This window comes from Pseudomonas sp. S34 (genome assembly GCF_009866745.1).
Taxonomy (GTDB): domain Bacteria; phylum Pseudomonadota; class Gammaproteobacteria; order Pseudomonadales; family Pseudomonadaceae; genus Aquipseudomonas; species Aquipseudomonas jessenii.
The window spans coordinates 5,189,296-5,302,211 of sequence record NZ_CP019398.1 but is presented as its reverse complement, the minus strand read 5'-3'; the positions used below and the strand labels follow the sequence as shown (position 1 = coordinate 5,302,211).

The following is a 112,916-nucleotide window of genomic DNA, read 5'->3' as shown; positions in this document are numbered from 1 at the left end:
ACGTTCGCGCTGTTCGACAAGTTCGAAGAGGAGTGGCTGGGCTGGGCGCCGAAGATCTCCCTCGGTAAATAGTCGGAGGGTTATGTGGCGTCAGTGATGACGCCTTCGCGGGCAAGCCCGCTCCCACAGGGGACTGGGTTGTTCCTGAAGATATGCGATCAAATGTAGGAGCGGGCTTGCCCGTGAAGAGGCCCTGAAGTTCACTGCAAAGCTAAATCACACACCTATGAAAAAAGGCCGCGATCCATTGGACCGCGGCCTTTTTATTGCCTTCGATTCAAGCCTCAGACCGCATCCAGCTCCGGTTCATCCGCTTGTTCGTTGATCGTCGCCCTTACCTGATCGTGACGACGGATGTACTTCCAGTCCGCCTCATCGATGTAGATGCCAGCCGGACCGCTGCCACCTTCCAGGTCGATGGCGACACTGGCGCAGACCTGCGGCTTCACGCTCGCCAGGATCGGCACGAAGCCCAGTTGCAGGCTGGTTTCCAGCAATGCGGCCTGGTTCTTCTCATCGATGTCCGCCGCCTCGTCGAGGTAGTACGGCAGGCGTACGCGACCGGCCTGGTCACGGTCCATCAAGTGCAGCAACAAGTACATGTTGGTCAGTGCCTTGATGGTCATGGTGGTGCCGTTGGACGCCGCGCCGTCGATGTCGGTGTGGATCACCGGTTGGCCGTTGACCTTGGTGATCTCGAACGCCAGTTCGAACAAGTCCTTGAGGCCGAGCTGGTTGTGGTTGGCCGCCACCAGCCGCGCCAGGTATTCCTTGGCCTCTTCGTTCTTGTTGTCCTGCTCGGCACTTTGGCTCAGATCGAAGACCGACAGGGTTTCGCCTTCTTCGTACTGACCTGCGCTGTGAATGATCTGGTCGATGTGCTTGAGCGCTTCCTTGTTCGGTGCGAGCACGATGCGGAAGCTTTGCAGGTTGGAGACCTGGCGTTTGTTGATCTCGCGGTTGAACAGTGCCAGTTGGTGTTCGAGGCTGTCATAGTCGCTGCGGATGTTGCGCAGGGTCCGGGCAATGTCCGTCACGGCGGCACGGCGAGCCTTGCCCAGGGTCAGGGCTTCGTCGGTACGGTGCGCATAGGCGTTGATCAGCAGTTGCAGGCGCCGCTCCATATCGTCTTCGCTGTCGAACTTGGCCACGCCCTTGAGGCGTACCTGGGCGTACAGCGCTTCGATCTGGCCGTCGGCCCGCAGCAGGCCTTGCCAGCTGTCCTGATAGTCGTTGAGCAGTGGCAGCAGGTTGTCCATGGAATCGTCGATCGGGTCCATGAACGGTGTGCCGAACGGCAGGTCCGCGGGCAGCAACTGACGGCGGCGCAGGGCGTCGTCGAGGGTGCGTTGCTTGGCTTCCATGTCGCCGATCTGGCGGCCGACCAGTTGCAGCTTGGCCGACAGTTGCTGGACGCGCTCGGTAAAGGCATCGCTGGAACGCTTCAATTCGTCCTGTGCGGCTTCCATCTGTGCCATCTGTTCCAGCTTGTCGCCTTCCTCGGCGCTCAGGGTTTGCGCGCGACGGAAATCTTCCAGGGCTTTCTGCGCATCCAGCACTTGCTGGTACAGCACTTCGGTCTGGGTCTTGCTCGCGGCGCGGTCGGCCGCCACGGCCTGCTGGGTCTTCAGTTGCTTGAGTTCTTTGTCCAGGCGCTCCTTCTGGTCGCGCAGGGCTGCGCGGTCAGCCAAGGCCTGCAGCGCCGGTGGTTCGATGTGCGAGATGTCGATGGACAGGCCCGGCACTTCGAAGCGTTCGCCTTTGAAACCGTCGAGGATCAGCTCCACGGATTTGACCCACTCGCCGTCGTCGTCGAGGGTGATGCCGTGTTCACCCAGCGGCAGGCTGAACAGTGCGCTGTTGAACAGGCGCATCAGGCGTTCGACGTCTTGCTGCGAGAATTCTTCGCGCAGGCGGGCATAACTGTTGTTGTCGGCGTGATCGAGCTGCTGCTTGACCGACTTCAGGCGTTTTTCCAGGTCGCGCAGGCGCTCGTCCAGGTCTTCGGCGCTGAACTGGCGGGACTGTGCCAGCGCACCGGCCAGTTCATCGTGAGCGTCCTTGGCGGCCAGCAGCTGCTGCTCCAGCACCTTGACGTCATCGACCAGGGCAAAGCGATGCTTGAGCACCGACAATTCGCCGAGCCAGCGCTGGATGCCGGTGATTTCCCGTTCCAGACGCATCAGTTCCTGGGTGCCACCGCGCTGGTCGTTTTGCAGGGCATCCTGCTCGTTGCGGTAGTGCTCGGCCTGAATGGTCAGCTCTTCCTTGCGCGCACTGGCGTAGTCCGACCAGGTGCCGAGCAAGGAGTCGAGCAGCGGTGAGATCCGGTGCAGTTTGCCGCGCAGAATGTCGCGTTGCTTCACGCCGTTGGCCAGGGCTTCGACCAGCGGGCCGGCGGCGACCAGCGAGTTGTAGTCCTGCTCCATGCGTCGTACATCGCGGAACGCTTCTTCGCACGCGGCGATGTAGTCGACGCTGCCGGAGCGCAGGCTGTGCTCGAAGGCATCGAGGAACAGCTGCTTGAGCTTGGCCGCGGTGATTTCGCGCATGTGCAGCAGGTTGATGAACAGGGCGCGGAAGGTCTTCAGGCTCTGTTCGCTGGTGGAGCGTAGCGGGATCAGCGTCAGGTCCAGCGGGATCGAAGTGTGACCGCCAACCAACAGGCGGCGCAGTTCGTCCGGCTTGAGTTCGTAGGCTTTCAGGCCTTCACGCTCAAGGTTGGTGAACAGTTCTTTCTGGCGCAGGCAGGTGTCGTTTTTCTGGTAGTGGGCCAGGTCCAGTTTGCCGGCATAGGCAAAGAACTGGTGACCGAAGCCGCCGCCCGGGCCGCGGCCGACCACACCGATCACGTGGGGGCCGTGGGGCAGGTTCACCTCCACCAGGATGTAGCTGGTGTCCGAGGCGAAGTAGAAGCGCCGGGACTGCTCCAGGCTGTACTTGCCGAAGCTCATGTCCGACATGCGCGCCAGGATTGGGAACTGCAGGGCGTTGATCGAGGCGGATTTACCCAGGTTGTTGGCGCCGTATACCGATAGCGGCTCTTCCAGCGGGAACAGGCCGAGGCTGTAGCCGGCGGTGTTCAAAAGGGCAAAGCGGCGGATGCCGTAACGTTCCTTGCTCATGCGTCGAGCTCCTGTTCTTCGGCGATGGCGCGGGCCAGTGCGTCTTCTTCGCTTTCGTCTTCAAAACCCGCGAGGTCGAGCGGGTCATCGGTCTGCAACAGCTTTTCGTCGCTGTCTTCGTCGATCAGCACCGGCACCGGCAACGGCAGGACACTGTGCAGGCTGGCGGCCAGATCGCGGTCCTGTTGCACCGACAGGCACACATCGAGGAAGCGGTGCATCGGCGGCAGGAAACGGTAGACGCCGTTCTCTTCGCTGGCGAAACCGAGCTGAGTCATGCGGCGCATGATCTTTTCTTCGAGCTCGTCCTGGGTCTGCACTTCGGCCTGGATGAACAGGTCGCGGTACTTTTCCAGCAGCGACGGCAATTCATCGCGACCGAGGCTGCCGCCGTCGAGCACGGCGATCGGGTCGCGGCCCTGATCGGCCAGGTGCTCGACGAGGATAAAGGTGAACAGCGCCAGACGCTGGGCGGTCTTGTTCACCGCCGCCGCCGCGAGGTCCGGCACGAAGTAGTAGAAGCCACGGGTGTCGCAGACCAGTTCAAAGCCCAGGGCCTTGAACAGCGTGCGGTACTGGTCCTGGAAGTTCGACAACTGCGCGTACAGCTCCGGATCGCGGCGGCTGACGTGATAACCCTTGAACAGCTCGCGAAAGATCGGCGCCAGCTGGGGCAGTTCGGATAGATCAAGATGCATAGGGAGTGCTCGCAGAATCCTCGGCGGCGGTGTCGCTGACCGAGAGCAGGGCGAAGGAGCGCAGGCTGACCTGGTGCTCGTGAGTATGGTATTCGCGACGTTCCAGGCGCTCGCGCTTGAAGCGTTTTTCCCGCGACAGGCGCGAGAACCAGTACAGCAATTCGTCGGTGGCGCCGTCCGGTTCCTGCTCCAGCAGCCAGGTCATCAGGTCCGGCATCGGCAGGGCGTCTTCGCAGCGCTCGAGCATTTCCCGAACGGTGCGTGGCGCCCGTGGCGCTTCGCCTTTCTGGGTCTTGTGAGCCTTGGGGAAGCGCGCCGGTTTCGGTTCGAAGCGGGCCAGGGCATAAACGTAGGCTTCGACCTGGCTGGCACTGCCGAGGAAGGTGCTCTGTGGGCGAGTGAACATCGGCATCGCCGCTTGTGGCACGGCGTCGATGCCTTTGCGGCGGATCATCGACAGGGCCAATGCGGCGCCACGGGTCACGGCGTTGTGCCGGCGCGCTTCTTCGCGCAGCGGCAGCAGCAGCTCGCGGGCGTGACGCAGGGTCAGCTGGGCGCTGGTCTGCATTTCGAGGATGCGCGCGTGGGTGCGCAGCAACATGTCGTCGTCGACCAGATGGCCGAGGCGCTGCTGTTCGCTGAGCATCTTCAGCAGGACGGTTTCGACCTTGCGCACGCCTTGTTCGAAGGCGCCGTCGGCGTTCACCAGATCAATCATTGGCTCGACGTATTCGTCCCAGGTCGCCAGCACTTCAGCATAACGCTGGCGCAACGGAATCTGCCGGTCGCTGGTTTTCGCCCGTTCGGCGACGGCCACCAGTGCCTGTTCGTCGTTATCGAGTTTTTTCAGCACGTCACGCACGCGCATGTCGAGCAGGCGCAATTGGCGGGCGAGGTCGTTGCCGTCGCGGATATCGAATGCGTCCTGGATATAACCGGCCAGACGCTCGAGGTGGCGCAGGTAGGCTTCGATCTCCAGGCACAGGCCCAGACGGTGTTCACGGCGCAGATAGGCGAGGAAGTCGTGAATCTGCGCATTGAGCTCGAAACGGTTCGGGCTTTTGGCCACGGGAACCAGGATGTCGAGGCGAATCCACACATCCAGCAGGCTGGTGATGTCCTGCGGCGTACTGTCGAGTTGCTGGGCGGCCAGTTGCGTGCGCAGTTCGTTCAGGCTCAGTGTGCCTTGGTCGAAGTGCTCGCACAGTGGCTCCAGAAGTGCCCAGTGTTCAGCGAGGGCGCGCAAGACGCGCTTGGGTTCGATCATCGGAATGGCCGGCTGGTTGGCGATTAAAAGCCGCGATTGTACTGCATCGGGGGCAATGCGATTCACTCTCGGGACGGACTGTCGCCTTCTTTTCGGTAAGGTGCATCGATCAACTGCGGGCGATCTTCAGCGAACGGCGGTAGAATCAGCGCACTTTAGTTATCCACAAGTGGCCGACCTTTGCTTATCGAGTCCCGTCGTCGCGCTTATCTGGCCGCCATGCAGGTGGTCAACTGGCTGCCGCGCACCGAATTGCCCTTTGCCGCGCCGTCGCGGCCCGAGCTGCTGGAGATTCCCGAGCCGGTTGTGGTCGCGCCTGTCGTGCCCGCTGTTGTGGCCGATACGCCCGTGGCGCCTGTGGCCAAGCCGGCCGAGCGGGTGAAGATCGAGGTGCCACGGCCATCGCTGGCCAGCACCCGCACCGGCGCCAAACCGGCGGAAGAGGCCGAAGAGACGCCAGCCGTGGTCAAGGCACCCATCGTGCCGCCCCCGCGTTTTGCCCTGCAATTATTGCGGGCCGGGCGTTGCCTGCTGCTGGTGGAGTTACCCACAGGTGAATCCTTCCAGACTCGCGATCCTGCCTACCTGCTGCTCAAGGACATGCTGCGCGCCGCCGGTCTGCCGGACAGCCCGCAGATCGTCGGTGAGCCGGTGCGTTGGCCGTTGTTGGTGCGTGGCACGATGGATCAGGGCCCGGAAGCGGCCCGCGACTTCGTGCAAGGTTTTCTCTCGGTGCGCATGGAAGAAACGCCCTGCGCCTGCTTGTGGCTGATCGGCTTGCCTGCGGTGCGATTTGCCGGCGAAGCGGATGCCGAGGCGTTCAATCGCGAATTGCAGATCGAAGGCCTGGGCTCGGCCTGGGCGTTGCCGGGCCTGGAATTATTAATGGAAGAGCCACAGCGTAAGGCTGATGTCTGGCAAGCCATGCGTCGGCTGATGGCGCGCTGGAAAGAATCGAATGAGTGACGCTGTATCGTTTCGCCCGATGACCGAGGCGGACCTGGAAGCTGTACTGAAAATCGAATATGCGGCCTATAGCCATCCCTGGACCCGCGGGATTTTCCTCGATGGCCTGGGCAAGTATCAGATCTGGCTGATGTTCGAAGGTCAGCAACAGGTCGGCCACGGTGTGGTGCAGATCATCCTCGACGAGGCGCACCTGCTCAACATTACGGTCAAGCCGGAAAACCAGGGCCGGGGCCTGGGGCTGACCTTGCTTGAGCATTTGATGTCGATCGCCTACAAGGCAGACGCCCGGGAGTGTTTCCTGGAAGTGCGCGACAGCAATACCGCGGCGTTCAAGCTGTATGAACGCTATGGCTTCAACGAAATCGGCCGGCGTCGGGATTACTACCCGGCGGTGGGCGGGCGCGAAGATGCGGTGGTCATGGCCTGCACTTTGGTGGATTGAGCCTCAAAAGCTTCGCGAGCAAGCCCGCTCCCACATTTGGAATGCATTCCCCCTGTGGGAGCGGACTTGCTCGCGAAGGCGGCTGAACAGGCACTAAAAAATTATCGCTTGCCGTCCATCGGATCGCGCTGAGCCAGTTCAGCCTCATCCAGGCCATTGCCACCGCCGATATCGTCCTCATCGACGATGCTCAGGTCCCAATCCGCACGGCTATCATTGCCCGCCTCATGGGCATCCCGGGCGCCGTCCTCACGGATCAGGGTTTCCGGGCTCAGGTCGTCCTCGGTAGGTTGATGGTCACCGGTCGAGGCAGCAGCGGTCAGGCCCGCTTCACGTCCGCGCTGGCGCGACAGCAGTCGCTCGCGCTCCTTTTCCGGCAGTTCGTCACCGATTCTGGTGCTGGGTTCTTCAGCGTCGAAATCCAGCTCACGCACCGAGCCCATGCGGTCTTCGTTGTCATCGACGGGTTCCGGTTGCACCGCATCGTACGGACGTCGTGAATCATTCATGGCAATTCCTCATACTGTAGTCCCTACTACGGTTGACCCCCGTGGCTACCGAGAATTCCACCGGCATGGAGCCCCGTGTTCCGGATCAGGAGAGCATCTGCATTTTCGCGCGTGACCCCGACGGACGGTTGTCAGTCAAAGCTGCGCATCATTCTTGAGGCTTCAAAGCATGAACGAATTACAAGATCTGATTGATAACAACGAGCGTTGGGCCGCTGCGATCAAGGAGGAAGATCCTGACTTCTTCGCCAAGCTGGCTCGCCAACAGACCCCAGAGTTCCTGTGGATCGGTTGTTCCGACGCCCGGGTGCCGGCCAACGAGATCGTCGGCATGCTGCCGGGCGATCTGTTCGTACACCGTAATGTGGCCAACGTTGTGCTGCACACCGACCTCAACTGCCTGTCGGTGATTCAGTACGCGGTCGATGTGCTCAAGGTCAAACACATCCTTGTCACCGGCCATTATGGCTGCGGCGGTGTGCGCGCTTCGATGCAGGATCGCCAGTTCGGCCTGATCGACGGCTGGCTGCGTTCGATTCGCGATCTCTACTACGAGAAGCGCGAAGAGCTGGCCAAACTGGCCACCGAAGAGGAACAGGTCGACCGCCTCTGCGAACTCAACGTGATTCAGCAAGTGGCCAACGTCGCCCATACCAGCATTGTGCAAAATGCCTGGCATCGCGGGCAGAGCCTGTCGGTCCACGGTTGCATCTACGGCATCAAGGACGGTCGCTGGAAAAGCCTGAACACCACCATCAGCGGCTTCGAGCAACTGCCGCCGCAGTACCGCCTGCGTCCGGTCGACCCTCAGTAATACCCGTCAATAATGACGTTGCCGACGCCAGCGTTGCAGAAACGCCTGGCCGTCGGCGTTTGGCGACTCGTCGTAGCCGGTAATCCAGCCACGGCACTCGTATGAGCCGCACTGGCAGGCAAATTGGCGTTGCAGTTTGTCTTCGGTGGCGGCGAAGTCCATGGTCAGCCAGTCCCCCTTGCTGATGTCCTTTAGCGCCCATAACCACAACTCGCTCAAGTCCAGAAAGACATTGGGGTCGCAGGAGTGTCGCAACAGTCCGCAGAAGCGCGGGTCGTAGACGTGTATGCCCGGGGCGAGCTGGCGGGTATGCCGGCAGCGGTAGGGCAGCAAATGCCCCGACGCCCGGCAGATACGGGTGATTCGCGGGAATTCGCGCCGTGCGGCAATACCCGTGGCTTCGCCCTTGGCGTTTTCAATGATTTCGAAGTCGGCCAGGGAAGGAAATCCCAGGCGAACGGGCAGCTCCGAAAAGGGGTAAACACCTTGCGGCGGTTGTGGGCTTTTTCGTTGAGGGGCGTGAGCTTTCATAACAATCCCTGTCTGCTGGGTGCTGCGACTTCCTTGTACCGACGGTCCTGTCAGCACAGCAGCACATGGGTTCAGCCCAAGCCTCTCGCAGATACCATGGGCGGTCTACTGTCATAAGTGACAGATTTTTTCGCCGTTCATCGGGTTACAGCGGCGGAGCAGGTTTCGCCGTGGCGGGTGCCGGGGCCTTGAGCTGCTTGAGCTGGGACACGATCGAAGCTGTCGCGCATTTGCCCACAGCCTGTTGGGGCGACAGGTTGCGGATCGAGGTGTAGAACAGCTCGCAGGTTTTTTCTTTCTGGGCCACTTGCCAGGTTTGCCTGCAGGTATTGAGCTCAACGTCCGGATTGCTGTCCGGTTGGCGTCCCATGGCGGCCTGCCAGCACGCAGCACTCAAATCCTGACCCATGACTTTCAGGCCTGCCGCATCGGCCTTGGCCTGGGCGTCACTGCCGGTGTAGCTTGCCGGATCGGCGGCATACCAAATGTAGCTCGGATGGTTGGAGCCCAGCACGGGGACTTTCACGCCGTTGTCCGGGGTGATCTGGACCAGGCCCAACACGTTCACCGTCTGCCCGTATTGCTCTTTGATCCAGTTACGCACCGGTGCGCCGAAGGCGACCATCGGCAGGGCTGCACCGCTGGCGTTCAGGCTGACTTCCTTGACCATGGTGGTCTGGTAATCCTTGAAGTAGCCGTAGACGCCTTCGAGGTCTTTGCCCGCGTTGGACGGCGCGGCAATCGGGGCGATGTCGATGATTGTCTGGTAGCCCGGCGTCTGCCCGGCCGGGATGCCGTTGGCAGTCAGCAGCGTGGCCCAGCGATCCGTAGTGGCGGACCTCAGGTAATCCTGGGCCTGGGTCAGCGAATAGTCTGGCGGGAAGTGCAGCAGTTCGACGCTTTTGCGGTTTTCCAGGGCCATGCCCAACGGCAGGAACAGGTACCAGCTATACGCCCACTTGCCATCGGCATTCAGTTTGCTGGCGCCGTTGTAGGCCAGGTCACCGGCGTCGAGCAGCGCGGCCAGAGGCTTTTCATAGCCGTTGGGTACGCCGCTGATTTCGGCATAAAGCTGATTGTTATCGGTCTTGATCAGAACCTTCGCCCCGGTGTAGCCATCACGCTGCACGCTTTGGGTCAGGTAATGCTCGACGGTCTGTTCAAGTGTCCAGTTGCGAAAGCAGATCACGTTGCAGTTGTTGGGATAGGCGAAGAGACGGGTAACGCGTTCGGTACTGCCCAGTTTCAGGGCGACATCGGCGTGGGCAGCGGCGCTCAGGGTTAGGGCCGCGAGAGTCAGTCCTGCAAGTTTTAGCATGCTCAGATCCTTTTCAGCGTGGTTTCCCGTTGGCGTGGGTGCTACATACTGAAACCGCAGGCGGCGGTTGGTCTAGAGGGGGGAGGTAAAAAGCTGTCAGGCAACGTGCACTCTCAATGTGGGAGAAACCACAGTGGGAGCGGGTTTGCTCGCGATGGCGTCGGCACATTCAGTATCAATATGTCAGTGACATTGTCATCGCGAGCAAGCTCGCTCCCACAGGGTTCTATGTCATCACCACCATTTGGGTCACGGCATCACCGGCGGCGTATACGTCAGCGTCGTGCCCAGTGCCCACAGCAAAAACAGCACCAGTGGCGTGTGCACCAGCAACTGCACGAACGAGAAACCGATCAGGTCCCGCGCCTTCAACCCCAGTACGCCCAGCAACGGCAGCATGTAGAACGGATTGATCAGGTTCGGCAAGGCTTCGGCAGCGTTGTAGATCTGTACGGCCCAGCCCAGGTGATAGTTCAGGTCATTGGCCACCTGCATCACGTACGGCGCTTCGATGATCCACTTGCCGCCGCCGGACGGAATGAAGAAGCCGAGGATCGCCGAGTACACACCCATCAGCAGGGCATAGGTGTCGTGGGAGGCAATACTGACGAAAAAGGTCGAGATGTGGTGCGCCAGGGTCTGCGCATCGGCACCCTTGACCGTGGTCATCAGTGCGGCGATCGAGCCGTACAGCGGGAACTGGATCAACACACCGGTGGTGGTCGGTACCGCACGGGACACGGCATCCAGAAAGCTGCGCGGACGCCAGTGCAGCAGCGCACCCAGCATGATGAACAGGAAGTTGTAGGTGTTCAGCCCGGAAATCGCGCTGATGGCCGGTTTGGTCGAGAACTCATGGAACAGCCATCCGGCTGCCAGCAGCACCAGCAGAATCGTCAGCAGCGGGCTGTGTTCCAGCCATTCGCCGGGGCGGGTGCGTGGTTGCAGCGGTGGCAGGTTGAAGCTTGGGTCGATCCCGCAGGCGTTGGCGTCTCGCGCGGAGTTCGGGCCGGGGGCGGTGGCGTAGGCAACGATCAGTGAAACGATGATCAGAGCCAGCAACATCACACCGGACTGCCAAAGAAAGATCGTCTGGGTGAAAGGGATCACCCCGGTGATCGACAGGATCGACGGCGGCAGGCTGGCCGGGTTGGCCTGCAATTGCGCAGCGGACGATGACAGGCCCAGGGCCCAAACCGCGCCGAGGCCCAGGTAGACAGCGGCACCAGCGGCGCGGTAGTCCATCTTCAGATCGGTTCTGCGGGCCAGAGCGCGCACCAGCAAACCGCCGAACACCAGCGACAGACCCCAGTTCAGCAGCGACGCAACCATGGAAATCAGCGCCACCCAGGCCACGGCGGAACGGCCGTTTTTCGGGATTTTCGCCAGGCGGTCGATCAGCTTCACCGCTGGTGGCGAACTGGCGACCACGTAACCACCGATTACCACGAACGCCATCTGCATGGTGAACGGGATCAGGCTCCAGAAGCCGTCACCGAACGCCACCGCGGCATCGGTGGGCTTGGCACCCATCGCCATGGTGGCCAGGGCCACGATAATCACCGCCAGGGCAGCAAACACCCAGGAGTCGGGAAACCAGCGTTCGGCAAAACTTGAACAGCGCAGGGCAAAGCGGGCGGAGCGGCTATCTTCGATATCAGCGGCCACGGGGGGTACCTCGGATTTATTATGTTTGTAGTGGTCTTCGGGGCAGTAACCGCCCGTCTGGACAGGCGCCAACATTAATTCAAGCCGAGGACTTTTGTGGGGCTGTTTCGTGGCTATGGGACTTTGGTCTAACGGGTTGTCCGCCGGTGCATTTGCGTAGACCATGGGCGCCTTGGTTTTTGCCTGTGCCAGAGTTCTTTTCATGACTAACACCGATTCGCGCCCGACGCCGTTCAGCCGCTCGGACTACAAGACCCTGGGGCTCGCCGCTCTCGGCGGGGCGCTGGAAATCTACGACTTCATCATCTTCGTGTTTTTCGCCCTGACCCTCAGCCAGTTGTTCTTCCCGCCGGAAATGCCCGAGTGGCTTCGATTGCTGCAAAGCTTCGGGATCTTCGTCACCGGTTACCTGGCGCGACCGCTGGGGGGCATCCTGATGGCGCACTTCGCCGACCGTCTGGGGCGAAAGAAAGTCTTCAGCCTGAGCATCCTGATGATGGCGTTGCCCTGTCTGCTGATCGGGATCATGCCGACCTACGCGCAAATCGGCTATTTCGCACCCTTGCTGCTGTTGGCCCTGCGCATCCTCCAAGGCGCGGCGGTGGGCGGTGAGGTACCCAGTGCCTGGGTATTCGTCGCCGAGCACGCGCCCATCGCCCATCGCGGCTATGCCCTGGGTTTCCTGCAAGCGGGGCTGACCTTCGGTTACCTGATCGGTGCTTTGACCGCGACCTTCCTGGCGCAGGCGTTCACTGCGGCGGAAATCCTCGATTACGCCTGGCGTTATCCCTTCCTGTTGGGCGGCGTGTTTGGGGTGATTGGCGTGTGGCTGCGTCGCTGGCTCAGCGAAACCCCAGTGTTCACGACCATGCAGGCGCAGCGCGAGGCGGCCAGCGAACTGCCGCTGCGTACGGTCTTGCGCGAGCATCGCCTGGCCATTTTGCCGGCGATGATTCTCACTTGTGTGCTGACCTCGGCGGTGGTGGTGTTCGTGGTCATCACCCCGACCATGATGCAGAAAACCTTTGGCATGACCGCCAGCCATACCTTTGCCTTGAGCGCACTGGGCATCGTGTTCTTGAACATCGGCTGCGTGCTCGCCGGGCTGCTGGTCGATCGCATAGGCGCCTGGCGCACAGTAATGCTCTATAGCCTGCTGCTGCCGCTGGGCATCGGCGTGCTGTATGCCTGCCTGATCATGGGCGGCGACTGGATCGGCTTGGCCTACGCGGTGGCCGGGCTGTCCTGCGGGGTAGTTGGCGCGGTGCCATCGGTGATGGTTAGCCTGTTCCCGGCGCGGATTCGCGTTTCGGGGATCTCGTTCACCTACAACATTGCCTATGCCGCATGGGCGAGTGTCACACCGCTGTTGTTGATCGGTCTGATGCCATGGAGTCCATGGATCTGCGTGATGTTCAGTGCGGTAATGGGCGCGGTGGGCATGGGCAGTGCGGCGTACTTCGGTGCGCGGATGCCGAGAATCGCAGGCTGTCCTGCGGCTGGTGCGCATTGATCGGGCATGTCGTAACTATTTTTTGTAGGACAAGCCTGAAGCACGCTTAAGAAAATGTTTCCAAGGCCGATGGTTAGGCTGCATATCGCTTTCTACCCCTGTCCATCGGTGCTTTCCCATGTTCAATAAACGCTTGAAGCAGGAGCTGTCGGCTCTTCGTGAAGAACTCTCCAGCCTCCAGCAAGTGAAGGAAAGTCTGGAAAGCGAAATGCTGGTGCTGACCCTCGACAGCAACGGGCGGGTTCAGTCGGTCAACCAGAACTTCCTTGGCGAAATGCATTACAAGAGCGGCGACCTGATTGGCCGACACATCGACGATCTGGTCCCGGATCACGTGAAATCCGATGAATTCCAGCTGCGCTTCAAGAACGCGTTGACCCGTGGCGAGCACTTCGCCGGCGCAGTGCGTCTGTTGCGCGGTACCGGCCAGGAAGCGTGGTTGCGTTCGATCCTGCAACCGGTGCGCTCGGCGGACGGTCGGATCAGGTATTTTTCGATCTTCTCCAGCGACCTGACCCGCACCATCGAGGCCTCCCGCGAACACGAGAACCTGATCGGCGCGCTGGTGCGCTCCACGGCGGTGATCGAATTCGACCTCAACGGCAACGTGCTGACCGCCAACGACCGCTTCCTCAGCGGTATGGGTTACAGCCTGGCGCAGATCAAGGGCAAGCATCACCGCACCTTCTGCCTGCCGGAAGAATACAACAGTGACGCATACCATAACTTTTGGCGTCGCCTGAACGCGGGCGAGTACGTGGCCGACCGTTTCAAACGTGTCGACAGCCATGGTCGTACGGTCTGGCTTGAGGCGTCCTACAACCCGGTGGCCGATGCCAACAATAATCTCTACAAGGTGGTGAAGTTCGCCACGGTGATTACCGATCAGGTCAATCAGGAGCAAGCCGTCGCGGAGGCGGCCAACATCGCCTACAGCACCTCGCAGCAAACCGACCAAAGCGCCCAGCGCGGCAACGCCGTGGTGACCCAGGCCGTGGACGTGATGCGCGACCTGGCCAGGCATATGCAAACCGCCGGCGATGGCATCGAAGCGCTGAACGAGCAGTCGCTGGTGATCGGTACCATTGTCAAAACCATCAGCGGCATTGCCGAGCAGACCAACCTGCTGGCGCTCAACGCGGCCATCGAAGCGGCCCGTGCGGGCGAGCAGGGGCGGGGGTTCGCCGTGGTGGCTGATGAGGTCCGGCAACTGGCTTCGCGCACCAGCCAGGCCACCGACGAAATCGTCCTCGTGGTGCGGCAGAACCAGGACATGGCGCGCAACGCCGTAGCGCTGATGACCGACGGCAAGCTTCAGGCCGAGCAGGGCCTGGCACTGGCGGCGGAAGCGGGTACGGTGATTGTCGAGATCCAGGACGGCGCGCAGAAAGTGGTCAACGCGGTGGGGCAGTTTGCCAATCAACTCACCAACTGACCTGCGATCAGCTCTTGGTGGAAGCGGGCTTGCTCCGGCGGCGTTCCGACGAAAGCGGTGTGTCATTCAACCCAGCGGTGGCTGAATTGACGCCTTCGCGAGCAAGCCCGCTCCCACAGGGTTACGTGGGCGCTACAATCGGCTCTTTATCCAGGAGCAGACTTCCATGAGCGTTCCCCACCGCCGTTCGGTTCCCTTGTCCAAGGCCTATCGTCTGCTCAATCATGGCCCGACCGTGCTGGTCAGCGCAGCCCACGGTGGCCAACGCAATATCATGGCGGCAGCCTGGGCCATGCCGCTGGATTTCGAACCACCGAAAATTGCCGTGGTGCTGGACAAGTCCACATGGACTCGCCAGTTGCTGGAAGCCTCGGGCACGTTTGTGCTGAACGTTCCGTGCGCTGCACAGGCCGACATTGTGCAGACCGTCGGTTCGACCTCCGGCCTGGAGTTGACCCAGGGCCAGGGGCGCGACAAGTTTGAGACCTACGATTTACAGACGTTCACCGGTCAGTCGGTTGATGCGCCGATGCTCGAAGGCTGCGTGGCCTGGCTGGAATGTCGCCTGTTGCCGGAGCCGAACAACCATCAGCAGTACGATCTGTTCCTGGCTGAAGTGATTGCCGCCCAGGCTGACGAGCGCGTGTTCAGCGAAGGCCGCTGGCACTTCGAAGGGCAAGACGCCTTGCGCACCTTGCACCACGTGGCGGGCGGGCACTTCTTGACCATTGGTGACCCGGTGGACGGCAAGACCTTGCAGCCGTAAGGTTTCGACTATTCAAGTTGTAAGCACATTCACCAAGAGGCCAGGCGATGAGAAAACTGCGTGTAGGGATAGTCTTTGGCGGGCGCTCGGCAGAGCACGAAGTGTCGCTGCAGTCGGCGAAGAATATTGTCGACGCCCTCGATCGCTCTCGCTTCGAACCAGTGCTGATCGGCATCGACAAACAAGGTCACTGGCACCTCAACGACCCTTCCAACTTTTTGCTGAATCAGGAAAATCCGGCGCTGATCGCCCTCAACCAGTCCAACCGCGAACTGGCCGTGGTGCCGGGTAAGGCCAGTCAGCAACTGGTGGAAACTTCCAGCCAGGAAATGCTCGGCCACGTCGATGTGATCTTCCCGATTGTCCACGGCACCCTCGGTGAGGATGGTTGCCTGCAAGGCTTGCTGCGCATGGCCGATCTGCCGTTTGTCGGCTCCGATGTGCTGGGCTCGGCCGTGTGCATGGACAAGGACATCAGCAAGCGCCTGCTGCGCGATGCCGGCCTGGCCGTGACACCGTTCGTGACATTGACCCGCGCCACGGCGGCCCGCACCGGGTTTGCCGAAGTGCGGGGCAAGTTGGGTTTGCCGCTGTTCGTCAAACCGGCGAATCAGGGCTCTTCCGTGGGCGTGAGCAAGGTCACCGACGAGGCTGAGTACAGCGCAGCGGTGGAGCTGGCCTTGAGTTTCGATACCAAGGTGTTGATCGAATCTGCCGTAAACGGCCGCGAGATTGAATGCGCGGTGCTCGGCAATGAAGACGCCATCGCCAGTGGCTGCGGCGAGATCGTGGTGCGCAGCGGGTTCTATTCCTACGACAGCAAGTACATCGACGACACGGCTGCTGAAGTGGTGGTGCCGGCCAATATCAGCGTCGAGGCCAGCGAGCGCATTCGCGCCCTGGCCGTCGAAGCGTTCCAGATACTGGGCTGCTCCGGCCTGGCCCGCGTCGACGTGTTCCTGACTGACAGCGGCGAAGTGCTGATCAACGAAATCAACTCGCTGCCCGGCTTCACCCGCATCAGCATGTACCCGAAACTGTGGCAGGCCACCGGCATGACCTACAGCGAGCTGGTGACGCGACTGATCGAGCTGGCGCTGGAAAGGCACCAGGTTCGGCAGGGGTTGAAAATCAGTCGATAAGCGGAGTTCTGCATCGTCCGTATTATCGGTAGGTATGCTTGCAAGAGCCGACCCTGATCAAGCGTGTTTGACCGGTTTGATCAGGCTCTGGGCGGGTATCCCGAACAGCTCGTGCAGTTTCCAGATCATTGGAAGCGTCAACGCTCGCTTGCCATTGAGTACTTCATAAACACGATTTGTGCGGCCGATGGCGGGTGCAAGATCGGCGGCGGACAATCCGGACTGCTCCATTCTGAACTTGATCGCATCGATAGGATTGGGTAAGTCGACCGGGAAGTGCTTCGACTCATACGATTCGATCAGCGTAATCATGATGTCAAAGTAATCTCCCTCGGGAGTGCCAATCTCTGGTTCATTCTCAAACAGAGCCGACACGCTCTTGAGGGCGGCGCGGTAATCCTCTTCTGTGTGAATCGGGCGAATGTTCATGGGTTACTCCATTTCGACGTTATCAGCGTCGACCGTGTCGTACTGCTTGTGAGTGCCGACAAATTTTATGTACACGGCGCCAAAGCGATAAGCTACGGCGACTATCAGCCTGAAGTCGTTACCCTTGATGTTGAACACGACTCTGCGGCTTTTGAGAATACTGGCTGTAGCGAAGTGCAGTTTTATGTCGGCAGGCGTTTTCCAGGCTGCATTTCTTACCTCGTCAATCCAGGCCAACAAGGGTTGTTCTGCGCTCGGGTATCTCTCCCAAAATTGCTTCAGCTGATTGATGGCGATGATTCTCATGGCATGATCCTAGTCCCAACGTGGGACTGATGCAAGTCTGTGGAGGCGCAGAAACTCTAACCAGGACGCAATTGTTTGCGGGTAGGAAAAAGCAGCGGGAGAGAGGCGAGCTGGACTCTTTACCAATAAAAAGGGCCTACCCACCGGTAAGCCCTTTCTCATCCCCGCGTACGACTCAATCCCCCAGCGCTTGCCCTTCACGCCGCGGATCGGCTCCGCCTGTCAGCGACGCTTTGCCTTGGGCGTCCTTGACCCGAACAATCGCCTGGGTCCCGCTGGTCATGTCGATCTCGCTCACGCTGTGCCCTTTGTCTTTCAGCGCCTGAATCAGCGTCGGGCTGAACTGCCCCTGTTCCAGTTCGGTCGGGCCGTTGCGGCTGCCGAAGTTGGCCAGGTTGATGGCGGCTTGGGCATCGAGGTTCCAGTCGAGCAGGCCGATGGTGGATTTGGCCACGTATTCGATGATTTGCGAGCCGCCGGGGGAACCGACGGTGGCGAGGAATTCGCCGCTCTGGCGGTCGAAGATCAGGGTTGGGGCCATGGACGAACGCGGGCGTTTGCCGGGCTCGACGCGGTTGGCGACTTTTTGCCCGTTTTCCTCGGGGATGAACGAGAAGTCGGTCATCTCGTTGTTGAGCATGAAACCCTGAACCATGATGTGCGAGCCGAACGCTGACTCGATGGTGGTGGTCATCGATACGGCGCCGCCTGCGTCATCGACGGCCACCACTTGCGAGGTGGAAATCCGCAGCGGCGAACGGTCCGGCGCATAGGCCACGCGGATACCCGGCGGAGTGCCGTGTTTGGCCGTGCCCATGCTGCGTTCACCAATCAGGGCGGCGCGGCTGGCGAGGTAGGCCGGGTCGACCAGGCCCTTGGCCGGCACGGGGACGAAGTCTGTATCGGCTAAGTATTGAGCGCGGTCGGCGTAGGCCAGGCGTTCGGCCTCAGAGATCAGGTGCACGGCTTGCGGGTCGGGTTCGATGCCGGCCGGGGCCGTGGTCTTGACCGGTTGCAGCGGTGCCAGCGCCAGGCGTTTATCGCGGGTCTCCAGGGCTTGCAGCGTGCCGAGGATCTGCGCCACGGCGATCCCGCCCGACGACGGCGGCGGCATGCCGCAGACCTGCCAGCGCTTGTAGTCGGTGCACAGCGGTGCGCGCTCCTTGGCCTGGTAGTTGGCGAGATCGGTCAGGGACAGGCTGCCGGGGTTGGCGTGCCCCTGTACCTTGGCCGCGATTTCCTCGGCGACCGGGCCTTTGTACAGGGCATCCGGGCCTTCATGGGCGATGCGTTTGAACACGGCGGCCAGTGCCGGGTTCTTCAAGTTTGTGCCGACGGCTTTTGGGCTGCCATCGGCATTGCGAAAGTAAGCCATCATTTCCGGGGAGCGAGGCATGGACGAATCCGCGGCGATCAACCGGTGCAGGCGTGGCGAAATGGCGAAGCCTTGTTCGGCGAGCTGGATGGCCGGTTCAAACAGCTGCGCCCAGGGCAGGCGTCCGTGTTTTTGATGGGCCAGTTCCAGGGCGCGCAGCACGCCGGGTGTGCCCACCGAACGACCGCCAATCTGCGCCTGGGTGAACCCCATCGGTTGTCCGTTGGCTTGCAGGAAAAGCTTTTCGGTGGCGCCGGCCGGGGCGGTTTCACGTCCGTCGTAGGTGCGCACGGCCTTGCCATCCCAGAGGACGATCAATGCGCCGCCGCCGATGCCCGAAGACTGTGGCTCGACTAGCGTCAACACGGCTTGCATCGCAATCGCCGCGTCGATGGCCGAGCCGCCCCGGCGCAGCATCTCCCGCCCGGCTTCGGCCGCCAGCGGATTGGCCGCCGCTGCCATGTATTTGTCGGCATGTTGAGTTTTCAGGTCGGTGCGGAACCCGGAAGCGCTTTCCGGAGCGAGCGGCAGCGTCGGCACCGAAGCGTTGTGGCACGCGGCCAGGGTCAAGGCACTGGCGAGCAGAACCAGGGTTGGCAGGCGATAGCGGCGCAATGGAAAGGTTGAGAACACGTGGGGTACTCCGTCCGTTGGATCTACGATCAGTGGACTTTATCGACCGACCGGGAGGGACGCAAACCGGGTCCCATGGCGCTGAAGTTTTTATCCTTCATCAATAGCGGGATTTTCTGTAGGGTCGTTGCCAACAGGCAGGCCGGAAAATCAACAAGAGGCAGACATGCAAACCGAGTTCCCCACCCAGTCCAGCTATCGCACCCAGCGTGAACAGTTCCTGGCCGCCGCGACCACGGCAGGCGCAACGCTGACGGAGTATCCACACCCGCTCAAGGGGCCGTTTGGTGAGTCCCTTAGCACGGATGTGGCGGTATTGGGTGATCCGGGCGCCAAGCGCCTGTTGATCGCGCTGAGCGGCACCCACGGAGTCGAAGGCTTCTACGGCTCGGGCTGCCAGATCAAATGGCTGCAGGAGTTGGGCAAGCGCTCCCTGCCAGCGGATGTCGCCGTGGTCATGATCCATGCCATCAACCCTTGGGGCATGGCGTGGTTGCGCCGGGTCAACGAAGACAACATCGACCTGAACCGCAATCACCTGGATTTCCAGCGACCGCTGCCGGACAACCAGGCCTATGACGCGCTGCATGAAATCTATGCCTGCCCACAGTTGCAAGGTCCGGAGCGTGATCGTGCCGATGCCTTGCTCGACGAACAGATTCGCCTGCACGGCTGGCCGGCAGTCATGTCGATTGTCGAGGGCGGTCAGCATGCTCACCCCGACGGTCTGTTTTTCGGCGGGCTGGCGCCGAGCTGGTCGAACCGCACGTTGCACAAGATCGTGCAAATGCACGTAGCCCATGCCGAGGTCGCCATGTGTTTCGACTTGCACACGGGCGCTGGCGAATACGGTCATCCGATGTTGTTGACCATCACCGAGTCCGCCTATCCGGCGCTGGCGGATGCGCAGGCGATTTATGGCCCGTGGCTCTACAGCCTGCAAACCAGTGCCGATACCCTGAGCGAAACCGGCGTGGCGGCAACGGCCACCGGCTATACCTCGCAGGCATTGATCGATGCGCTGCCGCAGGTACGGCTGATGCCGTTTGTCATTGAGTGTGGGACTTACCCGGGGCCGGACGTTCACCGGCATCTGCGCGATGATCACTGGCTGCATTTGCATGGCAACCCGAGCGACGCAACGGGGCGCGGGATCAAGTTGAATCTGCTGGAGCAGTTCTATCCGGCGGATAGCGATTGGCAGGCGATGGTCTGGTTGCGCACTTGGCAGATCTGGGAGCGGGCGTTGTCGGCATTGCCGACCATTGGCGTCTGATCGATGCGCGCATGCGGTTGAGGATTTCCTGCAACCGCAGCGTATTTTTTCAAGGCATAAAAAAACGGCCTACCTTTCGGTAAGCCGTTTTTAGTACTTGGTGGCTACACAGGGACTTGAACCCCGGACCCCAGCATTATGAATGCTATGCTCTAACCAACTGAGCTATGTAGCCAAGTGGCGCGCATTATTCACCGGTAACGGGGATGCGTCAAGCATAAATCTAAAATATTTCTCTGCGCTTTCAACCGTTTATCAAAATCTATCCTCTGAGTAGCGGTGAAGGGCAGCGCTGGAACCAGTGGCTGGCCTGTTCGTAGGCGTGGGCCAGTTGCAGGACAGCGAAGTCGGCCTGGTGTCTGCCGATGATTTGCAGGCCCATGGGCAGGCCGCTGGCGTTGAAGCCGACCTGTACGTTGGCTACCGGGCAGCCGGACAAGGTGCCGGGAATCACCACCTCCATCCAGCGGTGATAGGTGTCCATGGTCACGCCTTCGATGGTGGTGGGCCACGGTTGGGTTTTATCGAAGGGGAACACCTGGGCGCTGGGCAGCAGCAGGTAGTCGTATTTTTCGAACAACCTGGAGATCGCCCGATACCAGTCGCTGCGCGTCACCGAGGCGGCAAACACGTCGGTGGCCGAGAGTTTCAGGCCGTTTTCCACTTCCCAGCAGGCTTCCGGTTTCAACAGCGCACGTTTTTGCGGGTCGGCATAGGTCGCGCCCAACGAGCCGGCGACCATCCAGTGGCGCAATGTCCGCCAACTGCTCCACAGTTTCTCTGGCGCGAATTCGCACTGAACGGGTTCGATGTGGCAACCCAGGCTTTCGAAATCGGCAAAGGCCTTTTCGCACAGCGAGAGGATGCCTTTTTCCATCGGCAGGTAGCCGTTGAAGTCGCCGAGCCAGCCCAGACGCGTGCCTTTGAAGTCCCGATCCAGCGGTGCCGCAAAGGCGCGGCCAGACTCGGCAATCGACAGCGGCGCCCGCGCATCGGCCCCGGCCTGTACCGATAGCAGCAACGCCGCATCGCGCACGCTGCGAGCCATGGGGCCTTCGTAGCCGAGTTGGTCGATAAACAGATCGGCACTGTCATCGAAGGGCACGCGGCCCTGGGACGGACGGAACCCGAAGATATTGTTGAAGGCGGCCGGGTTGCGCAGCGAGCCCATCATGTCGCTGCCGTCGGCCACCGGCACCAGGTGCATCGCCAGCGCCGCCGCCGCACCGCCGCTGCTGCCGCCAGCGGTCTTGCTCGGGTCGTAGGCGCAACCGGTCGCGCCGAACAGCGGGTTATAGCTTTGCGAACCGAGGCCGAATTCCGGGGTGTTGCTCTTGCCGATGATGATCGCGCCCGCCGCTTTGATTCGCTCGACCATGATGCCGTCGCGCTCGGGGATGAAGTCCTTGTACAGCGGCGAACCCAGCGTGGTGCGGATGCCTTGGGTCAGGGACAAGTCCTTGATGGCGTGGGGCAGGCCGTGCATCCAGCCGCGGTATTGGCCTTTCGCCAGTTCGGCGTCGCGGATATCGGCCTGGGCCAGCAGGTCTTGCGGCGCTTGCAGGCTCACCAGTGCATTGACCTTCGGATTGAAGCGTTCGATATGGGCAAGATAAGTCTGCATCACTTCCCGGCAGGAAACCTGGCGCAGGCGGATGCGTTCGGCGAGCTCGTGGGCCTGCAACAGGACCAGTTCGCTGATGTTATTAGAGTTCATTGCAAGCGGCCTTTCAGACGGCTGGAAAAACGCCCCGTCATCGCGTCGGGGCGGTAGAGATCAACGCATCAGGTTGGTCCAGAGACGGTCGGCCAGGCGGATCGCGCCTTCGCCGCAGGTCTTGCTGAACACCACCTGGGTGCCTTCGGGAATGTGCAGTTCCGGGGCGTCTTTGAGGCCCGCGTCGAGGAACGGCTCCACACCCTTGATCGGGCTCTGGTGCTTGAGGAAGTTCTGGGTCATCGCCGCGTTTTCAGGCTGGCTGAGGAACGCGATGAAGGCTTTGGCGTTTGCCGGGTTCTTGCTGCCGGTCGGGATGACCATGTTGTCGACCCAGGCCAGCACACCTTCTTTCGGGTACAGGTATTTCAGGCTCGGTTTCATCTCCCGGGCGCGCATCGACGAGCCGCCCCAGAAGGTCGACATGTCGATTTCACCGGAGGCGAGGTTTTCGCGGATCGAACCGGCCTTGGAACTGTAGGTTTTGACGAAGGGTTTCTGCGCCTTGAGCAGGGTCAGAATCTGCTGCATCTGCTTCGGGTCTTCGCTGCACAGTGGAATGTTCAGATACAGGCTGGCCATGTCCACCACGTCGCTGACCGAGTCGAACATGTTGATTCGTCCTTGCAGCTCGGCCGGTGGCTCGTAAAGCACCTTGAGGCTGTCGGTGGGGCCCTTGTAGCGCTCGGTGTTGAGCACCACGCTGGTGGTGCCCCAGATGAATGGCACGGAATAGGCACCTTCCGGGTCCCAGGTGGGTTTTTTCAGGTTGTCGACGACGCTGGCGTAGTAGGGCTGGTTGACCGGGTCGAAGCGCTCCAGCAGTTTTTCCTTGATCAGGATCGGCACGAACTGGTGCGAGGGGATCGCCACGTCATAACCGGCACCGCCCTGTTTCAATTTGGCCAGCAGGGTTTCGTTGGAATCGTAGGAGTCGACTGTGACTTCGATGCCGGTCTGCTTCTGGAACTTGGCGAGAATCTCCGGCGAAAAGTAGCCGCTCCAGCTCACCACGTTGAGTTTTTCCGCGGCCTGAACGCTGCCGACCATGGTCAGCGGTAAAGTCAGGAACAACGAAGTGCCGATGCTTTTAATCCACTTGCTCATGCTATTTCCCCACAGTGCGTAGAAGGTTCAGGTTTTCTTTTTGCCCAGCAGATAAGAGAGCGTGACGAACAGTACCGAGACACCCAGGATCAGGGTCGAGACAGCGTTGACGTCCGGTGTCACACCCATGCGCAACAGGCCGAAGATGAAGATCGGCAAGGTGGTGGTGCCGGCCTGGGAGACCATCATCGAGATCACGAAGTTATCCAGCGACACGATGAAGGCCAGCATCAACCCGGAGAAAATCCCCGGCATCAGCAGCGGCAACGTGACCTTGCGAAAGGTCCGCCACGGGCCGGCATAGAGGTCGGCCGAGGCTTGTTCCAGGGACAGGTCCATGTCGTTCAGGCGTGCCCGTATCGGCAGAAAGGCGAACGGGATACAGAACACCGTGTGCGCGATGATTAGGTTGCCGTAGCCCAGGGACAGACCGATGGTGGAGAACAGCGCGAGGGTGGCGACGCCGACCACGATTTCCGGCAGCACCAGGGGCAACATGATCGCGCCCATGGACAATTGCAGGCCTTTGAACTTCGCACCCCGTGAAGTGCCGAGAGCGGCGAGGGTGGCGATGGCCGTGGCGACCATGCTGGCGCAGACCGCGATCAACAGGCTGTTGCCGGCCGCCTGGCGCAGGGCCTGGTTGGCGAAGGCCGCGCGATACCAGTCGAAGCTGAAACCGGTCCACACCGTGGCCGACTGGTTGGCGTTGAACGAAAACACTACCAGCACCACGATCGGCGCGTAGAGGTACAGGTAGAACAGGAAACTGAATCCGCCGAAGCCGGGGAAGTCCTGCACCCCCAGCGTGTTGCGTTTGAACAGGCCAATCATCACGCACCTCCTTTGGCGATGCGCTGGCGTTCGGCACGCAAGGCATAAACCGTCAGTACCAACATCACCGCCGCCATCAGCACCAGCGACAGGGCCGCACCGAAAGGCCAGTTACGCGCATCGCTGAACTGGCGGAAGATCAGGTTGCCGAGCATCATTCGTGTGCCGCCACCGAGCAGTTCCGGAGCGATCATCGCGCCCAGGCAAGGCACGAAAGTGAGGATGGCGCCGGCGAGAATTCCCGGTTTGGCAATCGGCAACACCACCTTGCGCAAGGTTCGAACGCGTCCGGCGTAGAGGTCTTGAGCGGCTTCGAGCAGGCGGATGTCCATTTTTTCCAGGGTGGCGTAGATCGGCAGCACGACGAAGGGCGCATAGGTATAAACCAGCCCCAGCAGCACCGCGCCGTCGGTGTAGAGCAGTTGCAGCGGCTGGTCGATGACCCCGAGGCCCATCAGGCTGTTGTTGATCACCCCGGTGTTGCGCAGCAGCAGAATCCAGGCGTAGGTGCGGATCAACAGGTTGGCCCAGAACGGTACGGTGATCAGGAAGATCAGCAAGCCACGGCGATGGGCCGGCTGCATGGCCAGCCATACCGCCACCGGAAAACCGATCAACAGGGTGATGAGCGTGGTCAGCCCGGCGATGCCGATGGAACGCAGGGCAATGATCAGGTAGGAGTCGGCGAAGGCCAGGCTGTCGTCCAGTTGCCGCTCGAACAGCAGCGAGGTGTAGGCGTCACTGCTGAATACTTTGTTCACCCCGCCATAGGGGTTGGCCTCCATCAGCGAGTAACCGATGACGATCAGGATCGGCACGATCAGAAACAGGCCGATGGCGATCAGCGCGGGGCTGACACCGAGAAAGCTCTGGAAGGCCCGCCGACGTTCCAGTGTGTTGGCAATCGGTAAAGCGTGCATGGCAATTCCTCGTGCTCAATCGTGCAGGACGCTGGCGCTGCCTTGGTCGAACAACAGACCGGCCTGACTGCCGACGGCGAAGCGTTTGCTCTGGTCGACGCAGTTGGGGGTGCGCACGGTGAGGCGTGAACCGTCGCTCAGGCTGACCTGGTATTGCAGGTCGGTGCCGAGGTAGATCTGCGCTTCGATCCGGCACGGCAGAGCGTTCTCAGTGGTGGCTGGCACCAGATGCAAACGCTCGGGGCGCACGGACAATGTGACGTTGGCACCGACTCGCACATCGCTGCATGGCTGTGCAGGCAGTGGATGACCGGCCGGACCGGCGAACCAGGCGAGGCCGTCTGCAACGCGGGTGACCGTGCCTTCGATGAAGTTGGTTTCACCGATGAAGTCCGCCACGAATCGATTGCGCGGGCGTTCGTAGATGTCTTCCGGACGACCGACCTGCTGCACCTCGCCTTCGGACAACACGGCGATGCGGTCGGACATGGTCAGGGCTTCTTCCTGGTCGTGGGTGACGAAGATGAAGGTGATGCCGGTGCGCGCCTGAATGGTTTTCAGCTCTTCGCGCATGGCCTGGCGCAGCTTGAGGTCCAGCGCCGAGAGCGGTTCGTCGAGCAGCAAGACCTTGGGATGCGGCGCCAATGCACGAGCGAGGGCGACACGCTGTTGCTGACCGCCAGACAGTTGCGCCGGCTTGCGGTTGGCAAAGCGCTCCATCTGCACCAGGGCGAGCATCTCGCGCACCCGTTCGGCCATTTGCGTTTTGTTCAGGACTTTGCCCATCGGGTGGGACTCAAGGCCGAAGGCCAGGTTCTCGGCGATGGTCATGTGCGGGAACAGTGCGTAATGCTGGAACACCGTGTTGACCGGGCGCTGGAAGGGCGGGCGGTCGGCGATGTTTTCGCCGTAGAGCAGAATTTCGCCTTCGGTAGGGAATTCGAACCCGGCGATCATCCGCAGGAGCGTGGTTTTGCCGCAGCCCGAAGGGCCGAGAAGGGTGAAGAACTCGTTGTCGCGAATGTCCAGGTCGATGCTTTTGAGCGCCACCGGGCCAGTCTTTGGATCACCGTAGACTTTGCGCACTGAGCGGATGGACACCGCCAGCGTTTGCAGCGAATGCAGGGCATTCATGCGTTACCTCCGATTCCCCCATCGCCTGCGCACGTGCTGAAAACAGCTGTGTCGTCGGGCCATGGATATTATTTTTCTGGGCAGGATCGAGATTGCGTTCGGGTGTTGTAACCAGCTGTTTTGTTGTTCTGCTGTGGATCGATTATCAGCGAGGGGTTGCGGGGGCGAAACTTCAATTTTAACATAGGGGCTGTTAAAAAATTTAACAGCAGAAGGCGCCCGGAAACCATGCCTGACCACCGTTTGCCGCCGCTCAACGCGGTGCGTGCCTTTGATGCCGCGGCCCGGTTGGGCAGCTATGTCGAAGCCTCCAAGGCCCTGCACGTGACCCAGCCGGCCATCGGCCGCCATGTGAAGTTGCTGGAAGACTGGCTGGGCATCCAACTGTTCGAGCGCACCTCACGCGGGGTCAACCTGACGACGGCGGGGGAGAAGTACCACCGCAAGATCACCGCCGCCTTGCAGCTGATCATCGAAGCGGGAAAAGAGGCGCAGCCAAAACACGCCGAACGCTGGCTGCGCATCATGGTGGTGCCGGGGTTTGCCAAGCGCTGGCTGATGCCGCGCATCGAGGCCATGCGTCATCTGCGTCCGGGCTTGAAGTTCGCCATCGAACCCAACTCCACCTTCACCGAAGTGGATGGCAAAAGCGCTGACCTGGGCATTGTCTACGGGTTGGACGGCCAATATGCGCACTCGCGCACCAGCCTGATTTGTCCTCGGGTGTTTCCGATCTGTTCCCCCGACTATCTGGCCAGCGTCGAGCCCATCGACAGCCCCGCGGACCTGGTGAAACACAACCTGATCCATGTGGATGACGGCGAGTGGTGGAACCTGTGGTTCGCCGCCAACGACCTCGACATGCACCTCAATTCGGACATGCTCTACGTCAACAATGACCACGCATTGTCGGTGGCCGAGAGCGGGCAGGGTATTGCGCTGGCCAACGAAGTGCTGGTGCGCGACGAACTCCATAGCGGCAAGCTGGTGCGGGTGGTGGATGCGCAAGTGAAGCTGGAAAGCTATCGGGTGCTGACGCCGTCCGCCGAGCTCTCGGCGGACGCGGCGTGGTTTATCGACTGGCTCAAGAGCGAACTGGAGCAGGACTTCCCGGAGGCGGTGATCCGCGCCTGAGAAGTCCTGGCCGATTCAACTCAAGCGGAAGCGCCCAGTGTTGTCGCTTAAGGCTTTGCTGCCGTGGCTCAGGGTGTCCGCGGCCTGGTTCACCGCGCGGGCCCCTTCGAGCAAGCGCACCGCCGCTTGATCGACCTGCTGGATATTGCCGCTGACCTCGTCGGCGGTACTGGCCTGTTCCTCCACCGCCGTGGCGATTTGCGCCAGGGTATCGGTGACGCTCTGCACCGCACTGGCGATTTCCCCGAGCCGTTCACCGAGGCCGGTGACCGCTTGCGCATCGCTCTCTGCCTGACTGCACGCGGCTTGCATCAGGCTGACGGCCTCATTCACGGTGTTGCGCAGGCTGTCGACCGTACCGGCGATCTGTGCGGTCGACGACTGGGTGCGTTGCGACAGGCTGCGCACTTCATCGGCCACCACCGCGAAGCCACGCCCTTGCTCGCCCGCCCGAGCCGCCTCGATGGCGGCGTTGAGTGCCAGCAGGTTGGTCTGCTCGGCGACGCCGCGAATAGTGTCGACCACCAGTTGAATCTGCTGTCCTTGTTCACTGACCCGGCCCAGCGCCGCAGCGGTCTCGTTCAGACGTTGATTGAGCTGCTGGATACTCGCGGTGGTGCGCTGGCTGTCACGGCTGCTGTCGGCGGCGATGCGCCGGGTGTGCTGGGCGCTGCCGGACGCCTGTTCGCAACTGTGGGCCACCCCTTGTGAGGTGGCGGCCAGTTGCGTCGCCGCAGCGGCAATCTGGCTGATCTGCAACTGCTGGGCTTCGACTTCGCCCAGGGCGTCGCTGGAATGATGGTTTAGGGTTTGCACCGCGTTGCTCAGTTGCAGGGTTTCGTGATCCACCCCTTGCAGGCTGGTGCGCAGTTGCACCACGGCGACGTTCAGCGCGGTGCTGATGACCGCCAGTTCGTCCCGACCTTGAACCGGCACTTGCAGGCTCAGATTGCCATCGCGCAGGGCCTCGGCCAGTACCGTGATGCCGCTGGCGCTGCGGCGGATCGAGGCCTGCAAACAGATGAACAGATACAGCGCGGCCAACAGCAGGCAGCCCAACACGGCGGCCACAACAACGAACTGGCGGATCGCCGAGTCGTGGTAGTAATCCAGTCGTTGATCCAGCGACACCAGCGACTGCTGACGCAACGAGGCGAGGTCGGCGAGCAGGGCGTCGAGACTGCGTTCGAAGTCCTCCGGCTTGAGGTTGATGCTGCCGCCGAACACGCCGTCATCCAGCACCTTCAGGCCCGCATCCAGGCGCTTGAGGCTGTCGTGGTATTGCCCGGCCCAGGTTTGCAGGGCGTTGGGCAAGCGTGCTTCGAGCAGGCCTGCGGTTTTCACCAGCTGCTCTCGCGCATCGCCGATGCGGCTGCGCAGGTCGCGCAGTTGCAGGCGGCTTTGCAGGGTGAACTGTCCGGACACCACCGAGGCCTGGCCCACAGCAGCCAGACGACCGACCCGTTCGATCAGGTCCGGCGCATGCTGGGTGGAGATCTGCGTCAGCAAATAAGTCTCCAGCCACGGTGCCAGCGTCAGGCGATTGTCCATGGCGATCTGCTCGCGCAAGGCTTGCAGGGCGCTCAAGGCGTTGGTAAAGCGATCGTAGCCATCGGGCCACCAGCCGACATTGCTCAGGCTTTTTGAGTCGAGGCCATCGAGGGCGGTTTGCAGGGCCTGATAACGCGACAGGGTTTCGCCCTCGGCGCTTTCTTTTTGCAGGGCATTGCCCAATTCGGTAGTGGCCTGGCTGACGGCGGGCTGAACCCCATCGAAGGCGGCCATCGCGGCGAGGGTGGCCGGCGTTGGCTGGCGATTGGTTTCCGTGGCGCGCCACCTGGCGGCGCGATCACGCTGGGCGGCGAGCAGGTCATCCAGCGCATCGAGGGCAAGCAGTTGCCGCACCCCGGCGCGTTCGCCGGAGATCAGGCTGAGTTTGTCGCGATAGTCCTGGCCGATCATCCACAGGCTGCCGGCCAGCGGCAGGATAAACAGCAGAAACAACAGCTGGAATTTACGTGCGAAGCCAAAACGCCCCAGCAGCCCGATCCCCGGTGATAAAAAAGCCTGCATGCCCCATGACTCCTCTGGACACCACGCACTATTGGCGTGCGACGGAGGTTGTCGCGCCCCCGACTCGTGCCCTCTAAAAAGGCCTCGAAAGTTCACCCTTGTCCGCTCTGTAGGCCGACTCTGTAGCGAAACTTCCCATTGTCGGTCTCCTTTGTAAGGAGGCCGCGTTCAAGCAGACAAGGAAGGCAAGATTCAGACCATGGCTTTGCGCCATCAAGGATGTGGTGATGAAAAACGAGGTCGTTAGCAGGCTAAGGGGATGGCGTTGCCGCACCGAAAAATGGCACATTGGCGCACCTGCACGTATGTACCTCCTGTTGTCTGGAAATTCCCATGGCTATCAGCAACGCCCAGACCGGCTCAGTGCCGGCGTCCGCTACGCCCCAAAGCAGTCCCCTGGTGATGCGCATCATTGGCGCGGTAGCGCTGGCGCATTTGATCAACGACCTGATCCAGTCGGTGCTGCCGTCGATCTATCCGATGCTCAAGGCCAACTATGGGCTGACCTTCACCCAGGTCGGCCTGATCACCCTGACGTTTCAGCTGACGGCCTCGTTGCTGCAGCCGTGGGTCGGCTACTACACCGATCGCCATCCCAAACCGTGGTTGTTGCCGGCGGGTACGGTCTGCACCTTGATCGGGATTCTGATGATGTCGGTTGTCGGCAGCTTCCCGCTAATCCTGTTGGCGGCGGGGCTGATCGGCATCGGTTCATCGACCTTCCACCCGGAAGCGTCCCGCGTGGCGCGCCTGGCTTCGGGCGGACGCTTCGGGCTGGCGCAATCGACCTTCCAGGTCGGCGGTAACGCAGGCTCGGCGTTCGGCCCGTTGCTGGCGGCGGCGATCATCATTCCCTACGGTCAAGGGCAGGTGGCCTGGTTCGGCCTGTTCGCGGTGTTTGCGCTGTTCGTGCTTTACCGGATCAGCCGCTGGTACGCCAACCATTTGAACCTGTTCAAGCTCAAGCAGGGCCAGGCGGCGACTCACGGCTTGTCCAAGGGCCGAGTGACCAGTGCGCTGGTGGTGCTCGGGTTGCTGGTGTTCTCCAAGTATTTCTACATGTCGAGCCTCACCAGCTACTTCACCTTTTATCTGATCGAGAAGTTCGACCTGTCGGTGGCCAGCTCGCAGCTGCATCTGTTCCTGTTTCTCGGCGCGGTCGCGGCGGGAACGTTCTTTGGCGGGCCGATCGGTGACAGGATCGGGCGCAAGGCGGTGATCTGGTTCTCGATCCTCGGCGTTGCACCCTTCACATTGTTGCTGCCCCATGTCGACCTGTTCTGGACCAGCATCCTCAGCGTGGTCATCGGCTTCATCCTCGCCTCGGCGTTCTCGGCCATCGTGGTGTACGCCCAGGAACTGGTGCCGGGCAATGTCGGGATGATCGCCGGGATATTCTTCGGCCTGATGTTCGGCTTCGGCGGGATTGGCGCGGCGTTGCTGGGCCATCTGGCGGATATTCACGGCATCGAATACGTGTACTACCTGTGTTCGTTCCTGCCGCTGTTCGGGGTGTTGGCAATCTTCCTGCCGCGAACCAAAAAGGCCTGATCCAACACAAATCCCCCCTGTGGGAGCGGGCTTGCTCGCGAAGAGGGAGTGTCAGTCGGTATAACTCTAACTGACACACCGCCTTCGCGAGCAAGCCCGCTCCCACAATGGTTCGGTGGTGTTGTCGGCAATATTCCAGGCACAAAAAAGCCGCGTATCAAACGCGGCTTTTTCTTGGGCGTATGGCTTAGACGTTGAAACGGAAGTGCATCACGTCGCCGTCTTTGACGATGTAATCCTTGCCTTCCAGACGCCATTTACCGGCTTCCTTGGTACCGGCTTCGCCCTTGTACTGGATGAAGTCGTTGTAGGCGATCACTTCGGCGCGGATGAAGCCTTTTTCGAAGTCGGTGTGGATCACGCCAGCGGCTTGTGGTGCGGTGGCACCGACGCGGACGGTCCAGGCGCGGACTTCTTCGACACCGGCGGTGAAGTAGGTCTGCAGGTGCAGCATTTCGTAGCCGGCGCGGATCACGCGGTTCAGACCAGGCTCTTCGAGGCCCAGGGCTTCGAGGAACATGTCTTTTTCTTCGCCGTCATCGAGCTCGGCGATTTCCGCTTCGATCTTGTTGCACACCGGAACAACCACGGCGCCTTCTTCTTCGGCGATGGCGCGTACAACGTCCAGGTGCGGGTTGTTCTCGAAACCGTCTTCAGCGACGTTGGCGATGTACATGACCGGCTTGGTGGTCAGCAGGTGGAAGCCCTTGATCACCGCTTTCTCGTCGGTGCCCATGTTCTTCATCAGGCTGCGCGCCGGCTTGCCTTCGGTGAAGTGAGCGATCAGTTGCTCCAGCAGGCCTTTCTGGACCACTGCGTCCTTGTCACCGCCCTTGGCGTTGCGCGCGACTTTCTGCAGTTGCTTCTCGCAGCTGTCGAGGTCGGCGAAGATCAGTTCCAGGTCGATGATTTCGATGTCGCGTTTCGGGTCGACGCTGTTGGAGACGTGAATCACGTTCTCGTCTTCGAAGCAGCGGACCACGTGGGCGATGGCATCGGTTTCACGGATGTTGGCCAGGAACTTGTTGCCCAGGCCTTCACCTTTCGACGCGCCGGCAACCAGGCCCGCGATGTCGACGAATTCCATAGTGGTCGGCAGGATGCGCTTTGGATTGACGATGGCAGCCAGGGCTTCCAGGCGCGGATCCGGCATCGGCACGATACCGCTGTTAGGCTCGATGGTGCAGAAGGGGAAGTTCTCGGCCGCGATCCCGGATTTGGTCAGGGCGTTGAACAGGGTGGACTTGCCGACGTTAGGCAGGCCGACGATGCCGCAATTGAATCCCATGGTGTTTCCCCTCGGATAAGAGTCAGGCCTTCTGGCTGTGCAGGTTTTTCATCGCGCGGTTCCATTCCCCGGCGAGGATATCCGGCAGCACGCCGAGGGCAAAGTCGATGCTGGCATCGAGTTTTTCCTGTTCGGCGCGTGGCGCACGACCCAGGACGAAATTTGAAACCATACTGGCGACGCCCGGATGACCGATGCCAAGCCGCAGGCGGTGGAAAGTGTTCTGATTGCCCAGTTGCGCAATGATGTCGCGCAGCCCGTTGTGACCGCCATGGCCGCCGCCCACTTTGAGTTTGGCGACGCCTGGAGGCAGGTCGAGTTCGTCGTGTGCCACGAGGATTTCTTCAGGCTTGATGCGGAAGAAACCTGCAAGGGCCGCCACGGCCTGGCCGCTGCGGTTCATGTACGTGGTGGGAATCAGCAGACGAACATCCTGACCCTGATGCGTATAGCGCCCGGTCAGGCCGAAATACTTGCGGTCCGCCACAAGGTTTACGCCTTGTGCGTTCGCGATGCGCTCAACAAAAAGGGCCCCTGCGTTATGCCGGGTCTGTTCGTATTCAGCGCCTGGATTTCCCAGGCCAACGATCAGTTTGATGGCAGTCACGATAGGGGCCCTTCCTTGGAGTGGTGGATAACATCGCCGCAATCAGGGATAGCGGCGAAAGTGGACGAAAATTGCTCATTTACCATGATGTAAACTCCGCGTTCTCGCCCGCTTTCTCGCTATGCTCTAGTCCGCGATGTTTCCGGTCACTCCGGCGTACAGAGTAAAATTACTCTGCAGCGCCTTCTGCAGCTTCTGGAGCAACACGTGGAGCGTGGACGTTGGCAACAGCCTTGTCATCACCGTGTGCCAGGGCCACGAACTCAACGCCTTTAGGAGCCTTGAGGTCCGACAGGTGAATGATCGAACCGATTTCAGCGTTAGCCAGGTCGACTTCGATGAACTCAGGCAGATCTTTCGGCAGGCAGGAAACTTCGATCTCGGCAACAACGTGCGAGATTTCGCCGCCTTTCTTGGTCGGTGCTTCTTCGTTGATGAAGTGCACTGGAACGATAGCGGTCAGTTTCTGGCCGGCTACTACGCGTACGAAGTCAGCGTGCATCACGTGGCCTTTGGCCGGGTGACGCTGCAGGGCTTTGATCACGACGTTCTGCTTGGTGCCACCAACGTTCAGCTCGATGATGTGGCTGTAAGCCGCTTCGTTTTCGAGCAGTTTGGCAACTTCTTTGGCCAGCATGCTGATGGATTCAGGGGCTTTGTCGCCACCGTAAACTACAGCTGGAACCAGGCTTGCGAGACGACGCAGGCGGCGGCTCGCACCTTTCCCCAGGTCGGAACGCACTTCAGCATTCAGAGTAAAATCGTTCATGTTGTATCTCCAAAATAACCACACTCGCCCCAGCGTTTGCGACCAGCGCTAAAGGCGATATGGGCAAAAAAGCCCCGCCCCGACAGGAATGCCGGGGCGGGGCGCTTTTCGTCAACGAGACATTTCGAGAAGGGCAGGGCCCTTAGCGGAACATCGCGCTGATCGATTCTTCATTGCTGATGCGGCGGACCGCCTCGGCAACTACCGGTGCGATATCCAGTTGGCGGATACGCGCACAGGCTTGTGCTGCAGCGGACAGAGGAATGGTGTTAGTCACCACCAACTCGTCCAGCACGGAATTTTCGATGTTTTCGATCGCCCGACCCGACAGCACAGGGTGCGTGCAGTAGGCGAAAACCTTGGCAGCGCCATGCTCTTTCAAGGCCTTGGCCGCGTGGCACAGGGTGCCGGCGGTATCGACCATGTCATCGACCAGAATACAGGTACGCCCTTCGACATCACCGATGATATGCATCACTTCAGAGTGATTGGCTTTCTCACGGCGTTTGTCGATGATCCCGAGATCCACGCCCAGGGATTTGGCAACGGCACGTGCACGCACGACGCCGCCAATGTCCGGGGACACGATCATCAGGTTTTCGAAGCGCTGATCTTCGATGTCATCCACCAGAACCGGGGAGCCGTAGATGTTATCTACCGGAATATCGAAGAAACCCTGGATTTGGTCAGCATGCAGATCAACCGTGAGAACACGGTCGATGCCGACTACGGTAAGCATGTCAGCCACGACTTTCGCGCTGATAGCCACACGTGCGGAACGCGGACGGCGATCCTGACGGGCATAACCAAAGTAAGGAATAACAGCAGTGATACGAGTAGCCGAGGAGCGGCGGAAGGCATCAGCCATCACTACCAGTTCCATCAGGTTATCGTTGGTCGGAGCGCAAGTCGGCTGAATAATGAAGACGTCTTTACCGCGAACGTTTTCATTGATCTCGGCTGTAATTTCGCCGTCGGAGAATTTACCGACAGAGATGTCACCGAGAGGGATATGCAGCTGACGTACGACACGCCGAGCCAGATCGGGGTTAGCGTTCCCCGTAAAGACCATCATCTTGGACACGCGCAGTACCTGAAGGCTGAGGGTAACCTGGATGAGTATAGGAAAATGGCAGGGGCGGCTGGATTCGAACCAACGCATGGCAGGATCAAAACCTGCTGCCTTACCGCTTGGCGACGCCCCTGTATCTGTTGCAACGATTACCCAGTAATCGGTTCCTTTAGAGCAGACTTTGCAGCTTGCGATGCAACATCGAAACGTTGCTTCCTTTTGCTACAAAACCTGTAAGGGTCTCTGTCAGAAGGGCCGAGACTTTATCAGCTTCAGCTTTGCTTGGGAAGCCCCCAAACACACAACTTCCAGTTCCGGTGAGTTTTGCTTCGGTAAATTTACCTAACAAATTCAAAGCGTTACGTACCTCTGGATAACGCCTTGTTACCACCGGCAAGCAGTCATTTCGACTGTTTCCCTTGGGAACGGGGCGCACTTTAATGGGAGGAGTGTTACGTGTCAACAACGGATCTGAAAAAATTTCTGCCGTACTAACAGAGACTTGCGGCACCAGCACCAGATACCACGGTTCTTCCGGGTCCACAGGGGTCAGTTTCTCCCCCACGCCCTCGGCGAAAGCCGCGTGGCCACGTACGAAAACCGGGACGTCGGCGCCCAGCGTCAACCCCAGCCCGGCCAGGCGATCTTCATCCCAGCCCAATTGCCACAGATGATTCAAGCCCAGCAATGTTGTTGCGGCATTCGAGCTGCCGCCACCGATGCCGCCGCCCATGGGCAGGATCTTGTCGATCCAGATATCGACGCCCAGCGAGCAAGCGGATTGCTCCTGCAGTTTTCTGGCGGCCTTGACGATCAGGTTGCTGTCGTGGGGAACACCTTCGAACTCAGTGTGCAGATGAATGACACCGTCATCGCGCAGGGCGTAGGTGATTTCGTCGCCGTAATCGAGAAACTGAAACATCGTCTGCAGTTCGTGGTAGCCGTCTTCGCGGCGACCCAGGATGTGCAGCATCAAATTGAGTTTGGCTGGCGAGGGCAGCGTCAGGCGATTGGCCGGCATGTCACGACCCCAGTTTGCGCGGTTGCCAGATCTTGATCACCAGCGTGACATCAAGGTCGGTGCCGCTGAGCTTGATGCGCTCGGGTAGCCAGAAACCGTTTTGCTGGGTGTAGGCGGTGTAGTCGACCTTCCAGCCATCCTGTTCAAGGCTCGCCAGGCGGCTGTCGCCGTCCAGGGTCAGGCGACTTTTGCTGTCGGGAGCCGGGAGCCCGCGCACCCACCAGGCCAGGTTGGACACCGGCAGCTTCCAGCCAAGCTGTTCTTCGAGCAGCACTTCCGGATTCGGCGCGTCGTAACGTCCCTGGTTGGCGACTTCCAGCGACACCTTGCCCGGGCGTCCGGTCAGGCGAGCCGCCCCGCGGCCCAGTGGTCCCGACAGGCGAATGTCGTAGTAATCCTGGCGCTGCAACCAGAACAGCGTGCCGCTGCCCGAGTCTTTCGGGGCACGGATGCCGATCTTGCCGTCGATCTGCCAGCCATCGAGGCCGGTCAGTTGCTGTTTATGCTCGCGCCATTGGGCGGCGTTGCCATGGCCCTCGACCGACTCACGGGGACCCAGGCCGGCACAACCGGCGAGCAGGGCGATAAAGCTGAAAACGATGAAATGGCGCAAAAACATAATTTTAAAGAGTCTCTGATCCGGTCAGGCGTTTGATGGTGCCGCGCAGGGTCGGGCTGTCAGGCTGTTCCTTGAGGAACTTGCCCCAGACTTGTTTCGCTTCACGCTGTTTGCCGTTGGCCCACAGGACTTCACCCAGGTGAGCGGCGACTTCCTGATCGGGGAAGCGATCCAGGGCCTGGCGCAGCAGGCGCTCGGCTTCGTCGAGATTGCCCAAGCGGTAATTCACCCAGCCAAGGCTGTCGAGTACCGCCGGGTCTTCCGGACTGATCTGGTGTGCCTGTTCGATCAGGGCCTTGGCTTCAGCGTAGCGCGTGGTGCGGTCGGACAGGGTGTAGCCCAGGGCATTCAACGCCATGGCATTGTCCGGGTCGCGCTTGATGATCGTACGCAGGTCTTTTTCCATCTGCGCCAGGTCATTGCGTTTTTCCGCCTGCATGGCGCGGGTGTAGAGCAGGTTCAGGTCGTCCGGGTATTTCTGCAAGGCCTGTTGCAGAGCATTCCAGGCCTTGTCGCCCTGATTGTTGGCGGACAGGGTTTCGACTTCGATCAGGTACAACTGGATAGCGTAATCCGGCTGCTCATCGCGCTCTGCCGCCAGCTTGCGTTGCGCTTCGGCGGTCTTGCCGTTGTTGATCAGGATGTCGGCCTGACGCAATTGCGCCGGCAGGAAGTCGTTGCCCGGGCCAACCTTGGCGTATTCGATCAGTGCGCCTTGCGGGTCGTTTTGTTCTTCAGCGATGCGGCCGAGGTTCAGGTGCGCCGAGTCGACGTGGCTTTCCCGGGCGATCAGGTCTTCAAGATGACCCTTGGCCTCGTTCCAGTCCTTGGCTTCCAGGCACACCAGCGCCAGGGAGTAACGCAGTTCGTCGTCATCCGGGTATTGCTGGACCAGGCTCGAGAACTCGGCCTTGGCGTCGTCCATGCGGTCCTGTTCAACCAGCATCCGCGCGTAAGTCAGGCGCAGGCGCTTGTCGTCCGGGTATTTCTTGATGCTTTTCTGCAGCAGCGGCAGGGCTTCGTCACCGCGATTCAAGGTTTGCAGCAGGCGTGCGCGCAGCAGGATCGGCGCAATTTCGCCGTCCTCCGGCGGATTGTCTTCCAGCAGCTTCAACGCGCCCTTGGCGTCGCCATCCTGTTGCATCAGCAAGGCCTTGCCGAAAATCAGCTGGCCGTTGTCCGGATGACGCTGCAACAAACGATCGAAGCTTTTCATCAAGCCGTTGCGGGTGTCCTGGTCGGTGTCGGCCGCGGACAGCGCAAGGAAGTCGAAATGGGTGTCGCCTTTGCCTTGCAGGACTTTCTCCATATAGACCATGGAGTCGTCATAACGCCCGGCGCGTGCCAGTTGCACGGCGGCGGCGCGTTGCGCTTCGAGGTCGTCGGGGGCGTTCCTGGCCCAGATCAGCGCAGTATCCAGGGCTGCCTGGTCGGCGCCCAGATATTCGGCGATACGAAATGCCCGCTCGGAGATTCCCGGATCCTGGGTGTTGATGGCCTGGGTCACATAGTTGTCCAAGGCAATGTCAAAACGATTGCGCTGGCCGGCCAGTTCGGCGCTCAACAGGCTGAAGATGGTTTCCTCGCTGAATGGGCTGTAGACCTTGGGCTTTTCAGGGGCCGGGGTGCTGTCTTCAACCGGCGGCGCACCGTCCGACGAAACGGGTGCCAAGGCCTGGCAGCCGCTGAGGAAGACAAGAGCGAGGAGCAACGCGGAGGATCTATTCATATAGGAAGAGGACGACTAACCTGCGGTCGGATCATCATGACACAAGCTTTCGAGCAAACATAACCGGCCCGGCAATTTACCTGCCAGCCCGATCCGCATCGCCCTGATGCTTGTGTAAACGAGAACTGCTCGCAACCCGCGGCGGCGCCTGATGGGGCGATAGATATCGAGTAGTTGTTCTGATTCCGTCGAAGTAGGACAATTGTCGGCTTCACGTCACAATCAGCGACTTTGAATGGCCTTCCTTGCACTCGGTATTAACCACAAGACTGCTTCAGTAGACGTCCGCGAGCGCGTGGCTTTTACCCCTGAGCAGCTGGTTGAGGCCTTGCAGCAGCTCTGCCGACTCACCGACAGCCGCGAAGCTGCGATCCTCTCCACCTGCAATCGCAGTGAACTCTATATAGAACAGGATCACCTGTCGGCAGACGTCGTGCTGCGCTGGCTGGCCGAATATCATCATTTGAGCTACGACGAGCTGCGCGAAAGCGCCTATGTGCATGAAGATGATGCGGCAGTTCGTCACATGATGCGGGTCGCTTCCGGGCTCGACTCGCTGGTGTTGGGCGAACCGCAGATTCTCGGCCAGATGAAGTCGGCCTATGCCGTGGCCCGCGAAGCCGGGACCATCGGGCCGTTGCTCGGGAGGTTGTTCCAGGCCACGTTCAATGCGGCCAAGCAGGTGCGCACCGACACGGCCATCGGCGAGAACCCGGTGTCGGTGGCGTTTGCCGCGGTGAGCCTGGCCAAGCAGATTTTCAGCGACCTGCAACGCAGCCAGGCCTTGTTGATCGGCGCCGGCGAGACCATCACCCTGGTCGCCCGCCATCTGCATGACCTGGGTGTAAAGCGCATCGTGGTCGCCAACCGCACCCTGGAGCGCGCGAGCATCCTGGCCGAACAGTTCGGTGCCCATGCGGTGCTGCTGTCGGATATTCCGGCAGAGCTGGTGCGCAGCGATATCGTCATCAGTTCCACCGCCAGTCAGTTGCCGATTCTGGGCAAGGGTGCGGTGGAAAGCGCCTTGAAACTGCGCAAGCACAAACCGATCTTCATGGTGGATATCGCTGTTCCTCGCGACATCGAGCCAGAAGTCGGCGAACTGGACGACGTTTACCTCTATAGCGTCGACGACCTCCACGAAGTGGTTGCAGAGAACCTCAAGAGCCGCCAGGGCGCAGCCCAGGCCGCCGAAGAGATGGTCTCGATCGGTGCCGAAGATTTCATGATCCGCCTGCGCGAGTTGGCGGCGGTGGACGTGCTCAAGGCCTATCGTCAACAGAGCGAACGCCTGCGCGACGAAGAATTGCAAAAGGCCCAGCGCATGCTGGCCAACGGTAGCAGTGCCGAAGAGGTGCTGGTGCAACTGGCCCGCGGGCTGACCAACAAACTGTTGCACGCACCGAGCGTGCAGTTGAAAAAGCTCTCTGCCGAAGGTCGCCTGGATGCGCTGGCGATGGCCCAGGAACTCTTTGCCCTCGGTGAGGGCTCATCGGATAGCTTTTCGGATAAAAAACCGCAATGAAAGCGTCACTGCTCAATAAGCTGGATATCCTCCAGGACCGTTTCGAGGAATTGACCGCCCTGTTGGGCGATGGCGAGGTTATTTCCGATCAGAACAAGTTCCGCACCTATTCCAAGGAGTACGCGGAAGTTGAACCGATCGTGGGCGCCTATAAAGAACTGCTGAAAGTGCAGGACGACCTCGAAGGCGCCCAGGCACTGCTCAAGGACAGCGACCCGGACATGCGGGAAATGGCCGTGGAAGAAGTCCGCGAGGCCAAGGAACGCCTGGTCACGCTCGAAGCCGACCTGCAGCGCATGCTGCTGCCCAAGGACCCGAACGACGGCCGCAACGTGTTCCTCGAGATCCGTGCCGGTACCGGTGGTGACGAAGCGGCGATTTTCTCCGGCGACCTGTTCCGCATGTATTCGCGTTACGCCGAGCGTCGTGGCTGGCGGGTGGAGATCCTTTCGGAGAACGAGGGTGAACACGGCGGCTATAAAGAGGTGATTGCCCGGGTCGAGGGCGACAACGTCTACGGCAAGCTGAAGTTCGAATCCGGCGCGCACCGCGTGCAGCGGGTTCCGGCGACCGAATCCCAAGGCCGCATTCACACGTCGGCCTGCACCGTGGCGGTATTGCCCGAGCCGGACGAACAGGAAGCCATCGAGATCAACCCGGCCGATCTGCGCATCGATACCTATCGCTCCTCCGGCGCCGGTGGCCAGCACGTCAACAAGACCGACTCGGCGATCCGTATCACGCACTTGCCATCCGGTATTGTGGTCGAGTGCCAGGAAGAACGTTCACAGCACAAGAACCGCGCCCGGGCGATGTCCTGGTTGTCGGCCAAGCTGAACGATCAGCAGACCTCCGCCGCGGCCAACGCCATCGCCAGCGAGCGCAAGTTGCTGGTCGGTTCCGGCGACCGCTCAGAGCGTATCCGCACCTATAATTTTGCCCAGGGCCGAGTCACCGATCATCGGGTCAACCTGACCTTGTATTCCCTCGACGAGATCCTCGCCGGCGGCGTCGAGGCGGTGATCGAGCCGTTGCTGGCCGAGTACCAGGCCGATCAACTGGCAGCGATAGGTGAGTAAATGACGATCATTGCCAGTTTGTTGCGCGCCGCCGATTTACCCGACTCGCCGACGGCGCGTCTGGATGCCGAACTGCTGCTGGCGGCGGCCTTGGGCAAGTCCCGCAGTTTCCTGCATACCTGGCCGGAGCGCATCGTGCCGAGCGAAGCGGCGCTGACGTTCGCCGAGTATTTGCAGCGCCGCCGCAGCGGTGAGCCGGTGGCCTATATCCTCGGCCAGCAGGGTTTCTGGAAGCTGGACCTGGAAGTGGCACCGCACACGCTGATCCCGCGCCCCGACACCGAACTGCTGGTGGAAGCCGCGCTGGAACTGTTGCCGGCCACACCGGCCAAGGTACTCGACCTTGGCACGGGCAGCGGCGCGATTGCCCTGGCCCTGGCCAGCGAGCGTCCGGCCTGGAGCGTCACTGCCGTGGATCGTGTTCTGGAAGCCGTGGCCCTGGCCGAACGCAATCGCCAGCGCCTGCACCTGGACAACGCCACCGTGCTGAGCAGCCATTGGTTCAGTGCCCTGGAAGGTCAGCGTTTTCAACTGATCATCAGCAATCCGCCCTACATCGCAGCGGCCGATCCGCATCTGGTCGAGGGCGACGTGCGCTTTGAACCGGCCAGCGCCCTGGTGGCGGGTGTCGACGGGCTCGACGATCTGCGCTTGATCGTTGCCCAGGCACCGGACCATCTGGACGCCGGCGGTTGGCTGATGCTCGAACACGGCTATGATCAGGCCGAGGCGGTTCGCGATTTGCTGCTGACCCGGGGTTTCGAAGAAGTCCACAGCCGCACCGATCTGGGCGGTCATCAACGCATCAGTCTGGGGCGCCTGCCGTGCTGAATGATCAGGAATTGCTGCGCTACAGCCGGCAGATTCTGCTGCAACACATCGATATCGACGGCCAGTTGCGGCTCAAGGAAAGCCGCGTATTGATCGTCGGTCTTGGCGGCCTTGGCGCGCCAGTGGCGCTGTATCTGGCGGCTGCCGGCGTTGGTGAGTTGCACCTGGCGGACTTCGATACGGTCGACCTGACCAACCTGCAACGCCAGATAATTCACGACACCGACAGCGTCGGCATGACCAAGGTCGATTCGGCAATCAAGCGCCTGACGGCGATCAACCCCGAGATTCAACTGATCGCCCATCGTGCGGCGCTGGACGAAGACTCCCTGGCCGCCGCAGTGGCCAGAGTGGATCTGGTCCTTGATTGTTCTGACAATTTTTCCACCCGTGAAGCGGTCAACGCCGCTTGCGTGACGGCCGGCAAACCGCTGGTCAGCGGCGCGGCGATTCGCCTCGAAGGGCAGCTGTCCGTGTTCGATCCGCGTCGACCGGAGAGTCCGTGCTACCACTGCTTATACGGGCACGGCAGCGAAGCCGAATTGACCTGTAGCGAGGCCGGCGTGGTCGGTCCGCTGGTGGGGCTGGTCGGCAGTCTGCAAGCGCTTGAAGCGTTGAAGTTGCTGGCCGGATTCGGCGAGCCGCTGGTGGGGCGCCTGTTGTTGATCGATGCCTTGGGCACGCGCTTCCGTGAACTGCGGGTCAAGCGCGATCCGGGCTGCAGCGTCTGTGGGCCGAAACATGCGTGAAGCGCCGATCGGCGTGTTCGACTCCGGTGTCGGTGGGCTCTCGGTACTGGCCGAGATCCAGCGTTTGCTGCCCAATGAGTCTCTGTTGTACGTCGCCGACTGCGGAAATGTTCCCTACGGCGAAAAATCCCCGGCATTTATCCAGCAACGTTGCAGCGTGATGGCCGACTTCTTTCGGCAGCAGGGCGCCAAGGCTTTGGTGCTGGCGTGCAACACGGCGACGGTTGCCGGGGTCGCCGACCTGCGTCGCGACTATCCGGAATGGCCCATCGTTGGCATGGAGCCGGCAGTCAAGCCGGCCGCCGCCGCAACCCGTTCCGGCGTGGTGGGGGTGCTGGCCACCACAGGCACTTTGCAGAGCGCCAAGTTCGCCGCGTTGCTCGACCGCTTCGCCACGGATGTGAAAGTGATCACCCAGCCCTGTCCAGGGCTTGTGGAGCTGATTGAAAACGGCGACCTGCGCAGCCCCGAGTTGCGCCAGCTGTTGGCCGGGTATGTCGAGCCACTGCTGGCTGCCGGCGCGGACACTCTGATTCTCGGCTGCACCCATTACCCCTTTCTCAAGCCGATGCTGCGGCAGATGATCCCCGAGGACATCAGCCTGATCGACACCGGCGCCGCCGTCGCGCGACAACTTCAGCGTCTGCTGGCCGAAGGCGAGCTGCTCGCCCAGGGACCTTCCCGTGAGGCACAGTTCTGGACCAGCGCCGATCCGCTTCATTTCAGAAATATCTTGCCGATACTGTGGAATACCTCTGGTGTTGTGCGAAGCTTCAACAGGTAGATGGCTGTCCGGGGGGATACGAAGAGTCGGGGTAAACTTCTGATAAATCGCTGACTTCTATAGTTTTGCAGGGCTTGGTAACAAAAAAACCATACGAAATCGTTCGGAAAAGGAAGTTTCAAGTGAAGCGACTATTCTGCTTGGCCGCGATTGCGACCGCACTTTTGGGGCACACTTTTACCGCGCAGGCGGCAGGTGTGGAATTTGCCGTGGGGCAAACCGGCGAGTCGACCATGACCTATCGATTGGGGGTGCAATTCGATTGGGACCAGAGCTGGTGGCAGAGCGACGTTGGTCGTCTGACCGGTTACTGGGACGGCGCCTATACCTATTGGGAGGGTGACGAGAAATCCAGTAACCACAGCCTGTCGTTCTCACCCGTGCTTGTTTATGAATTTGCCGGCCAGAACGTCAAACCCTACATTGAGTTTGGGATTGGCGTGGCGGCGTTTGCCAGCACCGAAGTCGAAAGCAACGATCTGGGCAGCGCCTTCCAGTTCGAAGACCGCTTTGGTTTCGGTTTGCGCTTTGCCGGCGGACATGAAGTCGGGGTTCGTGCGACGCACTATTCCAACGCCGGGATCACCACTCCGAACGATGGTGTAGAAAGTTACGCATTGCATTACACGATGCCGTTGTAAGACAGCAACGCTGTACTAAATGTGGGAGCGGGCTTGCTCGCGAAAGCAGTGGATCAGTCGACACTGTAATCGACTGACCTGACGCTTTCGCGAGCAAGCCCGCTCCCACATTGGTATTGGGACAACTTCAAACTAGCGATACGCCGTCGAAATCCCCTGGCGTTCTTCGATGCACTCCGGAGCGCCCATCTCGAACTCCCGGCAGATCAGCGGGCGTTTTTCGTAGATCGTGCACATCATCGTGTTGCGATCCAGCGCGGCACACCAACCGTCATCCAGGCGCAACATCACTTCCCCGCCCCAGTCATCGGTATCGATGAACCGTTCAGGCACGCCCGTATCTGTGATCAGCATGACTTCGAGCTGGCAGCAGCAGGCTGCGCAGGTCGAGCAGGTGACCGCGGGTTCCGCGATTTGCGTATGGGGGATGGTTTTCATGGCGCGCAGTGTAAGGCAGTCACCGGGTACTGTGTGAAAGGTCTGACGGACGCTCAAATATCGGAGCGTCCGAGACACCGCCGCCATTGATGACGACTTTCAGGGTTGATCCTTGATCGGCGGCTGGCTGCGCACCATGCGTTTGCCGATCTCCAGTTTTACTTGGTCCGGCCGTTTGGAGAGTGGCCAGAGGGCGGTCATGAACGCTGCGGGGAAAGCGATTTCCAACGGGCGGTCCTTGAGTTTTTCGAAGATGTGCCGCGCGGCTTTCTCCACCGGCCAGCTCAAGGCCATGGGCGAGTCGTTTTTTGCCGTCAGCGGCGCCTCGACAAACCCGGGGCTGATTACCGTGAGTTCTATGCCTTCCGGGGCCAGGTCGATGCGCAGGGATTCGAACAGATAACGTAGCCCGGCCTTCGAAGTGCCGTAGGCTTCTGCCTTGGGCAGCGGCAGGTAGGTCACCGTACTGGCCATGGCCACCATATGCGGTGCGGTGCCGGCACGCAGCAATGGCAGGGCGGCGTCGATGCAATAGCTGCTGGCCAACAGGTTAGTGCGCACCACATGCTCGACAATCGACGCATCGAACTGCTTGGCATCCACGTACTCGCAGGTGCCGGCGTTCAGTATCACGGTGTCCAGCGAGCCCCAGTCCTCGGCAATCTGCTCGCTGATCTCGCGTACGGTCTGGCTGTTGGTCAGGTCTCCGGGGACCACCAGCACTTGCCCCGGATAACGTAGCGACAAGTCATTCAGGGGGGCCACGGTGCGCGAACTGACGGCCAGGTGCGCACCGGTTTTCAGGATTTCTTCGGCCAGGGCGGCACCGATGCCGCTGCTTGCACCGGTCAACCAGTATCGTCGTGCGAGTGTGCGACTCATCCCAATCTCCTTTTCAACCAGGCAATTGCCCGGCTCAATACGGGTAAATGTTCATAAAGCAGAGCCCCGGCATCGAAGTAATCCCGGTGGCGGTAATTCATGACCCAACGGCGGCGTATTGCCGCGAGGGCAGGTTTTTGAATGCCGTCAACGCACGCGTACGGGAAGTACCCAGGTCGACGATCGGGGAGGGGTAATCCACAACACCGAAAAGGCCGCCGAGATTGGCGGGGTTGTGCACGTCTTTTTTATTCAGAGCGGCCAGTTCCGGCAGCCATTGCTTGATGAACACGCCTTCGGGGTCGAATTTTTCCGACTGGCTCAACGGGTTGAAAATCCGGAAATAAGGCGCCGAGTCGGTGCCGGTGGAAGAACTCCACTGCCAGCCACCATTGTTCGCCGCCAGGTCGCCATCGATCAGGTGACGCATGAAAAAGCGTTCGCCTTCGCGCCAGTCGATCAGCAGGTTTTTGGTCAGGAACATCGCCACCACCATGCGCAGGCGGTTGTGCATCCAACCGGTTGCCAGCAGTTGGCGCATGGCGGCGTCGATGATCGGCAAGCCGGTGCGTGCCTGTTGCCAGGCGGCCAGTTCTTCGGGGGCGTTGCGCCAGGCCAGCGCTTCGGTTTCCGGACGAAACGCGCGGTGCCGGGAAACCCGTGGGTAGCCCACCAGGATGTGTTTGTAGAACTCGCGCCACAGCAGTTCGTTGATCCAGGTGACGGCGCCGATCTTGCCGCTTTCGAATTCACCTTGATTGCTGTTCAAGGCCGCGTGCAGGCATTGGCGCGCAGAAATCACCCCGGCGGCGAGATAGGCCGAAAGCTGACTGGTGCCGGGCTTCGCCGGGAAATCCCGTTCGCTTTGATAGTGCTCGATCTGCACATCGCTAAAGCTGTCGAGGCGACGCCGGGCTTCGGCTTCGCCCGCCGGCCACAGGTTGCGCAGGTTATCAGCGGGTGTTGCGAAACCGTCGACACTCAAGGGGATCGCATCGCTGGCAATGTTCAGCGGCGCTTGTTTGTGCGGCGCGCGTACGAGGCTGGGCAGCGAGTGGTGCAGTCGTTCGTAGCAGACTTTGCGGAACTGGCTGAAGACCTGAAAGTAAGTGCCGGTGCGGGTCAGCACGCTCCCGGGCTTGAACAGCAATTGATCGAGGTAGCGGCGAACTTCGATCCCTTCAGCCTGTAGCGTCCGGGCGACCGCTGCATCGCGACGGGACTCGTGGATGCCGTATTCCTCGTTGAGGTGCAACGCATCGACCTGCCACTGTCGGCACAGGTTCAGCAATACGCTGGGTGCGTCATCCCAGCGAGGGGCCTGACGGATCAGCAGGGGGATGTTCAGTTGACCCAGTTCGCGGCTCAACTCGCGCAGGTTACGCAGCCAGAAGTCCACTTTGCAGGGCGCATCGTCGTGTTCCAGCCATTGCTCCGGACTCAGCAGGTACACCGCCACGCACGGGCCGCGAGCCGCGGCGGCCGAGAGGGCGGTGTTGTCATGTAGGCGCAAGTCGCTGCGCAGCCAGATCAATTGCATTTTGGTATCCACGCGATTCATTTAAATCAGCCCGCGCTGAACGAGTGCCTGATGTGCCGACAACGGATCTTCGGCCAGGTACAGATCAGCGATCACGGCAGTACTTGCGGACAACTCGGTGTGGTGGATGCATACCGTTGGTCCAGCAATCATTTTTGGGCAACTGACACCTTTGAAAAGTTTCGGCAGCTGCGCCGGATTCAGGGCTTTGCTTGAGTACAGCAGAACCCCTCGGGGTTGCAGAAGTTCGACCGCCAATGCCAATTCTCCGACAGGCAGCGGCCAGTCGAAGACCTCCACCGGGCAATCAGCGCTGCTGATCAGCCAGGCCGTGAGCCATAGGTGCGGTTCCACGGGCAGGTCCGAGTGGTTGACCAGCAGCAGCGGCGCGGTGCGCAACTGACGATTGTTATGGTAGATGCGCGCACCGAACTTGCTGCGCAGCCAGGCACAAAAAAAGCCCCGCTCCATCTGCGCCCCGAACTGGCCTTGCCAGCGTTGCTCCAGAGCGGCCAGCAAGGGCATCAGCAATTGCTCGCACAGGGTTCGCGGCGGATACAGCGCCATCGCCTGATTGACGCTGTCATCCAGGGCGCGTTCCTGCAATCGACTGACTGCCTGCAGCAACGTTTGCAGCAAGGCGTGCCAATCGTTGTCGACGGACTCGCTGAAGGCTTGCGGCGTGTCGAGCAATGGTTTGACCTGGCTGACGGCAACGCCACGGTTGAGCCAGGTGAGGATGGTCTGGATGCGTTGTACGTGGTCGGCCGAGAACAACCGATGGCCCTTGGGCGTGCGTAGCGGCACGATCAGACCGTAGCGCCGCTCCCAGGCACGCAAGGTCACGGCATTGACCCCGGTTTGCCGCGCCACTTCACGGATCGGCAGCCAGCCTTCGTCCAGCGCCTTTTTAAAGTCATCGCCGAGGTCTTCGCGGGCGCTGGTGTCGAGTGCTTTTTTCATCAAATGGCGTTTCGCAGGCTGAGGTTTTCCGGGTGCGGTTGCAGGTAAACCTGCTGTGCGATGTACGGATCGGGGTGTTGGCGAAAGTGATGCTTGAGCAGTGTCAGCGGCACCACCAGCGGCACGATGCCCAGACGGTACTGGCTGATCACGTGCTGCACTTCCCGCTTGTCTTCGCCGCTGATGGCCTGTTTCAGGTAGCCGCTGAGGTGTTGCAGGACGTTGGTGTGAGTGCGACGTGTGGCGCATTTTTTCAGCGCCGCCATCAGTTCGCTGAAATATCGGGGGCCCAGTTCCTGCGGATCGGTTTTGCCCATGTTGCCCAGCAGGTTGCCCAGGGTTTTGTATTGCACCGGGTTGTGGGCCATCAGCAGGTATTTGTAGCGCGAATGAAAGTCCGTGAGACTGCGCCGGCTCATGCCCTCTTGGCGTAGCTGCTGCCAGGCGTTGTAGGCGAACACCCGGGTGAGGAAGTTTTCCCGCAGCACCGGATCGTTGAGCAGGCCGTCTTCCTCCACCGGCAAGTCCGGGTGCCGCAGGCAGAAAGCCCGGGCGTAGATCCCGCGCCCGCCACTGTCCGCCCGTGCGCCGTTGGCGTGGTAGACCTTGACCCGCTCCAGGCCGCAGGACGGAGAATTTTGCATGAAGATGTAGCCGCAAATTTCCCCCAGCTGCACTGCCATTTCCTGGCCGTAGGTGGCCAGCGGTTGTGTCACGTTAAGGTTGTGATCGAGGGTGCCCAGGGCTTCGGGTTGATCTGCACTGCCCACCAGCCGAATCGGTTGGCGGGGTACGCCCAGGCCGATGGCCACTTCCGGGCATACCGGGATGAAATCGAAGTAGTCAGTGAGGGTGCGGCTGCACAACCGCGATTCCTTGTGTCCGCCGTTGTAGCGTACGTCGAGCCCCATCAGGCAGGCGCTGATGGCGATTTTCGGTTTGGCGGGGGAGTGGAACATCGGAGCACCTCGAATCTAAACCTGTACAAACATTCGGGTCTGTACAAGATAACTTCATCATAGATTCGAAGTTCTACAAGTCAAATTCTTTGTATAGGTTTTTGGCGGGCTGCTGTCAGGGCGACAGCAGCGATTTGCTCGGGTTGATGCTCTTTACTGCAGGTGCTCATGCAAGCGACGGGCGGCCTCCTGACCGCTGAGCCAGGCCCCTTCGACGCGTCCGGACAGGCACCAGTCGCCACAGGCGTACAGCCCCAGGTCGGCATCGGCCAGGGTGCCCCATTCGTGACTGCTGGCGGGGCGGGCGTAGAGCCAGCGGTGGGCGAGGCTGAAGCTCGGCGCGGGCATTGAATCGTGCAGCAGTTCGGCAAATGCGCCGTGCAACTGTTCGATCACCGCTTCCTTGGACAGGTCAATGTGCTGGCGACTCCAGGCGCTGGTGGCATGCAAGACCCAGGTGTCGAGGGTGTTGTCGCGTCCGGGTTTACTGCGGTTTCGGGCCAGCCAGTCGAGGGGGCTGTCCTGTACGAAGCAGCCTTCCATGGGCGTTTCCAGCGGCGTTTCGAAGGCCAGGGCGATGGCCCAGGTCGGGTCCATTTTCACCCCGGCGGCGGCCCCGGCGAGTTTCGGCGCAGATGCCAGCAGAGCCGTGGCCTGTGGGGCCGGCGTGGCGATGACCACATGGCTGAACGGTCCGTGGGTGAAGCCTTCGGCGTCCTGCAGGTGCCAGTGTTCTTCACCGCGATAGACCTCGGTGATCCGGCAGGCGAAATGCACTTCGAGGTCACCGAGCAGGGCGCGGGTGATGGCGCTCATGCGAGGCGTGCCGACCCAGCGGGTCTGCTCGTCCGGCGACAGGTTGAGTTGGCCGCCATGGTAGGTGTACAGCTGCGGCGTCCATTCGGCGACCCAGCCCTTGGCTTGCCAGCGCTGGACTTCGTTGACAAAACGCCGGTCGCGGGCAGTGAAATACTGCGCGCCCATGTCCAGAGCACCCGCATCGCTGCGCTTGCTCGACATGCGCCCGCCGCTGCCGCGACTTTTATCGAACAGTTGGACCACGTGCCCGAGGTCCGTCAGGGCCTGGGCGGCGGAGAGTCCGGCAATGCCGGTGCCGATGATTGCGATAGGTACAGTCATAGGGGCCTCGTTTACCTTTCTGTACAGACTACGCCGGGGTTCAAACCTGTACAATATTGTTTTTTGGTATAACTTTTAGCGTTCTCGATCTGACAGCTTGGCCTATTGTTAAACATAGAGCCTGCTCGATACCAAAGATCCCTGCTTATAAAAATAGACTAATGGACAAGGTAAAACGCCACGCGAGGAAGAAGTCATGCACATATTGCTGACCGGCGGTACTGGTTTGATAGGACGTCAGCTTTGCCGGCACTGGTCGGGTCAGGGATATCGCCTGACGGTCTGGAGTCGCCAACCTGAAAATGTCGCGAAAATATGTGGTGCCCAAGTGCGTGGAGTTGCACGGCTGGAGGATCTGGGGCAAGAACCTGTCGATGCGATTATCAATCTTGCCGGGGCACCGATTGCCGACCGACTCTGGACGCACAAACGCAAAGCCCTGCTGTGGAGTAGCCGCATCACGCTGACCGAAACCCTTCTGGCCTGGCTTGAAAGCCGCGCACAGAAACCGCAGGTGCTGATCTCCGGTTCTGCAATCGGTTGGTATGGTGATGGTGGCGAACGTGAGTTGACCGAAGAGTCGCCACCGGTCATCGATGATTTTGCCAGTCAGTTATGCATCGCCTGGGAAGAGACCGCACAGCGAGCTGAGGTGCTGGGCATTCGCGTCATCCTTATTCGAACCGGGTTGGTGCTGTCGGCAGAGGGCGGCTTTTTGTCGCGGCTGTTACTGCCGTTCAAACTGGGCCTGGGAGGGCCGATCGGCAACGGCCGGCAGTGGATGCCGTGGATTCATATCGACGATCAAATCGCCCTGATTGATTTTCTTCTGCATCGCAACGAGGCCAGCGGTCCCTATAATGCGTGCGCGCCCGAACCCGTGCGTAATCGCGAGTTTGCCAAAACACTGGGTAGCGTGCTGCATCGCCCGGCGTTCATGCCGATGCCGACCCTTGCCTTGAAAGTAGGCCTGGGCGAATTGTCTTCGTTGTTGCTGGGCGGCCAGCGCGCGACTCCAGTGCGTTTGTTACAGGCTGGTTTCACTTTTAAGTTCACGGATTTGCGCGCGGCTTTGGACGATCTGTCCAGTCGCCTTTGAAATAGGACGTTGCATGACCGATCACGCGTTGCTTCTGGTCAACCTGGGTTCACCTGCCTCCACCTCGGTGGCGGATGTGCGCAGCTACCTCAATCAATTTCTGATGGACCCGTACGTGATCGACCTGCCATGGCCGGTTCGACGGCTGCTGGTATCGCTGATCCTGATCAAGCGTCCCGAGCAGTCGGCCCATGCTTATGCCTCGATCTGGTGGGACGAGGGCTCGCCGCTGGTGGTGCTCAGCCGTCGCCTGCAACAAGCGATGACCAGTCAGTGGCAACACGGCCCGGTCGAACTGGCGATGCGTTACGGCGAGCCGTCGATCGAATCGACGCTGGTGCGCCTGGTCGCGGCGGGGCACAAGCGAATCACCCTGGCGCCGCTTTATCCACAGTTCGCCGACAGCACCACGACTACGGTCATAGAAGAGGCCCGGCGCGTGGTACGCGAGAAAAACCTCGACGTGCAGTTGTCGGTGCTCCAGCCGTTCTACGACCAACCGGAATACCTCGATGCGCTGGTGGCCACGACCCGGCCGCATTTGCAGCAGGATTTCGATCACTTGCTGATGAGCTTTCATGGCTTGCCGGAACGGCATCTGAAGAAGCTCAACCCCGGTCACAGCTTCGAGGGTGGCGGTGATTGCTGCGCCGGTGCGCCGCCGGAGGTGGTCGCCACCTGTTATCGAGGCCAATGCCTGCGTACGGCGGCAGAGTTTGCCAAGCGCATGGGATTGCCGGAGGGCAAGTGGTCGGTGTCGTTTCAGTCGCGGCTGGGGCGCGCCAAATGGATCGAACCCTACACCGAAGCGCGCCTCGATGAGTTGGCCAAAAGCGGCGTGAAAAAGATTCTGGTGATGTGCCCGGCGTTCGTAGCCGATTGCATCGAGACCCTGGAAGAGATCGGTGATCGCGGCAAGGAGCAATTCCGCGCAGCAGGGGGAGAGGATCTGGTGCTGGTGCCGTGCCTCAACGATGACCCGCATTGGGCGAAGGCGTTGAGTGCGTTGTGCGAAAGGGCGCCGTTGGCGCTTTAAAAGCTTCGCGAGCAAGCCCGCTCCCACAGGGTCGGTGATTAACCTGTGGGAGCGGGCTTGCTCGCGAAGTGGGTCTTTCAGTCAGCGAAGAATCCAAGTCTGCTTAGATCAGCGGTTCATTCGCCTTCTTGTGCTTCCAGCTGTCATTGCCCGGCAGGATCAGGTTCAAGCCGATCGCCACCACCGCGCACAGCGCGATACCCTTGAGGCCGAAATCGTCCGGCCCGGTGCCGGTGCCGATCAGCACGCCGCCGATCCCGAACACCAGGGTCACCGAAACAATCACCAGATTGCGCGCCTCGCCCAGATCGATCTTGTGGCGGATCAGCGTATTCATCCCCACCGCCGCAATCGAACCGAACAACAGGCACAGAATTCCGCCCATCACCGGCACCGGAATGCTCTGCAGCAGTGCGCCGAATTTACCGATGAACGCCAGGCTGATGGCGAAGATCGCCGCCCAGGTCATGATTTTCGGGTTGTAGTTCTTGGTCAGCATGACCGCGCCGGTCACTTCGGCGTAGGTGGTGTTGGGCGGGCCGCCGAACAGACCGGCCGCCGTGGTGGCGATGCCGTCGCCGAGCAGGGTGCGGTGCAGGCCGGGCTTCTTCAGGTAGTCGCGACCGGTCACGCTACCCACGGCAATCACGCCGCCGATGTGTTCGATGGCCGGGGCCAGGGCCACCGGAACGATGAACAGAATCGCCTGCCAGTTGAATTCCGGTGCGGTGAAGTGCGGGATGGCGAACCACGGTGCCGCCGCAATCTTCGCGGTGTCGACCACACCGAAGTAGAACGCCATGCCAAAACCCACCAGCACGCCGGAGATGATCGGCACCAGGCGAAAGATGCCCTTGCCGAATACCGCGACGATCAGTGTGGTCAGCAGTGCGGGCATCGAAATCATCATTGCCGTCTGGTAATGAATCAACTCACTGCCGTCGCCGGCCTTGCCCATGGCCATGTTGGCTGCAATCGGCGCCATGGCCAGGCCGATCGAAATGATCACCGGCCCGATCACCACTGGCGGCAGCAGGCGGTCAATGAAACCGGTGCCTTTGATCTTCACCGCGAGGCCGAGGAAGGTGTAGACGAAACCTGCCGCCATCACGCCGCCCATGGTCGCGGCCAGGCCGAACTGGCCCTTGGCGAGAATGATCGGGGTGATGAAGGCAAAGCTCGATGCCAGGAACACCGGCACCTGACGCCCGGTGACGATCTGGAACAGGATCGTCCCCAGGCCGGCCGTGAACAGCGCCACGTTCGGGTCGAGACCGGTAATCAGCGGCATCAACACCAGGGCGCCGAAGGCCACGAACAGCATCTGTGCACCCGACAGCACCGTGCGCCAGAGCGGATCGTTGAACTCTTGCTGCATGGTCACGCGTCCTTCTGCTTGGTGCCGAAGATCTTGTCACCGGCATCGCCCAGCCCTGGGATGATGTAGCCGTGTTCGTTCAGTTTTTGATCAATGGAAGCGGTGTAGATGATCACGTCCGGGTGAGCTTTTTCTACAGCAGCGATGCCTTCCGGGGCTGCAACCAGCACCATGGCGCGGATGTCCCGGCAGCCGGCCTTTTTCAGCAGGTCGATGGTGGCAACCATGGAGCTGCCAGTGGCGAGCATCGGGTCGATGATCATCGCCAGGCGTTCGTCGATTTCCGGAACCAGTTTTTCCAGGTAGGTGTGGGCCTGCAGGGTTTCTTCGTTGCGGGCAACGCCCACGGCGCTGACCTTGGCGCCCGGGATCAGGCTGAGCACGCCCTCAAGCATGCCGATGCCGGCGCGCAGGATCGGTACGACGGTTATCTTCTTGCCGGCGATTTTCTCGACCGACACTGTGCCGCACCAGCCTTCGATATCGTAGGATTCCAGCGGCAGGTCTTTGGTGGCTTCATAGGTCAGCAGCGCGCCGACTTCCTGAGCGAGCTCACGGAAATTCTTGGTGCTGATGTCTGCGCGGCGCATAAGGCCAAGTTTATGACGGATCAGCGGGTGGCGGATCTCATGGATGGGCATGGGGAAAGGCTCCGGCGGCGGGCAAAAAAACCGGCCTAGATTAATCTATCCGAGGGTGTTGTCCTATAGACATACAGTACGTTAGTCCACAAACGCTTGATCTGGCCTCGCTTGATGCGTACCTTTGCCCGCTTTTCCTGATTCCGCCACCCCTTTGGAGAGCACCATGTCTGCTGATCTCGAGCATATCCGTCAAATCATGCGAGAGGCTGACTGCCTGTACACCGAAGCTGAAGTCGAGGCGGCCATCGCCCGCGTCGGTGCACAAATCAACGAACAAATGGCCGACAGCAATCCGGTGGTGTTCTGCGTGATGAACGGCGGGCTGATTTTCTCCGGCAAGCTGCTGACCTATCTGCAGTTCCCGCTGGAAGCGTCCTACCTGCACGCCACCCGCTATCGCAACGAAACCAGCGGCGGCGACCTGTTCTGGAAAGCCAAGCCGGAAGTTTCTTTCATCGACCGTGACGTACTGATCATCGACGACATCCTCGACGAAGGTCACACCCTGGGCGCGATCATCGACTTCTGCAAGCACGCCGGTGCCCGCAAAGTGCACACCGCCGTGCTGATCGACAAAGACCACGACCGCAAGGCCCGCCCGGACCTCAAGGCCGATTTCGTCGGTTTGCCGTGCGTTGACCGCTACATCTTCGGTTATGGCATGGACTACAAAGGTTACTGGCGTAACGCCAACGGGATTTTCGCCGTTAAAGGAATGTAAGACATGGATACGCCTCGCTTTCTGGATCAGACCTTGTTCGCCGAGCTGGCCGGGAAAGCCGCGGCCAATCCTCGTGGGCGCCAGCACCACAATTTCCATCAGATGGAAGACGCCTGTCATCGCATGGCGGTGGGGCTGCAGCCGTCCACGTATATCCCGCCTCATCGGCATTTGGGCGACAACAAGGCCGAAACCCTGTTGGTCCTAAAGGGGCGGCTGGGTGTGTTGATCTTTGACGAGGCCGGTGTGGTGTTGAGCAAGACCGTGCTGCAGGCCGGTGGGGACTGTGTTGGCGTGGACCTGCCAACCGGTGTGTTCCACGGTTTGGTGGTGCTGGAGGCCGACAGCATGATGTTCGAATGTAAGGCCGGTCCTTACCGCCCGGTCGGAGAGGGTGAGCTGGCGCATTGGGCGCCGCGCGAAGGCGAGCCGGGTGTTGCCGAGTATCAGGCCTGGATGCGCGCGCAGTTCGACTGATCTCCACCCTGTGGGAGCGGGCTTGCTCGCGAAAGCGGTGTGTCAGTTGCATTGATGTTGACTGACACTCCCTCTTCGCGAGCAAGCCCGCTCCCACATTGATCTGCGTCCACGGACGTATTTTTGTACACCCATGCTAGAGTGCTCAGCCCCGATTCCGGAGCCTGTCATGAGTCTTTTGATCCGCTGCTGCGCCGCCCTGTTGCTGACCCTCAGCCTGCCACTGGCCGCCGCGCCGGCGCTCATGCACAGTCAATTCCTGCCGCCGGACGATCTCACGCTGCGTGATGCCGATCCCGAGCAGCAGCAACTGATGCAGGTCACCGATTATTCGGTGGTGGTCGGCGCTCAGCGTCAATCCAATCAACAGCCGATTCCGGTCACTTCGCCGCTGATGATTCGGCTCAAGGGCAAATCCCTGAACAAGGGCGCCACCATCAGCCAGGTGCTGGTCAACTTCGATGGTGAAAGCAAAAGCCTGAAGAAGCCGGTCTACGACGATAAGAGCAAAACCCTGACCCTCTATTACCCGCTCGCTCAATACCGGGTGGTGATCGACTTGTTGCGCAACGACACGGTGTATTGCCAGTTTCTCAGCTACGCCAATGGTCATGTCTGGGCCGATCTGCACACCGGCAGCACTCGTCCGCGTTGAGCCTTGAGCCCGCGCAGGGGTAAACTGCCCGCCCCGTGAAATGTCTGCGAGCTGGAGTCGGCAATGCGTAAAGATAAAAAACAAGTGATTGGTGACGAGATCGGCGATGAGCAGATCAAGTTGTTCCTCGATTTCGAACCGGTCGACGCGACTTCTCCGTCCCTGCACAAACTGGTCAAGGCCTACCGTGGCCTGCGCATCGACGATTTCGAGCGTTTCCTGACGTTCTTCGTCGAAGCGGGTTACGACGTGAATGGCAAGGATGAGCACGGCAATGACTTCGTCGCCCTGATCAAGGATCAGCGCAACGCGCCGGACTACATTGAACTGATCGAAAAAGCTCGCGGCTGAGTAAATTTCAGCCATAAAAAAACGCCCCGCTCTCAGTGAGAACGGGGCGTTTTTTGTAAGGCCGAATCAAGCGTAGCTTTCGGTCTCGCTGCTGGCTTCAACCAGTTCCAGGGCAACGTTGTTCTGCGTGTTGATCTTGCGATACAGCGCAGCGTCGGTTTCCAGGACCTTTTCCCGGGCCGGGAAAATTTCGGCCAGTTTGGTGGCCCATTCGCCCTTGGCTTTGCCCGGGAAGCATTTTTCGATCAGCTCAAGCATGATCGAAACGGTCACCGAGGCACCTGGCGAAGCGCCGAGCAGTGCCGCCAGGGAACCGTCCTTGGCCGCGACCAGTTCGGTACCGAATTGCAGGATGCCGCCTTTCTTCGGGTCTTTCTTGATGATCTGCACCCGTTGGCCGGCCACTTCCAGGCGCCAGTCTTCAGCTTTCGCCTCAGGGTAGAAGCGACGCAGGGACTCCAGGCGCTGCTCCATCGACTGCATCACTTCGCTGACCAGGTACTTGGTCAGGTCCATGTTGTTTTTTGCCACGGACAGCATCGGCCCGATGTTGCCGGCGCGAACCGACATCGGCAGGTCCATGAAGGAGCCGTGCTTGAGGAACTTGGTGGTGAAGCCGGCGTACGGTCCGAACAGCAGGGATTTCTTGCCTTCAACGACGCGGGTGTCCAGGTGCGGCACGGACATTGGTGGCGAACCCACGGCAGCCTGGCTGTAGACCTTGGCCTGGTGGTGCTTGACCACTTCCGGGTTGTCGCAACGCAGCCATTGGCCGCTGATCGGGAAGCCGCCGAAGCCTTTGCTCTCTTCGATGCCCGAGGCCTGCAGCAGCGGCAATGCCGCACCGCCCGCGCCGAGGAAAACGAACTTGGCGTCGACTTCACGGGTGTTGCCGCTGTTGACGTCCTTGATGCTGACAGTCCAGCCGCCGTTGCTGCGCTTGAGGCCGGTCACGCGCTTGCAGTACTTGACCTGGGCATCGGGTGCGCTGGTCAGGTGCTTGAGCAACTGGTTGGTCAGGGCGCCGAAGTTGACGTCGGTGCCATTGATCACGCGGGTCGCGGCGAGGGTTTCGCCAGGATCGCGGCCAGGCATCATCAGCGGCATCCACTCGGCCATTTTGGCCTTGTCTTCGGTGTACTCCATGTCGGCGAAGGCGTGGTGCTTGCTCAGCACCTTGAAGCGTTCCTTGAGGAAGGACACGCCGCTGTCGCCCTGCACGAAACTCAGGTGTGGCACCGGGCTGATAAACGATTTGCACGAGCCGAACGTGCCTTTTTTGGTCAGGTACGACCAGAATTGCTTCGACACCTCGAACTGGGTGTTGATGTGCACGGCTTTCTTGATGTCGACGGCGCCATCGGCGGCCTGCGGCGTGTAGTTGAGCTCACACAGCCCGGCGTGACCGGTACCGGCGTTGTTCCACGGGTTGGAACTCTCCGCGGCACCGGAATCCATCAGCTCGACGACTTCCAGCTTGATCGCGGGGTCGAGCTCTTTGAGCAATACTGCAAGGGTGGCACTCATGATGCCGGCCCCAACCAGTACTACGTCGACTGCTTCGTTATGCGCCATTTAACGCGTCTCCAAAATCTGCAGCACCAAATTGTCGGCATGGCTGCCAGGAGTGACGGGGCGTGTCAGTGTTGCCCCAGGTACCCATGGCAGGATCGCCATGTCCGAATCTTCGCAATTTATCGCAACTTCGACGGACGCTACCTGCCAGGCCTAATGAGCCATATGAACTCATTTCAGCGCGCGGGAGGCAATTCGACTTATGGTCGATACATCCGTTTGTGCAACCAAATCCGTAGCGGACAGGCTTCAGGCTCCGGTGTTCGAGAAATACTCGGTCCTGTGTCGTTGGGCTGTTGTAGACGCTAATGGTGCATGTTCAGACGCAAAACTATTCATTTGCTCGCCACACTCTTGTGAAGTTGTGAAAACCCGTTTTTTTCACGCTCTTTTGAAGACGTGAACCTCAAAAAGGGCTGTCCCAGCCTGGCACCGTGCCCGGATGGATTGCCGCCATGGGATACAGGGCAGGCAAAACGGGCAAACAGCTCAGTGACCGAGCGTAATGACAGCTCTGCAGATTCGCGAAAAGTGGAGGTTTTGCTCAACAAAACAGCAAGCGCGCCAGCTTCACTCGATCTGTGTGGGCGGCTCTCTGTGGGCGGTGCGGGGGTGTCAATACAAGCGCATTGACGATGCTGCGAGGCCCGATCAGGAGACGTCCTTATAATCGGGGGGAGATTGTATCTAAGAAACGCAGGGAAATGGTCGTGTTTAATGACTTTTATTAGGTGTTTGGTCAGGTCGTCATCATTTGCTGTGCACGCGAGCGTGGCCGGTGCTGCTGCGAAACGACGCGGGCACCGGCAGGCAGCGGCTGATTCAGCCAGTTCAAGCGGATCTCTTCGATTTCAACCCAGCCATCGCCCATGGGCTGGAGGCTGCACTGTTTGAAGGCCTGGCAACGGCCGTTGCGGTCGAGCAGGGCGAAGCAGCGATGCAGTGGGCGTGGCGCGAACAGAGAGATCAGATGGCGCATGGCGATATACCGTTTGGGTGTCTGCCGAGAAGATTGCCTGCAGGCCATTACGTGCAAGTGTATGAGGGGTGACATCTGCATGACAGGAACCGCGTTGCCAAGGGCTTGTCAGAGATTTCATCAAACACTGTGAGGTGCTGGTTACCCGCAGTGGCGCACCGCTATACTGCCGGCCTGTTTGTGCCTGATTCTGGAGAGAAGAGCATGTTGCAACGCCTGTTGTTCGGTTTGATCACTGTGACCAGTTTGACCCTGGTTGGCTGCGCCCACAGCCCGCAACAACTGAGCCCGGAACCCAAGCTGACCGCCCAGTTGGCCCCGGTCGGCCATGGCCAGCCCGTCGTGGTGCGTGTAGTGGACGGTCGCCCGTCGCCGACGCTGGGCACCCGTGGTGGTCTGTACCCGGAGACCAGCGCGATCACCGTGCAGGGCGCGCAGATCCTGCCGAAGCTGCAGGCCCAGGCTGAAGCCGCCGTGCGTCTGTTGGGCTTTACCCCGACGAACAACGCCATGAATGCCCCGCAACTGACCGTGACCCTGGCGGAGTTGAAGTACCAGTCGCCCAAGGAAGGCATGTACGTGACCGAAGCCACCATCGGCGCGACCTTCCGCTCAGATGTACAGAATGCCAACCGTCGCTACAGCGGCCGTTATGGCTCGTCCCTGGACCAGCGCTTCGGTATGGCGCCGAACCAGGAAACCAACACCAAGCTGGTCAGCGATGTGTTGAGCGATGCGTTGACCCGCCTGTTCAAGGACCCGACCGTGGGTCAGATTCTCGGCGAGTAAGCTTCGCTGGATGCGAAAAAGCCCGGTGCCAGCGATGGTCCCGGGCTTTTTCATGACTGCTGACTTTTTGCGGATGCACACCGACCCATTGTGGGAGCGGGCTTGCTCGCGAAGGCGTAGTGTCAGGCAGCATTGATATTGACTGACACACCGCTTTCGCGAGCAAGCCCGCTCCCACAGGGGGAATGGTGGTGTCAGGCGGCTTGCGAGTAAAAATCCAGCACGCTCACGCCCGTCAGCAAATCCGCCTCCGGCAAATCCGCATGCTGGTGGCCACCGAGTGCGCAATACACCAGCCAGTGGCGGTCCTGAACGTTGAAGGCGAGGCTGCCGACGAGGGCTTGTTGTTCTTCGCTGGGGGTGATGAGGTAAAGACGATCCTGGTTTTCGGCGTGGAGCATGACGTGATCCGTGTCGGTTTCGAGGCGCGCATGTTCGCCGATACAGATGACGAAGCCGTGACTCAGGACAGCTATTGATCAAAAGCTTCGTTACTTGTCGGAAACAGAGGGCAGGCGCGCAGGCTTTCGGTAGAATCCGCGCCGCGGTCGCCGGTCCGGCACCTGCCACCTGTTTTACTTGAGGTTTGTGATGTCGCTGCACTTGATGACGCTGTTTACCGCCCATCCCGCCAAATTGATCAATCTGCTGGCCTTGTTCTTTGCCTTGCCCGGCGGCTGGTTGCTGCACGCCACCCGTCGTCGCGAACTGCGCGCGATGGCCAGTTTGCAGGCGCAGCGCCAGAGCAGCCCCAGCGTAGAGCCCACGCTGGACTGGGCGACCTTGCGCAAGAACCGGTTTTTCTACATCTTCGGCTTTGCCTGCATGGGGATGGCACTGCTGGTGTCGTGGATCAGTACGCAGGTCTGAGGCTGAAGTAAACCCTGTGGCGAGGGGGCTTGCCCCCGTTCGGCGGCGAAGCCGTCGTCACCTCGACAGGGACGCTGTGTCAGAGGGAAAACCTTCTTGGGTTTTAGGGCCGCTTCGCAGCCCAACGGGGGCAAGCCCCCTCGCCACAAAAAGCGCCGTCAGGCCGATACCGCTTACAGCGGCAACCCTGCCTTCACCCGGTACTGATTGCGCACCGGCGTCGCATATTGCAGCACCAGGAATGGACGATGCTCTTCAGGGCAGGCGTCCAGGCGGCGTTGCCATTCTTCCTGGGCCTTGGCCAGTTCCTCGGCCGGGAACACGTCGGCGGCTTTCGGCACCTGCAACTGCGGATCGGTGTCCTTCCACTGCGCGTAAGCCAGGTAGTGCACGGGGAACAAGCGGTATCCGCTGAGGATTTGCCGGTCCATCTCGACCGCCAATTGCTTGGTGTCTTCGAACAGTTCGGTGATCGGCGCGGCAAAGTTCACATGCACCCGGCCCTTGTAGCCGGTGATGCCCTTGGCGATGCTCACGTCATCCTCGCCCGGCACCTTGGTGTAGCTGCCGGTGGTGGCGCGGATGTAAAGCTCGCGGGCCTTGGCCTGATCGCACGGGTCGTACTCGTAGCTGATCGACACCGGGGTCAGGTTCAGCGACTGAATGACTTCGCCGAACGGCTCGTCCTTGCGGCTCATGTGGAACATCTTGAGGATTGCCGATTCGGTACGGTCGTCACCGTCCTTGGCTCGTCCTTCGGCCTGGGCGATCCAGATCGAGGCGCAATCGTTGCGGATCGAATGATTGATGTACGCCGACAACAGCTGATAAGCCGCCATTTTTTCCCGACGTCCGCTGATCGAGCGGTGCACGATGAAGCTCTTGTTCAGGCGCATCAGGTCGCTGACGAAAGGCTTTTGCAGCAGGTTATCGCCAATGGCGATGCGTGGCGTCGGCAGGCCGGCGTGGTACACGGCGTAGTTGACGAAGGCCGGGTCCATCACGATGTCGCGGTGGTTGGCGATGAACAGATAGGCACTGCCGGACTTGAATTGCTCCACCCCTGTATAGGTGACACCGTCGGTGGCACGCTCAATGGTATGGTCGACGTAAACCTCGACTTTGTCCTGCAGCGTGGCCACTGAGGTAATGCCGGCAAACTCACGGCGCAGCCGATGGGCTATAAGTGGTTTGAGTGCCCAGCCTAAAGCGCCGGCGAAACGCGGGAAGCGGAAGTGGGTGAGGATATCTAGAAACGCCTTGTCGCCGAGCAGCCGGTCCAGCACCGCTGGGACTTCGCTGTCGTCGTAAGGTCGGATGGCATCGAATTCGCCCATCATGCTCTCTTGTTAGAAACGGCTAGGGTAAGTAAAGGTTTTGATCGAAAACCGGCGGGGCACGGTCTGAAAAAGTAGCCAGACAAAAATAGCCCTGCAAATAGACCGGCGATTATACGCACAAGTCACCTGGGAGACCGCGATGCTGGAAACTGCGCTGTATGAATGTCCGTATTGTGGTGAGGAAGTCGAGACGACGCTGGATTTGTCCGGTGGCGATCAGACCTATATTGAAGACTGCCAGGTGTGCTGTCGGCCGATAACCTTCGTGTTGCAGGTTCATGAAGAGGAATGGCATCTCGAAGTGTTCAGCGAAAACGAGTGAGGAGCGTGTATGCAGCGCATCTACGACCCGGAAAACCTGATGGAAGGCGAGTTGCTGCAAGGCATGCTCGCCAGCGAGGGCATCGAGGCGCATCTGGTGGGACGCGATCTGGTGGGAGCCACCGGTGAGTTGCCGATTTTCGGTTTGCTGGGTTTGGCAGTGGATAACGACCAGGCCGAATACGCCCGCGAGTTGATCACCGCGTACAATGCCGCGCTGCCGCTGTCCGGCGATGAGCCGGACAGCTTCCCCGGCACGCTGGTCTGTTAGGCTGGCGTTCGTTTGATCAAGAGTCGTGCTGCCCCATGTGTGGACGTTATGCCCTGTTTCGCTGGAACCCCGCCTTCGCGGCGCTGCCCGGTTTTCCCGCCGACCAGCAGGCGCAGTGGAACATTTCCCCCAATGATTCGGTGTTGATGCTACGGGCCGAGCCAGACGGCCAGCGCACGCTGGCCCGTGCCCGCTGGGGCCTGACGCCACCCTGGCTGACCGATCTGTCCCGCACCCCGGCCCACGCCCGCGCCGAAACCGTTGCCGAACAGCCAATGTTTCGCCAGGCCTTGCGTGAGCGCCGCTGCCTGTTGCCGGCCAATGGTTTCTACGAATGGCGCGGCACGACGCGCAAGCGCCCGTATTGGCTGACACCGGGGGAGGGCTCGTCATTATTTTTTGCGGCGATCTGGGAGGCGTATCCGGTGCAGGAGCAGGTGTGGCTGAGTACCGCCGTGATTACCCAGCCGGCGGCGAGCCAGCGGCGGCCGTTGATTCTTGATGAGGCGGGGCAGGCCGTGTGGCTGGATCCCGAGACGCCCTTGCATGCATTGCAAGCCTTGCTGGCCAGTGAGCCTGCCGCATTGCGCGAACGGGTGCTGGCCAATATGGTGAATGATCCGAAGCTCAATGGACCTGAGTGTTTGACCCCGGGTTGAGTTTTTTGGTGTCAGTGCAGGCCCCTTCGCGAGCAAGCCCGCTCCCACACTGGAACTCTGTCGTACACATATTCTGTGTTCACTGAAGATCAAATGTGGGAGCGGGCTTGCTCGCGAAGAGGGCCTGAAGGTCAAACCCTGAACTGATTGATCAACCGCCGCTGCTGCTCAGCCAGTTTGGTCAAGTCCGCACTGGCCGCACTCGACTCATCTGCCCCACCAGCCACTTCATTGGCCACCTGGCCGATGTTGATTACGTTGCGGTTAATGTCGTCCGCCACCGCGCTTTGCTCCTCGGCCGCGCTGGCAATCTGGGTGTTCATGTCGTTGATCACCGACACTGCCTGAGTAATGGTTTCCAGTGCTTCAGCGGCTTTCGATGCGTGCAGTACGCTTTCGTCCGTGCGGTTCTGGCTGTCCTCCATGACTCGCACCACATCCCGGGTGCCTTGCTGCAGTTGCTGGATCATGGTCTGGATTTCTTCGGTGGCCTTTTGCGTCTTCTGCGCCAGGTTACGCACCTCGTCGGCCACCACGGCAAAACCTCGGCCCTGTTCACCGGCACGGGCGGCTTCGATGGCTGCGTTCAGGGCCAGCAGGTTGGTCTGCTCGGCGATCCCGCGAATGGCGGTGAGGATGGCGTTGATGTTTTCGCTGTCCTTGGCCAGGGTTTGCACCACGCCGACGGCCCGGCCGATCTCCACGGCGAGGGCACCAATGGAGTTCGAGGTGTCGCGCACGATCTGCATGCCCTGGCTGGCGGCCTGATCGGCATGGCTGGCAGCCTGTGCGGCCTGGGTCGCATTGCGCGCGACGTCCTGGGCGGTGGCGGTCATTTCCTGTACGGCGGTGGCCACTTGATCGATCTCGGCCATTTGCTTGTGCACACCGGTGTTGGTGCGGATGGCGATGTCGGCGGTGTGTTCCGACGAATCGCTGACGCTCTGTACCGAAGTCACCACTTGGGTGATCATCGCCTGCAACTTGGCCAGGAAAGTGTTGAAGCCTTTGGCGATCGAGCCCAGTTCATCGGCGCGATCGCTGGTCAGGCGTCGGGTCAGGTCGCCTTCGCCCTGGGCGATATCGTCGAGCATGGCCACCATCTGCTTGAGCGGGCGGGCGATGCCGTGGCCCACCAGCCAGATCACCAGCAAGCCGATACCGGCAATCACCAGGCCAACCATCGCCATACCGAAGGTGTCGGATTTGCGCTGCGCGTCCAGGTCGGCCTGGAGCTTTTGCAGGTCGGCCATGACCGCATTCAGCGGCAACTGCAGCATCAGGGTCCAGCGGGCGTCGGTCTGACCGATGCCGAACGGCAGGTACAACTCGATCCGGCCCTGGGCCTTGTCGACGGTATAGGTGACTTCGCCGCGCTTGAGATTGGCCATGTTGGCGATCTGTTTGCTGTCGAGGATGTCGCTGACCTTCTCGCCGAATTTGCTCGGATCCTTGGTGTAGGCAACGATCCGGCCATTGCCGCCGATCAGGGCCATTTCCCCGGCGCCGCTGTAAAGCTTCTGGTTGGCGCCCAGGAGCATTTCCTGGATGAAGTTCACCGACAGGTCGGCGCCGACGATGCCCTGGAAGGCACCGTTGAGCATGATCGGTTCAATAAAGGAGGCGAGCATGACGATTTTGTCGCCCACCTTATAAGGCGCCGGGTCGATCACGCAGGATTTTTTGGTTTCTTTCGAGCACAGGTAGTACTCGCTGGCGCGCACGCCGGTGGACAGGGTTTTCTGGTCGTCGACGTCCACCAGTTTGTCCAGGCCCAGGGTGCCGTCGTCGTTGCGGAACCACCAGGGCAGGAAGCGCCCATTGGCGGCGTCGATGCCGACCACCTGGGTGCCGACGTAGGCCGCATCGTTGTGATCCAGTGCGTCTTTTTCCCAACCGATGTAGGTGCCGAGGATTTTCGGGTTCTTGACCACGTTTTCCTTGATCAGGCCGATCAGTTGCTCGCGGCTCAGGGCGGGCTGGCCATCGGCACCCGGTGTGCCGATCAGGGCGTTGACCCGCACCAGTCCGCCGGCGATCAGCAGCGGTGCTTCGAGTTCGCGCTGGATCTGGCTGACCTGGGTTTGCGCCAGGGACGTCAGGCGTTGTTCGATGACTTGCTCGAATTGGGCCTGGGTCCGCTCCTGGACCATGTCTTGCGTCCGGGCGCCGGAGAACAGTGCGTACACAACCAGCGCTGCCACGACACTAAGGACAATGGCGCCGGCAAGGGCCGCCACGGAAAACTGGATCGACTTGAATTTCATGGGGGCTCCGCACGCGAAAGGACATCTGCCCAGGTGTATCGGCAGGGTGACGGGCGGGCATGAGTGTGGGCAGTTGAAAGGACCGTTTTGGCGTGCCGGATGTCGTAATTGAATCAATGAGCGGCGTGATGGGCTGCGGGTTGTCGCCGTATGTGAATTTTTTCTACGGCGATGAGAGCTTTGTCCGAATTGTGCGTCTTACGTCCATTGTATCTGGCGTCGATACATTTCCACGCCTAGGATAAGCGGCATGTTTTCAGAGAGTTTTTTGATGAACAAGATTTTGGCTGTCAGTGCACTAAGCGCAGCACTGTTGCTCACCGGCTGCCAGTCGGTCAATACCACCAGTGGCGGCGCTGTAGGCGTTGAGCGCAAGCAGTACATGTTCAGCATGTTGTCTGCGCAAGAGGTCGACCAGATGTACGCCCAGTCCTATCAGAAGACAGTGGGCGAAGCGTCCAGCAAGGGTGTGCTGGACAAGTCCAGCAATGAAGCCCGGCGGGTTCAGGCGATTGCCGACCGGCTGATTGCCCAGGCGCCGAACTTCCGTCCGGACGCGGCCCAGTGGAAGTGGGAAGTCAACCTGATCAAGAGCGATGAGCTCAACGCCAACTGCGGCCCTGGCGGCAAGATCATTTTTTACACCGGGTTGATCGACAAACTGCAACTGACCGACGATGAGATCGCCGCGATCATGGGCCATGAAATCGCCCACGCCCTGCGTGAGCACGGTCGTGAAGCGATGTCCAAGGCTTACGGCATCGAAATGGCCAAGCAGGGCGCGGGTGCCTTGCTCGGGTTGGGGCAGGACAGCCTGGCCCTGGCCGATACCGTGGCCAACTACGGCATGACCTTGCCCAACAGCCGTGCCAATGAAAACGAAGCGGACCTGATCGGCCTGGAACTGGCCGCCCGCGCCGGTTACAACCCGAATGCCGCGATCACCCTGTGGAACAAGATGAGCAAGGTCTCGGAAGGTTCACCACCGGAGTTCCTGAGCACTCACCCGGCGTCGTCGAGTCGTATTGCGGCGTTGCAGGCTGCGATTCCGAAGGTCATGCCGCTTTACGAGCAAGCCAAGAAGTCCTGATAGTCATGTGGTGAGGCTGCTGGCCTCTTCGCGAGCAAGCCCGCTCCCACAATAAATCTCCATTGACTGCAAACTTTGTGTGCACTGGAGACCCAATGTGGGAGCGGGCTTGCTCCGGGCGGCGTTCCGACGAAGAACGATAACGCGGTCTAACGACCTGTCGCGTCAAACCCACCCGCTGCTCTGCATCGCCTTGTACACCGCGACAATCGCCAGGATGAAGAACGCCGATGCCGCCAGTCGACGGATCAGGGTCAACGGCAATTTGTCCGCGGCGAAGTTACCGGCCAATACCACGGGCACGTTGGCAATCAGCATGCCGAGGGTGGTGCCGATGATCACCAGCCACAGCTCCGGATACTGCGCAGCCAGCATCACGGTCGCGATCTGCGTCTTGTCGCCGATTTCCGCCAGGAAGAACGCGATCAGCGTGGTCAGGAACGGCCCGAACTTGCGGGCGGTGCTGGCTTCGTCGTCATCCATCTTGTCCGGGACCAGGGTCCACAGCGCCGTGGCGGCGAAGCTCGCGGCGAGGATCCAGTGCAACATCGTATCCGAGAAGAAACTGCCGACCCAGGCGCCCACTGCACCGGCGGCCGCATGGTTGGCCAGGGTCGCGGCGACGATACCGGCGATGATCGGCCAGGGCTTGCGGAAACGGGCAGCGAGAATGAGCGCGAGCAGTTGCGTCTTGTCGCCGATTTCGGCCAAGGCAACGATTGCGGTAGGTACGAGTAGTGAATCCAGCATCAGGGTTTTCCTAAGGGGCGGGTCGACACGGCTATGACACGTACAGCCTCCCCGCCCCGGGTAAGGTGTTCGTGTCATAGGTCTTGTCAAACCCTGCGATCCATCTGATGTGGATGCTTGGGTCGCATGCGCCATGGTCTGAGGACCAAGTATGTTGACGCATGCCGGACGAGCGTGGCGCTCGTGGGAGACTACTCCCCTAGGACGGAGCGGATTCTGCCTTTGCAAAACCCATTCGGCAAGCCTTCTTTTTCAAAGAAGTTCTATCCGCGCTTGGCTCGGTAGATCCGGAAGCCCTGTCCTTCGGCCTTGATCGCGCACACACCAAGATGCTCTTCGATCAACGGTTGATACTTCAGGAAGCTGTTCGCTACCAGACGAAGTTCGCCACCGTTTTTCAGATGTTTGGCCGCTTTTCGCAGCAAATTCTCCGTTGCGAAATAGTCGGTGTGCACGCCGACATGGAACGGCGGATTGCTCAGGATCGCACTCAAACCCATCGGGGCGGCATCAATGCCGTCACCGGTTATCACCTCGGCTTCCAGACCATTGGCCGCCAGGGTCAGGCGACTGCTGGCAGCGGCAAAGGCATCCACATCCAGCAACGTGACCTGGTTATGCGGGTAACGACGTTTCACTGCCGCGCCCAAGACCCCTGCGCCGCAGCCGAAATCAAGCAAGTGACCGCTGGGCAGTTTGTCCAGATGTTCCAGCAGCAGCGCGCTGCCGCGATCCAGGCGACCATGGCTGAACACCCCCGGCAGGCTGATGACCTTCAACGGGCCTTCGGCCAGCGGCAATTCATAGGTCTGCGCCAGGCTTTCCAGCGGTTTGGCTTCAGGTGCGTTGGCCACGGTGACCAGCCAGAGCTGGCAGTGGCGCGCGCTGTCGAGTTTGCGTGGTTTGCCGAACGGGTTGAGTTGTTTGGCGGCGCCTTCGATGCCGCTTTTTTTCTCGCCGACCAGGTACAGCTCGCGGCCAGCCAGCCGCGACGCGAGGGCGTTGAGAATGTAGTCGGTCAGGTCCTTGGCCTTGGGCAGAAACACCACCGCTGTATCGAACTCGCGCTCAGGAGCATTCACACCAAAATGGCTGCGCTCGGCGAAGCGGGCGTCCAGCGCGGCCTGATCGCCGGCGTGCCAGCACCAGCCATGAGCTTCGGGCAGACGGCCCAGCAAGTCGTCGGCGGGCAAGCCGGCCAACAACACCGAGCCCTGGAATAACTCGGCCTGACGAAGCAGTACTTCACTGCGCGGATCCATAACTGCTCCTGTGAAAAAAAGTGCCGCAGTTTATCAACTGACGACCCGCAGCGCCTTACCGCTGAAGTATCCCAGTGCGTTTTCGGTCACTTGGCCAACGATTCGCTGGCGCGCTTCGCGGCTGCCCCAGGCGTTGTGCGGGGTGACGATCAGGCGCGGGATGTCATGGGCCAGCAGCGGATTGCCGTTGACGGGAGGCTCGACGCTCAGCACGTCAGTGGCGGCGCCGCCCAGATGCCCGTTGCGCAAGGCGTTGGCCAGCGCCTGTTCGTCGATCAGGCCTCCGCGGGCGGTGTTGACCACGAACGCGCCGGGTTTCATCGCGGCCAGTTCGCGGGCGCCGATGAAGTGACGGGTGTGTTCGTTGAGCGGGCAGTGCAGGGTCAGGGCATCGACTTGCGGTAGCAGTTCATCCAGTGGCAGGCGGTCCGGCCGGGCAGGGCGCCCTGGAATTTGCCCCAGCACAACGCGCATACCGAAGGCTTCAGCCAGCCGTGCGACCGCGCCGCCCAATTCGCCATGGCCCAAAAGACCAAGGGTTTTGCCTTCGAGTTCGACAATCGGGTAATCCAGCAAACAGAATTGTTTGGCTTGCTGCCAGCGGCCTTCGCCGACGGCTTTTTGATAATCGGCCAGGCGCGTGGCCAGGTTGAGCAGCAGCATGATCGTGTGCTGCGCCACCGACGGTGTGCCGTAGCCCTGGCAGTTGCACACGGTAATCCCGTGGGCGCGGGCGGCGGCGAGGTCGACATTGTTGGTGCCGGTGGCGGTGATCAGGATCAGCTTGAGATCAGGGCTGGCGGCCATGGCGGCGGCATCGATCAGGATCTTGTTGCTGATGGCGACGGTCGCACCCTTGAGGTGTTCGATGACTTGATCGGGCAAGGTCTGGGCGAACAGTTGCAAATCGCCGAAACAACTGCGCAGCGGGTCGAGGTCAAGGTCGCCGAGGTCCAGGGACGGGTGGTCGAGGAAAACGGCGCGGCGGGTGTTCGTCATCAACTGTACCTTTTGTGCAATGAACTGAAGGCGTAATCTGCCGAGCCTACCAGATGAAATAACTAGTTACGCTTGGCCTGAAGGAGCCCCCATGTACTGGACAGAGTTCTTGACCGTTGCCCTGATTCACCTGCTGGCCGTGGCCAGCCCTGGCCCGGACTTTGCCGTGGTGGTGCGCGAGAGTGTTACCCACGGTCGTCGCGCGGGTACCTGGACCGCGCTGGGCGTGGGCACGGCGATTTTCCTGCACGTGGGTTACTCGCTGTTGGGTATCGGCCTGATCGTGTCCCAGTCGATCGTGCTGTTCAATGCTTTGAAATGGGCCGCCGCCGCTTACCTGCTGTACATCGGTTACAAGGCGCTGCGCGCGCAACCGGCCAAATCTGTGGCGGACGACCTGCACAAGGAGGCCGGCGAGCGCACCGCCCGTGGTGCCTTCACCTCGGGTTTTGTCACCAACGGTCTCAATCCGAAAGCCACGCTGTTCTTCCTTTCGCTGTTCACCGTGGTGATCAACCCGCACACGCCGCTGGCCGTGCAGGCCGGGTACGGGGTTTACCTGGCGGTGGCGACAGCGATCTGGTTTTGCCTGGTGGCGATGTTGTTCAGCCAGCAGCGCGTACGCGCCGGTTTCGCCCGCATGGGCCATTGGTTCGACCGGACCATGGGCGCGGTGCTGATCGCGATTGGCGTGAAGCTCGCTTTTACCGAGATGCATTGATCAGATATCTATCCTTGTAGGAGCAGCCGGTCGACGCTCCTACAGATGATCAAACCTCGCAAATGATGGCGTAACGCTATCATTCGTGGGGTTCTGCAAATCATTCCTTTGGCTGATTTGGCTGACGTTCAAGGGCACTACAGTGCGTACTTTCAGTCACGACCGTGCAGTCAGATTAAAGGGATTATTATGTTGCAGACTCGCGTTATCCCCCCGGCCGAAGGCGCTTACCAGTACCCGCTGTTGATCAAACGGCTGCTGATGTCCGGTGCCCGTTATGAGAAAACCCGCGAGATCATCTACCGCGACAAGTTGCGCTATAGCTACCCGACCCTGATCGAACGGGTAGCCCGCCTGGCCAACGTGCTGACAGCGGCCGGAGTCAAGCCCGGGGATGCCGTGGGTGTGATGGACTGGGACAGCCATCGTTACCTGGAATGCATGTTCGCCATCCCGATGATCGGTGCGGTGATCCACACCATCAACGTGCGCCTGTCGCCGGAACAGATCCTCTACACAATGAACCACGCCGAGGACCGCTTTGTGCTGGTCAACAGCGAGTTCGTCGGTCTCTACAAGGCCATCGAGGGGCAACTGACCACGGTCGACAAAACCCTGCTGTTGACTGACCTGCCGGAAAAAACCGCGGACCTGCCGAATCTCGTCGGCGAATACGAACAACTGCTGGCCGCGGCGAGCCCGCAATACGACTTCGAGGACTTCGACGAAAACTCGGTCGCGACCACGTTCTATACCACCGGCACCACCGGCAACCCCAAGGGCGTGTACTTCACCCATCGGCAACTGGTGCTGCACACCATGGGCGTGTCGACCATCATGGGCGCGATCGATAGCGTGCGCCTGCTGGGCACCAACGACGTGTACATGCCGATCACCCCGATGTTCCACGTGCACGCCTGGGGCTTGCCGTATGTGGCGACCATGCTCGGGCTCAAGCAGGTGTATCCCGGCCGCTATGACCCGGAGTACCTGGTGGAGTTGTGGCGCAAGGAAAAGGTCACGTTCTCCCATTGCGTACCGACCATTTTGCAGATGGTCCTCAATGCCAAGGCCGCGCAGACCGTCGACTTCGGCGGCTGGAAAATCGTCATCGGCGGCAGCGCCCTGAACCGCACGTTGTACGAGGCGGCCAAGGCCAAAGGCATTCAGCTGACCGCCGCCTACGGCATGTCGGAAACCGGGCCACTGGTTTCGTGCGCACACCTCAACGATGAATTGATGGCGGGTACCGAAGACGAACGCACCACTTACCGGATCAAGGCCGGCGTACCAGGGCCGCTGGTGGAGGCGGCGATCGTCGACACCGAGGGCAACTTCCTGCCCGCCGATGGCGAGACCCAGGGCGAACTGGTGTTACGCGCGCCGTGGCTGACCGAGGGGTATTTCAATGAGCCGCAGAAGGGCGCCGAGCTCTGGGCCGGAGGCTGGCTGCACACCGGTGACGTGGCGACCCTGGACAGCATGGGCGTGATCGACATTCGTGACCGGATCAAGGACGTGATCAAGACCGGTGGCGAGTGGATCTCCTCCCTGGACCTGGAAGACCTGATCAGTCGTCATGCGGCGGTACGTGAAGTAGCAGTGGTGGGGATCCCCGATCCGCAGTGGGGCGAGCGGCCGTTTGCCCTGCTGGTGCTCCGTGAGGGGCATGCAATCGGGGCGCGGGAACTCAAGGAACACCTCAAGCCGTTTGTGGAGCTGGGACACTTGAGCAAGTGGGCGATTCCGAGCCAGATCGCTCTTGTTACTGAAATTCCCAAGACCAGTGTCGGCAAGCTCGACAAGAAGCGCATTCGCGTCGACATCAGCGAGTGGCAAGCCACCAACAGCACCTTCCTCTCGACGCTTTAAGCGTCACCTGGCGTGCTCGAAAGGGCACGCCAGCCCCCACCAAGCAAGCGCTTGGCTTGTCAAAACGAAATTTTCAGCCATCCTTGCCGTGCCGACGGGTGTCGGACTGGCGAAAGGACTGTTCCAGAGTGGCTGGCAGCTGCAAATCACACTTTAGAGGGATCAAGCGCTACTACCTGCTGGCTATAGTCCACTCAAGGATTTTTAAGAACGGGGCAACCGCACGAACCGGGGCGATGCAACTTTGGAATGACTTTGGGATGCCATGGCTCCCGGTTATCCACAGCGTTTTTAGAAGTGCTCTTGCCATAAAAATAAAATGCACATGGAGTAGCGTCGATGACATCAGCAAACCAGTTCTGGCGCCGGGCGAAACTGCCCCTGGCTGTCAGTCTTGCCTCTACGCTCGCCGGGCCAGCATTCGGCGTCAGTTTCAACGTCGGTGAAATCGAAGGTCAGTTCGACTCATCCCTGTCGATCGGTGCCAGTTGGTCTACCGAAAGTGCCAACAAGAACCTCATCGGTGTCAACAACGGCGGCAAGGGTCTGTCCCAGACTTCTGATGACGGTCACCTGAACTTCAAGAGCGGGGAAACTTTCTCGAAGATCTTCAAGGGCATCCATGACCTTGAACTGAAATACGGCGATACCGGTGTTTTCGTCCGTGGCAAATACTGGTACGACTTTGAACTGAAGGACGAAAGCCGTCCGTTCAAGGACATCAGCGACGACAACCGCAAGGAAGGCGCCAAGTCTGCCGGCGGCCAGATCCTCGACGCCTTCGTCTACCACAACTACTCCATTGCCGATCAGCCAGGCTCCGTGCGTCTGGGCAAGCAGGTCGTGAGCTGGGGTGAAAGTACCTTCATCGGTGGTGGCATCAACTCGATCAACCCGATCGACGTGTCCGCGTTCCGCCGTCCGGGGGCCGAGATCAAGGAAGGCCTGATCCCGGTCAACATGTTCTATGTGTCCCAGAGCCTGACCGAAAACCTCTCGGCCGAAGCGTTCTACCAAATTGAATGGGACCAGACCGTTGTCGACAACTGCGGCACGTTCTTCTCCCAGCCAGACATCGTTGCCGACGGCTGCGACGACAACCTGCGCGTACTGGCCAAGCGCTCGCAAATTCCGGCCATTGCCCTGGGGCCTTTGGCCGCCAACGGCGTCGACGTCAACAATGAGGGTGTTCTGGTGCGTCGTGGCCCCGATCGCGATGCCCGCGACAGCGGCCAGTGGGGCGCGTCCCTCAAGTACATGTTCGATCCGCTGGACACCGAGTTCGGCGCCTACTTCATGAATTACCACAGCCGTGCGCCGATCTTCAGCGCTACCGGTGCGCCGCAGTCGGTCTACAACACTGCAGCGGCCCTCCAGGGCGGCCCGTTCGCCGCACTGGCGCCATTGCTGGTGGCGGGTAATTCGCAGTACTTCATCGAATACCCGGAAGACATCCGCCTCTACGGCCTGAGCTTCTCCACCACCCTGCCTACCGGTACGGCGTGGAGCGGTGAGATCAGCTACCGTCCGAACGCTCCGGTGCAGCTCAACTCCACCGACATCCTGTTCTCCGGTGTTCGTCCTATAGGCAATAACAACCCGAACAACCCGTTGACCAATGCATCGCTGCTTACCGGCGTGCCGGGTCAGGACCTGCACGGGTATCGTCGCAAGGAAGTCACCCAGTTCCAGACCACCCTGACGCACTTCTTCGATCAGGTCATGGGCGCCAGCCGTCTGACCCTGGTGGGCGAAGTGGGCGTGACCCACGTTGGCGGCCTGGAAAGCACTTCCGACGTTCGTTATGGCCGCGATCCGGTCTACGGTCCGGGTGAATTGCCAGCCTCTGGCGCGCTCAATACCTGCGTGACACTCAACAACAGCACCATCAGCGGTGCCGGCCCGGGTACGCCGACCAACAACCGCAGCCGCAACTGCACCGACGAAGGCTTCACCACCGCGACTTCATGGGGCTACCGCGGTCGTGCCATCTGGGAATACAACGACGTGTTTGCCGGTGTGAACCTCAAGCCAAACGTAGCCTGGTCTCATGACGTGGAAGGCTACTCCCCTGGGCCTGGCGGCAACTTCGAGGAAGGCCGCAAGGCGGTGAGCCTGGGTGTCGACGCCGAGTACCAGAACACCTACACCGCGAGCCTGGCCTACACCAACTTCTTCGACGGCAGGTACACCACCGTGGATGACCGCGACTTCGTTGCGCTCAGCCTCGGCGTGAACTTCTAAGCACTGAATTTTCAGGACGAACGAACATATGAAAATAACAAAGAGTCTGTTCCACGCCGGTGTTCTGGGCCTTTCACTGCTGGCGACCAGCGTCATCGCAGCGGTTCCCCAGGCCGAAGCCGACAAACTGGGCAAGAGCTTGACCCCGATGGGCGCTGAAATGGCGGGTAACGCCGACGGTTCGATTCCGGCCTGGAAACCGTTGCCGAAGAATGCCGGAGCGGTCGACAGCAAGGGCTTCCTGTCCGATCCGTACCCGGGTGAAAAACCGCTGTTCACCATCACGGCGCAGAACGTCGACCAGTACAAGGAAAAGCTTGCCCCGGGTCAGTACGCGATGTTCAAGCGCTACCCGGAAACCTTCAAGATGCCGGTCTATCCATCCCACCGCGGTGCCACCGTGCCGGATGAGGTGTTCGCCTCCATCAAGAAGAACGCCACCAACACCAAACTGGTGTCCGGCGGCAACGGCCTGGAGAACTTTGAAACCGCCATTCCGTTCCCGATCCCGAAAAGCGGCGTTGAAGTCATCTGGAACCACATCACCCGCTATCGCGGGGGCAGCGTGACCCGCCTAGTAACCCAGGCCACGCCACAGCCGAACGGCTCGTTCAGCCTGGTGTACTTCCAGGACCAGTTCGTGTTCCGCGACAAGATGAAGGACTACGATCCGGCGAACCCGGGCAACATCCTGTTCTACTTCAAGCAGAAAGTGACCGCGCCGGCGCGTCTGGCCGGTGGTGTACTGCTGGTTCACGAAACCCTCGACCAGGTCAAGGAGCCGCGCTCGGCATGGGTCTACAACGCCGGCCAGCGTCGTGTGCGCCGTGCGCCGCAAGTGTCCTATGACGGCCCGGGTACCGCAGCCGATGGCCTGCGTACCTCCGACAACCTGGACATGTACAACGGTGCACCGGATCGTTACGACTGGAAGCTCGAAGGCAAGAAAGAGATGTACATCGCCTCCGATGCCTACAAGCTCGACGATCCGAAGCTCAAGTACACCGACATCATCAAGGCCGGTCACATCAACCAGGACCTGGCTCGTTACGAGTTGCGTCGTGTGTGGCATGTAGTTGCCACCCTGAAGGAAGGTCAGCGTCACATCTACGCCAAGCGTGACTTCTACATTGACGAAGACACCTGGCAAGCAGCGGTCATCGATCATTACGACGGTCGCGGTCAACTGTGGCGCGTCGCCGAGGCCCATGCCGAGAACTACTACGACAAGCAAGTACCGTGGTATGCCCTTGAAACCCTGTACGACCTGCAATCGGGTCGTTACCTGGCGCTGGGCATGAAGAACGAAGAGAAGTCGGCCTATGACTTCGGCTTCACTGCCACCACCAGCGACTTCACCCCGGCCGCCTTGCGTCAGGATGGTGTTCGCTAAAGTGAACTGAGTAGAGGCCGCACCCTCTGAAAACGCCCCGACTGGTTCGGGGCGTTTTTTTTGCTTGTAGACTTTTTGTAGCCATTTGTAGCAATTACCTTCATTCCCTATCCGTTTACGGCTAGTCTGCGGACATCTGCAACGCCGCCACCCGCAATTCAAACAAGAGCCGGCTATGACTGATTTGTCTACATCCCCAGGTTCTGCAAACGTTGCTGTCGCGACACTCGACGGGCGCTTCTTCCGCCCGCCGTTGCCCGACGGCCATGTGCTGCGTCCACGTTTGTGCGAGCGCCTGAGTGCCGGGCTCGGTGGCAGGTTATTGCTGGTCAGCGCACCGGCAGGGTTCGGCAAGAGTTCGTTGGCGGTGGAGTTTTGTCAGGGGTTGCCGGCGCACTGGCAAAGTCTCTGGCTGGGGTTGAGCCCGCGAGACAGTGACCCGGGACGTTTTCTCGAACGCCTGCTGGAAGGCCTCCAGGACTACTTCCCGCACCTGGGCAGGCAATCGCTCGGGCTGTTGAAAATGCGCCAGCGCCATCAGCCTTTCGCATTCGAAGAATGGCTGGATGGCCTGCTCGACGAATTGGCCGAGCACTTGTCCACCGCGACGCCATTGCTGCTGGTGCTGGATGATTACCATCTGGCCCAGGGGCCGGTACTGGACCGTTGCCTGCAATTTTTCCTCAATCATCTCCCGGATGGCTTGCTGGTGATGGTCACCAGTCGCCAACGTCCCGACTGGCATCTGGCGCGGCTGCGGCTGTCGCGACAACTGCTTGAATTGCATGAACAGGATCTGCGCCTGACCCACGACGAGGCCTTGAGCCTGCTCGACCGGCACAGCAGTTCCTTGCGCGGTGAAGCACTGGAAAACCTGATCCAGCGCAGCGAAGGTTGGGTCGCGGGGTTGCGTTTCTGGCTGCTGGCCGCCTCGGAGGCGGGTACCGACGGCGCGCTGCCGCAATCGTTGCACGGCGGGGAAGGGCTGATCCGCGATTACCTGCTCGAAGAGGTCATCGATTGCCTGCCCGCCGAGGTCCAGTCGTTCCTCTACGACACGGCGCCCCAGGAGCGTTTTTGCAGCGAACTGTGCGATGCCGTTCGCGACGCCCATGACAGCGGCGAAATCCTGCGCTTCCTGCTCGCCCACCAGGTGTTCCTGGTGCCGCTGGACGAGCACGGCCACTGGTATCGTTACCATCACCTGTTTTCCGATCTGTTGCGCACGCGCCCGACTTCCCAGTCGATGGTGCCGGCCGCCAGCCTGCACCTGCGTGCCTGCCGCTGGTTCAATGCCCAGGGACTGCTCGATGAGGCCGTGGAACAGGCCTTGCGCGCCGGTCACCTGGACGTCGCGGCGAACCTGGTGCAGAACCTCTCCGAGGAGCAACTGCTGGCCGAGCAGAATGTCGGCATGTTGCTGCGCTGGAAAATGGACTTGCCCGACAGCTTGCTGATCAGCACGCCGCGGCTGATCGTGCTCTATAGCTGGGCGTTGGGGATGGCTTGCCAACTGGATGCCGCCGAAGAGCTGGCCAGCCATTTGAGCCGTTTCCTGCCTGCTCCGTCGGCCACCGCACAGAAGTCGATGCTCGCTCAATGGCTGGCGTTGAGCGGCATCATTGCCCGTGGACGCGGCAACCGCGAACTGACGCTGCGGTACTGCCGCGAAGCGTTGGAAAGTCTTCCGTGCAAGCGTTACGGCCAGCGCCTGATGTGCCTTTCGACCCTGTCCAACCTCGCCATTGCCGACGGCGATTTGTGGCGGGCACGGGGATTGAACCGCGAATCGCTGGAGTTGGCGCAACGGGTCGGCAACCCCTTGTTCGAAGCACTGGCGCACTACGACCGCGCCCGGGTGTTGCAAGCACGAGGGGAAATCTGTCGGGCGCTGGAAGAAGTCCGTCAGGGAATGCAGCGCCTGCAGAGCTTGCCTGCGCAACGACTGTATGCGGTTCGCGCCCGGCTGACCTTGTACGAGGGCTTTTTGCTGGCCCTGCGCATGCAGCCGCAATTGGCGCGGGTGCGATTGCAGGCCGGTTTGAGCGAGGCGCGCGCCTGCCGTGACATCAGCGTGCTGATCGGCCACTGCGTGATTGCCAGGCTGGAAGGCAGCAGTGGCGAGTTCGCCAAGGCCTTTGCCGAGCTTGCCGAAGCCGAACGGCTCATGCACATCTGGGATGTGCCACCGATCTACTACCTGGCCATGATCACCCTGGTCAAATGTGAACTCTGGCTGGCCCAGGGGCGCACTGACCTGGCCGAAGCCTGGCTGGCGCGCCTGGGGCAGACCTATAACGGCGAAAACGCGGCGGCACCACCGGAGTTCCATCCGCAATTGCCGCTGCATATCGAATTGCAACAAGCCTTGCTCGACGTCATCCAGGGCCAACCGATGCTGGCCGAAGGGCGTTTGAATGCACTGCTCGAACATGGCCAGCAAAGCGGTCGGCAGATGCTCAGCGCCATGGCGCTGACCCAGAAAGTGGCGTTGTTGCTGGGTAGCGGACGGGAACCGGAAGCACGCAAGGCACTGGCCCAGGCGCTGGACGCCGCCGGCGGAGGGGTGCTGCAACCCTTCGAGGGCTTGTTGGCCGAGCACCCGGACTGGCTGCGTGGGCAGCTTCAAAGCTGTCCGCCAACCCCCGTTTCCCTGAGCCTCAGTGAAAAACTGCCGGCATTGGCTGCCCGTCCCGGGCTGGAGTCCTGTGCAGCCGCGGAGCAACTCAGCGCCCGGGAAATGGCGGTCCTGCGATTGATCGCCCAGGGCTGTTCGAACCAGGAAATCAGCGATCAGCTGTTTATTTCCCTGCACACGGTCAAGACCCACGCCAGCCATATCAATAGCAAACTCGGGGTCGAGCGGCGTACGCAGGCGGTGGCGCGAGCCAAGGAATTGGGGGTACTGGGTTAAGGATTTTTCACGTTACACATCGCGGCCATTGGCTGGATACTCAATTGTGAGAAAATCACTCATCCCCCGTTTATCGAGCAGGCCCCGCCGATGTCCCAACAACCCACCCTCATTCGCGAAACCTTCCCCGTCGGCCCATTGCAGTGCAACTGCACGATCATCGGCGATCCGGTAACGAAAAAGGCCATCGTCGTCGATCCAGGTGGCAATCATGAGCTGATCCTGGCGCGGCTCGACGCCCTGGGGCTGAAAGTGGTCAGCATCATTCACACCCACGCCCACCTCGATCATTTCCTGGCTTCCGGTCAACTCAAGGAGAAAACCGGCGCGACGCTGCATCTGCACAAGGAAGACCAGTTTCTCTGGGACAACCTGGAAATGCAGTGCCAGATGTTCGGCGTTCCTTATACCCCGGTGCCATCCCCGGATCGCTGGCTGGCCGATGATGAAGAACTGGCTTGCGGCTGCGGCGTGGCGCTGCACACGCCAGGTCATACGCCGGGCTCCATGAGCTTCTGGTTTTCCGAGGCCAAGCTGCTGATTGCCGGTGATACGCTGTTTCGTCGCGGCGTCGGACGCACGGATTTGTGGGGCGGCGACCAGGCGGCCATCGTGCGCTCGATCAAGCAGCGGCTGTACACCCTCGACGAAGACGCAACCGTGGTGACCGGGCATGGTCCGGACACCCGCCTGGGCGATGAAATGCGCGAAAACCCCTTTGTTCGGGGCTGATTTGTAACATTCGGAATTTTTACCCGTTAACATGATCCAACGCCCGCAAAGGCTGATGCCTTGGTCCGTTGCACCACAGAATGCAAAAAAAGTAGGAGCTTTACATGTTCACCATGCGTCGTTTGATGATTGTCGCTACTGCCGTGGCCGTACTGTCCGGCTGTGCCTCGCCCAACCCTTATGACGGTCAGCCGCAGGGTCAGGCGGATGGCAGCTCCCAAGGCATGAGCAAGACCGCGAAATACGGTGGCCTCGGCGCTCTGGCCGGTGCGCTGGCCGGTGCTGCGATCAACCACGATAACCGTGGCAAGGGCGCACTGATCGGTGCTGCGGTGGTCGGTGCTTCCGCCGCCGGTTACGGCTACTACGCCGATCAGCAAGAGAAAAAGCTGCGCGCCAGCATGGCCAACACCGGTGTCGAAGTGCAGCGCCAGGGCGACCAGATCAAGCTGATCATGCCGGGCAACATCACGTTCGCTACCGATTCGGCGAACATTGCCCCAAGTTTCTATCAGCCGCTGAACAACCTGGCGGGCTCGCTCAAAGAGTTCAACCAGAACCAGATCGAGATCGTCGGCTATACCGACAGCACCGGCAGCCGCCAGCACAACATGGACCTGTCCCAGCGTCGCGCCCAGAGCGTGGCAACCTACCTGACCTCGCAAGGTGTCAGCGGTGCCAATCTGAGCGCCCGTGGCGCCGGTCCGGATAGCCCGGTTGCCAGTAACGGCGACGCCAATGGCCGGGCGCAGAACCGCCGTGTAGAGGTCAACCTCAAGGCGATTCCGGGCCAGGAGTATGGTGGTCAGCAGCAAGGTCAGGTTCAGCAGTACCCTTGATCGTCTGATTGAACCCCAGGCGTAGAAAAGCCCGCTCGATCTTCTACGGATCGGGTGGGCTTTTTTGTCGTCAGTTCCGGCCCCTTCGCGGGCAAGCCCGCTCCCACAGGTCATGTGTTGGATGCAGATTTTGTGTACGACATCGACCATTGTGGGAGCGGGCTTGCCCGCGAAGAGGCCAGACCAGGCAGCAGGAATCTGGAACGGACAGAAACAAAAAAGCCCCCGGACCAGTGAAAGTCCGGGGGCTTTTTGTATGGCGCGAAAGCTGATTACTTCTTCAGGCCATAATGCTCATCGAGCATGCCCGGCGAGTTCGGGGCTTTCGGTGCGTAGTCGCGAGGCGGCTCCTGATCGCGCGGTGGCGTCAGGCGTTCACGGGGTGCCTGCGCCGCGTCGGCGTGCAGGGAAGCCAGCAGGCGTTGGCGAGTCTGTTCGTCCAGGGCCAGGCGGTTGGCGCCCTCGGCGAGATGGTCCTGCACTTCCTGATAGCTCTGAGTCAGTTTCTTGACCAGTGTCGCGGTGCTGTTGAAGTGGGTCACCACCTCGTTCTGATAACTGTCGAAACGTTCCTGAATATCGTCCAGCTGACGCTGCGTGCGGCTGGGCGCGGCGTTCGGTGCAACGCGAGCGATCAGGAACCCAATGGCGACACCCACAACCAGGGCAAGAGTCGGTAACAACCAAACTAAGAGCGAGTGTTCCACGAGTCCTTCCTCTATAAACGGCTTTGCTTTACGTTAACGGCTCGAACCTGCGCTGTATACCGCGATTCACTCGCAATAGACAGCCACAGACAATTTGCTAGACGAGTCGACCTGATCCGAGGTCACGGAGTTCCTTCCTTGCTTATGCGTGAAACCCCTGTAGTGATTGATGGCCCGGTGGGTCAACTGGAAGCACTGTACCTGGACAACGAGCAGGCGCGTGGCCTGGCGCTGATCTGCCATCCGAACCCGGTGCAGGGCGGCACCATGCTCAACAAAGTGGTCTCGACCCTGCAGCGCACCGCGCGTGATGCCGGTTTGATTACTTTGCGTTTCAACTACCGCGGGGTGGGTGCCAGTGAAGGTACACATGATATGGGCACCGGCGAAGTCGATGATGCCCAGGCTGTGGCCGAATGGTTTCGCGCCAGACACCCGCAATTGCCACTGACCCTGTTCGGTTTCTCCTTCGGTGGATTTGTTGCAGCAAGTCTTGGCGGACGCCTGGAAGCGAAGGGCGAACCGCTCAAACATCTGTTCATGGTCGCACCGGCGGTCATGCGCCTGAGCGCTCAGGACTCACTGCCACAGCAGGGCGAACTGACCCTGATCCAGCCGGAAACCGACGAAGTGATCGATCCGCAGTTGGTTTACCAATGGTCCGACACGCTTGAACGTCCCCATGAGCTGCTGAAAGTGGCAGAATGCGGACACTTTTTTCATGGCAAGCTGACCGATCTCAAGGATCTGATCCTGCCGCGTCTCTCGAATTGATTGCAGTCTGACAAGCGATTACCCATGACGACTCGTACCCGTATCCTCACCGGCATCACCACCACCGGCACGCCGCACCTGGGCAACTACGCCGGTGCCATCCGCCCGGCGATCCTGGCCAGCCGTGACAGCAATGCCGACTCGTTCTACTTTTTGGCGGACTACCACGCCCTGATCAAGTGCGATGACCCGCTGCGCATCCAGCGCTCGCGTCTGGAAATCGCTGCGACCTGGCTGGCCGGTGGCCTGAATGTCGACCGCGTGACCTTCTACCGCCAGTCCGACATCCCGGAAATCCCCGAGCTGACCTGGCTGCTGACCTGCGTCGCCGCCAAGGGCCTGCTCAACCGCGCCCACGCCTACAAGGCTTCGGTGGACAAGAACGTCGAGAACGGCGAGGACCCGGATGCAGGCATCACCATGGGCCTTTACAGCTACCCGGTGCTGATGGCCGCGGACATCCTGATGTTCAATGCGCACAAGGTGCCGGTCGGTCGTGACCAGATCCAGCACGTGGAAATGGCGCGGGACATCGGCCAGCGCTTCAACCATCTTTTTGGCCAGGGCAAAGAGTTCTTCACCATGCCCGAGGCGTTGATCGAAGAGAGCGTCGCCACGTTGCCAGGCCTGGATGGTCGCAAGATGTCGAAGAGCTACGACAACACCATCCCGCTGTTCAGCAGTGCCAAAGAGATGAAGGACGCGATTTCGCGGATCGTCACCGACTCCCGCGCACCGGGCGAAGCCAAGGATCCGGACAACTCGCACCTGTTCACCCTGTTCCAGGCGTTTGCCACCCCGGCGCAAGCCGACGAGTTCCGCAGCGAACTGTTGCAGGGCCTGGGTTGGGGCGAGGCGAAGAATCGTCTGTTCCAGTTGCTCGACAACGAACTGGGCGAATCCCGCGAGCGTTATAACCAGCTGATCGAGCGCCCGGCGGATCTGGAGGACATCCTGCAACACGGCGCGAAAAAGGCCCGTGCGGTAGCGACACCCTTCCTCAACGAACTGCGTGAAGCGGTGGGCCTGCGCTCCTTCGTTGCCCAGACTCAAGTGGCGGCGACCACCAAGAAGAAAGCCGTGAAGGCTGCACGTTTTGTCAGCTTCCGTGAAGACGACGGCAGTTTCCGCTTCCGTCTGCTGGCGGCGGATGGCGAACAACTGCTGCTGTCGCGCAACTTCGCCGACGGTAAAACCGCCGGGCAGGTGACCAAGCAACTGCAAGCGGGCCAGGCATTGGACGTGCGCAGTGAAGACCTGGGCTTCAGCGTCTGGCTGGAAGGCGAGTGCGTTGCCGACAGCCCGGCGTTTGCCGACAGCGCCGCCCGTGATGCTGCCATCGAAGCCTTGCGCATTGCCCTGACGCCGGTTCAGGAATAAACAACGGTTCGGCCCGACCAAGGGCCGATTGCCATTCCTCGGGGTCGTCGCTACAGTGTCGGCCCGTTTTTGTTGCCTTGCTAACGAATTATGACGCCCCTAGAACGATATCAAGCTGATCTGAAACGCCCGGAATTCTTCCATGACGCCGCGCAGGAAACTGCCGTGCGTCATTTGCAGCGCCTGTACGACGACCTGGTCGCGGCCGAGCAAAACAAGCCGGGCCTGCTGGGCAAGTTGTTTGGCAAGAAGGATCAGACCCCGGTCAAGGGCCTGTATTTCTGGGGCGGCGTAGGTCGCGGCAAGACTTACCTGGTGGACACCTTCTTCGAAGCGCTGCCCTTCAAGGAAAAGTCCCGCACCCACTTCCACCGCTTCATGAAGCGCGTGCACGAAGAGATGAAAACCCTGGGCGGCGAGAAAAACCCGCTGACCATCATCGCCAAGCGCTTCGCCACCGAAGCCCGGGTCATCTGCTTCGATGAATTCTTCGTTTCCGACATCACCGACGCCATGATCCTTGGCACCCTGATGGAAGAACTGTTCAAGAACGGCGTAACCCTGGTCGCGACTTCGAACATCGTGCCGGATGGCCTGTACAAGGATGGCCTGCAACGCGCGCGCTTCCTGCCGGCCATTGCGCTGATCAAGCAGAATACCGAGATCGTCAACGTCGACAGCGGCGTCGACTATCGTCTGCGTCACCTCGAACAGGCCGAGCTGTTCCACTACCCACTCGACGAAGCCGCCAACGAAAGCCTGCGCAAGAGCTTCCGTGCACTGACACCGGAATGCACGGCAGCGGTCGAAAATGACGTGCTGATGATCGAAAACCGCGAAATCCGTGCCCTGCGCACCTGCGATGACGTGGCCTGGTTCGACTTCCGCGAACTGTGCGACGGCCCGCGCAGCCAGAACGATTACATCGAGCTGGGCAAGATCTTCCACGCCGTGCTGCTCAGCGATGTCGAGCAGATGAGTGTCACCACTGACGACATCGCCCGACGCTTCATCAACATGGTCGACGAGTTCTACGACCGTAACGTGAAGCTGATCATTTCTGCTGAAGTCGAGCTAAAGGATCTCTACACCGGCGGGCGCTTGAATTTCGAATTCCAGCGTACCCTCAGCCGACTGCTGGAAATGCAATCCCACGAATTCCTGTCCAGGGCGCACAAGCCGTAAGACAGTTCGGTGCACAAAAAAGGCCTGCAAATGCAGGCCTTTTTTGTGCACCGAAGAACCCCTTTTGGGCTCAACAAAGTCTGTGTGGGAGCGAGCTTGCTCGCGATGACGGCGGCACATTCAGTATTGATGTGACTGATGCGCCGCTATCGCGAGCAAGCTCGCTCCCACAGGGGGGGGCATTTGTATGTCTGTGATTACGCCGCCTGCTGAAACTGCTGCCGATACTGATTCGGTGACAACTCCGTGTGCTGGCGGAACAGCCGCGCAAAGAAGCTCGCATCGTCATAGCCAACCTCGTAGCTGATGGTCTTGATGCTCTTGCGGCTGCCGGACAGCAAGCCCTTGGCGGTTTCGATGCGCAGGCGTTGCAGGTAATGCAGTGGCTTGTCGCCGGTGGCGGTCTGAAAGCGGCGCATGAAGTTGCGGATGCTCATGCCGTGTTCGCGGGCAACGTCCTCGAAACGGAACTTGTCGGCGAAGTGTTCTTCGAGCCAGTGCTGGATCTGCAGGATGATCACGTCCTGGTGCAGCTTCTGCCCGCCGAATCCAATCCGTCCCGGTGAATAGCTGCGCTGCACTTCATAGAGGATGTCTCGGGCTACGGCCTGGGACACGTTGGCGCCGCAGAAGCGCTCGATCAGGTAGATGTACAGGTCGCATGCCGAGGTGGTGCCGCCGGCGCAGTACAGGTTGTCGGCATCGGTCAGGTGTTTGTCCTGATTGAGCTGGACCTTGGGGAAGCGTTCGGCGAAGGCATTGAAGAAGCGCCAGTAAGTGGTCGCTTCCTTGCCATTGAGCAGCCCGGCTTCGGCCAGCCAGAAAACACCAGTGGCCTCGCCGCACAGTACGGCACCGCGTGCATGTTGCTGGCGCAGCCAGGGCAGGATTTGCGGGTAACGTTTGCTGAGGTTGTCGAAATCGTCCCAGAACGCGGGAAGAACGATGATGTCGGCGTTTTCCAGTCCGCCGTCCACCGGAATCATCACATCGCTGAAGGTGTTGACCGGCTTGCCATCGGGGCTGACCAGGCGGGTTTCGAACGCCGGTGTCAGGCCCTGGCCCAGCTGTTTGCCGTAGCGCAGGCTGGCGAGATGGAAGAAATCCTTGGCTTGCATGAGGGTGGAAGCGAAAACCCGGTCGATGGCCAGGATGCTGACGCGCCGCAGGGGCGTGGAGGCTTGGTTAGACATAATTCAACTTTATTTTTATAGGGGGAAGTGGTCACCAGACGGCTGGATCGTCTTATTTTTTGTCGGATGTGTCCAGTGTCCTGTATCGGAAGCGAGGCATAGTCTCTGAAGGTCAACTCCTTCTAAAAACAAAGATAAAGGTGCCGCATGATCCCCAGAACCCTGTTCAGTTCCGAGCACGAGCTTTTCCGCGACAGCGTGCGGACGTTCCTCGAAAAAGAGGCGGTGCCGTTCCATGGGCAATGGGAAAAACAAGGCTATATCGACCGCAAACTCTGGAACAAGGCTGGGGAGGCGGGGATGCTTTGCTCGCACTTGCCGGAAGAGTACGGCGGCCTGGGGGCGGACTTTCTCTACAGTGCGGTGGTGATCGAAGAAGTGGGGCGACTTGGCCTGACCGGCATCGGTTTTTCCTTGCACTCGGACATCGTGGCGCCCTACATCCTGCATTACGGCAGTGAGACGCTGAAGCACAAATACCTGCCGAAACTGGTGTCCGGCGAGATGGTTACCGCGATCGCCATGACTGAACCGGGCGCCGGTTCCGATCTGCAAGGGGTGAAAACCACGGCCGTGCTCGATGGCGATGAGTACGTGATCAATGGCTCCAAGACCTTTATCACCAACGGCTACCTGGCCGATCTGGTGATCGTCGTCGCCAAGACCGATCCGAAGGCTGGCGCGAAGGGCACGAGTCTGTTTCTGGTGGAGGCCAATACGCCGGGCTTCGACAAGGGCAAGCGCCTGGAGAAGGTCGGAATGAAAGCCCAGGACACCTCGGAGCTGTTCTTCCAGGATGTGCGGGTGCCCAAGGAAAACCTGCTGGGCCAGGCCGGTATGGGCTTTGCCTACCTGATGCAGGAGTTGCCCCAGGAGCGCCTCACGGTGGCCATTGGCGGGCTTGCTTCAGCCGAAGCGGCGCTGCAATGGACGCTGGACTACACCCGTGAGCGCAAGGCGTTCGGCAAGTCGATCGCCGACTTCCAGAATACCCGGTTCAAACTGGCGGAGATGGCCACGGAAATCCAGATCGGCCGCGTCTTCGTCGACCGCTGCCTGGAGCTGCACCTGCAAGGCAAGCTCGACGTGCCGACGGCGGCGATGGCCAAGTACTGGGGCACCGACCTGCAGTGCAAGGTGCTCGACGAGTGTGTGCAGTTGCACGGTGGCTACGGGTTCATGTGGGAGTACCCGATCGCGCGGGCATGGGCGGATGCACGGGTGCAGCGGATCTATGCCGGGACGAACGAGATCATGAAGGAGATTATTGCGCGGTCGCTTTGATTTGCGCTGACCGGGCGGACGCCATCGCGGGCAAGCCCGCTCCCACAGGTATCACCGAACCTGTGGGAGCGGGCTTGCCCGCGATTGGTTTTAAAGATCAATCAAGGCGCAGGATTCGGATGATCCTTGTGAATCGTCTCGATCCCTTCCAGCACTTCCTCCGACAGCTTCAAGTCGAAACTGGCGATGTTGCTCTCCAGTTGCTCCATCGTCGTCGCGCCAATGATGTTGCTGGTCACGAATGGCTGCTGCGTCACGAACGCCAGGGCCATTTGCGCCGGGTCAAGGCCGTGCTCGCGAGCCAGGGCCACGTAACGGCTGCATGCCGCTTCCGACTGCGGGTTGAAATAGCGGCTGAAGCGACTGTAGAGGCTCAGGCGACCTTTTGGCGGGCGGGCGCCGCCTTCGTACTTGCCTGACAGGAAGCCGAACGCCAGCGGCGAATAGGCGAGCAGGCCGCATTGCTCGCGGATGGCAATTTCCGCCAGGCCGACTTCGAAGCTGCGGTTGAGCAGGTTGTACGGGTTCTGGATCGATACGGCACGCGGCCAGCCACGGGCTTCGGCCAGGGCCAGGAAACGCATGGTGCCCCATGGCGTCTCGTTGGACAGGCCGATGTGGCGGATCTTGCCGGCGCGGACCTGCTCGTCCAGCGCTTCGAGGGTGTCCTCCAGAGGCGTCAGGTTGGCTTCGATCTTGTGCTTGTAGCCCAGTTGCCCGAAGAAGTTGGTGCTGCGCTCCGGCCAGTGCAGTTGGTACAGGTCGATGTAATCGGTTTGCAGGCGCTGGAGGCTGGCATCCACCGCTTCGGTGATGTGCTGGCGGTTGTGGCGCAGGTTTTTGTCGCGGATGTAGTCGATGGTGTTGCCGGGGCCGGCGATCTTGCTGGCCAGGATCCAGTCGGCGCGATCGCCGCGGCTTTTGAAATAATTGCCGATGTAGCGTTCGGTGGTGGCGTAGGTTTCGGCCTTGGGTGGCACCGGGTACATCTCGGCGGTGTCGATGAAGTTGATCCCGGCACTCTTGGCCCGCTCAATCTGGGCGAAGGCGTCTGCCTCGCTGTTTTGCTCGCCCCAGGTCATGGTCCCGAGGCAGAGGGCACTCACGTTCAGATTGGTTCGGCCTAGCTGGCGATAGTCCATCGGGTGCTCCTTGGGCAAAACAATCATAAAAGCAGGTTGAATTATTTTTCGCAATCTGCATAATTGCGCACCTCTTTCTGCAGTGGAAGTGATGCGCCGCCGCCGAAGAATCTTGCCGTTGAACGGACGCGCCGACCCGAGCCCCCGAAAGCGTCTGTATCCGGCTGCCTTTGACTTGTCAAAGTACGCACTATTCAGTAAGATCCGCCGTCTAATTTACAGGGCGGCCCCTGAGGCTATAAAGAATGAAAACTTTTACTGCTAAACCGGAAACAGTAAAGCGCGACTGGTTTGTCGTCGACGCTGCTGGTCAGACCCTGGGTCGTCTGGCCACCGAAATCGCGAGCCGTCTGCGTGGCAAGCACAAGCCTGAGTACACTCCTCACGTTGACACCGGCGACTACATCGTCGTAATCAACGCTGAGCAGATTCGTGTTACCGGTGCTAAAACCACTGACAAAATGTACTACTCCCACTCCGGTTTCCCGGGCGGCATCAAGTCGATCAACTTTGAAAAGCTGATCGCCAAGGCCCCTGAGCGCGTGATCGAGACCGCGGTTAAAGGCATGCTGCCTAAGAACCCACTGGGTCGCGACATGTACCGTAAGCTGAAAGTCTATGCGGGCGCTGCACACCCACATACTGCTCAGCAGCCCCAAGAACTGAAGTTTTAACGGAATAGTACATTATGTCGGCGACTCAAAATTACGGCACTGGCCGTCGCAAGACCGCAACCGCACGCGTTTTCCTGCGTCCGGGTACTGGTAACATCTCCATCAACAACCGTTCGCTGGATAACTTCTTCGGCCGCGAAACTGCCCGCATGGTAGTTCGTCAGCCGCTGGAGCTGACTGAGACTGTCGAGAAGTTCGACATCTACGTCACCGTGATCGGCGGTGGTGTGAGTGGTCAGGCTGGCGCAATCCGCCACGGCATCACTCGTGCTCTGATGGACTACGACGAGACTCTGCGCAGCGCCCTGCGTAAAGCCGGCTTCGTAACCCGCGATGCTCGTGAAGTTGAACGTAAGAAAGTCGGTCTGCGTAAAGCGCGTAAGCGTCCGCAGTACTCGAAGCGTTAATTCGCTTTCACGTTCAAAAAAGAACGCCCAGTTTCCTCACGGAGCTGGGCGTTTTTTTATGTCTGCGATTTATCAAAGAATTGCGCTGTGACAACTTGCCACATCCGCAGACACCCTATACTACAAGGCTTGGGGGTGATGGGTTCCGGTAATTACCTTGTCAGAATTGGGGCTTTTCATTACCATTCGGCAAAATTTTTATAAGTACATAGTTTTACTTAGTAGATGCCTGATTTAACAGGCCACAAAGCTGATGGGAGAGGACTGAATGAGCAATGACGGCGTGAATGCAGGCCGGCGTCGCTTCTTGGTAGCAGCCACATCCGTGGTGGGTGCTGCAGGAGCGGTGGGGGCTGCGGTCCCGTTCGTGGGGTCATGGTTTCCCAGTGCCAAGGCGAAAGCCGCAGGTGCACCGGTGAAAGTGAATGTCAGCAAAATCGAGCCAGGCCAGCAGATGATTGCTGAGTGGCGCGGCCAGCCGGTGTTCATCGTCCGCCGTACACAGGAAATCCTGGGGAATCTTAAGAAGATCGAGGGCCAGCTCGCTGACCCGGCCTCCAAGAACTCGACACAACCGACTTACGTTGATCCGGAAACCCGTTCGATCAAGCCCGAGGTCCTGCTGCTGATCGGTATCTGCACGCACCTGGGTTGCTCGCCGACCTTCCGTCCCGAAGTGGCACCTGCGGATCTGGGTAAGGACTGGGTAGGCGGCTATTTCTGCCCTTGCCACGGTTCCCACTACGATCTGGCTGGTCGCGTCTACAAGTCGCAGCCTGCGCCTTTGAACCTGCCAGTTCCCCCGCATTCCTATGAGACCGATGAAATTATTATCATTGGCGTCGATACGGAGAAAGCGTGATGAGCAAGTTCATGGATTGGGTTGATGCGCGCTTTCCCGCCACCAAAATGTGGGAAGACCATCTCAGCAAGTATTACGCTCCGAAGAACTTCAACTTCTTCTACTTCTTTGGCTCCCTGGCGCTGCTCGTTCTGGTCAACCAGATCGTTACCGGTGTCTGGCTGACCATGAGCTACACCCCGTCGGCGGAAGAGGCATTCGCTTCCGTCGAATACATCATGCGCGACGTCGAGTACGGCTCGATCCTGCGTCTGCTGCACTCCACTGGCGCTTCGGCGTTCTTCATCGTGGTCTATCTGCACATGTTCCGTGGCCTGCTCTACGGTTCGTACCAGAAGCCGCGTGAACTGGTGTGGGTCTTCGGCATGCTGATCTACCTGGCGCTGATGGCCGAAGCCTTCATGGGCTACCTGCTGCCGTGGGGCCAGATGTCCTACTGGGGTGCACAGGTGATCATCTCGCTGTTCGGTGCGATCCCGGTCATCGGCAACGACCTGACCCAGTGGATTCGTGGTGACTACCTGATTTCCGGTATTACCCTGAACCGCTTCTTCGCCCTGCACGTGGTTGCCCTGCCGATCGTTATCCTGGGTCTGGTGGTGCTGCACATCCTGGCGTTGCACGAAGTCGGTTCGAACAACCCGGACGGCGTGGACATCAAGAAGCACAAGGACGAAAACGGCATACCGCTGGACGGCATTGCCTTCCACCCGTACTACACCGTGAAAGATATCGTCGGCGTGGTGGTGTTCCTGTTCATCTTCTGCTCGATCGTGTTCTTCTTCCCGGAAATGGGCGGCTACTTCCTCGAAAAGCCGAACTTTGAAGTGGCGAACGCCTTCAAGACCCCAGAGCACATTGCTCCGGTCTGGTACTTCACTCCGTTCTACGCCATCTTGCGTGCGGTTCCGGACAAGCTCCTGGGCGTGATCGCCATGGGCGCGGCCATCGCCGTGCTGTTCGTCCTGCCGTGGCTCGACCGCAGTCCGGTCAAGTCGATGCGCTACAAAGGCTGGCTGAGCAAGATCTGGCTCTGGGTGTTCTGCATTTCGTTCGTGATCCTGGGTGTGTTGGGTGTTCTGGCTCCGACTCCAGGCCGTACGCTGTTGTCGCAGGTGTGTACCTTCCTGTACTTCGCCTACTTCATTCTGATGCCGTTCTACACCAGGCTCGAGAAGACCAAACCGGTTCCGGAAAGGGTGACTGGCTGATGAAAAAACTATTTGCTGTATTGATGCTTGCTGCACTGCCAGTGTTTGCTTTCGCAGCTGAACACGGTGGCCCCGAGCTGGAAAAAGTCGACATCGACGTTTCCGATAAAGCGGCCATGCAGGACGGCGCGCGTACCTTCGCCAACTACTGCATGGGTTGCCACAGTGCCAAGTTCCAGCGCTATGAGCGTGTTGCCGACGACCTGGGCATTCCCCATGAGTTGATGCTCGAGAAGCTGGTGTTCACTGGCGCCAAGATCGGCGATCACATGAGCATCGGCATGCAGCCAGCGGACGCCAAGGCCTGGTTTGGCGCAGCGCCACCGGACCTGACCCTGGTTGCCCGTGTTCGCGGCACTGACTGGCTCTACGGTTACCTGAAGTCGTTCTACGAAGATCCTTCGCGCCCATGGGGTGTGAACAACAAGGTCTTCCCGAACGTGGGCATGCCTAACGTCCTGGTCGGCTTGCAGGGTCGCCAGGTGGTGGGTTGCAAACAGGTTCAGATCGTCGAAGACGGCAAGAAGCAATATGATCCTCTGACCGGTACGGCGCTGACTCATGAAGCGTGCGATCAATTGACCATCGTGCCGAAAAGCGGTGCCCTGACTGCAGAGCAGTTCGATGAGAAGGTCAAGAATCTGGTAACCTTCCTGGCTTACTCGGCTAACCCGGTTAAGCTGCAACATCAGCGCATCGGTACATACGTATTGTTGTACCTGGCGTTCTTCTTCGTCTTCGCTTACCTGCTCAAGCGCGAATACTGGAAAGACGTGCACTGATAAAGCTTCAAGCTATTGCTGTTAATCGCGCGCGCCCAAGGGCGCCTCTGAAGATGTAGCGAAACTGGTGATCCAGTCGTTACGGGAGGCGCCCTCTGGGCGCGCTCGTTTTTCCGCTTTCGATAATTTCTACAAGCGAGGAGGATCGCCATGGGCGTGACCAATCGGTTGGCCTGTTACTCCGACCCCGCCGACCACTATTCCCACCGAGTGCGCATCGTACTGGCAGAGAAGGGTGTCAGCGCCGAGATCATTTACGTGGAGGCTGGTCGCCAGCCACCTAAACTGATTGAGGTGAACCCTTACGGCAGCTTGCCCACGCTGGTCGATCGCGACCTGGCGTTGTGGGAGTCGACTGTGGTGATGGAATATCTGGATGAGCGTTACCCGCACCCGCCGCTACTGCCGGTTTATCCCGTGGCGCGTGCCAACAGTCGCCTGCTGATGCACCGCATTCAGCGAGACTGGTGTGGTCTGGTGGACCTGATTCTGGATTCGCGGACCAAGGAAGCGGCTCGTGCCGTGGCTCGAAAAGAGTTGCGCGAAAGCCTGACGGGTGTGTCGCCACTGTTTGCCGACAAACCGTTTTTCCTCAGTGAGGAACAAAGTCTGGTGGATTGCTGCCTATTGCCAATACTCTGGCGATTGCCGATTCTGGGTATAGAACTGCCGCGGCCGGCGAAGCCGCTGCTTGATTATATGGAGCGCCAGTTTGCGCGTGAGGCTTTCCAGGCGAGTCTGTCTGGTGTCGAACGCGACATGCGCTAAGGCTTAAGGAGCCGTTATGAACTCCAGTCGACCTTATCTGGTCCGCGCGCTCTATGAGTGGATTGTGGACAATGATTGCACCCCGCATATGCTGGTCAATTCCGAGTACCCGTCGGTGCAGGTGCCTCAGGGGTTTGCCAGTGACGGACAGATCGTCCTGAACGTATCGCCACAAGCCGTGCGTCACTTGCACATGGATAACGAGGCGGTCAGTTTCGAGGGGCGCTTTGGTGGCGTACCGCACACCTTGTACGTGCCAATTGCTTCGATCCTGGGTATCTACGCCCGGGAGAATGGTCAGGGCATGGTGTTCGATCTGGAATCGCCCATGGGCGAGGACGACGAGATCGAGCCGGATGACGATCTTCCACCACCCGACAGTGAGCCGCCGCGTCCAAGCGGTCGCCCGAGTTTGAAGGTGGTGAAATAAAAAAAGGGTGATCCGCAAGGGTCACCCTTTTTTATTCCACCGCCTTCAAACGATGTAGGAGCGAGCCTGCTCGCGATGGGCGTGAACGATGACGCGTGCAGTCTGAATGAACGCATTCGCCAAACGTTTTTCGCGAGCAAGCTCGCTCCTGCAGGGTCAGTCGATGTACTCGAACAATTTCACGATCTTCTGCACACCGGAAACCCCTTGCACCAGGTTGGTCGCCTGTGCCGCTTCCTGCTTGGTCAGCAGGCCCAGCAAGTAGACGATGCCGTTTTCAGTGACTACCTTGATGCGCGAGCCAGGGATGTTCGCATCGGCGAGCATCTGGGTCTTGATCTTGGTGGTCAGCCAGGTGTCGTTCTGGCGTGCCAGCAACGAGGAGGGTGGCAGGACTTGCAGTTCGTTGTGCACCTTTTTCACGCGCTGGACAGCGGCGGCAGCCTGTTCGGCCTTGGCCTTGAGGTCTGCGCGTGGCGTTTGCCCGGCGAGCAGTACGACACCGTTGAAGCTGGTGACGACGATATGCGAATCCTTATCCAGGGCTGGGTCGGCCTTGGCGACGTTCACGCCAACCTTGGTGTCGATCAGGGAATCGTCGATCTTGCTGCCCAGTGTGCGAGTGCCGCGGTCATCTTCAATCGGTGCTTCACGGCTGGCAGTCACCACCGAGGTGCAACCGCTGATGCTGAGGCACAGGGTCAAGGCCAGTAGGCCAAGGCGATTAGGGGTCATTCTTCACTCCCGAACAATTGGCTGTCGATCAAGTCGCAAAGGCAATGGATCGCCAGCAGGTGGACTTCTTGAATACGAGCGGTGACGTTGGCCGGTACGCGAATCTCGACGTCCTCGGGCAACAGTAGCGACGCCATGCCGCCGCCATCGCGTCCCGTCAATGCTACGACAATCATTTCGCGATCATGTGCGGCCTGAATCGCTTGAATTATGTTGGCCGAGTTGCCGCTGGTGGAGATAGCCAGCAACACATCGCCCGGTTGGCCAAGCGCACGGATCTGCTTGGAGAAGATTTCGTTGTAGCTGTAGTCGTTGGCAATCGAGGTGATCGTCGAGCTGTCGGTCGTAAGGGCGATGGCCGGCAGGCTTGGGCGTTCGCGCTCAAAGCGATTGAGCAGCTCGGAGGAGAAGTGCTGGGCATCGCCGGCAGAGCCGCCATTGCCGCAGGAAAGCATTTTGCCTTCGTTGAGCAGGGCGTTGACCATGACCTGGCTGGCTTGCTCGATGTGCGGTGCAAGTACTTCCATCGCCTGTTGCTTGGTGTCGATACTGGCCTGAAAAAGCTGGCGAATTCGGGATTGCATGTCCATCTGTGTGACCTTAAGTAGCGCGGCTGTTCGGCACGTGAATGTGCAGCCCGCAAAGCAAAGAGCAAAATGTTGGGTGATAGTGTCCGGTTCGCAATGCCGGCGATCAGCCGTCGAAGGCATTCTGTAGCCAGTTCAACTGATCGAGGTGGCTGTCGATGGCAATCACGTCGAAGCGGCAAGGGGAATTGGCCCAGCGCGGCTCGTGCTGAAGATAATATTGCGCGGCGAAAATCAGTTTTTGCCGTTTGCGCTCATCGATGCTATCGGGCGCGCCACCCCATTGAGTGTTTTTTCTGTAACGGACTTCAACGAATACTACTGTATCGCCATCTAGCATGACCAGATCAAGCTCGCCGCGTTTACACAACCAGTTCTGCGCCAGCAGGCGCAGACCCTGTTGTTGAAGATGCTCGAGCGCATGGCGCTCGGCATCCTTGCCGCTTTGCTGGCGTGACCTGTCAGGCATCAGCGAGCGGTGTCCGGCAGGCGCTGAATCTGGCCATTGGCGAACTCGGCCCATGGTAACTGGCGCACGACCCGCTGGCTCTGGGACATTCCAAGGCTGCCCGATTCACCGTCGATGCGGCTGTCCGGCAGTGACTTGAGCTGGCCCAGGCGTGGCGCCAGACGATAGGCGTCCACGCCCATGGCATACAGGCGCCCCAGGCTGCCGGCGGCTTGTGGCCACTGGGCAGTGACCTGGCGGCGTAGTGGATCATTGGCGTCCAGCAACCATGGCGTCTCGCAGAAGCGAATGCCATTCATGTCGTTGTACTGGTTGACGTCACCGTTGGCGCTGAACACGTGGGAGGTGGCATAGACCGGAACATCGCCTGCGTACTGGAAGTTCAGGGTCGGTTTGATCTGCTGGGCCTGTTGCGGTGTAGAGGCGAGGAAAATGAACTCGATGTCCTGGCGGCGCGATGGCTGGGCAGCCACTTGCGAGCCAACGGTGCTTTGCAAGCTCTTGGCGCGACCTTCGCTCTGACGCAGCTGGAACATGTCGGCAATTTGCTGGGCCAACTGGACCGGTTGGTCGACGCGTTCGGTGGCGACGATGGTGCCGCCATTGGCTTGCCAATCCTGGCTGAACGCCTTGAGCACGCGGTCGCCCCATTCACCTTTCGGCACCATGATGGCTGCGCGATGCAGGCCGTCGGCGCGAGCGCGGCGCGACACTTCGCGGGCTTCGTCTTCAGCGGCAAGGCCGAACTGGAACAGCTGCGCCGGGCCTTGATCGCCCTCGCTGTAATTCAGTGCCAGGGTGGTGATCGGCAACTGCGGGCGAGTGCTCAGCTGTTTGACCAGTGGCTTCTCCAGCGGGCCGACGACCAGTTGCACGCCATCGGCCTGGGCCTTGCGGTAGAACTCGTCCATGGAAGTCAGGCGCGAGCTGTCATAAAACTCGATGGCGGGTGGTTTCTGCCCGGCCTGTTGGGCCTGGTAGTGAGCGGCCATGAAGCCGTCGCGCAGCGCTTTGCCAACCGCCGCCAGTTGGCCGTCCTGAGGCAGCAGCAGGGCGATCTTGTTCAGGGGCTGGCTGGCCAGTTCCTTGAGTTGGGTCAGTGGCTGCGGCAATTGAATGGCTGCCGGGTGCTTCGGATTCTGCGCGCGCCAGTTGTCGATGGCGGCCTGTTGCTGCTCCAGGGTGCCGGCGGATTTCACTGCCAGTGCCAGGGCCATCCAGCCGCCGAGATCGTCGGTGGCACTTGGCTGCAACTGATTGGTCGGCAGCGAAGCGATCAGGGTCCAGATGGCTTCGTGGTTTTTGCTCGCGGCTTCGCCTTCGAGCATCGGGGCGATGAAAATGCGCTGGCGAGCGGCGGCAAGGGTCTGGCCATCGGCTTCAAGTGCGCGGGCGTGGATGGTGCCGGTGCGGACCTGTTGTTCCTCGGGCAGTTCGCTCAAGTATTGCAGGCTCGGATGGCTCAAGGCGGCCAGCGCGGCCTTGGGCTGATTGCGCGTCATGGCCAGTTCCGCCGCCAGGGTGTTGGCGAAAACCTGTGGCCCCGGCTTGAGCTGTTCGACAGGAACCTGTTGCAGGATTTGCGCGGATTGGCCGGCATTGCCCTGGCGATAAGCCAGGTCGGCGGCGCTCAGGCGCAGCAGGGCGGCATCTTCCGGTGATTTGCTTTGGGAGGCCTTCTCAAGCAGTTGCTCGATACTGGCGTCCGGTGTCCGTGGAAGCTCGCCAAGGCTGGAGGAGGGCGAGCTGGCGCAAGCCGTCAGCAAGGCAGCGAGGCAGAGGGCAGATAACAGCCGCAGGCAAGCGATCATGTAAGCGTTCCTGATACTCGATCAAATTAGCGTGGAATTGTACCCAAGCACTGGCCGGGGTGCGATGTTACTGGCGTGAATCAATCAATTTAGCTGGTGTAAATGTTGCGCCAGCGCACAAACGGTCACCGATACCTCGTTTGCTTGCGGGTATCGTGAGTCTCGCTACGCGCTACAATGGCGACTTTTACCGATCATGAGGTGTGCGCTTTGACTGCTCCAGGTGCTTTGAATTCCGCTGCTGGCTCGCTTTATGTGGTGGCGACGCCCATCGGCAACCTGGATGACATCAGTGCGCGGGCGCTGAAGATTCTGCGTGAAGTGGCCCTCATCGCCGCGGAAGACACCCGTCATTCCCAGCGCTTGATGCAGCACTTCGGCATTGCGACGCCATTGGCGGCCTGCCATGAACACAACGAGCGGGATGAAGGTAGTCGCTTTATCACTCGTCTGCTTGCCGGTGACAACGTTGCGTTGATCTCGGATGCCGGGACGCCGCTGATTTCCGATCCGGGTTATCACCTGGTGCGGCAGGCCCGGGCAGCGGGCATTAATGTAGTGCCGGTTCCGGGTGCCTGCGCGTTGATTGCAGCACTGTCGGCAGCAGGGCTGCCTTCCGACCGCTTCATATTCGAAGGTTTTCTGCCTGCAAAGGCTGTGGGGCGACGTGCGCGTCTCGAGCAGGTAAAGGAAGAGCCTCGCACATTGATCTTCTATGAGGCCCCGCATCGCATCCTCGAATGTCTGCAAGACATGGAACTGGTGTTCGGTCCAGAGCGCCCGGCGCTGCTTGCCCGCGAGCTGACCAAGACGTTCGAGACCCTCAAGGGGCTGCCTCTGGCTGAGCTGCGCGAGTTCGTCGAGTCGGATAGCAACCAGCAGCGCGGTGAGTGCGTGGTACTGGTGGCAGGCTGGTCCGCGCCCGAAGAGGAAGGTGCCGTCAGCAGCGAAGCGATGCGTATCCTCAACCTGTTGCTTGAAGAAATGCCGCTCAAGCGTGCGGCGGCATTGGCGGCGCAAATCACCGGCGAGCGAAAGAATGTGCTGTACCAAATCGCGCTGGATCAGCAGAAGGGCGAGTAAAACCCGACGCGCAGGCGTGCCCAATGGCGCTTGGTGCTTGTTCTTCGGGCGCTCTGCCGGTAACCTTCGCGGCGGAGAGTCGATCGGACAGTCGCTGCCCTCTATGAAAATTAGGGGGGGGAGGAAAGTCCGGGCTCCATAGGGCGAAGTGCCAGGTAATGCCTGGGAGGCGTGAGCCTACGGAAAGTGCCACAGAAAATAACCGCCTAAGCGCTTCGGCGCCGGTAAGGGTGAAAAGGTGCGGTAAGAGCGCACCGCACGTCTGGCAACAGTTCGTGGCTAGGTAAACCCCACTTGGAGCAAGACCAAATAGGGTCCCAAGGCGTGGCCCGCGCTGGGACCGGGTAGGTTGCTAAAGATGTCCAGTGATGGCCATCGTAGACGAATGACTGTTCAAGACAGAACCCGGCTTACAGATCGACTCTCCACCTTTTTCTTTCCTCTGCTTGAATCATTGAGTAGGGGGTTGGGTGATAGCAATTTCCCTCCTTACACATTCATCCGCAGAACCTCTTTTGTAATACCAAAAAAATCTTACTCTTAATAAATTACTTTAACTTTCGAACGCAGCCTTCTGTGCTGATTCAAGTTATCGATCAGTTTCATCTGCCGGATTCTCGTTGTCCCTCCGTTAATGATCCTAAATCTCAGTTCTGTAAGGGTTTTCCTTTACTCCGCGCCTTGACGGTGTGGTGGGCGCATTCCTATAGTGTGCGCAAGTGGCGGAAAGTGGCATGAAGTGGGTTTTTTGAACTCAAAACGCTAGAATTTGGAGAAGCGCAGACGTGTTTCGCGGAGCCAACGCTATCAGTCTCGATGCAAAGGGCCGTCTCGCAATGCCGAGCCGGTACCGTGACGAGCTCGATTCGCGCAGTTCCGGTCAATTGATCGTGACAATTGATGCCGTTGATCCTTGTTTGTGTGTTTACCCCCTCGATGAGTGGGAAATTATTGAAACCAAACTGCGCGCACTGCCTTCGCTTCGCGAAGAGAACCGCCGCCTGCAACGTTTACTGATTGGTAATGCCGTCGACCTCGAGCTCGATGGCAGTGGTCGTTTTCTGGTTCCGCCGCGTCTTCGTGAATATGCCAAGTTGGATAAGCGCGCGATGTTGGTAGGCCAACTGAACAAGTTCCAATTGTGGGACGAGGATGCCTGGAACGCGGTTTCTGCCGCCGACCTGGCTGCCATTCAACAACCGGGCGCGATGCCTGATGAACTGCGTGATTTGATCCTGTGACTATTGATAGCGGCTTTAACCACATCACCGTACTGCTTGACGAAGCCGTCGAGGCTCTCGCCGTACGTCCTGATGGCTGCTATCTGGACGGCACGTTCGGACGCGGCGGACACAGCCGGTTGATCCTCAGTCAGCTCGGTCCCGATGGTCGGTTGCTCGGATTCGATAAAGATCCACAAGCGATTGCCACCGGGCAGACGCTAGCGGCCGAAGACGGCCGCTTTGTCGTTGTGCAGCGCAGCTTTGCCGAGCTCGGTTCGGAAGTCGCCGAACGCGGTCTGGCCGGCAAGGTCAGCGGCGTGTTGCTGGATCTTGGCGTGTCCTCGCCACAGCTCGACGACCCTGAGCGCGGCTTCAGCTTCCTCAACGACGGTCCGCTGGACATGCGCATGGATCCGTCCCGTGGCATCAGCGCCGCCGAATTCGTCAACACCGCGCCCGTGGAAGAAATCGCCCGGGTGTTCAAGGAATACGGCGAAGAGCGTTTCTCCGGCCGCATGGCCCGTGCTGTGGCCGAACGTCGCGACATCAAGCCATTCGAGCGCACCGGTGACCTGGCAGAAGTCCTGAAAGTCGCCAACCCAGCCTGGGAAAAGGGCAAGAACCCCGCAACCCGCGCGTTCCAGGGGTTGCGTATCCACGTCAACAACGAACTGGGTGATCTGGAAACCGGCCTCGAAGCCGCGCTGGAGTGCCTGGAAGTGGGCGGTCGCCTGGTGGTGATCAGCTTCCATTCGCTGGAAGACCGTATCGTCAAACTGTTCATGCGCAAACTGGTGAAAGGCGAAGCCGACAACCTGCCGCGCAACCTGCCGGTTCGGCATGTCGCCTTCGAACCGAAAATCAAAGTCCATGGCAAAGCGCAGACGGCCTCCGACGCCGAACTCAAAGCCAACCCACGTTCCCGTAGCGCTGTCATGCGTGTGGCGGAGAAGCTGCGGTGAGCAAGCTCTTCGCCAAGCCATTGCCCGGCGGAAGCTTCTTCATGCTGCTGCTGTTTGTCGGCGTGCTCGTGTCGGCCATCGGCGTGTCTTACAGCGCGCACTGGAACCGTCAGCTATTGAATTCGCTGTACAACGAACTGAGCGTGCGCGACAAGGCGCAGGCGGAGTGGGGCCGGTTGATTCTGGAGCAGAGCACCTGGACCGCCCACAGCCGTATCGAAGTGCTGGCCACCGAACAATTGAAAATGCACATCCCCGGTGCCGCTGACGTGAAGATGGTGGCGCCATGATGAAACTCGAAGGTGCACTCTTTCCTTGGCGGTTCCGCGTGGTGCTGGGTTTGCTCGGCATCATGGTGGCCGCGATTGCCTGGCGCATCATCGATTTGCAAGTGGTCGACCGTGCCTTCCTTAAAGGTCAGGGCGATGCCCGCAGTGTTCGTCATATTCCGATTCCGGCTCACCGTGGTCTGATCACCGACCGTAACGGCGAGCCTTTGGCCGTGAGTACTCCGGTCACCACCCTCTGGGCCAATGCCAAGGAAATGCAAACGGCCAAAGAAAAGTGGCCGGCACTGGCGGCTGCCCTGGGGCAGGACCCGAAAGCCCTGGCCGAGCGCCTTGAAGCGCAGGCCAACAAGGAATTCATTTATCTGGTGCGCGGGCTGACGCCTGAGCAGGGCCAGGCGGTGCTCGATCTCAAAGTGCCTGGCGTCTATGGCATCGAAGAGTTCCGCCGTTTCTATCCGGCCGGTGAAGTGACCGCGCATATGGTCGGCTTTACCGACATCGATGACCATGGCAAGGAAGGTATCGAGCTGGCCTATGACGAATGGCTGGCCGGGGTGCCGGGTAAACGACAAGTCATCAAGGACCGGCGCGGCCGGTTGATCAAGGATGTCCAGGTCACCAAAAACGCCAAGGCCGGCAAGCCCTTGGCGTTGTCCATTGACCTGCGCCTGCAATACCTGGCCAACCGCGAACTGCGTAACGCGATCATCGAGAACGGCGCCAAGGCCGGCAGCCTGGTGATCATGGACGTGAAGACCGGCGAGATTCTCGCGATGGTCAACCAGCCAACCTACAACCCGAACAACCGCCGCAACCTGCAGCCGGCGATGATGCGTAACCGCGCGATGATCGACGTGTTCGAGCCAGGCTCGACCATGAAAGCGATCTCGATGAGCGCCGCCATCGAAACCGGCCGCTGGAAACCGAGCGATACCGTCGAGGTGTATCCGGGCTCCCTGCAGATTGGCAAGTACACCATCAAGGACGTATCCAAGACCGAAGGCCCGGTGCTCGACCTGACCGGCATCCTGATCAATTCCAGTAACGTCGGCATGAGCAAGGTCGCGTTCGATATCGGCGGCGAAACCATTTTCCGTCTGGCGCAGAAAGTCGGCCTCGGCCAGGACACTGGCCTGGGCTTCCCGGGCGAGCGCGTCGGCAATCTGCCGAACTACCGCGAATGGCGCAAGGCAGAAACCGCCACGCTGTCCTACGGCTACGGTGTTTCCGTGACCGCGATCCAGTTGGTCCACGCCTTCTCGGCCCTGGCCAACAACGGTCGCCTCGCACCGCTGACCCTGATCAAGACCGACAAGGCGCCGCAAACCACCCAGGTACTGCCGGAGGCCGTCGCAAAAACCATGCAAGGCATGCTGCAACAAGTGATCGAAGCCCCGCGCGGTGTGTTCCGTGCGCAGGTGCCGGCGTATCACGTGGGCGGCAAGTCGGGTACTGCGCGTAAAACCTCGGTCGGCACCAAGGGTTACGCCGTGAACTCCTACCGTTCGCTGTTCGCCGGTTTCGGCCCGATGAGCGATCCGCGTTACGCCATCGTGGTGGTCATCGACGAGCCGACCAAGGCCGGTTACTTCGGCGGCCTGGTTTCCGCACCGGTGTTCAGCCGTGTGATGTCGGGCACCCTGCGCCTGATGAACATTACCCCGGACAACCTGCCACCTACTCAACAAGCGAACGCAACACCGGTCGTTCCGCTGAAAGCCAATGGAGGGCGCGGCTGATGTCCCTGAGCCTGAACAAGATTTTCCCTCACGCCGGCCACGATCTGCTGATTCGCGAACTCGCCCTGGACAGCCGCAATGTGCGTGCGGGTGATCTGTTCCTCGCTGTGCCGGGCGGTAAATTCGATGGGCGCGCGCATATGGTTGACGCCCTGCAGCGTGGTGCTGCCGCGGTGGCCTATGAAGTAGAAGGCGCCACGGTCCTGCCGATCACTGAAGTGCCGTTGATTCCGGTCAAAGGTCTGGCGGCTCAGCTGTCGGACATCGCCGGGCGTTTTTATGGCGAGCCAAGCCATCACCTGAACCTGGTGGGCGTGACCGGTACCAACGGCAAGACCAGCGTGACTCAATTGGTCGCCCAGGCGCTGGACCTGCTCGGCCAGCACTGCGGCCTGGTCGGCACGCTCGGTTCGGGTTTCTATGGGGCGCTGGAAAGCGGCCTGCACACCACGCCGAACCCGATTGCCGTGCAGGCGACCCTGGCGGACCTGAAAAAGGCCGGGGCCAAGGCCGTGGCGATGGAAGTTTCTTCCCATGGCCTGGATCAGGGGCGCGTGACTGCCCTGGCGTTCGATGTGGCAGTGATGACCAACCTGTCCCGCGATCACCTGGATTATCACGGCACCATGCAGGCCTACGGCGAAGCCAAGGCCAGGCTGTTTGACTGGAATGACTTGAAATGCCGCGTGGTCAACCTCGACGACGAGTTCGGCCGGCAACTGGCCGCCGACAAGCGCGAGTCGCGGTTGATCACCTACAGCCTGGAAGACTCCGGCGCCTACCTGTATTGCCGTCAGGCGCAATTCGACGACGAAGGCGTGCGAGCCACTCTGGTCACGCCACAGGGCGAGCACCACTTGCGCAGCACCTTGCTCGGTCGCTTCAACCTGAGCAATGTCCTGGCGGCGGTCGGTGCGTTGCTCGGTCTGGATTACGCCCTGGACGAAATTCTCAAGGTGCTGCCGAAGCTTGAAGGCCCTGCCGGGCGCATGCAGCGCTTGGGCGGTGGCTCGCAGCCGCTGGTGGTGGTCGATTACGCCCACACCCCGGATGCCCTGGAAAAAGTACTGCTGGCTCTGCGTCCACACGCCAAGGGTCAGCTGCTGTGCCTGTTCGGCTGTGGCGGCGATCGCGATCGCGGCAAGCGTCCGTTGATGGCCGAAGTGGTTGAGCGCCTGGCCGATGGCGTGCTGGTGACCGATGACAATCCGCGCACTGAAGACCCTGCAGTGATTTTCGATGACATCCGCGCCGGTTTCACGGCTGTGGATAAAGTGGAGTTCGTTGCCGGTCGTGGTCAGGCGATTGCCCGGTTGATCGCCAGTGCCTCGGCGGATGACGTGATTGTCCTGGCCGGGAAAGGTCACGAGGACTATCAGGAAATCAACGGCGAACGCCATGCCTTTTCCGATCTGGTCGAGGCTGATCATGCCTTGACCGCGTGGGAGGTGGCCCATGCTTAAGGCCTTGAAACTGAGTGAACTGACCGGTGCGCTGAGTGCTCGCCTGGTGTCCGCCGATGCCAGCTTCGACGGCGTCAGCATCGACAGCCGTGCAATCAAGCCGGGCCAGCTGTTTATTGCCCTGACCGGTCCGCGTTTTGACGGTCATGACTATCTGAATGAAGTCGCCGCCAAGGGCGCCGTGGCTGCGCTGGTCGAGCGTGAAGTCGCTGGCAGCACGCTGCCGCAGTTACTGGTCAGCGACACTCGCCAGGCCCTCGGCCAGTTGGGCGCGCTCAATCGCGCCGCCTACACCCATCCGGTCGCGGCCGTCACCGGTTCCAGCGGCAAGACCACGGTCAAGGAGATGCTTGCGAGCATCCTGCGCACCCGTGGTCCGGTGCTGGCGACCCGTGGCAACCTGAACAACGACCTCGGCGTGCCGCTGACCTTGCTCGAACTGGCACCGGAACACACCGCTGCCGTGATCGAACTGGGCGCCTCGCGCCTGGGTGAAATTGCCTACACCGTCGGCCTGACCCGGCCGCACGTGGCCATTCTCAACAATGCCGGGACCGCCCACGTCGGCGAGTTCGGCGGCCCGGACAAAATCGTCGAAGCCAAGGGCGAGATCATCGAAGGGCTGGATGCCGATGGCGTCGCCGTTCTCAATCTTGACGACAAGGCATTCGGTATCTGGAAGGCACGCGCCGGTGATCGCAAAGTGCTGACGTTTGCGTTGAGCAACGCCAGCGCCGATTTCTACGCCAGTGACCTGACTACCGATGCCCGCGGCTGCCCGGCGTTCAACCTGCACAGCCCTGAAGGCGTGGAGCGCGTTCAATTGAACCTGCTCGGCACCCATAACGTCGCCAATGCCATGGCCGCCGCCGCGGCCGCCCATGCCCTGGGTGTGTCGCTGTTCGGTATCGCCACCGGCCTTGGCGCGATGCAACCGGTCAAGGGGCGCACCGTCGCGCAACTGGCCACCAATGGCATGCGCGTGATCGATGACACTTACAACGCCAACCCCACCTCCATGTGCGCTGCCGTTGATATACTGGCCGGCTTTTCCGGTCGCACCGTCCTGGTGCTCGGGGATATCGGCGAGTTGGGCGAATGGGCGGAGCAGGGGCACCGCGACGTGGGCGCGTACGCCCGTGGCAAGGTTTCTGCGCTGTACGCCGTCGGGCCAATGATGGCTCACGCCGTGAACGCATTCGGTCCACAGGCTTTTCACTTCAGCACGCAGGCTGAACTGATCAAGGCCCTGGGTGCCGAGCAAGACACAAACACCACCATTTTGATCAAGGGGTCGCGCAGCGCTGCGATGGAAAACATCGTCGCCGCCTTGTGCGGGTCCAGTCTGGAGAAACATTAATGCTGCTGCTGCTAGCGGAGTATCTGCAACAGTTCTACAAAGGCTTCGCGGTCTTCCAGTACCTGACCCTGCGCGGGATTCTCGGTGTACTGACCGCGCTGGTCTTGTCGCTGTGCTATGGCCCATGGATGATCCGCACGTTGCAGAGCCGTCAGATCGGTCAATCCGTTCGCAACGACGGCCCGCAGTCGCACCTGTCCAAGTCGGGTACACCGACCATGGGCGGCGCGCTGATTCTGTCGTCCATCGGTGTCAGCACCCTGCTGTGGGCTGACCTGAGCAACCGTTACGTCTGGGTCGTACTGCTGGTGACCTTGCTGTTCGGCGCCATCGGCTGGGTCGACGACTACCGCAAGGTCATCGAGAAGAACTCCCGTGGCTTGCCGAGCCGCTGGAAATATTTCTGGCAATCGGTGTTCGGTCTGGGCGCGGCGATCTTCCTTTATATGACTGCCGCCACGCCGGTGGAAACCACGCTGATCCTGCCGATGCTCAAGGACTACAGCATTCCGCTGGGCGCCGGCTTCATCGTGCTGACCTATTTCGTGATTGTCGGTTCGAGCAACGCGGTCAACCTGACCGACGGCCTCGACGGCCTGGCGATCATGCCGACCGTGATGGTTGGTGGTGGCCTGGGCATTTTCTGCTACCTGTCGGGTAACGTGAAGTTCGCCGAATACCTGCTGATTCCTTACGTACCGGGCGCAGGCGAGTTGATTGTGTTCTGTGGCGCGTTGATCGGAGCCGGCCTGGGCTTCCTGTGGTTCAACACCTATCCGGCACAAGTCTTCATGGGTGACGTCGGCGCACTGGCGCTGGGCGCGGCCCTGGGCACCATCGCGGTGATCGTCCGTCAGGAAATCGTCCTGTTCATCATGGGCGGCGTGTTCGTGATGGAAACCCTGTCAGTCGTCATTCAGGTCGCCTCTTTTAAACTGACCGGTCGCCGTGTATTCCGCATGGCGCCCATTCACCACCACTTTGAACTCAAGGGCTGGCCCGAGCCGCGCGTGATCGTCCGTTTCTGGATCATCACCGTGATTCTCGTGCTGATCGGCCTTGCCACCCTGAAGCTGAGGTAGAAACAAGTGTCTCTGATCGCTTCTGACCACTTCCGCATCGTTGTCGGCCTCGGCAAGAGCGGCATGTCCCTGGTTCGCTTCCTGGCGAACCGGGGCGTGGCGTTTGCCGTGGCCGATACGCGGGAAAATCCACCGGAACTGGCCGCGCTCAAGCGTGACTATCCGCACGTGGAAGTGCGTTGTGGCGAGTTGGATGTCGAGTTCCTGTGCCGTGCCGACGAGCTCTACGTGAGCCCCGGCCTGGCGCTGGCGACCCCGGCCCTACAGGCCGCCGCCGCCCGTGGCGTGAAATTGTCCGGTGACATCGAGCTGTTCGCGCTTAACGCGAAGGCGCCGATCGTGGCCATCAGCGGCTCCAACGCGAAAAGCACCGTCACCACGCTGGTCGGCGAAATGGCGGCTGCGGCTGGCAAGCGAGTTGCCGTCGGCGGCAACCTCGGCACCCCGGCGCTGGACCTGCTCAGCGACGATATCGAGTTGTACGTGATGGAGCTGTCGAGTTTCCAGCTGGAAACCACCGACCAACTCAACGCCGAAGTCGCGACCGTGCTCAACATCAGCGAAGACCACATGGACCGTTACAGCGGTCTGCCGGCCTACCACCTGGCCAAGCACCGGATCTTCCGTGGCGCCAGGCAGTTTGTGGTCAATCGTCAGGACGCTTTGAGTCGTCCGCTGATGGGCGAAGGGCAGCCATGCTGGACCTTCGGCCTGAGCAAACCCGATTTCAAGGCTTTCGGTATTCGTGAAGAAGACGGCGAGAAATACCTGGGCTTCGAATTCCAGAACCTGATGCCAGTGCGCGAACTGAAGATTCGCGGCGCCCACAACCAGTCCAACGCCCTGGCAGCCTTGGCCCTGGGCCATGCTGTCGGCCTGCCGTTCGATGCCATGCTGTCGAGCCTGCGCACCTTCGCCGGTCTCGAGCATCGCTGCCAATGGGTCCGCGACCTCGACGGCGTGGGTTACTACAACGATTCCAAGGCCACCAACGTCGGTGCCGCACTGGCGGCCATCGAAGGCCTCGGCGCGGACATCGACGGCAAGATCGTGCTGATCGCCGGTGGCGACGGCAAGGGTGCCGAGTTCAAGGACCTGCGCGATCCGGTGGCGGCCAACTGCCGCGCCGTGGTCCTGATGGGGCGTGACTCCGACAAGATCGGTGAAGCCATCGGCGATGCCGTACCGCTGATCCGCGCCGGCTCCCTGGTCGAAGCCGTCGAGCAATGCCGCGCTGCAGCCCAACCGGGCGACGTGGTGCTGCTGTCGCCTGCCTGCGCCAGTTTCGACATGTTCAAGAACTACGAAGACCGTGGTCACCAGTTCGTCCAAGCCGTGGAGGATCTGGCATGAGCCTCAAAGGCATCATCAAGCCGTATCCATCGCCGCTCATCACCGGGCGCGGTATCGACCTCGACTTCCCGATGCTCGCCGGCTGCCTGACGCTGCTCGGCCTGGGGCTGATCATGATCGCCTCGGCATCGACCGAAGTGGCGGCCGTGCAGTCGGGCAGCGCCCTGTATTACATGATTCGCCACCTTATTTACGTGGTGCTGGGCCTGGGTGCCTGCATCGTCACCATGATGATCCCGATTGCCACCTGGCAACGCCTGGGCTGGCTGATGCTGCTGGGGGCGTTCGGCCTGCTGGTGATGGTGATCATCCCGGGGATCGGCCGTGAGGTTAACGGCTCGATGCGCTGGATCGGATTCAGTTTCTTCAACGTCCAGCCTTCCGAGATCGCCAAGGTGTTCGTGGTGATCTACCTCGCCGGTTATCTGGTGCGTCGCCAGAAAGAAGTGCGTGAAAGCTGGATGGGCTTCTTCAAACCGTTCATCGTGCTGCTGCCGATGGCGGGCCTGCTGCTGATGGAGCCTGACTTCGGTGCCACCGTCGTGATGATGGGGGCGGCGGCGGCGATGCTGTTCCTTGGTGGCGTCGGGTTGTTCCGCTTTTCCCTGATGGTGGTCCTGGCCGTCGGCGCAGTGGTGCTGTTGATTCAAATGCAGCCGTATCGAATGGCGCGTCTGACCAACTTTGCCGACCCGTGGGCCGACCAGTTCGGCGCTGGCTATCAGTTGTCCCAGGCATTGATCGCCTTCGGTCGCGGCGAATGGCTGGGCGTGGGTCTGGGCAACAGCGTGCAGAAACAGTTCTACCTGCCGGAAGCCCACACTGACTTCGTGTTCTCGGTCCTGGCCGAAGAGCTGGGTGCGGTGGGTTCGTTGTGCACCGTGGCACTGTTTGTCTTCGTGTGTATTCGTGGCATGTACATCGGTTTGTGGGCTGAAAAGGCCAAGCAGTTTTTCGCAGCCTATGTGGCATACGGACTGTCGTTCCTGTGGATCGGCCAGTTCCTGATCAACATCGGCGTGAATGTCGGCCTGCTGCCGACCAAGGGGCTGACCCTGCCGTTCCTCAGTTATGGCGGTAGTTCGTTGGTGATTTGCTGCGCCTGTCTCGGCTTGTTGCTGCGCATCGAATGGGAAAGTCGAACCCACCTGGGCAGCGAAGAGATGGAGTTCCATGAGAGCGACTTCGCCGAGGAGCCGAACCATGGGCGCTAACGTCATGATCATGGCTGGCGGTACCGGTGGCCACGTGTTCCCGGCGCTGGCCTGTGCCCGCGAATTCCAGGCGCGCGGCTACACCGTGCACTGGCTCGGCACCCCGCGTGGGATCGAGAACGATCTGGTGCCGGCGGCCGGTATCGAACTGCATCGGATCAATGCCAGCGGTTTGCGCGGCAAGGGCAAATTGTCCCTGCTAAAGGCACCGTTCATGTTGTTCAAGTCGGTCTGGCAGGCGCGGGCGATCATTCGCCGTCTGCAGCCGGTCTGCGTCGTTGGCTTTGGTGGGTTTGTGACCGGTCCTGGCGGCGTCGCGGCCAAACTGGCCGGTGTGCCGGTGATCGTTCACGAACAGAACGCCGTGGCCGGTACCGCCAATCGGTTGCTGGTGCCGTTGGCCGCCCGAGTCTGTGAAGCGTTCCCCGACACCTTTACCCTGTCGGACAGCCGCCGGACCACCGGTAATCCGGTGCGCACCGAGCTGTTCCTCGAGACATCGCGACCTGCCCTGGCCGGTCGCAAGGCGCGTTTGCTGATCCTGGGCGGAAGTCTGGGCGCAGAACCGTTGAACAAGTTGCTGCCTGAAGCCCTGTCGCAAGTCGCTGCCGATTTGCGTCCGGAAGTGTTCCATCAGGCCGGCAAAAACCACGATGAAGTGACTGCAGAGCGTTATCGCGCGGCTGGCGTCGAGGCGCAGGTGCAGCCCTTCATCAAAGACATGGCCCAAGCCTACAGCTGGGCCGACCTGGTGGTATGTCGCGCAGGCGCGCTGACCATCAGTGAACTGGCCGCCGCCGGTCTGCCCTCGATGCTGGTGCCTTTGCCTCATGCCATCGACGATCACCAGACCCGCAACGCCGAATATTTGGCCCGTGAAGGCGCAGCCTTCCTGATGCCACAAAGAACGACTGGCGCAGCGGATCTTGCCGCTCGCCTGACAGAGGTCCTGATGCAACCACAACGACTCAACGAAATGGCTACCGCGGCACGCCGCCTGGCCAAACCCGATGCCACCCGTAACGTGGTCGATAGCTGCTTGGAGGTGGCCCATGGTTGAGAGTCAGAAAGCCATGCCGCAACCGGAAATGCGCCGCATCCGTCGCATCCACTTCGTCGGTATCGGCGGTGTGGGCATGTGCGGGATTGCCGAAGTGCTGCTGAACCTGGGTTATGCCGTGTCCGGTTCCGACCTGAAGGCTTCGCCGGTGACTGAACGCCTGGAGTCCTTCGGCGCGCAGATCTTCATCGGCCATCGCGCCGAGAACGCCGCGGCCGCCGACGTGCTGGTGGTGTCGAGCGCCGTGAACACGTCCAACCCGGAAGTCGCTACCGCGCTGGAACGCCGTATCCCGGTGGTGCCGCGTGCAGAGATGCTGGCTGAGCTGATGCGTTATCGCCACGGTATCGCCGTTGCCGGTACCCACGGCAAAACCACGACCACCAGCCTGATCGCTTCGGTGTTCGCCGCCGGTGGCCTGGACCCGACATTCGTGATCGGTGGCCGCCTTAATGCCGCGGGCACCAATGCCCAGCTTGGCACCAGCCGCTACCTGATCGCCGAAGCCGACGAAAGCGACGCCAGCTTCCTGCACTTGCAGCCGCTGGTGGCTGTGGTCACCAACATCGACGCCGATCATATGGCGACCTACGACGGTGACTTCAACAAACTGAAGAAAACCTTCGTCGAGTTCCTGCACAACCTGCCGTTTTATGGCCTGGCCGTGGTGTGCCTGGACGATCCGGTGGTGCGTGAAATCCTCCCGCAGGTCAAGCGCCCGACCGTTACCTATGGCTTTGGCGAAGATTGCGACGTGCGCGCCATCAATGTGCGCCAGCAAGGCATGCAGACCTTCTTCACCGTACTGCGTCCCGACCGCGAGCCACTGGATGTTTCGGTGAACATGCCGGGCAACCACAACGTATTGAATGCCCTTGCGACCATCTGCATCGCCACCGACGAAGGCGTCAGCGATGAAGCCATCGTCCAGGGCCTGTCCGGGTTCCAGGGGGTCGGCCGACGCTTCCAGGTCTACGGCGAACTGCCGGTGGACGGCGGCAATGTGATGCTGGTCGATGACTACGGTCACCACCCGACGGAAGTCGCGGCCGTGATCAAGGCCGTACGCGGTGGCTGGCCGGAGCGCCGCCTGGTGATGGTCTACCAGCCGCACCGTTACAGCCGCACCCGTGACCTGTACGACGATTTCGTCAATGTGCTGGCCGACGCCAACGTACTGCTGCTGATGGAAGTCTATCCGGCCGGCGAAGAGCCGATTCCGGGCGCCGACAGCCGCAAGCTGTGCAACAGCATCCGTCAGCGTGGCCAGCTCGACCCGATCTACATCGAGCGTGGCGTCGACCTCGCGCCAGTGGTCAAGCCGCTGCTGCGCGCCGGCGACATCCTGCTGTGCCAGGGCGCCGGCGATATCGGCGGTCTCGCACCAAAACTGTTGAAAAGTGAGTTGTTCGCCGGTGCCGTTGCCGCGCCGGAGAAGGGGAAGTTGAAATGACTGTTGCCTACGCCAACCTGGTCTCCACGATCGCGCCGAAAGACTTCGGCCGCGTCGCCGTGCTGTTCGGCGGCAAGAGCGCCGAGCGTGAGGTCTCCCTGAAGTCGGGTAACGCTGTTCTGGACGCGCTGCAAAGCGCCGGTGTGGACGCGTTCGGCCTCGACGTGGGCGATGACCTGCTGCAGCGTCTGCTCAACGAAAAAATCGACCGCGCCTTCATCATCCTCCACGGCCGTGGCGGTGAAGACGGCAGCATGCAGGGCCTGCTCGAATGCCTGGGCATTCCGTACACCGGCAGCGGCATCCTGGCTTCCGCCCTGGCCATGGACAAACTGCGCACCAAGCAGGTCTGGCACAGCCTGGGCATTCCAACCCCACGTCACGCGGTACTGAGCAGCGAGGCCGATTGTATTTCGGCAGCGACGGAACTGGGCTTCCCTTTGATCGTCAAACCGGCCCATGAAGGTTCAAGTATCGGTATGGCCAAAGTGAGTTCCGCGTCCGAATTGATCGACGCATGGAAAGCGGCCAGTACCTACGATTCGCAAGTGTTGGTCGAGCAATGGATTCACGGTCCGGAGTTCACCATCGCCACCCTGCGTGACCAGGTGTTGCCGCCGATTGCCCTGGGCACCACGCACAGCTTCTACGACTACGACGCCAAGTACATCGCCAACGATACCCAGTACCGCATTCCGTGCGGTCTGGACAGCGCCAAGGAAAAGGAACTCATGGACCTCACGGCGAAAGCCTGTGAAGCGCTGGGTATCGCCGGTTGGGGCAGGGCAGACGTGATGCAGGACGCCGACGGGCAGTTCTGGTTCCTGGAGGTCAACACCGCACCGGGCATGACCGATCACAGCCTGGTGCCGATGGCGGCCCGTGCCGCCGGTCTGGATTTCCAGCAACTGGTCCTGGCCATTCTGGCCGAGAGCGTTGCCGGCAAGACTGCCGGTAACCAAGAGTCGACGAGAGGTTAAGGCCATGCAAGGCGCTCAGCTCAGACATCAGCCCACCGCACCGATCGGCCGCAAGCCGGTACCGCGGGGTGCCAGCCGAATGGTGGCCAAAGAGCCGATGTCCGCGCGCCTGCCGAAAGCCAACTTCGGTTTTCTCAAAGCGTTGTTCTGGCCGGTACTGCTGGTGGCTTTGGGGTTCGGTACTTACGAAGGCGCGACACGGTTGTTGCCGTATGCCGACAGGCCGATCACCAAGATCAACGTGCAGGGCGACCTGAGTTACATCAGCCAGCAAGCGGTGCAGCAGCGGATCGCCCCCTACGTGGCGTCGAGCTTCTTCACCATCGACCTGGCGAGCATGCGCACCGAGCTGGAACAGATGCCATGGATTGCCCACGCCGAAGTGCGCAGGGTGTGGCCGGATCAAGTGGTGATCCGCCTGGAAGAACAACTGCCCGTGGCCCGTTGGGGCGACGAGTCGCTGTTGAACAACCAGGGCCAGGCCTTCACCCCGCGCGAGCTGGCGAACTATGAACACCTGCCACAGCTGTTCGGCCCACAGCGGGCTCAGCAGCAAGTGATGCAGCAATACCAGGTACTGAGCCAGATGCTCAGGCCGCTGGGCTTCTCGATTGCACGCCTCGAACTGCGTGATCGCGGCAGCTGGTTCCTGACCACCGGCCCCGGCAGTGCGGGTCCCGGGATAGAACTGCTGCTGGGACGCGGCAACCAGGTGGAAAAGATGCGCCGTTTCATCGCCATCTATGACAAGACGCTCAAAGAACAGATTACGAACATTGCGCGCATCGATCTGCGCTACGCCAACGGCCTCGCTGTTGGCTGGCGGGAACCTGTAGCGCCCACGGCAGCCCAACCCGCTGTCGCGAAGAATTAAGAAGAGGCAGGACCCATGGCAAACGTGCAAAGCGGCAAAATGATCGTCGGTCTCGATATCGGCACCTCCAAGGTGGTGGCGCTGGTGGGCGAGGTCGCGGACGACGGCACGCTGGAAATCGTCGGGATCGGCACCCATCCGTCCCGTGGCCTGAAAAAAGGCGTGGTGGTGAACATCGAGTCCACCGTGCAATCGATCCAGCGCGCCATCGAAGAAGCGCAGCTGATGGCTGGTTGCCGCATTCACTCGGCGTTCGTCGGCGTGGCCGGTAATCACATCCGCAGCCTGAACTCCCACGGCATCGTGGCGATTCGTGATCGCGAAGTCAGCTCGGCGGACCTTGAGCGTGTGCTCGACGCGGCCCAGGCCGTGGCGATCCCGGCTGACCAGCGCGTGCTGCACACCCTGCCGCAGGATTACGTAATCGATAACCAGGAAGGCGTCCGCGAACCGCTGGGCATGTCCGGCGTACGTCTGGAAGCCAAGGTCCACGTGGTCACCTGCGCCGTCAACGCCGCACAGAACATTGAAAAATGCGTGCGCCGCTGCGGTCTGGAAATCGACGACATCATTCTCGAGCAACTGGCTTCCGCGTACTCGGTACTGACCGATGACGAGAAAGAGCTGGGCGTGTGCCTGGTGGACATCGGTGGCGGTACTACCGACATCGCGATCTTCACCGAAGGTGCGATCCGTCACACCGCGGTGATCCCGATTGCCGGTGACCAGGTGACCAACGACATCGCCATGGCGTTGCGCACTCCGACCCAGTACGCCGAAGAAATCAAGATCCGCTACGCCTGTGCCCT

Annotated in this window: 108 protein-coding genes, 2 tRNA genes, 1 other RNA gene, 1 pseudogene and 1 riboswitch (2 of these 113 only partly in view); of the genes and pseudogenes, 63 read left to right on the top strand and 49 right to left on the bottom strand. The window is 60.5% G+C overall.

Going from position 1 to position 112,916, the window contains the following annotated elements:
• A protein-coding gene (locus PspS34_RS23670) for an MlaD family protein (protein WP_154860533.1) crosses the window boundary here: on the top strand, nt 1-72 show its final stretch. 2,232 nt of this gene lie to the left of the window's left edge; only the last 72 of its 2,304 coding nucleotides appear in the window; its start codon lies beyond the left edge, outside the window; it ends in the stop codon at nt 70-72.
• Nucleotides 73-284: 212 nt separating this feature from the next.
• On the opposite strand, the gene mksF is transcribed toward PspS34_RS23670, so the two are convergent.
• Genes mksF through mksB form a run of 3 tightly spaced genes read right to left on the bottom strand, consistent with a single transcriptional unit; the run spans nt 285 to nt 5,090 of the window.
• Entirely contained in the window at nt 285-3,125 is a 2,841-nt protein-coding gene (gene mksF, locus PspS34_RS23665; RefSeq protein ID WP_057713290.1) for an Mks condensin complex protein MksF, read from the bottom strand.
• Nucleotides 3,122-3,823: an Mks condensin complex protein MksE gene (gene mksE, locus PspS34_RS23660; RefSeq protein ID WP_154860532.1), complete on the bottom strand. Its 702-nt coding sequence runs from the start codon at nt 3,821-3,823 to the stop codon at nt 3,122-3,124. Before mksE ends, mksF begins: the two co-directional genes overlap by 4 nt.
• Entirely contained in the window at nt 3,813-5,090 is a 1,278-nt protein-coding gene (gene mksB / locus PspS34_RS23655) for an Mks condensin complex protein MksB (RefSeq protein ID WP_174245530.1), read from the bottom strand. The genes mksE and mksB overlap by 11 nt, the downstream gene beginning before the upstream one ends.
• 219 nt (nt 5,091-5,309) lie before the next feature.
• Between mksB and PspS34_RS23650 the strand changes: the two genes are divergently transcribed.
• Together PspS34_RS23650 and rimI are read left to right on the top strand one after the other, a co-directional pair.
• Complete coding sequence (locus PspS34_RS23650) at nt 5,310-6,056, top strand: energy transducer TonB (RefSeq protein WP_154860544.1); 747 nt, start codon at nt 5,310-5,312, stop codon at nt 6,054-6,056.
• Nucleotides 6,049-6,501: a ribosomal protein S18-alanine N-acetyltransferase gene (rimI, locus tag PspS34_RS23645; RefSeq protein ID WP_007981794.1), complete on the top strand. Its 453-nt coding sequence runs from the start codon at nt 6,049-6,051 to the stop codon at nt 6,499-6,501. The genes PspS34_RS23650 and rimI overlap by 8 nt, the downstream gene beginning before the upstream one ends.
• A 101-nt stretch (nt 6,502-6,602) precedes the next feature.
• Here rimI and PspS34_RS23640 read toward each other — a convergent pair whose 3' ends face one another.
• Nucleotides 6,603-7,010: a serine kinase/phosphatase gene (locus tag PspS34_RS23640; protein WP_154860531.1), complete on the bottom strand. Its 408-nt coding sequence runs from the start codon at nt 7,008-7,010 to the stop codon at nt 6,603-6,605.
• A gap of 169 nt (nt 7,011-7,179) precedes the next feature.
• Here PspS34_RS23640 and can point away from each other — a divergent pair, with 169 nt between their 5' ends.
• Nucleotides 7,180-7,824, top strand: a complete 645-nt coding sequence (gene can, locus PspS34_RS23635; RefSeq protein WP_057713295.1) for a carbonate dehydratase — start codon at nt 7,180-7,182, stop codon at nt 7,822-7,824.
• A gap of 6 nt (nt 7,825-7,830) precedes the next feature.
• Here can and PspS34_RS23630 read toward each other — a convergent pair whose 3' ends face one another.
• The 3 genes from PspS34_RS23630 to PspS34_RS23620 form a co-directional block, all read right to left on the bottom strand.
• Complete coding sequence (locus tag PspS34_RS23630; RefSeq protein ID WP_154860530.1) at nt 7,831-8,355, bottom strand: lysine methyltransferase; 525 nt, start codon at nt 8,353-8,355, stop codon at nt 7,831-7,833.
• A 145-nt stretch (nt 8,356-8,500) separates the two neighbouring features.
• On the bottom strand, nt 8,501-9,673 hold the full coding sequence (locus PspS34_RS23625; protein ID WP_057713297.1) for a hypothetical protein: 1,173 nt from the start codon (nt 9,671-9,673) through the stop codon (nt 8,501-8,503).
• 249 nt (nt 9,674-9,922) lie between these two features.
• On the bottom strand, nt 9,923-11,341 hold the full coding sequence (locus tag PspS34_RS23620) for a short-chain fatty acid transporter (protein WP_057713298.1): 1,419 nt from the start codon (nt 11,339-11,341) through the stop codon (nt 9,923-9,925).
• Between the two features lie 202 nt (nt 11,342-11,543).
• Between PspS34_RS23620 and PspS34_RS23615 the strand changes: the two genes are divergently transcribed.
• The 4 genes from PspS34_RS23615 to ddlA all read left to right on the top strand — a co-directional run bounded on the left by PspS34_RS23615 (nt 11,544) and on the right by ddlA (nt 16,197).
• Nucleotides 11,544-12,854, top strand: coding sequence for an MFS transporter (locus PspS34_RS23615; protein WP_342792006.1), 1,311 nt, complete (start codon nt 11,544-11,546; stop codon nt 12,852-12,854).
• Nucleotides 12,855-12,972: 118 nt separating this feature from the next.
• The gene (locus tag PspS34_RS28845) at nt 12,973-14,289 is read left to right on the top strand and encodes a PAS domain-containing methyl-accepting chemotaxis protein (protein WP_150815032.1); all 1,317 of its coding nucleotides are present in this window, start codon (nt 12,973-12,975) and stop codon (nt 14,287-14,289) included.
• A 166-nt stretch (nt 14,290-14,455) separates the two neighbouring features.
• Nucleotides 14,456-15,055 (top strand): flavin reductase family protein, encoded by a 600-nt coding sequence (locus PspS34_RS23605; protein WP_154860528.1) that lies wholly within the window; start codon nt 14,456-14,458, stop codon nt 15,053-15,055.
• A gap of 47 nt (nt 15,056-15,102) precedes the next feature.
• Entirely contained in the window at nt 15,103-16,197 is a 1,095-nt protein-coding gene (gene ddlA, locus PspS34_RS23600; protein ID WP_154860527.1) for a D-alanine--D-alanine ligase, read from the top strand.
• A 57-nt stretch (nt 16,198-16,254) separates the two neighbouring features.
• Here ddlA and PspS34_RS23595 read toward each other — a convergent pair whose 3' ends face one another.
• The 3 genes from PspS34_RS23595 to ggt all read right to left on the bottom strand — a co-directional run bounded on the left by PspS34_RS23595 (nt 16,255) and on the right by ggt (nt 18,940).
• On the bottom strand, nt 16,255-16,626 hold the full coding sequence (locus PspS34_RS23595) for a helix-turn-helix domain-containing protein (RefSeq protein ID WP_057398063.1): 372 nt from the start codon (nt 16,624-16,626) through the stop codon (nt 16,255-16,257).
• Between the two features lie 3 nt (nt 16,627-16,629).
• Nucleotides 16,630-16,932: a type II toxin-antitoxin system HigB family toxin gene (locus tag PspS34_RS23590; RefSeq protein ID WP_090457679.1), complete on the bottom strand. Its 303-nt coding sequence runs from the start codon at nt 16,930-16,932 to the stop codon at nt 16,630-16,632.
• A gap of 175 nt (nt 16,933-17,107) precedes the next feature.
• Nucleotides 17,108-18,940, bottom strand: a complete 1,833-nt coding sequence (gene ggt / locus PspS34_RS23585; protein ID WP_154860526.1) for a gamma-glutamyltransferase — start codon at nt 18,938-18,940, stop codon at nt 17,108-17,110.
• A 166-nt stretch (nt 18,941-19,106) separates the two neighbouring features.
• Here ggt and PspS34_RS23580 point away from each other — a divergent pair, with 166 nt between their 5' ends.
• Nucleotides 19,107-20,216, top strand: coding sequence for a DUF2817 domain-containing protein (locus PspS34_RS23580; RefSeq protein WP_154860525.1), 1,110 nt, complete (start codon nt 19,107-19,109; stop codon nt 20,214-20,216).
• A 98-nt stretch (nt 20,217-20,314) separates the two neighbouring features.
• Here the strand turns inward: PspS34_RS23580 and PspS34_RS23575 are convergent.
• From PspS34_RS23575 to PspS34_RS23550, 6 genes are all read right to left on the bottom strand, one after another.
• Nucleotides 20,315-20,391: transfer RNA gene (locus PspS34_RS23575), tRNA-Met, on the bottom strand.
• Nucleotides 20,392-20,478: 87 nt separating this feature from the next.
• Nucleotides 20,479-21,933, bottom strand: a complete 1,455-nt coding sequence (locus tag PspS34_RS23570; RefSeq protein WP_154860524.1) for an amidase — start codon at nt 21,931-21,933, stop codon at nt 20,479-20,481.
• A 60-nt stretch (nt 21,934-21,993) separates the two neighbouring features.
• Complete coding sequence (locus tag PspS34_RS23565; RefSeq protein WP_150814898.1) at nt 21,994-23,040, bottom strand: extracellular solute-binding protein; 1,047 nt, start codon at nt 23,038-23,040, stop codon at nt 21,994-21,996.
• Between the two features lie 27 nt (nt 23,041-23,067).
• Nucleotides 23,068-23,877 (bottom strand): ABC transporter permease, encoded by an 810-nt coding sequence (locus PspS34_RS23560; RefSeq protein WP_167362877.1) that lies wholly within the window; start codon nt 23,875-23,877, stop codon nt 23,068-23,070.
• Nucleotides 23,874-24,794, bottom strand: coding sequence for an ABC transporter permease (locus PspS34_RS23555; protein WP_007981819.1), 921 nt, complete (start codon nt 24,792-24,794; stop codon nt 23,874-23,876). Before PspS34_RS23555 ends, PspS34_RS23560 begins: the two co-directional genes overlap by 4 nt.
• 15 nt (nt 24,795-24,809) lie before the next feature.
• Nucleotides 24,810-25,928 (bottom strand): ABC transporter ATP-binding protein, encoded by a 1,119-nt coding sequence (locus PspS34_RS23550; RefSeq protein ID WP_154860523.1) that lies wholly within the window; start codon nt 25,926-25,928, stop codon nt 24,810-24,812.
• 228 nt (nt 25,929-26,156) lie between these two features.
• Between PspS34_RS23550 and PspS34_RS23545 the strand changes: the two genes are divergently transcribed.
• On the top strand, nt 26,157-27,062 hold the full coding sequence (locus tag PspS34_RS23545) for a LysR substrate-binding domain-containing protein (protein ID WP_057713310.1): 906 nt from the start codon (nt 26,157-26,159) through the stop codon (nt 27,060-27,062).
• 15 nt (nt 27,063-27,077) lie between these two features.
• Here PspS34_RS23545 and PspS34_RS23540 read toward each other — a convergent pair whose 3' ends face one another.
• The gene (locus PspS34_RS23540; protein WP_154860522.1) at nt 27,078-29,135 is read right to left on the bottom strand and encodes a methyl-accepting chemotaxis protein; all 2,058 of its coding nucleotides are present in this window, start codon (nt 29,133-29,135) and stop codon (nt 27,078-27,080) included.
• A gap of 333 nt (nt 29,136-29,468) precedes the next feature.
• Here PspS34_RS23540 and PspS34_RS23535 point away from each other — a divergent pair, with 333 nt between their 5' ends.
• Nucleotides 29,469-30,686, top strand: coding sequence for an MFS transporter (locus PspS34_RS23535; RefSeq protein WP_154860521.1), 1,218 nt, complete (start codon nt 29,469-29,471; stop codon nt 30,684-30,686).
• Between the two features lie 187 nt (nt 30,687-30,873).
• Here PspS34_RS23535 and ychF read toward each other — a convergent pair whose 3' ends face one another.
• From ychF to PspS34_RS23495, 8 genes are all read right to left on the bottom strand, one after another.
• Complete coding sequence (gene ychF, locus PspS34_RS23530) at nt 30,874-31,974, bottom strand: redox-regulated ATPase YchF (protein WP_007981836.1); 1,101 nt, start codon at nt 31,972-31,974, stop codon at nt 30,874-30,876.
• A gap of 22 nt (nt 31,975-31,996) precedes the next feature.
• Complete coding sequence (pth, locus tag PspS34_RS23525) at nt 31,997-32,581, bottom strand: aminoacyl-tRNA hydrolase (RefSeq protein ID WP_154860520.1); 585 nt, start codon at nt 32,579-32,581, stop codon at nt 31,997-31,999.
• Nucleotides 32,582-32,750: 169 nt separating this feature from the next.
• On the bottom strand, nt 32,751-33,350 hold the full coding sequence (locus tag PspS34_RS23520) for a 50S ribosomal protein L25/general stress protein Ctc (RefSeq protein WP_007973891.1): 600 nt from the start codon (nt 33,348-33,350) through the stop codon (nt 32,751-32,753).
• A 142-nt stretch (nt 33,351-33,492) separates the two neighbouring features.
• Entirely contained in the window at nt 33,493-34,434 is a 942-nt protein-coding gene (locus PspS34_RS23515; RefSeq protein ID WP_003171603.1) for a ribose-phosphate pyrophosphokinase, read from the bottom strand.
• A gap of 46 nt (nt 34,435-34,480) precedes the next feature.
• Nucleotides 34,481-34,555 (bottom strand) — tRNA-Gln (locus PspS34_RS23510).
• 36 nt (nt 34,556-34,591) lie between these two features.
• Nucleotides 34,592-35,443 carry a 4-(cytidine 5'-diphospho)-2-C-methyl-D-erythritol kinase gene (gene ispE / locus PspS34_RS23505; RefSeq protein WP_057713314.1) on the bottom strand — a complete coding sequence of 284 codons (852 nt, stop codon included), beginning with the start codon at nt 35,441-35,443 and terminating at the stop codon, nt 34,592-34,594.
• A gap of 1 nt (nt 35,444) precedes the next feature.
• The gene (gene lolB, locus PspS34_RS23500; RefSeq protein WP_057713315.1) at nt 35,445-36,062 is read right to left on the bottom strand and encodes a lipoprotein insertase outer membrane protein LolB; all 618 of its coding nucleotides are present in this window, start codon (nt 36,060-36,062) and stop codon (nt 35,445-35,447) included.
• Nucleotides 36,063-36,066: 4 nt separating this feature from the next.
• Nucleotides 36,067-37,791 (bottom strand): tetratricopeptide repeat protein, encoded by a 1,725-nt coding sequence (locus tag PspS34_RS23495; RefSeq protein ID WP_154860519.1) that lies wholly within the window; start codon nt 37,789-37,791, stop codon nt 36,067-36,069.
• A gap of 235 nt (nt 37,792-38,026) precedes the next feature.
• Here PspS34_RS23495 and hemA point away from each other — a divergent pair, with 235 nt between their 5' ends.
• From hemA to PspS34_RS23465, 6 genes are all read left to right on the top strand, one after another.
• Nucleotides 38,027-39,316, top strand: a complete 1,290-nt coding sequence (gene hemA / locus PspS34_RS23490) for a glutamyl-tRNA reductase (RefSeq protein ID WP_154860518.1) — start codon at nt 38,027-38,029, stop codon at nt 39,314-39,316.
• A complete protein-coding gene (gene prfA, locus PspS34_RS23485) occupies nt 39,313-40,395 on the top strand; it encodes a peptide chain release factor 1 (RefSeq protein ID WP_007981853.1) in 1,083 nt (360 codons plus the stop codon). The genes hemA and prfA overlap by 4 nt, the downstream gene beginning before the upstream one ends.
• The gene (prmC, locus tag PspS34_RS23480) at nt 40,396-41,226 is read left to right on the top strand and encodes a peptide chain release factor N(5)-glutamine methyltransferase (RefSeq protein ID WP_090457656.1); all 831 of its coding nucleotides are present in this window, start codon (nt 40,396-40,398) and stop codon (nt 41,224-41,226) included.
• Nucleotides 41,220-41,975 carry a molybdopterin-synthase adenylyltransferase MoeB gene (locus tag PspS34_RS23475; RefSeq protein ID WP_154947307.1) on the top strand — a complete coding sequence of 252 codons (756 nt, stop codon included), beginning with the start codon at nt 41,220-41,222 and terminating at the stop codon, nt 41,973-41,975. The genes prmC and PspS34_RS23475 overlap by 7 nt, the downstream gene beginning before the upstream one ends.
• Nucleotides 41,968-42,759: a glutamate racemase gene (gene murI, locus PspS34_RS23470; RefSeq protein WP_150814906.1), complete on the top strand. Its 792-nt coding sequence runs from the start codon at nt 41,968-41,970 to the stop codon at nt 42,757-42,759. The genes PspS34_RS23475 and murI overlap by 8 nt, the downstream gene beginning before the upstream one ends.
• Nucleotides 42,760-42,881: 122 nt before the next feature.
• Nucleotides 42,882-43,400: an acyloxyacyl hydrolase gene (locus PspS34_RS23465; RefSeq protein WP_150814907.1), complete on the top strand. Its 519-nt coding sequence runs from the start codon at nt 42,882-42,884 to the stop codon at nt 43,398-43,400.
• A gap of 132 nt (nt 43,401-43,532) precedes the next feature.
• On the opposite strand, the gene PspS34_RS23460 is transcribed toward PspS34_RS23465, so the two are convergent.
• From PspS34_RS23460 to PspS34_RS23430, 7 genes and pseudogenes are all read right to left on the bottom strand, one after another.
• Nucleotides 43,533-43,838, bottom strand: a complete 306-nt coding sequence (locus PspS34_RS23460; RefSeq protein ID WP_056726267.1) for a YkgJ family cysteine cluster protein — start codon at nt 43,836-43,838, stop codon at nt 43,533-43,535.
• 99 nt (nt 43,839-43,937) lie between these two features.
• Entirely contained in the window at nt 43,938-44,720 is a 783-nt protein-coding gene (locus PspS34_RS23455) for an SDR family NAD(P)-dependent oxidoreductase (protein ID WP_154860516.1), read from the bottom strand.
• Nucleotides 44,717-44,815 (bottom strand): annotated as a pseudogene (locus tag PspS34_RS23450) (nuclear transport factor 2 family protein); the annotation flags it as partial. The pseudogene PspS34_RS23450 and the gene PspS34_RS23455, both read right to left, overlap by 4 nt.
• A 2-nt stretch (nt 44,816-44,817) precedes the next feature.
• A complete protein-coding gene (gene phrB, locus PspS34_RS23445; protein WP_154860514.1) occupies nt 44,818-46,260 on the bottom strand; it encodes a deoxyribodipyrimidine photo-lyase in 1,443 nt (480 codons plus the stop codon).
• Between the two features lie 21 nt (nt 46,261-46,281).
• On the bottom strand, nt 46,282-47,223 hold the full coding sequence (locus PspS34_RS23440; protein ID WP_057713323.1) for a MerR family transcriptional regulator: 942 nt from the start codon (nt 47,221-47,223) through the stop codon (nt 46,282-46,284).
• On the bottom strand, nt 47,223-48,182 hold the full coding sequence (locus PspS34_RS23435) for a DUF523 and DUF1722 domain-containing protein (protein ID WP_159390339.1): 960 nt from the start codon (nt 48,180-48,182) through the stop codon (nt 47,223-47,225). The genes PspS34_RS23440 and PspS34_RS23435 overlap by 1 nt, the downstream gene beginning before the upstream one ends.
• A 153-nt stretch (nt 48,183-48,335) precedes the next feature.
• Nucleotides 48,336-49,322, bottom strand: coding sequence for an NAD(P)/FAD-dependent oxidoreductase (locus tag PspS34_RS23430; RefSeq protein WP_057713325.1), 987 nt, complete (start codon nt 49,320-49,322; stop codon nt 48,336-48,338).
• 196 nt (nt 49,323-49,518) lie between these two features.
• Here PspS34_RS23430 and PspS34_RS23425 point away from each other — a divergent pair, with 196 nt between their 5' ends.
• Both PspS34_RS23425 and hemH read left to right on the top strand, forming a co-directional pair.
• A complete protein-coding gene (locus PspS34_RS23425; RefSeq protein ID WP_090457644.1) occupies nt 49,519-50,421 on the top strand; it encodes a TIGR01777 family oxidoreductase in 903 nt (300 codons plus the stop codon).
• 13 nt (nt 50,422-50,434) lie between these two features.
• Nucleotides 50,435-51,457, top strand: a complete 1,023-nt coding sequence (gene hemH, locus PspS34_RS23420) for a ferrochelatase (protein WP_154860512.1) — start codon at nt 50,435-50,437, stop codon at nt 51,455-51,457.
• 103 nt (nt 51,458-51,560) lie between these two features.
• On the opposite strand, the gene PspS34_RS23415 is transcribed toward hemH, so the two are convergent.
• Together PspS34_RS23415 and upp are read right to left on the bottom strand one after the other, a co-directional pair.
• A complete protein-coding gene (locus tag PspS34_RS23415) occupies nt 51,561-52,835 on the bottom strand; it encodes a uracil-xanthine permease family protein (protein ID WP_057713328.1) in 1,275 nt (424 codons plus the stop codon).
• A 2-nt stretch (nt 52,836-52,837) separates the two neighbouring features.
• Nucleotides 52,838-53,476 carry a uracil phosphoribosyltransferase gene (gene upp, locus PspS34_RS23410; RefSeq protein ID WP_053159679.1) on the bottom strand — a complete coding sequence of 213 codons (639 nt, stop codon included), beginning with the start codon at nt 53,474-53,476 and terminating at the stop codon, nt 52,838-52,840.
• 166 nt (nt 53,477-53,642) lie between these two features.
• Here upp and PspS34_RS23405 point away from each other — a divergent pair, with 166 nt between their 5' ends.
• From PspS34_RS23405 to PspS34_RS23390, 4 genes are all read left to right on the top strand, one after another.
• Nucleotides 53,643-54,200 (top strand): hypoxanthine-guanine phosphoribosyltransferase, encoded by a 558-nt coding sequence (locus PspS34_RS23405; RefSeq protein WP_008016649.1) that lies wholly within the window; start codon nt 53,643-53,645, stop codon nt 54,198-54,200.
• Nucleotides 54,201-54,203: 3 nt separating this feature from the next.
• The gene (locus PspS34_RS23400) at nt 54,204-54,677 is read left to right on the top strand and encodes a WbuC family cupin fold metalloprotein (RefSeq protein WP_154860511.1); all 474 of its coding nucleotides are present in this window, start codon (nt 54,204-54,206) and stop codon (nt 54,675-54,677) included.
• A 169-nt stretch (nt 54,678-54,846) separates the two neighbouring features.
• Nucleotides 54,847-55,332 carry a hypothetical protein gene (locus tag PspS34_RS23395; protein WP_154860510.1) on the top strand — a complete coding sequence of 162 codons (486 nt, stop codon included), beginning with the start codon at nt 54,847-54,849 and terminating at the stop codon, nt 55,330-55,332.
• 63 nt (nt 55,333-55,395) lie between these two features.
• The gene (locus PspS34_RS23390; RefSeq protein ID WP_015096805.1) at nt 55,396-55,683 is read left to right on the top strand and encodes a PA4642 family protein; all 288 of its coding nucleotides are present in this window, start codon (nt 55,396-55,398) and stop codon (nt 55,681-55,683) included.
• Between the two features lie 66 nt (nt 55,684-55,749).
• On the opposite strand, the gene mqo is transcribed toward PspS34_RS23390, so the two are convergent.
• Nucleotides 55,750-57,258 carry a malate dehydrogenase (quinone) gene (gene mqo, locus PspS34_RS23385; protein WP_154860509.1) on the bottom strand — a complete coding sequence of 503 codons (1,509 nt, stop codon included), beginning with the start codon at nt 57,256-57,258 and terminating at the stop codon, nt 55,750-55,752.
• 739 nt (nt 57,259-57,997) lie between these two features.
• Entirely contained in the window at nt 57,998-58,237 is a 240-nt protein-coding gene (locus PspS34_RS23380) for a hypothetical protein (RefSeq protein ID WP_057713332.1), read from the bottom strand.
• Nucleotides 58,238-58,441: 204 nt separating this feature from the next.
• Between PspS34_RS23380 and PspS34_RS23375 the strand changes: the two genes are divergently transcribed.
• Nucleotides 58,442-59,026 carry a YajG family lipoprotein gene (locus PspS34_RS23375; RefSeq protein WP_007973847.1) on the top strand — a complete coding sequence of 195 codons (585 nt, stop codon included), beginning with the start codon at nt 58,442-58,444 and terminating at the stop codon, nt 59,024-59,026.
• A gap of 194 nt (nt 59,027-59,220) precedes the next feature.
• Here PspS34_RS23375 and PspS34_RS23370 read toward each other — a convergent pair whose 3' ends face one another.
• Nucleotides 59,221-59,427 carry a hypothetical protein gene (locus PspS34_RS23370; protein WP_033052291.1) on the bottom strand — a complete coding sequence of 69 codons (207 nt, stop codon included), beginning with the start codon at nt 59,425-59,427 and terminating at the stop codon, nt 59,221-59,223.
• Nucleotides 59,428-59,617: 190 nt separating this feature from the next.
• Here PspS34_RS23370 and PspS34_RS23365 point away from each other — a divergent pair, with 190 nt between their 5' ends.
• Complete coding sequence (locus tag PspS34_RS23365; protein WP_154860508.1) at nt 59,618-59,896, top strand: hypothetical protein; 279 nt, start codon at nt 59,618-59,620, stop codon at nt 59,894-59,896.
• Nucleotides 59,897-60,069: 173 nt separating this feature from the next.
• Here the strand turns inward: PspS34_RS23365 and PspS34_RS23360 are convergent, their stop codons facing one another.
• Complete coding sequence (locus PspS34_RS23360) at nt 60,070-61,236, bottom strand: 1-acyl-sn-glycerol-3-phosphate acyltransferase (RefSeq protein ID WP_154860507.1); 1,167 nt, start codon at nt 61,234-61,236, stop codon at nt 60,070-60,072.
• 139 nt (nt 61,237-61,375) lie between these two features.
• Between PspS34_RS23360 and PspS34_RS23355 the strand changes: the two genes are divergently transcribed.
• Genes PspS34_RS23355 through PspS34_RS23345 form a run of 3 tightly spaced genes read left to right on the top strand, consistent with a single transcriptional unit; the run spans nt 61,376 to nt 62,487 of the window.
• Nucleotides 61,376-61,558: a CPXCG motif-containing cysteine-rich protein gene (locus PspS34_RS23355; protein WP_102671697.1), complete on the top strand. Its 183-nt coding sequence runs from the start codon at nt 61,376-61,378 to the stop codon at nt 61,556-61,558.
• A 9-nt stretch (nt 61,559-61,567) separates the two neighbouring features.
• Nucleotides 61,568-61,828, top strand: coding sequence for a DUF2007 domain-containing protein (locus PspS34_RS23350; protein ID WP_057713336.1), 261 nt, complete (start codon nt 61,568-61,570; stop codon nt 61,826-61,828).
• A 35-nt stretch (nt 61,829-61,863) separates the two neighbouring features.
• On the top strand, nt 61,864-62,487 hold the full coding sequence (locus tag PspS34_RS23345) for an SOS response-associated peptidase (RefSeq protein ID WP_154909519.1): 624 nt from the start codon (nt 61,864-61,866) through the stop codon (nt 62,485-62,487).
• A 131-nt stretch (nt 62,488-62,618) separates the two neighbouring features.
• On the opposite strand, the gene PspS34_RS23340 is transcribed toward PspS34_RS23345, so the two are convergent.
• Nucleotides 62,619-64,754 (bottom strand): methyl-accepting chemotaxis protein, encoded by a 2,136-nt coding sequence (locus PspS34_RS23340; RefSeq protein ID WP_154860505.1) that lies wholly within the window; start codon nt 64,752-64,754, stop codon nt 62,619-62,621.
• 271 nt (nt 64,755-65,025) lie between these two features.
• Here PspS34_RS23340 and PspS34_RS23335 point away from each other — a divergent pair, with 271 nt between their 5' ends.
• Entirely contained in the window at nt 65,026-65,844 is an 819-nt protein-coding gene (locus tag PspS34_RS23335) for a M48 family metallopeptidase (RefSeq protein WP_154860504.1), read from the top strand.
• A gap of 165 nt (nt 65,845-66,009) precedes the next feature.
• Here the strand turns inward: PspS34_RS23335 and PspS34_RS23330 are convergent, their stop codons facing one another.
• From PspS34_RS23330 to PspS34_RS23320, 3 genes are all read right to left on the bottom strand, one after another.
• On the bottom strand, nt 66,010-66,594 hold the full coding sequence (locus tag PspS34_RS23330) for a TMEM165/GDT1 family protein (protein WP_008016665.1): 585 nt from the start codon (nt 66,592-66,594) through the stop codon (nt 66,010-66,012).
• A gap of 89 nt (nt 66,595-66,683) precedes the next feature.
• A riboswitch (yybP-ykoY riboswitch) is annotated at nt 66,684-66,806 on the bottom strand.
• Between the two features lie 51 nt (nt 66,807-66,857).
• A complete protein-coding gene (locus tag PspS34_RS23325) occupies nt 66,858-67,856 on the bottom strand; it encodes a class I SAM-dependent methyltransferase (protein ID WP_008045980.1) in 999 nt (332 codons plus the stop codon).
• A 33-nt stretch (nt 67,857-67,889) separates the two neighbouring features.
• The gene (locus PspS34_RS23320; RefSeq protein WP_057713340.1) at nt 67,890-68,855 is read right to left on the bottom strand and encodes a 2-hydroxyacid dehydrogenase; all 966 of its coding nucleotides are present in this window, start codon (nt 68,853-68,855) and stop codon (nt 67,890-67,892) included.
• 91 nt (nt 68,856-68,946) lie between these two features.
• On the opposite strand from PspS34_RS23320, the gene PspS34_RS23315 reads away from it, so the two are divergent.
• The 7 genes from PspS34_RS23315 (at nt 68,947) to PspS34_RS23285 (ending at nt 79,570) form a co-directional block, all read left to right on the top strand.
• Nucleotides 68,947-69,576 (top strand): LysE family transporter, encoded by a 630-nt coding sequence (locus PspS34_RS23315; RefSeq protein WP_150815205.1) that lies wholly within the window; start codon nt 68,947-68,949, stop codon nt 69,574-69,576.
• Nucleotides 69,577-69,765: 189 nt separating this feature from the next.
• Nucleotides 69,766-71,448, top strand: coding sequence for a fatty acid--CoA ligase (locus PspS34_RS23310; RefSeq protein ID WP_150815204.1), 1,683 nt, complete (start codon nt 69,766-69,768; stop codon nt 71,446-71,448).
• A gap of 339 nt (nt 71,449-71,787) precedes the next feature.
• Nucleotides 71,788-73,692: a DUF1302 domain-containing protein gene (locus PspS34_RS23305; protein WP_057713343.1), complete on the top strand. Its 1,905-nt coding sequence runs from the start codon at nt 71,788-71,790 to the stop codon at nt 73,690-73,692.
• Nucleotides 73,693-73,720: 28 nt separating this feature from the next.
• The gene (locus PspS34_RS23300) at nt 73,721-75,085 is read left to right on the top strand and encodes a DUF1329 domain-containing protein (protein ID WP_150815203.1); all 1,365 of its coding nucleotides are present in this window, start codon (nt 73,721-73,723) and stop codon (nt 75,083-75,085) included.
• A 175-nt stretch (nt 75,086-75,260) separates the two neighbouring features.
• Nucleotides 75,261-77,999: a LuxR C-terminal-related transcriptional regulator gene (locus tag PspS34_RS23295; RefSeq protein ID WP_154860503.1), complete on the top strand. Its 2,739-nt coding sequence runs from the start codon at nt 75,261-75,263 to the stop codon at nt 77,997-77,999.
• A 90-nt stretch (nt 78,000-78,089) separates the two neighbouring features.
• Complete coding sequence (locus PspS34_RS23290) at nt 78,090-78,731, top strand: MBL fold metallo-hydrolase (RefSeq protein ID WP_154860502.1); 642 nt, start codon at nt 78,090-78,092, stop codon at nt 78,729-78,731.
• Between the two features lie 104 nt (nt 78,732-78,835).
• Nucleotides 78,836-79,570, top strand: coding sequence for an OmpA family protein (locus PspS34_RS23285; protein ID WP_102670980.1), 735 nt, complete (start codon nt 78,836-78,838; stop codon nt 79,568-79,570).
• Between the two features lie 272 nt (nt 79,571-79,842).
• Here the strand turns inward: PspS34_RS23285 and PspS34_RS23280 are convergent, their stop codons facing one another.
• Nucleotides 79,843-80,277, bottom strand: a complete 435-nt coding sequence (locus PspS34_RS23280) for a DUF1043 family protein (protein WP_008045970.1) — start codon at nt 80,275-80,277, stop codon at nt 79,843-79,845.
• Nucleotides 80,278-80,421: 144 nt separating this feature from the next.
• On the opposite strand from PspS34_RS23280, the gene PspS34_RS23275 reads away from it, so the two are divergent.
• The 3 genes from PspS34_RS23275 to zapE all read left to right on the top strand — a co-directional run bounded on the left by PspS34_RS23275 (nt 80,422) and on the right by zapE (nt 83,616).
• Nucleotides 80,422-81,051: an alpha/beta fold hydrolase gene (locus PspS34_RS23275; protein WP_057713348.1), complete on the top strand. Its 630-nt coding sequence runs from the start codon at nt 80,422-80,424 to the stop codon at nt 81,049-81,051.
• A gap of 24 nt (nt 81,052-81,075) precedes the next feature.
• Nucleotides 81,076-82,431, top strand: coding sequence for a tryptophan--tRNA ligase (locus PspS34_RS23270; RefSeq protein WP_150814949.1), 1,356 nt, complete (start codon nt 81,076-81,078; stop codon nt 82,429-82,431).
• Nucleotides 82,432-82,521: 90 nt separating this feature from the next.
• Nucleotides 82,522-83,616, top strand: a complete 1,095-nt coding sequence (gene zapE / locus PspS34_RS23265) for a cell division protein ZapE (RefSeq protein WP_103396227.1) — start codon at nt 82,522-82,524, stop codon at nt 83,614-83,616.
• A gap of 197 nt (nt 83,617-83,813) precedes the next feature.
• On the opposite strand, the gene PspS34_RS23260 is transcribed toward zapE, so the two are convergent.
• Nucleotides 83,814-84,734 carry a GlxA family transcriptional regulator gene (locus PspS34_RS23260; protein ID WP_174245557.1) on the bottom strand — a complete coding sequence of 307 codons (921 nt, stop codon included), beginning with the start codon at nt 84,732-84,734 and terminating at the stop codon, nt 83,814-83,816.
• A gap of 222 nt (nt 84,735-84,956) precedes the next feature.
• Here PspS34_RS23260 and PspS34_RS23255 point away from each other — a divergent pair, with 222 nt between their 5' ends.
• Complete coding sequence (locus tag PspS34_RS23255) at nt 84,957-86,093, top strand: acyl-CoA dehydrogenase family protein (protein ID WP_150814948.1); 1,137 nt, start codon at nt 84,957-84,959, stop codon at nt 86,091-86,093.
• Nucleotides 86,094-86,194: 101 nt separating this feature from the next.
• Here the strand turns inward: PspS34_RS23255 and PspS34_RS23250 are convergent, their stop codons facing one another.
• On the bottom strand, nt 86,195-87,235 hold the full coding sequence (locus tag PspS34_RS23250) for an NADP(H)-dependent aldo-keto reductase (protein ID WP_154860501.1): 1,041 nt from the start codon (nt 87,233-87,235) through the stop codon (nt 86,195-86,197).
• A gap of 245 nt (nt 87,236-87,480) precedes the next feature.
• On the opposite strand from PspS34_RS23250, the gene rplM reads away from it, so the two are divergent.
• The 7 genes from rplM (at nt 87,481) to PspS34_RS23215 (ending at nt 92,369) form a co-directional block, all read left to right on the top strand.
• Nucleotides 87,481-87,909 carry a 50S ribosomal protein L13 gene (gene rplM / locus PspS34_RS23245; RefSeq protein ID WP_007917032.1) on the top strand — a complete coding sequence of 143 codons (429 nt, stop codon included), beginning with the start codon at nt 87,481-87,483 and terminating at the stop codon, nt 87,907-87,909.
• 14 nt (nt 87,910-87,923) lie between these two features.
• Nucleotides 87,924-88,316 carry a 30S ribosomal protein S9 gene (rpsI, locus tag PspS34_RS23240; protein WP_003228056.1) on the top strand — a complete coding sequence of 131 codons (393 nt, stop codon included), beginning with the start codon at nt 87,924-87,926 and terminating at the stop codon, nt 88,314-88,316.
• Between the two features lie 268 nt (nt 88,317-88,584).
• Entirely contained in the window at nt 88,585-89,178 is a 594-nt protein-coding gene (gene petA, locus PspS34_RS23235; RefSeq protein ID WP_057713353.1) for a ubiquinol-cytochrome c reductase iron-sulfur subunit, read from the top strand.
• Complete coding sequence (locus PspS34_RS23230) at nt 89,178-90,389, top strand: cytochrome bc complex cytochrome b subunit (RefSeq protein WP_034149536.1); 1,212 nt, start codon at nt 89,178-89,180, stop codon at nt 90,387-90,389. The genes petA and PspS34_RS23230 overlap by 1 nt, the downstream gene beginning before the upstream one ends.
• Nucleotides 90,389-91,171 carry a cytochrome c1 gene (locus PspS34_RS23225; protein WP_057713354.1) on the top strand — a complete coding sequence of 261 codons (783 nt, stop codon included), beginning with the start codon at nt 90,389-90,391 and terminating at the stop codon, nt 91,169-91,171. The genes PspS34_RS23230 and PspS34_RS23225 overlap by 1 nt, the downstream gene beginning before the upstream one ends.
• Before the next feature lie 150 nt (nt 91,172-91,321).
• The gene (locus PspS34_RS23220; protein ID WP_007989864.1) at nt 91,322-91,939 is read left to right on the top strand and encodes a glutathione S-transferase N-terminal domain-containing protein; all 618 of its coding nucleotides are present in this window, start codon (nt 91,322-91,324) and stop codon (nt 91,937-91,939) included.
• Nucleotides 91,940-91,955: 16 nt separating this feature from the next.
• Entirely contained in the window at nt 91,956-92,369 is a 414-nt protein-coding gene (locus PspS34_RS23215; protein ID WP_007998247.1) for a ClpXP protease specificity-enhancing factor, read from the top strand.
• A gap of 156 nt (nt 92,370-92,525) precedes the next feature.
• Here PspS34_RS23215 and PspS34_RS23210 read toward each other — a convergent pair whose 3' ends face one another.
• The 4 genes from PspS34_RS23210 to PspS34_RS23195 form a co-directional block, all read right to left on the bottom strand.
• Nucleotides 92,526-93,104: a BON domain-containing protein gene (locus tag PspS34_RS23210; protein ID WP_057713355.1), complete on the bottom strand. Its 579-nt coding sequence runs from the start codon at nt 93,102-93,104 to the stop codon at nt 92,526-92,528.
• Nucleotides 93,101-93,694, bottom strand: a complete 594-nt coding sequence (locus tag PspS34_RS23205) for a phosphoheptose isomerase (RefSeq protein ID WP_007972584.1) — start codon at nt 93,692-93,694, stop codon at nt 93,101-93,103. The genes PspS34_RS23210 and PspS34_RS23205 overlap by 4 nt, the downstream gene beginning before the upstream one ends.
• A 103-nt stretch (nt 93,695-93,797) precedes the next feature.
• A complete protein-coding gene (locus PspS34_RS23200; protein ID WP_154860500.1) occupies nt 93,798-94,160 on the bottom strand; it encodes a YraN family protein in 363 nt (120 codons plus the stop codon).
• On the bottom strand, nt 94,160-95,971 hold the full coding sequence (locus PspS34_RS23195; protein ID WP_102670991.1) for a penicillin-binding protein activator: 1,812 nt from the start codon (nt 95,969-95,971) through the stop codon (nt 94,160-94,162). The genes PspS34_RS23200 and PspS34_RS23195 overlap by 1 nt, the downstream gene beginning before the upstream one ends.
• Before the next feature lie 177 nt (nt 95,972-96,148).
• Here PspS34_RS23195 and rsmI point away from each other — a divergent pair, with 177 nt between their 5' ends.
• The 16 genes from rsmI to ftsA form a co-directional block, all read left to right on the top strand.
• Nucleotides 96,149-97,054: a 16S rRNA (cytidine(1402)-2'-O)-methyltransferase gene (rsmI, locus tag PspS34_RS23190; RefSeq protein WP_167362876.1), complete on the top strand. Its 906-nt coding sequence runs from the start codon at nt 96,149-96,151 to the stop codon at nt 97,052-97,054.
• Between the two features lie 75 nt (nt 97,055-97,129).
• Nucleotides 97,130-97,483: RNase P RNA component class A (rnpB, locus tag PspS34_RS23185), an RNA gene on the top strand.
• A gap of 356 nt (nt 97,484-97,839) precedes the next feature.
• Complete coding sequence (mraZ, locus tag PspS34_RS23180; RefSeq protein ID WP_007917012.1) at nt 97,840-98,295, top strand: division/cell wall cluster transcriptional repressor MraZ; 456 nt, start codon at nt 97,840-97,842, stop codon at nt 98,293-98,295.
• Between the two features lie 2 nt (nt 98,296-98,297).
• Nucleotides 98,298-99,239, top strand: coding sequence for a 16S rRNA (cytosine(1402)-N(4))-methyltransferase RsmH (rsmH, locus tag PspS34_RS23175; RefSeq protein WP_086776966.1), 942 nt, complete (start codon nt 98,298-98,300; stop codon nt 99,237-99,239).
• Nucleotides 99,236-99,529: a cell division protein FtsL gene (gene ftsL / locus PspS34_RS23170; protein WP_007998257.1), complete on the top strand. Its 294-nt coding sequence runs from the start codon at nt 99,236-99,238 to the stop codon at nt 99,527-99,529. The genes rsmH and ftsL overlap by 4 nt, the downstream gene beginning before the upstream one ends.
• Nucleotides 99,529-101,268: a penicillin-binding protein 2 gene (locus PspS34_RS23165; protein WP_173677933.1), complete on the top strand. Its 1,740-nt coding sequence runs from the start codon at nt 99,529-99,531 to the stop codon at nt 101,266-101,268. The genes ftsL and PspS34_RS23165 overlap by 1 nt, the downstream gene beginning before the upstream one ends.
• Entirely contained in the window at nt 101,268-102,731 is a 1,464-nt protein-coding gene (locus PspS34_RS23160; protein ID WP_154860499.1) for a UDP-N-acetylmuramoyl-L-alanyl-D-glutamate--2,6-diaminopimelate ligase, read from the top strand. Before PspS34_RS23165 ends, PspS34_RS23160 begins: the two co-directional genes overlap by 1 nt.
• Entirely contained in the window at nt 102,724-104,091 is a 1,368-nt protein-coding gene (gene murF / locus PspS34_RS23155; protein WP_154860498.1) for a UDP-N-acetylmuramoyl-tripeptide--D-alanyl-D-alanine ligase, read from the top strand. Before PspS34_RS23160 ends, murF begins: the two co-directional genes overlap by 8 nt.
• Nucleotides 104,091-105,173, top strand: coding sequence for a phospho-N-acetylmuramoyl-pentapeptide-transferase (mraY, locus tag PspS34_RS23150; RefSeq protein ID WP_150814944.1), 1,083 nt, complete (start codon nt 104,091-104,093; stop codon nt 105,171-105,173). The genes murF and mraY overlap by 1 nt, the downstream gene beginning before the upstream one ends.
• 6 nt (nt 105,174-105,179) lie before the next feature.
• Entirely contained in the window at nt 105,180-106,526 is a 1,347-nt protein-coding gene (gene murD, locus PspS34_RS23145; protein WP_154860497.1) for a UDP-N-acetylmuramoyl-L-alanine--D-glutamate ligase, read from the top strand.
• On the top strand, nt 106,523-107,740 hold the full coding sequence (gene ftsW, locus PspS34_RS23140) for a putative lipid II flippase FtsW (RefSeq protein ID WP_056726220.1): 1,218 nt from the start codon (nt 106,523-106,525) through the stop codon (nt 107,738-107,740). Before murD ends, ftsW begins: the two co-directional genes overlap by 4 nt.
• Complete coding sequence (gene murG / locus PspS34_RS23135; protein ID WP_046041926.1) at nt 107,730-108,800, top strand: undecaprenyldiphospho-muramoylpentapeptide beta-N-acetylglucosaminyltransferase; 1,071 nt, start codon at nt 107,730-107,732, stop codon at nt 108,798-108,800. Before ftsW ends, murG begins: the two co-directional genes overlap by 11 nt.
• Nucleotides 108,793-110,253, top strand: a complete 1,461-nt coding sequence (murC, locus tag PspS34_RS23130; protein ID WP_007989894.1) for a UDP-N-acetylmuramate--L-alanine ligase — start codon at nt 108,793-108,795, stop codon at nt 110,251-110,253. Before murG ends, murC begins: the two co-directional genes overlap by 8 nt.
• Nucleotides 110,250-111,233 (top strand): D-alanine--D-alanine ligase, encoded by a 984-nt coding sequence (locus tag PspS34_RS23125; RefSeq protein WP_154860496.1) that lies wholly within the window; start codon nt 110,250-110,252, stop codon nt 111,231-111,233. Before murC ends, PspS34_RS23125 begins: the two co-directional genes overlap by 4 nt.
• 4 nt (nt 111,234-111,237) lie before the next feature.
• On the top strand, nt 111,238-112,107 hold the full coding sequence (locus tag PspS34_RS23120; protein WP_154860495.1) for a cell division protein FtsQ/DivIB: 870 nt from the start codon (nt 111,238-111,240) through the stop codon (nt 112,105-112,107).
• 15 nt (nt 112,108-112,122) lie between these two features.
• A protein-coding gene (gene ftsA, locus PspS34_RS23115) for a cell division protein FtsA (RefSeq protein WP_007989901.1) crosses the window boundary here: on the top strand, nt 112,123-112,916 show its 5' portion. The gene runs 466 nt beyond the window's last position; 794 of the gene's 1,260 nt are visible here — the first part of the coding sequence; its start codon is at nt 112,123-112,125; its stop codon lies off the right edge, out of view.

Coding starts and splice junctions, on each gene's coding strand:
- PspS34_RS23400 (WP_154860511.1), top strand. CDS start 54,204: ATGGATACGCCTCGCTTTCTGGATCAGACCTTGTTCGCCGAGCTGGCC.
- PspS34_RS23340 (WP_154860505.1), bottom strand. CDS start 64,754: ATGAAATTCAAGTCGATCCAGTTTTCCGTGGCGGCCCTTGCCGGCGCC.
- petA (WP_057713353.1), top strand. CDS start 88,585: ATGAGCAATGACGGCGTGAATGCAGGCCGGCGTCGCTTCTTGGTAGCA.
- PspS34_RS23405 (WP_008016649.1), top strand. CDS start 53,643: ATGTCTGCTGATCTCGAGCATATCCGTCAAATCATGCGAGAGGCTGAC.
- PspS34_RS23305 (WP_057713343.1), top strand. CDS start 71,788: ATGACATCAGCAAACCAGTTCTGGCGCCGGGCGAAACTGCCCCTGGCT.
- PspS34_RS23440 (WP_057713323.1), bottom strand. CDS start 47,223: ATGAAAAAAGCACTCGACACCAGCGCCCGCGAAGACCTCGGCGATGAC.
- PspS34_RS23595 (WP_057398063.1), bottom strand. CDS start 16,626: ATGAACATTCGCCCGATTCACACAGAAGAGGATTACCGCGCCGCCCTC.
- hemA (WP_154860518.1), top strand. CDS start 38,027: ATGGCCTTCCTTGCACTCGGTATTAACCACAAGACTGCTTCAGTAGAC.
- PspS34_RS23325 (WP_008045980.1), bottom strand. CDS start 67,856: ATGGATCCGCGCAGTGAAGTACTGCTTCGTCAGGCCGAGTTATTCCAG.
- can (WP_057713295.1), top strand. CDS start 7,180: ATGAACGAATTACAAGATCTGATTGATAACAACGAGCGTTGGGCCGCT.
- PspS34_RS28845 (WP_150815032.1), top strand. CDS start 12,973: ATGTTCAATAAACGCTTGAAGCAGGAGCTGTCGGCTCTTCGTGAAGAA.
- PspS34_RS23330 (WP_008016665.1), bottom strand. CDS start 66,594: ATGCTGGATTCACTACTCGTACCTACCGCAATCGTTGCCTTGGCCGAA.
- PspS34_RS23230 (WP_034149536.1), top strand. CDS start 89,178: ATGAGCAAGTTCATGGATTGGGTTGATGCGCGCTTTCCCGCCACCAAA.
- PspS34_RS23160 (WP_154860499.1), top strand. CDS start 101,268: ATGTCCCTGAGCCTGAACAAGATTTTCCCTCACGCCGGCCACGATCTG.
- PspS34_RS23355 (WP_102671697.1), top strand. CDS start 61,376: ATGCTGGAAACTGCGCTGTATGAATGTCCGTATTGTGGTGAGGAAGTC.
- PspS34_RS23215 (WP_007998247.1), top strand. CDS start 91,956: ATGAACTCCAGTCGACCTTATCTGGTCCGCGCGCTCTATGAGTGGATT.
- PspS34_RS23545 (WP_057713310.1), top strand. CDS start 26,157: ATGCCTGACCACCGTTTGCCGCCGCTCAACGCGGTGCGTGCCTTTGAT.
- PspS34_RS23120 (WP_154860495.1), top strand. CDS start 111,238: ATGCAAGGCGCTCAGCTCAGACATCAGCCCACCGCACCGATCGGCCGC.
- PspS34_RS23335 (WP_154860504.1), top strand. CDS start 65,026: ATGAACAAGATTTTGGCTGTCAGTGCACTAAGCGCAGCACTGTTGCTC.
- mksB (WP_174245530.1), bottom strand. CDS start 5,090: ATGATCGAACCCAAGCGCGTCTTGCGCGCCCTCGCTGAACACTGGGCA.
- PspS34_RS23225 (WP_057713354.1), top strand. CDS start 90,389: ATGAAAAAACTATTTGCTGTATTGATGCTTGCTGCACTGCCAGTGTTT.
- PspS34_RS23365 (WP_154860508.1), top strand. CDS start 59,618: ATGTCGCTGCACTTGATGACGCTGTTTACCGCCCATCCCGCCAAATTG.
- mqo (WP_154860509.1), bottom strand. CDS start 57,258: ATGGCGCATAACGAAGCAGTCGACGTAGTACTGGTTGGGGCCGGCATC.
- PspS34_RS23315 (WP_150815205.1), top strand. CDS start 68,947: ATGTACTGGACAGAGTTCTTGACCGTTGCCCTGATTCACCTGCTGGCC.
- prmC (WP_090457656.1), top strand. CDS start 40,396: ATGACGATCATTGCCAGTTTGTTGCGCGCCGCCGATTTACCCGACTCG.
- hemH (WP_154860512.1), top strand. CDS start 50,435: ATGACCGATCACGCGTTGCTTCTGGTCAACCTGGGTTCACCTGCCTCC.
- PspS34_RS23455 (WP_154860516.1), bottom strand. CDS start 44,720: ATGAGTCGCACACTCGCACGACGATACTGGTTGACCGGTGCAAGCAGC.
- rimI (WP_007981794.1), top strand. CDS start 6,049: ATGAGTGACGCTGTATCGTTTCGCCCGATGACCGAGGCGGACCTGGAA.
- mksF (WP_057713290.1), bottom strand. CDS start 3,125: ATGAGCAAGGAACGTTACGGCATCCGCCGCTTTGCCCTTTTGAACACC.
- mraY (WP_150814944.1), top strand. CDS start 104,091: ATGCTGCTGCTGCTAGCGGAGTATCTGCAACAGTTCTACAAAGGCTTC.
- PspS34_RS23605 (WP_154860528.1), top strand. CDS start 14,456: ATGAGCGTTCCCCACCGCCGTTCGGTTCCCTTGTCCAAGGCCTATCGT.
- PspS34_RS23580 (WP_154860525.1), top strand. CDS start 19,107: ATGCAAACCGAGTTCCCCACCCAGTCCAGCTATCGCACCCAGCGTGAA.
- PspS34_RS23535 (WP_154860521.1), top strand. CDS start 29,469: ATGGCTATCAGCAACGCCCAGACCGGCTCAGTGCCGGCGTCCGCTACG.
- PspS34_RS23250 (WP_154860501.1), bottom strand. CDS start 87,235: ATGGACTATCGCCAGCTAGGCCGAACCAATCTGAACGTGAGTGCCCTC.
- PspS34_RS23300 (WP_150815203.1), top strand. CDS start 73,721: ATGAAAATAACAAAGAGTCTGTTCCACGCCGGTGTTCTGGGCCTTTCA.
- rsmI (WP_167362876.1), top strand. CDS start 96,149: ATGGCGACTTTTACCGATCATGAGGTGTGCGCTTTGACTGCTCCAGGT.
- murI (WP_150814906.1), top strand. CDS start 41,968: ATGCGTGAAGCGCCGATCGGCGTGTTCGACTCCGGTGTCGGTGGGCTC.
- PspS34_RS23210 (WP_057713355.1), bottom strand. CDS start 93,104: ATGACCCCTAATCGCCTTGGCCTACTGGCCTTGACCCTGTGCCTCAGC.
- upp (WP_053159679.1), bottom strand. CDS start 53,476: ATGCCCATCCATGAGATCCGCCACCCGCTGATCCGTCATAAACTTGGC.
- PspS34_RS23200 (WP_154860500.1), bottom strand. CDS start 94,160: ATGCCTGACAGGTCACGCCAGCAAAGCGGCAAGGATGCCGAGCGCCAT.
- zapE (WP_103396227.1), top strand. CDS start 82,522: ATGACGCCCCTAGAACGATATCAAGCTGATCTGAAACGCCCGGAATTC.
- PspS34_RS23565 (WP_150814898.1), bottom strand. CDS start 23,040: ATGAGCAAGTGGATTAAAAGCATCGGCACTTCGTTGTTCCTGACTTTA.
- ddlA (WP_154860527.1), top strand. CDS start 15,103: ATGAGAAAACTGCGTGTAGGGATAGTCTTTGGCGGGCGCTCGGCAGAG.
- ispE (WP_057713314.1), bottom strand. CDS start 35,443: ATGCCGGCCAATCGCCTGACGCTGCCCTCGCCAGCCAAACTCAATTTG.
- PspS34_RS23295 (WP_154860503.1), top strand. CDS start 75,261: ATGACTGATTTGTCTACATCCCCAGGTTCTGCAAACGTTGCTGTCGCG.
- PspS34_RS23495 (WP_154860519.1), bottom strand. CDS start 37,791: ATGAATAGATCCTCCGCGTTGCTCCTCGCTCTTGTCTTCCTCAGCGGC.
- PspS34_RS23425 (WP_090457644.1), top strand. CDS start 49,519: ATGCACATATTGCTGACCGGCGGTACTGGTTTGATAGGACGTCAGCTT.
- PspS34_RS23540 (WP_154860522.1), bottom strand. CDS start 29,135: ATGCAGGCTTTTTTATCACCGGGGATCGGGCTGCTGGGGCGTTTTGGC.
- rplM (WP_007917032.1), top strand. CDS start 87,481: ATGAAAACTTTTACTGCTAAACCGGAAACAGTAAAGCGCGACTGGTTT.
- PspS34_RS23570 (WP_154860524.1), bottom strand. CDS start 21,933: ATGAACTCTAATAACATCAGCGAACTGGTCCTGTTGCAGGCCCACGAG.
- PspS34_RS23290 (WP_154860502.1), top strand. CDS start 78,090: ATGTCCCAACAACCCACCCTCATTCGCGAAACCTTCCCCGTCGGCCCA.
- PspS34_RS23255 (WP_150814948.1), top strand. CDS start 84,957: ATGATCCCCAGAACCCTGTTCAGTTCCGAGCACGAGCTTTTCCGCGAC.
- PspS34_RS23220 (WP_007989864.1), top strand. CDS start 91,322: ATGGGCGTGACCAATCGGTTGGCCTGTTACTCCGACCCCGCCGACCAC.
- ychF (WP_007981836.1), bottom strand. CDS start 31,974: ATGGGATTCAATTGCGGCATCGTCGGCCTGCCTAACGTCGGCAAGTCC.
- PspS34_RS23435 (WP_159390339.1), bottom strand. CDS start 48,182: ATGTTCCACTCCCCCGCCAAACCGAAAATCGCCATCAGCGCCTGCCTG.
- lolB (WP_057713315.1), bottom strand. CDS start 36,062: ATGTTTTTGCGCCATTTCATCGTTTTCAGCTTTATCGCCCTGCTCGCC.
- PspS34_RS23390 (WP_015096805.1), top strand. CDS start 55,396: ATGCGTAAAGATAAAAAACAAGTGATTGGTGACGAGATCGGCGATGAG.
- murF (WP_154860498.1), top strand. CDS start 102,724: ATGCTTAAGGCCTTGAAACTGAGTGAACTGACCGGTGCGCTGAGTGCT.
- ftsW (WP_056726220.1), top strand. CDS start 106,523: ATGAGCCTCAAAGGCATCATCAAGCCGTATCCATCGCCGCTCATCACC.
- PspS34_RS23310 (WP_150815204.1), top strand. CDS start 69,766: ATGTTGCAGACTCGCGTTATCCCCCCGGCCGAAGGCGCTTACCAGTAC.
- PspS34_RS23205 (WP_007972584.1), bottom strand. CDS start 93,694: ATGGACATGCAATCCCGAATTCGCCAGCTTTTTCAGGCCAGTATCGAC.
- PspS34_RS23555 (WP_007981819.1), bottom strand. CDS start 24,794: ATGCACGCTTTACCGATTGCCAACACACTGGAACGTCGGCGGGCCTTC.
- PspS34_RS23125 (WP_154860496.1), top strand. CDS start 110,250: ATGACTGTTGCCTACGCCAACCTGGTCTCCACGATCGCGCCGAAAGAC.
- PspS34_RS23630 (WP_154860530.1), bottom strand. CDS start 8,355: ATGAAAGCTCACGCCCCTCAACGAAAAAGCCCACAACCGCCGCAAGGT.
- PspS34_RS23395 (WP_154860510.1), top strand. CDS start 54,847: ATGAGTCTTTTGATCCGCTGCTGCGCCGCCCTGTTGCTGACCCTCAGC.
- PspS34_RS23195 (WP_102670991.1), bottom strand. CDS start 95,971: ATGATCGCTTGCCTGCGGCTGTTATCTGCCCTCTGCCTCGCTGCCTTG.
- PspS34_RS23350 (WP_057713336.1), top strand. CDS start 61,568: ATGCAGCGCATCTACGACCCGGAAAACCTGATGGAAGGCGAGTTGCTG.
- PspS34_RS23625 (WP_057713297.1), bottom strand. CDS start 9,673: ATGCTAAAACTTGCAGGACTGACTCTCGCGGCCCTAACCCTGAGCGCC.
- PspS34_RS23360 (WP_154860507.1), bottom strand. CDS start 61,236: ATGATGGGCGAATTCGATGCCATCCGACCTTACGACGACAGCGAAGTC.
- murG (WP_046041926.1), top strand. CDS start 107,730: ATGGGCGCTAACGTCATGATCATGGCTGGCGGTACCGGTGGCCACGTG.
- PspS34_RS23285 (WP_102670980.1), top strand. CDS start 78,836: ATGTTCACCATGCGTCGTTTGATGATTGTCGCTACTGCCGTGGCCGTA.
- PspS34_RS23345 (WP_154909519.1), top strand. CDS start 61,864: ATGTGTGGACGTTATGCCCTGTTTCGCTGGAACCCCGCCTTCGCGGCG.
- PspS34_RS23370 (WP_033052291.1), bottom strand. CDS start 59,427: ATGCTCCACGCCGAAAACCAGGATCGTCTTTACCTCATCACCCCCAGC.
- murC (WP_007989894.1), top strand. CDS start 108,793: ATGGTTGAGAGTCAGAAAGCCATGCCGCAACCGGAAATGCGCCGCATC.
- mksE (WP_154860532.1), bottom strand. CDS start 3,823: ATGCATCTTGATCTATCCGAACTGCCCCAGCTGGCGCCGATCTTTCGC.
- prfA (WP_007981853.1), top strand. CDS start 39,313: ATGAAAGCGTCACTGCTCAATAAGCTGGATATCCTCCAGGACCGTTTC.
- PspS34_RS23430 (WP_057713325.1), bottom strand. CDS start 49,322: ATGACTGTACCTATCGCAATCATCGGCACCGGCATTGCCGGACTCTCC.
- rpsI (WP_003228056.1), top strand. CDS start 87,924: ATGTCGGCGACTCAAAATTACGGCACTGGCCGTCGCAAGACCGCAACC.
- PspS34_RS23375 (WP_007973847.1), top strand. CDS start 58,442: ATGTTGCAACGCCTGTTGTTCGGTTTGATCACTGTGACCAGTTTGACC.
- PspS34_RS23270 (WP_150814949.1), top strand. CDS start 81,076: ATGACGACTCGTACCCGTATCCTCACCGGCATCACCACCACCGGCACG.
- PspS34_RS23415 (WP_057713328.1), bottom strand. CDS start 52,835: ATGCAGCAAGAGTTCAACGATCCGCTCTGGCGCACGGTGCTGTCGGGT.
- PspS34_RS23550 (WP_154860523.1), bottom strand. CDS start 25,928: ATGAATGCCCTGCATTCGCTGCAAACGCTGGCGGTGTCCATCCGCTCA.
- PspS34_RS23275 (WP_057713348.1), top strand. CDS start 80,422: ATGCGTGAAACCCCTGTAGTGATTGATGGCCCGGTGGGTCAACTGGAA.
- PspS34_RS23640 (WP_154860531.1), bottom strand. CDS start 7,010: ATGAATGATTCACGACGTCCGTACGATGCGGTGCAACCGGAACCCGTC.
- PspS34_RS23260 (WP_174245557.1), bottom strand. CDS start 84,734: ATGCAAGCCAAGGATTTCTTCCATCTCGCCAGCCTGCGCTACGGCAAA.
- PspS34_RS23460 (WP_056726267.1), bottom strand. CDS start 43,838: ATGAAAACCATCCCCCATACGCAAATCGCGGAACCCGCGGTCACCTGC.
- PspS34_RS23650 (WP_154860544.1), top strand. CDS start 5,310: ATGCAGGTGGTCAACTGGCTGCCGCGCACCGAATTGCCCTTTGCCGCG.
- PspS34_RS23320 (WP_057713340.1), bottom strand. CDS start 68,855: ATGACGAACACCCGCCGCGCCGTTTTCCTCGACCACCCGTCCCTGGAC.
- PspS34_RS23590 (WP_090457679.1), bottom strand. CDS start 16,932: ATGAGAATCATCGCCATCAATCAGCTGAAGCAATTTTGGGAGAGATAC.
- PspS34_RS23380 (WP_057713332.1), bottom strand. CDS start 58,237: ATGCGCCATCTGATCTCTCTGTTCGCGCCACGCCCACTGCATCGCTGC.
- PspS34_RS23615 (WP_342792006.1), top strand. CDS start 11,544: ATGACTAACACCGATTCGCGCCCGACGCCGTTCAGCCGCTCGGACTAC.
- PspS34_RS23165 (WP_173677933.1), top strand. CDS start 99,529: ATGAAACTCGAAGGTGCACTCTTTCCTTGGCGGTTCCGCGTGGTGCTG.
- PspS34_RS23520 (WP_007973891.1), bottom strand. CDS start 33,350: ATGAACGATTTTACTCTGAATGCTGAAGTGCGTTCCGACCTGGGGAAA.
- phrB (WP_154860514.1), bottom strand. CDS start 46,260: ATGCAATTGATCTGGCTGCGCAGCGACTTGCGCCTACATGACAACACC.